Origin of the sequence: Candidatus Symbiopectobacterium endolongispinus, assembly GCF_018777385.1 — a bacterium.
Lineage (GTDB): Bacteria > Pseudomonadota > Gammaproteobacteria > Enterobacterales > Enterobacteriaceae > Symbiopectobacterium > Symbiopectobacterium endolongispinus.
On sequence record NZ_JAFJYB010000006.1, the window covers coordinates 1 to 115343 of the forward strand.

74 protein-coding genes, 2 tRNA genes and 37 pseudogenes (1 of these 113 running past the window's edge) are annotated in these 115343 nt (G+C 53.3%); 59 read left to right on the forward strand and 54 right to left on the reverse strand.

Translation table 11 applies throughout. The annotated features are described in order from the left end of the window. On the forward strand, nucleotides 1–1177 hold a 1177-nt coding region (locus JZM30_RS20130; protein ID WP_252320950.1), incomplete at its 5' end, for a TonB-dependent receptor domain-containing protein. A 49-nt stretch (nucleotides 1178–1226) separates the two neighbouring features. Here JZM30_RS20130 and JZM30_RS20135 read toward each other — a convergent pair. The 3 genes and pseudogenes from JZM30_RS20135 to JZM30_RS20145 form a co-directional block, all read right to left on the reverse strand. After that, nucleotides 1227–1412 (reverse strand): annotated as a pseudogene (locus JZM30_RS20135) (GNAT family protein); the annotation flags it as partial. Nucleotides 1413–1505: 93 nt separating this feature from the next. Next, the gene (locus JZM30_RS20140; RefSeq protein ID WP_252321183.1) at nucleotides 1506–1922 is read right to left on the reverse strand and encodes a DNA polymerase III subunit psi; all 417 of its coding nucleotides are present in this window, start codon (nucleotides 1920–1922) and stop codon (nucleotides 1506–1508) included. A gap of 150 nt (nucleotides 1923–2072) precedes the next feature. Next, nucleotides 2073–2618, reverse strand: a complete 546-nt coding sequence (locus JZM30_RS20145; protein WP_252320954.1) for a chorismate mutase — start codon at nucleotides 2616–2618, stop codon at nucleotides 2073–2075. A 242-nt stretch (nucleotides 2619–2860) separates the two neighbouring features. Between JZM30_RS20145 and rsmC the strand changes: the two genes are divergently transcribed. Continuing rightward, entirely contained in the window at nucleotides 2861–3907 is a 1047-nt protein-coding gene (gene rsmC, locus JZM30_RS20150) for a 16S rRNA (guanine(1207)-N(2))-methyltransferase RsmC (RefSeq protein WP_252320956.1), read from the forward strand. A 219-nt stretch (nucleotides 3908–4126) separates the two neighbouring features. On the opposite strand, the gene JZM30_RS20155 is transcribed toward rsmC, so the two are convergent. Then, the gene (locus JZM30_RS20155; protein ID WP_252320958.1) at nucleotides 4127–5125 is read right to left on the reverse strand and encodes an aldo/keto reductase; all 999 of its coding nucleotides are present in this window, start codon (nucleotides 5123–5125) and stop codon (nucleotides 4127–4129) included. A gap of 112 nt (nucleotides 5126–5237) precedes the next feature. Between JZM30_RS20155 and JZM30_RS20160 the strand changes: the two are divergent. Together JZM30_RS20160 and JZM30_RS20165 are read left to right on the forward strand one after the other, a co-directional pair. Continuing rightward, a pseudogene (locus JZM30_RS20160) lies at nucleotides 5238–6135 on the forward strand (LysR family transcriptional regulator). A 121-nt stretch (nucleotides 6136–6256) separates the two neighbouring features. Beyond that, a tRNA-Leu gene (locus JZM30_RS20165) sits at nucleotides 6257–6343 on the forward strand. Nucleotides 6344–6424: 81 nt separating this feature from the next. Here the strand turns inward: JZM30_RS20165 and JZM30_RS20170 are convergent. After that, nucleotides 6425–6715 carry a DUF1435 domain-containing protein gene (locus JZM30_RS20170; RefSeq protein WP_252320960.1) on the reverse strand — a complete coding sequence of 97 codons (291 nt, stop codon included), beginning with the start codon at nucleotides 6713–6715 and terminating at the stop codon, nucleotides 6425–6427. A gap of 149 nt (nucleotides 6716–6864) precedes the next feature. After that, nucleotides 6865–8016, reverse strand: a complete 1152-nt coding sequence (gene fucO, locus JZM30_RS20175; RefSeq protein ID WP_252320962.1) for a lactaldehyde reductase — start codon at nucleotides 8014–8016, stop codon at nucleotides 6865–6867. Between the two features lie 462 nt (nucleotides 8017–8478). Here fucO and gcvT point away from each other — a divergent pair. From gcvT to JZM30_RS24085, 3 genes and pseudogenes are all read left to right on the forward strand, one after another. Next, a pseudogene (gene gcvT / locus JZM30_RS20180) lies at nucleotides 8479–9514 on the forward strand (glycine cleavage system aminomethyltransferase GcvT). Nucleotides 9515–9700: 186 nt separating this feature from the next. Continuing rightward, a complete protein-coding gene (gene gcvH / locus JZM30_RS20185; RefSeq protein WP_252320964.1) occupies nucleotides 9701–10084 on the forward strand; it encodes a glycine cleavage system protein GcvH in 384 nt (127 codons plus the stop codon). A 167-nt stretch (nucleotides 10085–10251) separates the two neighbouring features. Continuing rightward, nucleotides 10252–12350 (forward strand): annotated as a pseudogene (locus JZM30_RS24085) (aminomethyl-transferring glycine dehydrogenase). 75 nt (nucleotides 12351–12425) lie between these two features. Here the strand turns inward: JZM30_RS24085 and JZM30_RS20210 are convergent. Further along, nucleotides 12426–13034, reverse strand: coding sequence for an HD domain-containing protein (locus tag JZM30_RS20210; protein WP_252320970.1), 609 nt, complete (start codon nucleotides 13032–13034; stop codon nucleotides 12426–12428). Between the two features lie 329 nt (nucleotides 13035–13363). On the opposite strand from JZM30_RS20210, the pseudogene JZM30_RS20215 reads away from it, so the two are divergent. After that, a pseudogene (locus tag JZM30_RS20215) lies at nucleotides 13364–14863 on the forward strand (alpha/beta hydrolase). 123 nt (nucleotides 14864–14986) lie between these two features. Next, nucleotides 14987–15631, forward strand: coding sequence for a PAQR family membrane homeostasis protein TrhA (gene trhA, locus JZM30_RS20220; protein ID WP_252320972.1), 645 nt, complete (start codon nucleotides 14987–14989; stop codon nucleotides 15629–15631). Between the two features lie 61 nt (nucleotides 15632–15692). On the opposite strand, the gene ygfZ is transcribed toward trhA, so the two are convergent. Continuing rightward, complete coding sequence (gene ygfZ, locus JZM30_RS20225; protein ID WP_252320974.1) at nucleotides 15693–16694, reverse strand: tRNA-modifying protein YgfZ; 1002 nt, start codon at nucleotides 16692–16694, stop codon at nucleotides 15693–15695. A 260-nt stretch (nucleotides 16695–16954) separates the two neighbouring features. Between ygfZ and sdhE the strand changes: the two genes are divergently transcribed. Continuing rightward, nucleotides 16955–17221: an FAD assembly factor SdhE gene (gene sdhE / locus JZM30_RS20230; RefSeq protein ID WP_252320975.1), complete on the forward strand. Its 267-nt coding sequence runs from the start codon at nucleotides 16955–16957 to the stop codon at nucleotides 17219–17221. Continuing rightward, on the forward strand, nucleotides 17202–17633 hold the full coding sequence (locus JZM30_RS20235) for a protein YgfX (RefSeq protein WP_252320977.1): 432 nt from the start codon (nucleotides 17202–17204) through the stop codon (nucleotides 17631–17633). Before sdhE ends, JZM30_RS20235 begins: the two co-directional genes overlap by 20 nt. Nucleotides 17634–17692: 59 nt before the next feature. On the opposite strand, the pseudogene fldB reads toward JZM30_RS20235, so the two are convergent. Beyond that, a pseudogene (fldB, locus tag JZM30_RS20240) lies at nucleotides 17693–18212 on the reverse strand (flavodoxin FldB). Between the two features lie 306 nt (nucleotides 18213–18518). After that, nucleotides 18519–19638: pseudogene (locus JZM30_RS20245) on the reverse strand (MFS transporter). A 316-nt stretch (nucleotides 19639–19954) separates the two neighbouring features. On the opposite strand from JZM30_RS20245, the gene xerD reads away from it, so the two are divergent. The 25 genes and pseudogenes from xerD to JZM30_RS20370 all read left to right on the forward strand — a co-directional run bounded on the left by xerD (nucleotide 19955) and on the right by JZM30_RS20370 (nucleotide 45115). Beyond that, entirely contained in the window at nucleotides 19955–20854 is a 900-nt protein-coding gene (gene xerD, locus JZM30_RS20250) for a site-specific tyrosine recombinase XerD (RefSeq protein WP_252320979.1), read from the forward strand. A 78-nt stretch (nucleotides 20855–20932) separates the two neighbouring features. Then, nucleotides 20933–21649, forward strand: coding sequence for a bifunctional protein-disulfide isomerase/oxidoreductase DsbC (dsbC, locus tag JZM30_RS20255; protein ID WP_252320981.1), 717 nt, complete (start codon nucleotides 20933–20935; stop codon nucleotides 21647–21649). 73 nt (nucleotides 21650–21722) lie between these two features. Beyond that, a complete protein-coding gene (gene recJ / locus JZM30_RS20260; protein WP_252320983.1) occupies nucleotides 21723–23456 on the forward strand; it encodes a single-stranded-DNA-specific exonuclease RecJ in 1734 nt (577 codons plus the stop codon). Between the two features lie 125 nt (nucleotides 23457–23581). Then, a protein-coding gene (prfB, locus tag JZM30_RS20265) for a peptide chain release factor 2 (protein ID WP_252320985.1) occupies nucleotides 23582–24680 on the forward strand; the annotation gives its coding sequence in 2 pieces (ribosomal slippage) (nucleotides 23582–23656 and nucleotides 23658–24680; 1098 coding nt in all). Between the two features lie 8 nt (nucleotides 24681–24688). Then, complete coding sequence (gene lysS / locus JZM30_RS20270) at nucleotides 24689–26206, forward strand: lysine--tRNA ligase (protein ID WP_252320987.1); 1518 nt, start codon at nucleotides 24689–24691, stop codon at nucleotides 26204–26206. Nucleotides 26207–26347: 141 nt separating this feature from the next. Continuing rightward, the gene (locus tag JZM30_RS20275) at nucleotides 26348–26503 is read left to right on the forward strand and encodes a hypothetical protein (RefSeq protein ID WP_252320989.1); all 156 of its coding nucleotides are present in this window, start codon (nucleotides 26348–26350) and stop codon (nucleotides 26501–26503) included. Continuing rightward, a complete protein-coding gene (locus JZM30_RS24090) occupies nucleotides 26503–27111 on the forward strand; it encodes an AraC family transcriptional regulator (RefSeq protein ID WP_252320991.1) in 609 nt (202 codons plus the stop codon). The genes JZM30_RS20275 and JZM30_RS24090 overlap by 1 nt, the downstream gene beginning before the upstream one ends. Before the next feature lie 67 nt (nucleotides 27112–27178). Continuing rightward, nucleotides 27179–27862: pseudogene (locus JZM30_RS20285) on the forward strand (LysE family translocator). Between the two features lie 82 nt (nucleotides 27863–27944). After that, nucleotides 27945–28018, forward strand: a tRNA-Gly gene (locus tag JZM30_RS20290). A gap of 553 nt (nucleotides 28019–28571) precedes the next feature. Beyond that, nucleotides 28572–30887 (forward strand): annotated as a pseudogene (locus JZM30_RS20295) (DMSO/selenate family reductase complex A subunit). Nucleotides 30888–30900: 13 nt separating this feature from the next. Then, entirely contained in the window at nucleotides 30901–31527 is a 627-nt protein-coding gene (locus JZM30_RS20300) for a DMSO/selenate family reductase complex B subunit (protein WP_252320993.1), read from the forward strand. After that, entirely contained in the window at nucleotides 31520–32338 is an 819-nt protein-coding gene (locus JZM30_RS20305) for a dimethyl sulfoxide reductase anchor subunit family protein (RefSeq protein WP_252320995.1), read from the forward strand. Before JZM30_RS20300 ends, JZM30_RS20305 begins: the two co-directional genes overlap by 8 nt. 12 nt (nucleotides 32339–32350) lie before the next feature. Next, nucleotides 32351–32940, forward strand: a pseudogene (locus JZM30_RS20310) (TorD/DmsD family molecular chaperone); the annotation flags it as partial. Nucleotides 32941–32942: 2 nt separating this feature from the next. Continuing rightward, nucleotides 32943–33485 (forward strand): 4Fe-4S dicluster domain-containing protein, encoded by a 543-nt coding sequence (locus tag JZM30_RS20315; protein ID WP_291830895.1) that lies wholly within the window; start codon nucleotides 32943–32945, stop codon nucleotides 33483–33485. Nucleotides 33486–33882: 397 nt separating this feature from the next. Beyond that, nucleotides 33883–35022: a UDP-4-amino-4-deoxy-L-arabinose aminotransferase gene (gene arnB / locus JZM30_RS20320; RefSeq protein WP_252320999.1), complete on the forward strand. Its 1140-nt coding sequence runs from the start codon at nucleotides 33883–33885 to the stop codon at nucleotides 35020–35022. Nucleotide 35023: 1 nt separating this feature from the next. Beyond that, entirely contained in the window at nucleotides 35024–36016 is a 993-nt protein-coding gene (gene arnC, locus JZM30_RS20325) for an undecaprenyl-phosphate 4-deoxy-4-formamido-L-arabinose transferase (RefSeq protein WP_252321185.1), read from the forward strand. After that, nucleotides 36013–37904 (forward strand): annotated as a pseudogene (gene arnA / locus JZM30_RS20330) (bifunctional UDP-4-amino-4-deoxy-L-arabinose formyltransferase/UDP-glucuronic acid oxidase ArnA). The gene arnC and the pseudogene arnA overlap by 4 nt, the downstream one beginning before the upstream one ends. Next, nucleotides 37831–38694, forward strand: a complete 864-nt coding sequence (gene arnD, locus JZM30_RS20335) for a 4-deoxy-4-formamido-L-arabinose-phosphoundecaprenol deformylase (RefSeq protein ID WP_252321001.1) — start codon at nucleotides 37831–37833, stop codon at nucleotides 38692–38694. Before arnA ends, arnD begins: the two are co-directional and overlap by 74 nt. After that, nucleotides 38691–40337, forward strand: a pseudogene (gene arnT, locus JZM30_RS20340) (lipid IV(A) 4-amino-4-deoxy-L-arabinosyltransferase). Before arnD ends, arnT begins: the two are co-directional and overlap by 4 nt. Before the next feature lie 15 nt (nucleotides 40338–40352). Next, the gene (arnE, locus tag JZM30_RS20345) at nucleotides 40353–40655 is read left to right on the forward strand and encodes a 4-amino-4-deoxy-L-arabinose-phosphoundecaprenol flippase subunit ArnE (protein WP_286673684.1); all 303 of its coding nucleotides are present in this window, start codon (nucleotides 40353–40355) and stop codon (nucleotides 40653–40655) included. A 15-nt stretch (nucleotides 40656–40670) separates the two neighbouring features. After that, nucleotides 40671–41060, forward strand: a complete 390-nt coding sequence (gene arnF, locus JZM30_RS20350) for a 4-amino-4-deoxy-L-arabinose-phosphoundecaprenol flippase subunit ArnF (protein WP_252321003.1) — start codon at nucleotides 40671–40673, stop codon at nucleotides 41058–41060. Between the two features lie 221 nt (nucleotides 41061–41281). Then, a pseudogene (locus tag JZM30_RS20355) lies at nucleotides 41282–42437 on the forward strand (PocR ligand-binding domain-containing protein). A gap of 16 nt (nucleotides 42438–42453) precedes the next feature. Beyond that, nucleotides 42454–43548 carry a response regulator transcription factor gene (locus JZM30_RS20360; RefSeq protein WP_252321005.1) on the forward strand — a complete coding sequence of 365 codons (1095 nt, stop codon included), beginning with the start codon at nucleotides 42454–42456 and terminating at the stop codon, nucleotides 43546–43548. Between the two features lie 98 nt (nucleotides 43549–43646). Next, nucleotides 43647–44793 (forward strand): annotated as a pseudogene (metK, locus tag JZM30_RS20365) (methionine adenosyltransferase). A gap of 19 nt (nucleotides 44794–44812) precedes the next feature. Further along, nucleotides 44813–45115 (forward strand): BMC domain-containing protein, encoded by a 303-nt coding sequence (locus JZM30_RS20370; RefSeq protein ID WP_252321007.1) that lies wholly within the window; start codon nucleotides 44813–44815, stop codon nucleotides 45113–45115. An 802-nt stretch (nucleotides 45116–45917) separates the two neighbouring features. Here the strand turns inward: JZM30_RS20370 and JZM30_RS20375 are convergent. From JZM30_RS20375 to JZM30_RS20450, 18 genes and pseudogenes are all read right to left on the reverse strand, one after another. Beyond that, nucleotides 45918–46826, reverse strand: coding sequence for a DUF7973 family transport facilitator (locus JZM30_RS20375; RefSeq protein ID WP_252321009.1), 909 nt, complete (start codon nucleotides 46824–46826; stop codon nucleotides 45918–45920). Between the two features lie 155 nt (nucleotides 46827–46981). Next, nucleotides 46982–47897, reverse strand: a pseudogene (locus tag JZM30_RS20380) (glycyl-radical enzyme activating protein). Nucleotides 47898–47985: 88 nt separating this feature from the next. Then, nucleotides 47986–50537: pseudogene (gene grpM / locus JZM30_RS20385) on the reverse strand (glycyl radical diol dehydratase GrpM). A 162-nt stretch (nucleotides 50538–50699) separates the two neighbouring features. Beyond that, the gene (locus JZM30_RS20390; RefSeq protein ID WP_252321011.1) at nucleotides 50700–51275 is read right to left on the reverse strand and encodes a DJ-1/PfpI family protein; all 576 of its coding nucleotides are present in this window, start codon (nucleotides 51273–51275) and stop codon (nucleotides 50700–50702) included. A gap of 10 nt (nucleotides 51276–51285) precedes the next feature. Further along, the gene (locus JZM30_RS20395; protein ID WP_252321013.1) at nucleotides 51286–51585 is read right to left on the reverse strand and encodes a BMC domain-containing protein; all 300 of its coding nucleotides are present in this window, start codon (nucleotides 51583–51585) and stop codon (nucleotides 51286–51288) included. Between the two features lie 28 nt (nucleotides 51586–51613). Continuing rightward, nucleotides 51614–53134, reverse strand: a complete 1521-nt coding sequence (locus JZM30_RS20400; protein ID WP_252321015.1) for an aldehyde dehydrogenase family protein — start codon at nucleotides 53132–53134, stop codon at nucleotides 51614–51616. Nucleotides 53135–53184: 50 nt separating this feature from the next. Then, the gene (pduB, locus tag JZM30_RS20405; RefSeq protein ID WP_252321017.1) at nucleotides 53185–53970 is read right to left on the reverse strand and encodes a propanediol utilization microcompartment protein PduB; all 786 of its coding nucleotides are present in this window, start codon (nucleotides 53968–53970) and stop codon (nucleotides 53185–53187) included. Between the two features lie 25 nt (nucleotides 53971–53995). Then, nucleotides 53996–54278 (reverse strand): annotated as a pseudogene (gene grpH, locus JZM30_RS20410) (propanediol utilization system shell hexameric protein GrpH). A gap of 292 nt (nucleotides 54279–54570) precedes the next feature. Further along, nucleotides 54571–55759, reverse strand: a pseudogene (tdcD, locus tag JZM30_RS20415) (propionate kinase). Between the two features lie 53 nt (nucleotides 55760–55812). Further along, nucleotides 55813–56175, reverse strand: a complete 363-nt coding sequence (locus tag JZM30_RS20420; RefSeq protein ID WP_286673687.1) for a GlcG/HbpS family heme-binding protein — start codon at nucleotides 56173–56175, stop codon at nucleotides 55813–55815. A gap of 15 nt (nucleotides 56176–56190) precedes the next feature. Then, nucleotides 56191–56322: a hypothetical protein gene (locus tag JZM30_RS23700; protein WP_286673688.1), complete on the reverse strand. Its 132-nt coding sequence runs from the start codon at nucleotides 56320–56322 to the stop codon at nucleotides 56191–56193. Beyond that, nucleotides 56323–56595, reverse strand: a complete 273-nt coding sequence (locus JZM30_RS20425) for a EutN/CcmL family microcompartment protein (RefSeq protein ID WP_252321021.1) — start codon at nucleotides 56593–56595, stop codon at nucleotides 56323–56325. Nucleotides 56596–56639: 44 nt separating this feature from the next. Next, nucleotides 56640–57014 (reverse strand): hypothetical protein, encoded by a 375-nt coding sequence (locus tag JZM30_RS20430; protein WP_252321023.1) that lies wholly within the window; start codon nucleotides 57012–57014, stop codon nucleotides 56640–56642. Further along, nucleotides 56951–57340: a hypothetical protein gene (locus tag JZM30_RS20435; protein ID WP_252321025.1), complete on the reverse strand. Its 390-nt coding sequence runs from the start codon at nucleotides 57338–57340 to the stop codon at nucleotides 56951–56953. The genes JZM30_RS20430 and JZM30_RS20435 overlap by 64 nt, the downstream gene beginning before the upstream one ends. 28 nt (nucleotides 57341–57368) lie before the next feature. Further along, on the reverse strand, nucleotides 57369–57725 hold the full coding sequence (locus JZM30_RS20440) for a hypothetical protein (RefSeq protein ID WP_286673689.1): 357 nt from the start codon (nucleotides 57723–57725) through the stop codon (nucleotides 57369–57371). Further along, nucleotides 57682–57984, reverse strand: coding sequence for a PduL/EutD family phosphate acyltransferase (locus JZM30_RS20445; protein WP_438801535.1), 303 nt, complete (start codon nucleotides 57982–57984; stop codon nucleotides 57682–57684). Before JZM30_RS20445 ends, JZM30_RS20440 begins: the two co-directional genes overlap by 44 nt. Nucleotides 57985–58166: 182 nt before the next feature. Beyond that, on the reverse strand, nucleotides 58167–58376 hold the full coding sequence (locus JZM30_RS24875; RefSeq protein ID WP_438801536.1) for a hypothetical protein: 210 nt from the start codon (nucleotides 58374–58376) through the stop codon (nucleotides 58167–58169). Then, entirely contained in the window at nucleotides 58309–59274 is a 966-nt protein-coding gene (locus JZM30_RS20450) for an iron-containing alcohol dehydrogenase (protein ID WP_438801531.1), read from the reverse strand. Before JZM30_RS20450 ends, JZM30_RS24875 begins: the two co-directional genes overlap by 68 nt. A gap of 1099 nt (nucleotides 59275–60373) precedes the next feature. On the opposite strand from JZM30_RS20450, the pseudogene JZM30_RS20455 reads away from it, so the two are divergent. The 4 genes and pseudogenes from JZM30_RS20455 (at nucleotide 60374) to JZM30_RS24880 (ending at nucleotide 66355) form a co-directional block, all read left to right on the forward strand. Then, nucleotides 60374–61786 (forward strand): annotated as a pseudogene (locus tag JZM30_RS20455) (NCS2 family permease). A 427-nt stretch (nucleotides 61787–62213) separates the two neighbouring features. Then, nucleotides 62214–63855, forward strand: a pseudogene (locus JZM30_RS20460) (Na+/H+ antiporter). Between the two features lie 373 nt (nucleotides 63856–64228). Continuing rightward, entirely contained in the window at nucleotides 64229–64921 is a 693-nt protein-coding gene (locus JZM30_RS20465; protein WP_252321027.1) for a response regulator transcription factor, read from the forward strand. Then, a pseudogene (locus JZM30_RS24880) lies at nucleotides 64911–66355 on the forward strand (sensor histidine kinase). Before JZM30_RS20465 ends, JZM30_RS24880 begins: the two are co-directional and overlap by 11 nt. 4 nt (nucleotides 66356–66359) lie before the next feature. Here the strand turns inward: JZM30_RS24880 and JZM30_RS25025 are convergent. The 3 genes and pseudogenes from JZM30_RS25025 to JZM30_RS25035 all read right to left on the reverse strand — a co-directional run bounded on the left by JZM30_RS25025 (nucleotide 66360) and on the right by JZM30_RS25035 (nucleotide 68189). Next, nucleotides 66360–66926, reverse strand: a complete 567-nt coding sequence (locus tag JZM30_RS25025) for a dihydroxy-acid dehydratase domain-containing protein (RefSeq protein ID WP_368858847.1) — start codon at nucleotides 66924–66926, stop codon at nucleotides 66360–66362. After that, nucleotides 66896–67479 (reverse strand): annotated as a pseudogene (locus tag JZM30_RS25030) (dihydroxy-acid dehydratase domain-containing protein). The gene JZM30_RS25025 and the pseudogene JZM30_RS25030 overlap by 31 nt, the downstream one beginning before the upstream one ends. A gap of 5 nt (nucleotides 67480–67484) precedes the next feature. Further along, nucleotides 67485–68189, reverse strand: a complete 705-nt coding sequence (locus JZM30_RS25035; protein WP_368858848.1) for a dihydroxy-acid dehydratase domain-containing protein — start codon at nucleotides 68187–68189, stop codon at nucleotides 67485–67487. 825 nt (nucleotides 68190–69014) lie between these two features. Between JZM30_RS25035 and gntR the strand changes: the two are divergent. Continuing rightward, nucleotides 69015–70009 (forward strand): annotated as a pseudogene (gntR, locus tag JZM30_RS20485) (gluconate operon transcriptional repressor GntR). Nucleotides 70010–70013: 4 nt separating this feature from the next. On the opposite strand, the pseudogene JZM30_RS20490 reads toward gntR, so the two are convergent. Continuing rightward, a pseudogene (locus tag JZM30_RS20490) lies at nucleotides 70014–70538 on the reverse strand (gluconokinase). Nucleotides 70539–70835: 297 nt separating this feature from the next. Between JZM30_RS20490 and JZM30_RS20495 the strand changes: the two are divergent. After that, nucleotides 70836–72077, forward strand: a pseudogene (locus JZM30_RS20495) (gluconate:H+ symporter). Between the two features lie 44 nt (nucleotides 72078–72121). Here the strand turns inward: JZM30_RS20495 and actP are convergent. The 3 genes and pseudogenes from actP to acs all read right to left on the reverse strand — a co-directional run bounded on the left by actP (nucleotide 72122) and on the right by acs (nucleotide 76182). After that, nucleotides 72122–73774 (reverse strand): annotated as a pseudogene (gene actP, locus JZM30_RS20500) (cation/acetate symporter ActP). Beyond that, nucleotides 73774–74082: a DUF485 domain-containing protein gene (locus JZM30_RS20505; protein ID WP_252321188.1), complete on the reverse strand. Its 309-nt coding sequence runs from the start codon at nucleotides 74080–74082 to the stop codon at nucleotides 73774–73776. Before JZM30_RS20505 ends, actP begins: the two are co-directional and overlap by 1 nt. A 140-nt stretch (nucleotides 74083–74222) precedes the next feature. Beyond that, nucleotides 74223–76182: pseudogene (acs, locus tag JZM30_RS20510) on the reverse strand (acetate--CoA ligase). Between the two features lie 875 nt (nucleotides 76183–77057). Between acs and JZM30_RS20515 the strand changes: the two are divergent. The 9 genes from JZM30_RS20515 to JZM30_RS20555 all read left to right on the forward strand — a co-directional run bounded on the left by JZM30_RS20515 (nucleotide 77058) and on the right by JZM30_RS20555 (nucleotide 82714). Further along, the gene (locus JZM30_RS20515) at nucleotides 77058–77264 is read left to right on the forward strand and encodes a hypothetical protein (RefSeq protein WP_252321033.1); all 207 of its coding nucleotides are present in this window, start codon (nucleotides 77058–77060) and stop codon (nucleotides 77262–77264) included. 286 nt (nucleotides 77265–77550) lie between these two features. Continuing rightward, entirely contained in the window at nucleotides 77551–77772 is a 222-nt protein-coding gene (locus JZM30_RS20520; RefSeq protein ID WP_252321035.1) for a hypothetical protein, read from the forward strand. After that, nucleotides 77773–78918 (forward strand): TonB-dependent siderophore receptor, encoded by a 1146-nt coding sequence (locus JZM30_RS20525; RefSeq protein WP_252321037.1) that lies wholly within the window; start codon nucleotides 77773–77775, stop codon nucleotides 78916–78918. After that, nucleotides 78887–79378 (forward strand): TonB-dependent receptor domain-containing protein, encoded by a 492-nt coding sequence (locus JZM30_RS20530; RefSeq protein ID WP_252321039.1) that lies wholly within the window; start codon nucleotides 78887–78889, stop codon nucleotides 79376–79378. Before JZM30_RS20525 ends, JZM30_RS20530 begins: the two co-directional genes overlap by 32 nt. Before the next feature lie 11 nt (nucleotides 79379–79389). Continuing rightward, nucleotides 79390–79899, forward strand: coding sequence for a TonB-dependent siderophore receptor (locus JZM30_RS20535; protein WP_252321189.1), 510 nt, complete (start codon nucleotides 79390–79392; stop codon nucleotides 79897–79899). Between the two features lie 141 nt (nucleotides 79900–80040). Then, entirely contained in the window at nucleotides 80041–80247 is a 207-nt protein-coding gene (locus tag JZM30_RS20540) for a sigma factor (RefSeq protein ID WP_252321041.1), read from the forward strand. Further along, nucleotides 80244–80564: a sigma factor-like helix-turn-helix DNA-binding protein gene (locus JZM30_RS20545; protein ID WP_252321043.1), complete on the forward strand. Its 321-nt coding sequence runs from the start codon at nucleotides 80244–80246 to the stop codon at nucleotides 80562–80564. The genes JZM30_RS20540 and JZM30_RS20545 overlap by 4 nt, the downstream gene beginning before the upstream one ends. Then, nucleotides 80540–81508, forward strand: a complete 969-nt coding sequence (locus JZM30_RS20550) for a DUF4880 domain-containing protein (RefSeq protein WP_252321045.1) — start codon at nucleotides 80540–80542, stop codon at nucleotides 81506–81508. Before JZM30_RS20545 ends, JZM30_RS20550 begins: the two co-directional genes overlap by 25 nt. A 195-nt stretch (nucleotides 81509–81703) precedes the next feature. Further along, the gene (locus JZM30_RS20555; protein WP_252321047.1) at nucleotides 81704–82714 is read left to right on the forward strand and encodes an AI-2E family transporter; all 1011 of its coding nucleotides are present in this window, start codon (nucleotides 81704–81706) and stop codon (nucleotides 82712–82714) included. Between the two features lie 45 nt (nucleotides 82715–82759). Here the strand turns inward: JZM30_RS20555 and JZM30_RS20560 are convergent. Further along, nucleotides 82760–84288: pseudogene (locus JZM30_RS20560) on the reverse strand (MFS transporter). 336 nt (nucleotides 84289–84624) lie between these two features. On the opposite strand from JZM30_RS20560, the gene JZM30_RS20565 reads away from it, so the two are divergent. Further along, nucleotides 84625–84912 (forward strand): hypothetical protein, encoded by a 288-nt coding sequence (locus JZM30_RS20565; protein WP_252321196.1) that lies wholly within the window; start codon nucleotides 84625–84627, stop codon nucleotides 84910–84912. Further along, the gene (locus tag JZM30_RS20570) at nucleotides 84854–85012 is read left to right on the forward strand and encodes a helix-turn-helix domain-containing protein (protein ID WP_252321048.1); all 159 of its coding nucleotides are present in this window, start codon (nucleotides 84854–84856) and stop codon (nucleotides 85010–85012) included. Before JZM30_RS20565 ends, JZM30_RS20570 begins: the two co-directional genes overlap by 59 nt. A gap of 79 nt (nucleotides 85013–85091) precedes the next feature. On the opposite strand, the pseudogene JZM30_RS24890 reads toward JZM30_RS20570, so the two are convergent. Further along, nucleotides 85092–86569, reverse strand: a pseudogene (locus tag JZM30_RS24890) (mannitol dehydrogenase family protein). Nucleotides 86570–86772: 203 nt separating this feature from the next. On the opposite strand from JZM30_RS24890, the gene JZM30_RS20590 reads away from it, so the two are divergent. After that, the gene (locus tag JZM30_RS20590) at nucleotides 86773–88056 is read left to right on the forward strand and encodes an O-acetylhomoserine aminocarboxypropyltransferase/cysteine synthase family protein (protein WP_252321054.1); all 1284 of its coding nucleotides are present in this window, start codon (nucleotides 86773–86775) and stop codon (nucleotides 88054–88056) included. A gap of 134 nt (nucleotides 88057–88190) precedes the next feature. On the opposite strand, the pseudogene JZM30_RS20595 reads toward JZM30_RS20590, so the two are convergent. The 6 genes and pseudogenes from JZM30_RS20595 to JZM30_RS20620 form a co-directional block, all read right to left on the reverse strand. Continuing rightward, nucleotides 88191–89124 (reverse strand): annotated as a pseudogene (locus JZM30_RS20595) (L,D-transpeptidase family protein). 282 nt (nucleotides 89125–89406) lie between these two features. Beyond that, nucleotides 89407–90207: an amino acid ABC transporter ATP-binding protein gene (locus JZM30_RS20600; RefSeq protein WP_252321055.1), complete on the reverse strand. Its 801-nt coding sequence runs from the start codon at nucleotides 90205–90207 to the stop codon at nucleotides 89407–89409. Beyond that, nucleotides 90204–91110 (reverse strand): annotated as a pseudogene (locus JZM30_RS20605) (amino acid ABC transporter permease). Before JZM30_RS20605 ends, JZM30_RS20600 begins: the two are co-directional and overlap by 4 nt. A 64-nt stretch (nucleotides 91111–91174) precedes the next feature. Then, a pseudogene (locus JZM30_RS20610) lies at nucleotides 91175–92051 on the reverse strand (ABC transporter substrate-binding protein). Nucleotides 92052–92124: 73 nt separating this feature from the next. After that, nucleotides 92125–92928, reverse strand: a pseudogene (locus JZM30_RS20615) (deaminated glutathione amidase). Between the two features lie 42 nt (nucleotides 92929–92970). Next, nucleotides 92971–93898 (reverse strand): annotated as a pseudogene (locus JZM30_RS20620) (nitrate ABC transporter substrate-binding protein). 157 nt (nucleotides 93899–94055) lie between these two features. Here JZM30_RS20620 and JZM30_RS20625 point away from each other — a divergent pair. Further along, nucleotides 94056–95312 carry an aminotransferase class I/II-fold pyridoxal phosphate-dependent enzyme gene (locus tag JZM30_RS20625; RefSeq protein WP_252321057.1) on the forward strand — a complete coding sequence of 419 codons (1257 nt, stop codon included), beginning with the start codon at nucleotides 94056–94058 and terminating at the stop codon, nucleotides 95310–95312. Between the two features lie 60 nt (nucleotides 95313–95372). On the opposite strand, the gene nifJ is transcribed toward JZM30_RS20625, so the two are convergent. After that, entirely contained in the window at nucleotides 95373–98906 is a 3534-nt protein-coding gene (gene nifJ, locus JZM30_RS20630) for a pyruvate:ferredoxin (flavodoxin) oxidoreductase (RefSeq protein ID WP_252321059.1), read from the reverse strand. Nucleotides 98907–99256: 350 nt separating this feature from the next. On the opposite strand from nifJ, the gene JZM30_RS20635 reads away from it, so the two are divergent. The 3 genes and pseudogenes from JZM30_RS20635 to JZM30_RS20645 all read left to right on the forward strand — a co-directional run bounded on the left by JZM30_RS20635 (nucleotide 99257) and on the right by JZM30_RS20645 (nucleotide 101379). Continuing rightward, a complete protein-coding gene (locus JZM30_RS20635; protein WP_252321061.1) occupies nucleotides 99257–99697 on the forward strand; it encodes a hypothetical protein in 441 nt (146 codons plus the stop codon). Between the two features lie 302 nt (nucleotides 99698–99999). Next, nucleotides 100000–100659, forward strand: a complete 660-nt coding sequence (locus tag JZM30_RS20640) for a metallophosphoesterase (RefSeq protein WP_252321063.1) — start codon at nucleotides 100000–100002, stop codon at nucleotides 100657–100659. A gap of 228 nt (nucleotides 100660–100887) precedes the next feature. Continuing rightward, a pseudogene (locus tag JZM30_RS20645) lies at nucleotides 100888–101379 on the forward strand (GNAT family N-acetyltransferase). 52 nt (nucleotides 101380–101431) lie between these two features. Here the strand turns inward: JZM30_RS20645 and JZM30_RS20650 are convergent. After that, nucleotides 101432–101809: a cytochrome b562 gene (locus tag JZM30_RS20650; protein WP_252321065.1), complete on the reverse strand. Its 378-nt coding sequence runs from the start codon at nucleotides 101807–101809 to the stop codon at nucleotides 101432–101434. 985 nt (nucleotides 101810–102794) lie between these two features. On the opposite strand from JZM30_RS20650, the gene JZM30_RS20655 reads away from it, so the two are divergent. Continuing rightward, nucleotides 102795–103583, forward strand: a complete 789-nt coding sequence (locus JZM30_RS20655; protein ID WP_252321067.1) for a beta-barrel domain-containing protein — start codon at nucleotides 102795–102797, stop codon at nucleotides 103581–103583. A 42-nt stretch (nucleotides 103584–103625) separates the two neighbouring features. Here the strand turns inward: JZM30_RS20655 and JZM30_RS20660 are convergent, their stop codons facing one another. The 9 genes and pseudogenes from JZM30_RS20660 to JZM30_RS20700 form a co-directional block, all read right to left on the reverse strand. Continuing rightward, complete coding sequence (locus JZM30_RS20660) at nucleotides 103626–104216, reverse strand: hypothetical protein (RefSeq protein WP_252321069.1); 591 nt, start codon at nucleotides 104214–104216, stop codon at nucleotides 103626–103628. Nucleotides 104217–104366: 150 nt separating this feature from the next. Next, nucleotides 104367–106322, reverse strand: coding sequence for an efflux RND transporter periplasmic adaptor subunit (locus JZM30_RS20665; protein ID WP_252321071.1), 1956 nt, complete (start codon nucleotides 106320–106322; stop codon nucleotides 104367–104369). Further along, nucleotides 106322–107676: pseudogene (locus JZM30_RS20670) on the reverse strand (efflux RND transporter periplasmic adaptor subunit). The gene JZM30_RS20665 and the pseudogene JZM30_RS20670 overlap by 1 nt, the downstream one beginning before the upstream one ends. Beyond that, nucleotides 107673–108419, reverse strand: a complete 747-nt coding sequence (locus JZM30_RS20675; protein WP_252321073.1) for an efflux RND transporter periplasmic adaptor subunit — start codon at nucleotides 108417–108419, stop codon at nucleotides 107673–107675. Before JZM30_RS20675 ends, JZM30_RS20670 begins: the two are co-directional and overlap by 4 nt. Then, a pseudogene (locus JZM30_RS20680) lies at nucleotides 108419–110185 on the reverse strand (TolC family protein). Before JZM30_RS20680 ends, JZM30_RS20675 begins: the two are co-directional and overlap by 1 nt. A gap of 105 nt (nucleotides 110186–110290) precedes the next feature. Beyond that, the gene (locus JZM30_RS20685) at nucleotides 110291–112216 is read right to left on the reverse strand and encodes a putative Ig domain-containing protein (RefSeq protein ID WP_252321075.1); all 1926 of its coding nucleotides are present in this window, start codon (nucleotides 112214–112216) and stop codon (nucleotides 110291–110293) included. Continuing rightward, entirely contained in the window at nucleotides 112165–113415 is a 1251-nt protein-coding gene (locus tag JZM30_RS20690) for a lactonase family protein (RefSeq protein ID WP_252321077.1), read from the reverse strand. The genes JZM30_RS20685 and JZM30_RS20690 overlap by 52 nt, the downstream gene beginning before the upstream one ends. A 237-nt stretch (nucleotides 113416–113652) precedes the next feature. After that, nucleotides 113653–114687, reverse strand: coding sequence for a beta-propeller fold lactonase family protein (locus JZM30_RS20695; RefSeq protein WP_252321079.1), 1035 nt, complete (start codon nucleotides 114685–114687; stop codon nucleotides 113653–113655). Nucleotides 114688–114849: 162 nt separating this feature from the next. Beyond that, nucleotides 114850–115343, reverse strand: the end of a protein-coding gene (locus JZM30_RS20700; RefSeq protein WP_252321081.1) for an autotransporter outer membrane beta-barrel domain-containing protein. It continues 712 nt past the right edge of the window; the window shows 494 of its 1206 coding nt (coding positions 713–1206); its start codon lies off the right edge, out of view; the stop codon is at nucleotides 114850–114852.

Below are 115343 nucleotides of genomic sequence, written 5' to 3' on the forward strand. Positions count from 1 at the left end.
ACAAATGATTGAATCGCAGCAGGCGCAAACCCTGGGCGATGTGGTAAAGAATGATGCGTCGGTGCAAAGCGTGCGCGGCTACGGCAACTTTGCGGAAGCCTACCGTATTCGCGGCTTTAAACTGGACGGCGATGACATCACTATGAGCGGCCTGTTTGGCGTGATGCCGCGTCAGATTGTTTCCACCAATATGATTGACCGGGTTGAGATCCTAAAAGGATCCAACGCGTTTCTTAACGGTGTTTACGCCGGTTGTAGCGGTGTGGGTGGTTCGGTGAACGTGGGGCCTAAACACGCTGATGACGTGCCTCTAACGCGCGCCACGATCGACTACACCTCTTCCTCACAGGTTGGGGGCGCGCTCGATATTGGGCGACGTTTTGTCGATGATAACCGCTTTGGCGTGCGCGTTAACCTGCTGCACCGGGAAGGTGAAGCCGCGATTGACGATCAGCGCGAGCGGGTGTCGCTGGCCGCTGTCGGGCTGGATTATCGTGGCGATTGTTTCCGTACCTCGCTGGATGCGGGCTACCAGCACCAGTATCTTCACGGTGGCCGTCTGGGGATTAACGTTTCGGCTACCGGGTTACAAGCCATCCCTGAACTGCCAACTAATACCCACAACTACAGCCAGCGCTGGGTCTATACCGACATGAAATCCCGCTTCGGGATGCTGCGCGGCGAGTACGATCTGGATAATCATTGGACGCTCTATTCTGGCCTTGGCATGAGCAACACCGAAGAGATAGGTAATTACAGCACGCCAAAACTGACAGCAGCTGGTGACGGCAGCGCTACCTGGCTGGATGCCACTTTGACCAAAACGCGCGCAGGTGCCAATGACGGCAATGATGTGGTGGGTACACCTGGTTACCAACTGGTCTTTGGCAGTGAATATGATGTCCCTTCGGTGGAGGGGTTGACGTTGTCTGGCACCGTGTTGCGCTACGGTTCACAATACGCCAACGAAGCCAATACGTTAAAACTGAAACCGTGGACGCGGTTGGATCTGGGCGTGCGTTACAGTATGCCACTGAATGACCACACGCTGGTGTGGCGTGCCAACGTCGAGAACGTCACTAACGAGAAATATTGGGCATCGGTGGATGATACTGGCACATACGTGACACAGGGCGATCCGCGCTCGCTGAGACTCTCGGTATCCGTGGATTTCTAGTACTGACCGCGCCTGTTGCCATGGTGTACTGGCGCAGGCGCGTTATTGTTTACAGCGGCAATTCCATGATCACCGCATCTTCGCGCCCGTTGTCTGCCGGGTAATAGTTACGCCGCAGCGACACTTCGTTAAACCTCAATTGCTCATACAGGGCGATGGCGTTGGATGCACGAACCTCCAGCCACAGCGTGGTAATGCCGCGCGCCTCCAGCGTTTCAATCAGTTGTTCCAGCAGATGCCAAGCGTGGCTTGCCTTTTCGATGGCAAAGGCGGCAGGCAAATCGTGGGACGTGATGGGAGAAATAACGTGCATGATAAACAACCTGAATTAATGGGCCTCTGAGGCTGCCAGCAAGGGAAGATGTTCACTGATTTGTTGCCACAGGGCGCGTTTGGCACTGGGGTTGGCGTAAAGTTCGTCCAGCGTCGGACTACTCAATTGCACCCCCGTCCAGGCGGGCGGCACATCAACCCCCAGACACCAGCTATGGCAATGCGTCGAGGTGGGCAGCATGGCAGCCTGTTCCGGTGTGAGCGGGTACACTTGTTCGGGGCGCAGTGACAAACTGTGCAGCACATCGCCAATCAGAGGGTCATGGGCGGTGGGGAGCAAAGCGACAACAATCACCAGACGCGTTTGTGCGGGCAGGGTAACGGCAATCTCGCCCTGCAACACCGTGGGGCGGCGTAACGTCCACTGCGTAATCCCCATCTGTTGTAAAAGCCAATCGCGTCTTGGTGCCATGATATACAGTGCTCTGTTCGCCATGATAGCCGCGCTATGCTAACAAACCGCCAATAAAGTGAACCGGCAGCAGTGCGTTCCCCTTTAAGCCTGGTAATGGCCAACGCCGTATTTTTCACACCGCCTCAGTGAAAAATAAAATATCTCACGTTAATGACGCTTCAATGTGATTTGCTGCAAGGAGTGCCATATGCGCTCTTTGTCACCGTCTTTTAAGTTAGCTTGGTTAAGAACACGGAGAAAGGCGACTTTGTTGGTGAATTGTTCGCCTTGGGTCAAGGTTGCAGTAATACAAGAGAGAATGTCGGTGTTCAATACGCTTATTTTTGATCTTACTTGAGGCAATGGATTGGGGCGCCAGCCACTTTCTGCAACAAACAACCAGTCAGCGCGGTAACGATATTGGATGGCCTTGGCGGCATCCATCTGCGCCTGGATAAACGGCTTTACCGACTCGCCGAGCAACCCGAGCTTTTCTGCCACCGCGACGGAGTTGGTCATCACGTTGACTTCCTGAGGCACGTCTTCAATGGCAAGGTGTTTTTCCGCTTTATACCCTGCAACATCCTTCATGTAAGACAAACGCTGGTTAATCAATGAGGCCAGATCGCTGCATTGTGTGGGGGAGGCTAATGCCGTTTCGGAAAAGAACAGTCCGGCTAAAAGTAGCGACCTTGCTGACACTTTACTAAACATTTAACGTCACCTTTTGCTATTAGGGGGATATGCCTTCGATGTAGGTTCCAACGATGGGAATAATAGCGGGTCAGCCAAACGCGTTGATAAACGCTGGCTTAATAGAGCGTCATCTCGTGTACCTGTGCGTCATCTTCAAGGCTGGCAACTGCATTGTGTTAGCGTTCTTGCCGTTTTGCTCCCCTGAAACCGGGATAATTTAGGGTATAATCGCCGTTCTATTTTTGAGGAATGAACACCTGATGTCAGCATTAACCCCCGCCAGTGAAGTGATACTGTGCCACAGTGACGAATTTATTTCCCGCCGTGTGCTGTTTGCCGGCGACATTCAAGACACGTTACCAGCGCAGTTTGACGCGGCGGAGTTGCACGCGCATCTCACGCAATATCACCATTGGCTGCCGCTGAACAAAACCATGGGCGACAACGCGCAGTTTGGTTTGCTGGTGGATGCTGAGCAGGTGGCCACCTGCGATACCATGATTTACTACTGGCCGAAGAGCAAACAGGAAGCGCAGTTCCAGTTCGCCAACCTGTTATCGCATCTTGCCGTTGGCAGCGAGATTTTTGTGGTGGGTGAGAACCGCAGCGGTGTGCGTAGCGCGGAAGGTATTCTCGAAGACTTTGCACCGTTAACCAAGATTGACAGCGCGCGGCGCTGTGGGCTTTATCATGGCCGATTAGAGGCTTCTGCTGAATTTAATCTCGATGACTGGAAAGACAGCTATTACGTTGAGGATGTGTCGGTCGCGACCTTGCCCGGTGTCTTTAGCCGTGATGGTCTCGATGTCGGCAGCTCGCTGCTGTTATCTACCTTTGCGCCGCACATGAAAGGCAAGGTGCTGGATATTGCCAGCGGCATTGGCGTGGTGGCGGCGGTGTTGGCAAAACAGTCGCCAAAGCTGCTTTTGACGCTGAGTGATGTCAACGCTGCGGCGTTGTTGACCAGCCGTGCGACGCTGGCGTTAAACGACTTGGAAGGCGATGTGATTGCCAGCGACGTCTACTCGGATATTGCCGGACGTTTTGACCTGATCGTCTCCAACCCACCGTTCCATGATGGCTTGCAAACCAGCATGAGTGCGGCCGATCGTCTGATTCGTGAAGCCCCCAAGCACCTGAATATTGGCGGGCAGTTACGCATTGTCGCTAACGCCTTCCTGCCTTATCCGGCATTGCTGGATGCCACTTTTGGTAACCACGAAGTGCTGGCGCAAACCGGACGCTTCAAGGTGTATCAGGCCACATTAACGCGTGCCAGTAAGCATGCCAAACCGGCTGCGCGCTAACCATATGCGGGCCTCGGTGATACACCTAGGCCTCAGGTTGATAAAGATGAGATCTTTCTCTCTTGTCATCCTCGACGAAAGCCGGGGATCTCTGTCAGAAGAAACGCGTTTAGTTTGTACGAGATTCCCGCCTGCGCGGGAATGACGGGATGTATGCGAGAATGACTGTTTTAAGTGGGTCGTCAGTAACCTGACAGCGTGTTTTTGTGCTCATCGCTGTTAGCGGAGATTATTAATGGTAGCCATGCTCTCCGTGCCGTAACGATCGCCCGCTGCTGCGGCGAAGGGAAAGATGGCTTCAATCGCTGCCAGTTCCTCTGGTGTTAGCTGAACGTCCAGTGCGGCGATATTCTCTTCCAGATAGCGACGGCGTTTAGTGCCAGGAATTGGCACGATATCGTCACCCTGCGCCAATACCCATGCCAGTGCCAACTGCGAAGAGGTGACGCCTTTTGCTCGCGCCAGTTTTTCTACTTGCTCAACCAGCGCTAGGTTTTTGGCAAAGTTATCCCCCATAAAGCGCGGATTGGTGCGGCGGAAATCATCCGGAGCCAAATCTTCCGGGCTGCGTAACGTACCGCTCAAAAAGCCACGCCCGAGCGGGCTATAGTGGACAAAACCAATCCCCAACCGGCGGCACGCCGGGAGGATCTCCGCTTCCACATCGCGCGTCCAGAGAGAATACTCTGTTTGCAGCGCGGTAATCGGGTGTTCACGGTGTGCGCGCTCCAACAATGAAACCGGCGCTTCACTTAATCCGATATAGCGGATCTTGCCGGCGGTCACCAAATCGCTCAATGCGCCAACGGTTTCTTCAATCGGTATGCTCGGATCGACGCGGTGCTGATAGTAAAGATCGATCTCATCGACACCGAGACGCTTCAGGCTGCCTTCGACCGCCTGGCGTACATAATCCTGGCGACCACAGACACCGCGTGCATGCGGGTTGCTTGGATCGCGCCTTATCCCAAACTTGGTGGCAAGGACCACCTGTTGGCGTTTGCCTTTGATGGCGCGCCCAACCAACACTTCATTGGTGTGTGGGCCGTACATATCGGCGGTATCCAGCAGCGTGACGCCCAGTTCCAGCGCGCGGTGCAGCGTGACGATGGCCTCTTTTTCATCCTGCGCGGTCGAGTAAAAATCGCTCATGCCCATGCAGCCAAGCCCGATTCTGGAAACCAGCGGTCCTGTTTTGCCAAGTTGACGTTGTTGCATTGTGTGTTCTCCCTCGCTCGTAAGATGGAAGCAGTGTGATTGTTCAGAGAATAAAGATAAATAGCGGATAATGTGCAACACTGTTCAAAAATCACCAATAATTGGGATGTCGATGGATCATATTCAGGCGATGCGCACCTTTGTGCGGATTATCGAACTGGGCAATTTCAGTCGGGCAGCCGAAAAGCTGAATTTACCGCGTGCCACTGTCAGCCATACGATCAAGCGACTCGAGGCACGCCTCGGCGTCCGACTGTTGCTGCGCACCACGCGTCAGGTACAGGTGACGGCTGAAGGCGAGATTTACTATCAGCGCTGCCTACGATTGCTGGCGGAAATAGACGAAAACGGATACGCTGTTCTCACGTCAGAAATTGCGCCCTTCCGGGCGCATTCGTGTCGATATGCCACACTCACTGGCGCGTGAGATTGTGATTCCTGCACTGCCGCAATTTTATCAGCGCTACCCCGAGATCACGCTGTGTCTGAGCGCTAATGATGCAGCGATCGATGTGCTGCGCGAGGGCGTAGACTGCGTGCTGCGGGCCTGGCAGGTGGAAGATGAATCGTTAATTGCACGCCATTTGCCCGCGTTGGAGCAGGTAACCTGTGCGTCGGCAGACTACATTGAGCGCTATGGCATGCCGCAAACGCTGGATGATTTAGCCACACATCAGGCAGTAGGCTATTTTTCTCAGCGCACGACTCGCCACTATCCGCTGGATTTTATGTCACAGGGGGTGTGCGAGCAGCGAACTCTGCACAGCCAGATTGATGTCAGCGGGGCGGATGTCTACGTGGCGGCGTGTCGCGCCGGGTTGGGACTGATCCAGTCTACGCGCTATGGCGTGCGGCACTGGCTGGAAAGCGGTGAACTGGTGGAGGTTCTGCCTGAGATGCCGCCACCGGATATGCCGTTGTACATCATGTACCCTGCCGGGCATTTCCTGGCGCCGCGCGTCAGCGTGTTTATCGATTGGCTGCGGGAGTGCTTCGCGCGTCCCTTATAAGGTCTATATGACGATTTTTGCAGCAAACCCAGCACCCAAGCGGAAATAATCATTGACGTTGTTGAGAAAATCTCTAGAATTCGCCCCCATGGTGACACGATGCAGATCATGTGACGGCGTTGCGAATGGTGGCGGAATTGGTAGACGCGCTAGCTTCAGGTGTTAGTGTCCTTCGGACGTGAGGGTTCAAGTCCCTCTCTTCGCACCATTTCTTAATGCTTTTCCCTTCTTTTTTTATTTCTTCGTATCGATCAAACATTTTTCTTGGTACTGCATGACGTATTGTCCGTTATGGCCGCGTCGTTTGGAATGCCACCACCAACGCACTCAATCCGCCCGCCAGTGCAATGCAGGAAGGCAGCAGCAGGTAATGGCGCAAACGAGGATGGAACAGCATGACGGCGGTAGCCAGTAGCGCAATCGCTACGATCAGCTTCCAACTGTTGAGTTGAAGATCGAGCAGAGCAAGCAATGGCATCAGTGCGGCGGGTAGCAGAATACCCCAGGCACTGCTCAGGCGTTTACCCAGACACCAACTGGCACTCCATAACCCGCATGCGGTAATCGTTGCGGTTAGCATGGCTGCGCTCCTCTATGGATGATGAAACTCATGATTGATAATGATAACCACTATCATATGTGAATTTATATCATTTACGGACGGGCGTAAACCCCGGCAAGCGATGCCGGGGGAGTGGAAATAATGAAGGGAAACCTGCGGAGAGAGAATCAGTAGATTGACTGATATAGCGCCTTGATTTGCTCCAGTGTCACATCACGTGGGTTGCCGCCGGTGCAAACATCATCGAAAGCGGCCTGCGCCAACGCCGGAATATCCTCTTCTTTCATGCCCACTTGACGCAGACGTGCTGGGATATCCACATCCTGAGAAAGTTGCTTCACGGCGGCAATGGCGACTTCCCGCGCTTGCGCAATCGGCATCTCTTGTGCACCCGGGACGCACATTGCAACGGCAATCTGGCGGAATTTATCGCCGGTGTAGTCAGCATTGAACGCCATGATATGAGGCAGCAGGATTGCGTTTGCCACGCCGTGCGGGGTGTCATAGAAAGCGCCCAACGGGTGTGCCATACCGTGAACCAATCCCAGACACACGTTGGAGAAGCCCATGCCGGCGACGTACTGTCCCAAGGCCATTGCCTCCACGCCTGCGGCATGGCCTGCCACGGAATCACGCAGCGAACGGCTGATGATTTCGATAGCCTTCAGATGCAGCATGTCGGTAAGCTCCCACGCGCCTTTGGTGGTAAAACCTTCAATCGCGTGCGTCAAGGTATCCAGGCCGGTTGCCGCCTTCAGTGAGGCGGGCATGCTGGCCATCATGTTGGCATCGATAAACGAGACAATAGGAATGTCATGCGGATCGACGCAGACGAATTTGCGACGTTTTTCTTCGTCGGTGATCACGTAGTTAATCGTGACCTCGGCAGCGGTGCCTGTGGTGGTCGGGATCGCGAAGATTGGTACGCTGGGACGACGTGTGGGCGCAACGCCTTCCAGACTGCGTACATCGGCATATTCCGGGTTGTTGTTGATGATACCAATCGCCTTACAAGTATCCTGTGGCGAACCGCCGCCAATAGCGATCAGGTAATCGGCCTGCGCGGCCTTGTAGCGCTCAATACCTGCGGTCACCACGCGAATAGTGGGATTAGGCACTACGTCATCGTAAACCTCGTAGGGCAGGCCCGCTTGATCAAGCAGAGTGATGACTTTACTCACCACACCATATTTCACTAGGTCTTTGTCAGTGACGACCAACGCTTTGTGGAAACCACGCCGGGTTATCTCTTCCACGATATGGTTAACCGCCCCCGCACCAAAATACGAGGTTTCGTTAAGGATCATTCTTTGGGTCATCGTCGTAATCTCCATAACATTTATGATTTTAAATGGGTGCTGAAAAGGGTCGGGTAGCGCGAGCGATCGGGGCGGGAAACGCCCTCATGGCGCGAAATGTTAATCCTCATAGCGTTAGCTTCTATGCCATCAATAACGGAAAGACCGTGATGCATCGCTGATAAATGGATATTACCCTTTTAATAAGTATGGGTATGTGGCCGGAAAATTGCCTTCCCCTCGTTGCCATCAGTGGTGACGCGGTAGCAGTGAGCGCAAGGTGGGTGTGATCGTCGTCATCTTTAGCGTTTTTGGCACCATGACATAATCGTAGTCTTTGGTTGAAATAATCTAATTTCAGTCATTTTTTGCATTATAAAAGCTAATCCATTGCAAGTATCTTTGTGGCGATCATTCTCTAATGATGCGAATATTTGTGTCATAATTTTTGTTTAAAATTTCTATTATTGGTGTTTTGTTCTAATTAATGATTTTAATTTGGCGGGTTTCGTTGTCTTGTGCTCTGTCGCTCTTTTTGTCTTTCACGGCTGGATGATGCCGCTGCACTACGGCTCACAGTTGGATGAACATCATAGCGTTAGGCGCCATGCAGGCATGTTCGATGTGTCTCACATGACCATTGTGGATTTACACGGCCCGCGCGGGCGCGAATTCTTGCGTTATTTGCTGGCGAACGACGTTGCCAAACTCACGCAACCGGGCAAGGCGCTTTATACCGGGATGTTAAACGCCTCGGGTGGCGTCATTGACGATCTCATCGTCTACTTTCTGACTGAAACGCATTTCCGGCTGGTGGTGAACTCCGCCACGCGGGAGAAAGATCTGTCCTGGATCGCCGAGCATGCCAAGGCGTTCAACGTGGAGTGGCAGGAACGCGATGAACTGGCGTTGATTGCGGTGCAAGGGCCGTTGGCTCAGGAGAAAGTGCAGGCGTTGCTCAGTGCGGAACAGCGCGCGGCAACGGCGGGCATGAAGCCCTTTTTCGGCGTACAAACCGGTGACTATTTTATTGCTACCACCGGGTATACCGGTGAGTCAGGCTATGAAATTGCACTGTCCGCAGAGCAGGCAGTGGCGTTCTGGCAACAACTTCTGGCGGCCGGTGTGCAGCCGTGTGGCCTCGGTGCGCGCGATACGTTGCGCCTTGAAGCGGGCATGAACCTGTATGGTCAGGACATGGACGAAGGCGTTTCGCCGCTGGCTGCTAATATGGGCTGGACCATCGCCTGGCAGCCGGAAGGCAGAGATTTTATCGGCCGGGAAGCGCTGACCCATCAACGCAGCGAAGGTACTGAGCGGTTGGTCGGACTGGTACTGCGTGAAAAAGGGGGTATTGCGCCATGAAATGCCCGTACGCTTTACCGATGCGAGTGGCACGGTACAGGAAGGCATGATAACCAGCGGGACCTTTTCTCCAATGCTGGGCTTCAGTATTGTACTGGCTAGCGTGCCGCAAGGTATTGGTGAAGCGGCGTTGGTGCAAATTCGCCAGCGCTAAGTGCCCGTAGAGGTGACCAAACCGGTATTTATTCGTGGCAGAAAGGCACTGGTTTGACGCCGTCCCCGATCTGACCATGATTATTGATTAACGTTAGCGCGATATATGCCGCAACACCTTCGCATTGCAGGAAGGCGGATATCGCGCGATTCGATACGACGAAGCGATTTTTAAGGAGAGCAGGCAATGAGCAGCACAATCCCAACCGAGTTGAAATACACCTCATCCCATGAGTGGGTCCAGGCCGAAGGCGAGGGTGTCTATCGTGTCGGTATTACCGAACATGCCCAGGAACTGTTGGGGGACATGGTTTTTGTCGATTTGCCTGACGTTGGCACGCAGGTTGCGATGGGCGACGACTGCGCTGTTGCTGAGTCGGTCAAGGCCGCCTCAGATATCTATGCACCGTTGAGCGGTGAGATCGTGGCAGTGAACGATGCGCTGGAAGGGCAGCCGGAACTGGTCAACAGTGCGCCTTATGCCGACGGTTGGCTGTTTAGCATCAAAGCATCTGATGAAAGCGAATTGAGCGATCTTCTGGATGCCACGGCTTATCAGAGGCGCTGTTAGAAGAAGACGAATAATCTTGTCACCCCGTGATGGTTTTATTGCGCATCACGGGGTAAACCGATTTGTCAGAATGTAAGACACTGAGCGCAGTCTACCGCGTTCGCACTTGTTGTTTGCCATGAACGTTCACTTGCTATAACAATTGCTTGAAGCAGGAAATACCCCTAATGACCCAGACTCTCAGCCAACTCGAACATGACGCCGCTTTCGTGGAGCGTCACATCGGCCCTACGCCCGCGCAGCAGGCTCACATGCTGGAAACGCTCGGTGCGGATTCATTGTCGGCGTTGATTCGACAGATTGTGCCGGCAGATATCCAGTTGCCCAACCCGCCAGCGGTGGGTGATGCGCTGCCCGAACATCAGGCGTTGGCGGAACTCAAGTCGATTGCCAGCCGCAACCAGCGCTATAAGAGCTATATCGGCATGGGGTACACCGCTGTGCATATGCCGCCGGTGATCTTGCGTAATTTGCTGGAAAACCCTGGCTGGTACACCGCCTATACGCCTTACCAGCCTGAAGTCTCGCAAGGGCGGTTAGAAGCCTTGCTGAATTTTTAACAGATGACGCAGGACTTGACCGGACTGGAGCTTGCCTCCGCCTCTCTGTTGGATGAAGCGACGGCGGCAGCGGAAGCGATGGCAATGGCCAAACGCGTCAGCAAGCTGAAACAGGCTAACCGCTTCTTCGTGGCAGAGCATGTGCATACGCAAACGCTAGATGTGGTGCGCACCCGTGCAGAGACCTTTGATTTTGAAGTTGTGGTCGGCGATGCCGCCGCCGCATTGGAAACAGAAGGCGTGTTTGGCGTGCTGTTGCAGCAGGTGAACACCTATGGTGAAGAGCATGATTATCGTGATCTTATCGCGCAACTGAATGCGCGCAAGATCATCGTTAGCGTCGCTGCTGATATCATGGCTCTGGTGCTGCTGGCCGCACCGGGCAAGCAGGGAGCCGATATTGTGTTTGGTTCCGCCCAGCGTTTTGGTGTGCCGATGGGCTACGGTGGTCCGCATGCGGCCTTCTTCGCCTGCAAGGATGAGTATAAACGCGCCATGCCGGGGCGTATTATCGGCGTTTCGCGCGATGCGGCAGGTAATACGGCGCTACGTATGGCGATGCAGACGCGTGAGCAACACATCCGCCGCGAAAAAGCCAACTCCAACATCTGCACCTCTCAGGTGCTGCTGGCGAATATCTCTGGGTTCTATGCGGTTTATCATGGACCGCAGGGGCTCAAGCGTATCGCTGAACACATTCATCGTTTAACCGATATTCTGGCCGCCGGGTTGCAACAGGGCGGCTTGAAACTGTGGCACTCCACCTGGTTTGATACGCTGGCGGTTGAGGTCACAGACAAGAACGCCATTAATCGCCCGCGCGCAGAATGCCGGGATCAACCTGCGCACCGATCTCTATCACGGGGTCGGTATCACGCTGGATGAAACCACAACCCGTGAAGATGTCGCAGCGCTATTTGATGTGCTGCTGGGAGACGATCACGGTCTGTCCATTGCTGAACTGGATGCGGTGCTCAGCGGCGGCTCATCATCCATCCCTGCTGCGCTATTGCGCACGGATGCCATTCTGACCCACCCGGTGTTCAACCGTTATCACAGCGAAACCGAGATGATGCGTTACCTGCATCGCTTGGCGCATAAAGATCTGGCGCTGAACCGTGCCATGATCCCGCTGGGTTACTGCACCATGAAGCTGAACGCGGCGGCGGAAATGCCAGTCAGGTGGCGATCCTCAATGCCAACTACATTGCAACGCGTTTGAAGGATGCCTATCCGGTACTCTACACCGGCCGCGATGGCCGCGTGGCACACGAGTGTATTCTGGACATTCGTCCGCTGAAAGAGAGCACTGGCATCAGCGAAATGGATATCGCCAAGCGTTTGATCGACTATGACTTCCACGCGCCGACCATGTCGTTCCCAGTGGCGGGAACGACATGGTAGAGCCGACGGAGTCAGAAAGTCAGGTAGAGCTGGATCGCTTTATTGATGCGATGCTGGCGATCCGTGCAGAAATTCAGCGGGTGGCGCAAGGTGAATGGCCGCTGGAAGACAACCCGTTGGTGAATGCACCGCATATCCAGCAGGAGATCGTCAGTGAGTGGTCGCATCCCTACAGTCGCGAACTGGCGGTGTTTCCGGCGGGTGCTGAGCATAAATACTGGCCGAGAGTAAAACGCCTCGATGACGTGTACGGCGATCGCAACCTGTTCTGCTCTTGCGTACCGATTGGCGATTACGCGTAGCTTCCTGCGCAATCACTCGCACTTTCCCGTCATTCCCGCCTACGCGGGAATGACGGAAGTAGGCAAGCCGGAGAATTACCCCAACCACCCTTTGGCCTGTGCGGTTTCCAGATGATCTTTCAGGTAGCGCCACAGTTCGGGATTGATCTCGGCGATAAAGCTGGCGCGTCCCAATACTTGCCCCAGTCGGATGCCGTTTTCCACCCAGCTTTGCCCACCGTTATGCAGGTTCATCAGGATAGGCATAATGCGGTTGATCATCAGTGCAAAACGCGCGTTCGCGGTGTCGCCTGCTTCATATTCTTGCCACAGTTGCAGAAAATGCTGACGTTGCGGTTCGGGCAGTAGGCCAAATAACCGAACCGCAGCGGCTTCTTCCTGCGCCTGAATCGCTTCTCGAGCGCTCAGATCGTAGACCATCACGTCGCCAGCATCGATCTCGACGATATCATGCACCAAGGCCATTTGAATCACGCGCTGAATATCCACGTCCTGACTGGCGTAGGGTGCCAGGCTCATCGCGGCAACGGCAAAGTGCCAGCTGTGCTCTGCGGAATCTTCGTGACGGGAACTGCCGATGATTTTTGAATGACGCTGTACGCTTTTTAGCTTATCAATTTCCATCAGGAAACCAACTACTTCGGTCAGCGTACCAAACTCGAGAGTGGGTAAAGCCAGAGACATCAAAACCACCTTACATCCATTGATGTGTCAAACGCGGTTGTATCAAACACTGCGCAGTCAAACAAAACCGGCTCATTGTAGGGGAAGCTGGTGAGAATTTACACGCTTTATTCCGCGATGATGTCCCTTTGGCACTGACTATTCCGTCTGATAACAGACCTTTCGGAAGGGGAAATTGTCGACTATCGTTATAGTCATGGCACAAAACAATCTGCTTTACCGGTCTTCCCAAATGCACTGTGCGCAATGCACAAGGCGAGGTTGGCATTGAGCCCGTGACAAGGCGAAGTAAAAATCACAATAAAAGCGCTAATAATAAGGGGGCAATGATGCCTATTCGTATCATTCGACGCACGATCAAATATGCTGTGGTTATCGTGTTGGCCATTGCGTTGACGTTTCTGGTTATTCGGGTGTTTGACTCACAACGGGGACCCGCACTGGCTCCCTGGCATATTTATGTGCCGACAGAGATGACGCCTGACCAACTCGATCGTGCCAACTGGGAGCTGTATTTGGCTCATGAGGATCGCTTGTTTCAGGAGGTGACCCAGACGTTGGACAGGGATGAGCAGGTTGCCTTAAACCGCTATTTTGTCGGCAGCCCTGTTTATCCGGGGCGCTTCGCTCATAACTGGAACCACTCTTATGAACTGATGCCGGAAGGCGAACCCAAAGGTGCGGTAGTGCTTTTGCATGGGTTAACCGACTCTCCCTACAGTATGCGAAATGTGGCTGAGCTTTATCGCCAGCACGGCTTTGTCGCTATCGGGCTGCGTATTCCGGCGCATGGTACTGTGCCCGGTGCGTTAACCAAAGTCCGTTGGGAAGATTGGTTGGCTGCCACGCGTTTAGCAGTGCGCGAGGCTGCGCGTTTTGTGACGCCCGCGAACGGTGGAGAACGCTTACCGCTGCATATCGTTGGTTTTTCTAACGGCGGGGCGCTAACGCTGAAATACGCGCTCGATACGCTCAGCGATCCTAAGTTGCCCAAGGCGGATCGTCTGGTCCTGATCTCTCCGATGATTGGCATTACGGCTTACGCGCGTTTTGCCGGTTTGGCTGGGTTACCCGCGATATTCCCGCCGTTTGCCAAAGCGGCCTGGCTCGGTATTGTGCCGTAATTCAACCCGTTCAAGTACAACTCGTTCCCGGTGAACGGTGCGCGCCAGTCTTATCTGCTCACCAGCGTTTTGCAGTCACAGTTGGAACAGGAAGCGCGGCCGCGCAGGCTATCGGAACTGCCGCCGATTTTAACCTTCCAGTCGGTGATGGGTTTTACCGTCAGCACGCGGGCGGTGATCAGCGCCTTCTATAATCTGTTGCCGAAAAACGACAATAATTTGGTGCTGTTTGATGTCAACCGCACCATCAATTTTGGTCTGTTACTGCGGGATTCGTCCGCATTGGCGATTGGGCAATGGTTGCCGCCGACCCCCCGTTTGTACGGCACCACGGTGATCACTAACGCATCGGTACAAAGCGCAAAGGCGGTCGCCTTTGACACCAAAGCAGGTAGCATGGAGGTCACGCGCCGCGATCTCGGGATGGATTACCCTGAAGATGTCTATTCGTTATCGCACGTAGCGCTGCCATTTTCTGACAGCGATTCGCTTTATGGCCGTTTCTCTACGCCGCCGTATGAGTTTGGTATTCCACTCGGGCGTATTGCCGCGCGCGGAGAACGCGGGGTGTTGATTCTTGATTTGGATACGTTGTTGCGCCTTTCCTCCAACCCCTTCTATGACTACATGATGCAGCGTATTGATGATGTTATTCCTGGCGAAAGGGAACCCGGATCGATACCGGGCTCTGTTCAAGCCCAGTAGCGCGGCGGATCGAATAATAGTTTCAGCGTACACTTGTACACTGAAACTATTCTCGATTACACTCTTCCCGATGAGATTGCATGAAGTTTGTACAGCCAATCGTGCCGGGAGTAAAAACGGAATATGGTGAAATCAGAAAGTAATGCGGGTTATACGTTGGCGGAAGAGATAGCCAACAGTATCAGTCATGGTGCTGGCGTGGTGTTGGGGATTGTCGGGTTGGTGCTGCTGGTGCAAGCGGTGGACAATGGCGCGACGAGCACGGCTATCGCCAGCTACAGTTTGTACGGCGGCACCATTATTCTGTTGTTTCTGGCCTCCACGCTCTACCATGCGATTCCCAGCCCACGGGCTAAACCCTGGCTCAAACGGTTCGATCACTGTGCCATCTATCTGTTGATAGCGGGTACCTACACGCCGTTTTTGCTGGTGGGGTTGGATTCGCCGTTGGCGCATGGCTTGATGATTGTCATCTGGAGCATGGCGCTGGTGGGCGTGTTATTTAAACTGGCCTTTGCGCATCGTTTTGAAGTGCTGTCGCTGGTGGCATATCTGGTGATGGGGTGGCTGTCACTGATTGTGATTTATCAGTTGGTGCAGGTGTTAGCACCTGGTGGTGTCACCTTACTGGCGGTGGGCGGTGCAGTGTATACCTTAGGCGTGGTTTTTTATGTGTGTAAACGTATCCCGTATAACCACGCCATCTGGCATGGCTTTGTGCTGGGTGGCAGTCTGTGCCATTTTCTGGCGATCTACCTTTACGTTTAGCCGCTAAATATCACTCTGGCACCGTTTCTTGATGAAACAGAAACGGTGCTCAGTGGTGAAATTATTCAAACAATGAATAAGGCAGTGGTTGTAGACTCAACTGACTTTCCGCTGCGTCGCGCACGCGCAATACGCTATCCGCTTCCAGATCGTTATTCAGTACCGCTTGCACCCAAAGTGTGCCATCGCTTAACTGGCTGGCGGCGAGTATCGTACCGGTGCGACGCCAGTTTTCACCCATTTTCAGTTCCAGGTCTTCGCCCGCTTCTGGCACGCGCGGTGAAGTACCAGCCAGCCAATAGAGTGCCCGCTTGTTGGCGCCGCGAAATTTTGCCCGCGCTACCATCTCCTGACCTGTGTAGCAGCCTTTATTAAAACTGATGCCGTTAAGTGCCTGTATATTCGTTGCTTGCGGGATGAACTGCGCGCTGTTTACGTTGTCAATAATCGGCAGTGCGGATTCAATATCCAGTGCCAGCCACTGTTGACTGTCGGCCCATTGCACGTTGTCTGCCAGTGTGGCACTCAGCGCGGCGACACCTTCGTCGTTCAGTACCAGAAGGAAACGCTCAGCAGGAAGGGCAAAATGCAGCAGTGTACCGAAGGGGTGGCTGACAACGAGATGCTCACTGTCCGGTAGTGCAGAGAAGACCTCGGCTAAACGTTCGCGTATAGTGCTTCCCGCAGCACCGATAAGCTGGAGATTGTCCTCTGCGGTGATAGTGGTTTTGGCAAAGACGGCGTATTTTTTTAACTCGTTTAACTGCGTATCACGCAGATTGCGACGTACCAGATAGGCGAAGCAATCGTTGTGGGCAAACAGACGCAGTGCGCTCCACATTTTGCCCTTGGCATCACAATGGCCGCAAAGTACATGTTGATCGGGGGCTAACGCATTAACATCGGCCGTCACCTGGCCTTGCAGGTAAGTGCGTGTGTCCGGACCGGTAAGTGTCACCAGTGCCCAGTCATCAAGTGCTATCAGCGTAGCGGGAAGCTGCGCCGAGGCCGTGATGGCGTTTGATTTAACCGTTTGTGCAGCAAAGGGAAGTGGGGTAGCCATGTAACCATCCTCGCGAAGGTTTGCGTTTGGCCTAATGGTAAAAGAGCTTGCCGGGTTTGCAAGCAGTTATTCGTGCCATTGCCCACATGATTTTCAGTTAGCATATTTGAAAGCGTTACTGAGCGTGTGCACGATCGATGACCTTCTGCGCGATACGCTGATATGCGCTAAAATATGTCAAAATGTTATATTTAGTTGAGTGTTTATCTAGACATCCGAGTTACACTACACGTTGGCGTCGATAAAAAGTAGGAAAAGCAATGAATATCGATAATAAGGCGCGAATTCACTGGGCGTGCCGCCGAGGAATGCGAGAGTTGGATATCGCCATCATGCCCTTTTTTGAACATGAGTATGATGTGCTAAACGATGATTATAAACGCGCGTTTGTGCGCTTATTGCAGTGCGATGACCCTGACTTGTTCAACTGGTTGATGAACCACGGTGAACCGGAAGATGGGGAACTGAAACGCATGATCTCTCTTATTCAGACGCGAAATAAAGATCGTGGCCATGTGGCGCTGTGATTTACGCGTCTCCTGGCGCATGCAGGTATTTTCTTTGCTGGTGCACGGGTTGTTGCTGCTGTTGATTCTGCTGGCACCGTGGCCGGACGGTTATGCGGTGCTTTGGCTATCGCTGATGACGCTGGTGGTGTTCGGGTTTATCCGTAGCCAGCGTAATATCAAAGCGCGTCATGGTGAAATCGTGTTGCAGGCTGAAGCGAACCTTGAGTGGCAGCATCATCGCTGGCGCATTATCCGCCGTCCTTGGATGTTGAAAAACGGCATCTTACTGTCGCTGCGGCGCAGTGACGGCAAACGACGACAGCGGCTCTGGCTGGCATCCGACAACATGGATAAGCAGGAATGGCGGCATTTGCGTCAGTTGTTGTTGGAGAGTAAAGCGTGGGCGGAAGAAAACCCGGACGTGCATTAGTTTCAGGTTCAGCCGGCAGCACGCTGCCGGCTGATGTCTATCGGGATATCTCCCGACGATTACAGCTGCTCTGCCATTTCCTGTAAAATCTGCTCGCACCACTGCTGCAAGCGCTCATCGCTCAGGTCATACTGATTCACTTCATCAAGCGCCAGCCCGACAAAGTGTTTTCCATCTGGTGTGAGCGGCTTGGTGGTGGTGAACTCATAGCCTTCGATGAGCCAATAGCCAATATAAGGTTGCGCCGCTCGCGGCCAACTGCTGATGCAACATACCGAGGGCATCAAGGAACCATTCACCGTAGCCTAGCTGGCCACCCATGCCATACAGCGCAACGATTTTTCCTTGTAGATTCAACGAGGATAGCTGTCCCCAAATGGCTTCCCAATCTTCCTGAATTTCACCGAAATCCCACGTTGGGATACCCAGAATCAGGAATTCATACTCTTCCATCTTATGCGGATCGACATCTTTTACGTTATGCAGGTCGACCAGCGATTCGCCCAAAATATCGCGAATCTTTTCCGCTGCCATCTCGGTATAGCAGGTGCTGGAGCCGTAGAACAAACCAATTTTCATATGCAATTGCAGCGTGTTAAACAAACTTGCCATTAGCCTAACCGAATCTTACAGCGAGGTATATATCCGTCATACTTCAAGTTGCAGGTGCGTTGGCCGCGTTCACTCACTGCTTTCCTGTCACTCGAATTATTTAGGGTATCGCTTTGTCATTCCCGCAAAGGCGGGAATCTCTTGCAGAAGAAACGCGTTTTTTCTCAGAGACATCCCCGGCTTTCGCCGAGGATTACGAGGAGTAAGGTGAGTTATCAGCAGACTGCTGGTGAAGGGTTACCCTTCACCCGTATTCACGCTTGCCTGTGAGGCTTAACCAAGCGTTTGGTGACGCGTTTCTTTGGCCAGCAATAATGCGATAAGCGTTAAAGATGCCATCGCAAACAGGTAAACGCCTACGTAGAACAGCCCGTAGTTGGCGGTCAGCCAGGCGGCGATATAAGGCGCAACCGATGCTCCCAGAATCGACGATACGTTATAGGAGAACGAGGCACCGGTATAACGCACTTCAGTGGGGAAAAGTTCAGGTAGCAACGCGCCCATCGGGCCGAAGGTTAAGCCCATCAGGCCCAGTCCCAGCACCAGAAACAGCATCACCAACGGTTGGCTGCCAGACCCTAACAGGGACGGGAACAGCATTGCGAACACCAGCATGCCGCAGGTAACGACGATCATGGTCTTACGGCGGCCATAGGCATCTGCCAGCAACCCGGCAACCGGGATCAGCAGACCAAAGGCGATAACCGCTACCATCAGCATCCACAGGAAGCTGTTACGCGAGAAACCCAGCCCTTTGGGGATTGGCGAGGTGCCAAAGGTCATGGAATAGACCGTCATGATGTAGAACAGCGTAGTAAGTGGCAAGCATGATGAGGGTGCCAAGAATGGTCGCTTTCAGATGCTTGCTCAACAGCGTTCCCAGCGGAATGCGGACTTTCTTGCCCGCTTCGATAGCTTTGGTAAACACGGGCGCTTCGTGCAGAGAGACGCGAACATACAGGCCGATCAAGACCAATACCGCAGAGGCAACGAAAGGTACGCGCCATCCCCAGGTCATGAATTGCTCTTCGCTTAACAACCAGGAGAGCAGTAGGCCGATCAGCACGGTAGAGATCCCCATGGTCAGCAGGGAAGCAACCAGTGTCACCTTACGGCCGACGCGGTCACCGAAGTGACCAAACAGCGCAGAACCGATCGGACGTGCTACAAAGGCAATGGCAAAGGTTGCGAGCGACTGTAGCGTCGCGGCGGTCGGATCGCCCTGCGGGAAGAAGATGTGCGGGAAAATCAGCACAGCGGCAGTGGCATAGATATAAAAATCGAAAAATTCGATCGCGGTTCCGATCAATGAAGCGACAACAACCTTACTGCGGGAGTTAACCGGGGCTGAGCCCGCCTCTGCATCGAGAGTGGACGTGATGGTGGCTTGCATAGGACTCTATTATCTTTTTTTATCGACAGAACTGTCATTCTAGTCACAGAAAAAAAGCATTTCAATGCTAGTCCAAAAAGCGCAAAAGCGGCTGCAGAGCCTGCTTTGGTGAGTTGCGCGATTGTAAATACTTCCTGTGATATAAGTTATGCTTTACCCTATTTTGTAGTGCGGAGCGGTGAATAATACAGCATAAAATAAATTTGCATAAAAAATCGGCGGCGCGAATTCAGGTGATGATCCTGCACCTTTTACCGTCACTTCGGGCATAATAACGTCAGGTTTACCCTGCACGCCGTACAGCGAGGAGAAGCGTATGCAAGCACAGGATCGGGCACACATCGAACAGTTTCTTGAAGCTATGTGGCTGGAACGAAACCTGGCTGACAACACGCTGACCTCTTACCGGCGAGATTTAACCGCACTGGCCGATTGGCTGGAGCGTGCTGACAGTGATTTATTGCAGGTGCAGGCGCTTGATCTGCAAGCTTATCTTGCCGAACGCGTGGAAGGGGGATACAAAGCGACCAGTTCGGCGCGTTTGCTGAGTGCCATGCGTCGCTTTTTTCAGTATTTATACCGGGAAAAACGGCGTAGTGACGACCCCAGCGCGGTATTGTCTTCTCCCAAATTGCCCCAGCGCTTGCCCAAAGATCTCAGCGAAGCGCAGGTGAGTGCGTTGTTGCAAGCGCCCTGTGTGGATGAACCGCTTGAGCTGCGCGATAAAGCTATGCTTGAGGTGCTTTATGCCGCGGGGCTACGCGTCTCGGAACTGGTGGGGCTGACCATTGCAGATGTCAGTTTACGCCAAGGCGTCGTGCGGGTGATTGGTAAAGGCAATAAAGAACGGCTGGTGCCGCTGGGGGAAGAGGCTATTTATTGGCTGGAGCGCTACCTCGAGCACGGCAGGCCCTGGCTGCTGAACGGACAAACGCTTGATGTGCTGTTTCCAAGCTCCAGGGCGCAGCAGATGACGCGCCAAACCTTTTGGCACCGTATCAAACACTATGCCGTGCTGGCATCCATTGACAGTGAGAAGCTTTCACCGCATGTTTTACGCCATGCATTCGCTACGCACTTGCTGAACCACGGGGCTGATTTGCGTGTCGTACAGATGTTGTTGGGGCATAGCGATCTTTCAACAACGCAAATTTATACGCACGTTGCCACTGAACGGCTGAAGCAGTTGCATCAACAGCATCATCCGCGCGCCTGACATTGCAGGCGACATAAGGGCCAGACGGCTAAACGCGTCCTTTACAGGCGGAATGCATCATGAACGGGACTGAATACGATGAAAAAAGGGCTAATGGCGCTTTCTTTACTGCTCGCGGCGACGAGTAGCGCAGTACACGCCGACGACGCGGCGATTAAACAGACACTGACCAAACTGGGCATTGAAAAGATGGATATCCAGCCTGCGTCCGTCGCTGGCCTTAAAACGGTGCTGACGGAAAGCGGCGTACTCTACGTAACGGAAGATGGTAAACATTTGCTGCAAGGGCCGCTCTACGCCGTGGATGGCGGCACGCCGGTGAACGTGACCAACCAGATTCTGAAAGGAAAACTGGATGCCTTGCAGGATCAAATGATCGTCTACAAAGCGGCGCAGGAAAAACATGTGATTACTGTTTTCACCGATATCACCTGCGGTTACTGCCACAAACTGCATGAGCAGATGAAAGACTATAACGATCTGGGTATTACCGTCCGTTATCTGGCTTTCCCGCGTCAGGGGCTGAATTCGCCGACGGAAAAAGACATGCAGTCTATCTGGTGCACCGCTAACCGTAACAAAGCGTATGACGCCGCGTCGCGCCGTGAGGCTATCTCCCCGGCAACCTGCAAGACCAATATCGGTGCGCATTATGAACTCGGTATTCAGTTCGGTGTGCAAGGTACGCCAGCGATCGTGCTGGAGGACGGCACCGTGGTTCCGGGTTATCAGGCACCGAAAGAGATGTTAGCCATGCTGAACGCGCATCGTGATGCGGCTAAGCCGGGCGCATAAATTGTCGTCAGGTTGCCCCATTAAAAGCGATAACGTGTAATGCACGCCGTCACGCAGTGGAATTGAAAATAAAGTGGAATTAAAAACCATACTCCGCCGGCGTCCGCTGGCGGAAGGCAGTGGGCTTCCCGCAACGCTTCCTCCGTTACTACGCCGTCTGTACGCGCAGCGCGGCGTCACCGGGGGCCAGGAATTGGATCGCAGCCTGCGCGGCCTGATCGATTATCGCCTGCTCTATGGCATTGACGACGCGGTAGTGTTGCTGCAACAGGCGCTGGCAGAACAACGGCGCATCGTCGTCGTCGGTGATTTTGACGCCGATGGCGCGACCAGCACCGCGCTTACCGTGCTGGCACTGCGCAGCATGGGCGGTAGCCAGGTGACCTATCTGGTGCCGAACCGTTTTGAAGATGGCTATGGCCTGAGCCCGGAAGTGGTGGTGCAGGCCGAGAAGCTGGGCGCAGAGCTGATCCTGACGGTGGATAACGGTATTTCATCCCATGCCGGCGTGGATGATGCGCACCAGCGTGGTATTCAGGTGTTGGTCACTGACCATCACCTGCCGGGGGAAACGTTGCCCGCCGCTGATGCGATAATTAACCCCAATTTGCGCGACTGTGCCTTTCCTTCTAAATCGCTGGCCGGCGTCGGCGTGGCGTTTTACCTGATGATGGCGCTGTTTGTGCGTCTGCGCGACAGCGGCTGGTTTAGCCAAAAAGGGTTGGCGGAACCAAAACTGGCGGAACTGCTCGATTTGGTGGCGCTAGGCACAGTGGCGGACGTGGTGCCACTCGATGCCAACAACCGTATTCTGGTATCGCAGGGGCTGAATCGCATTCGTGCCGGTAAATGTCGCCCTGGCATTCGCGCCTTGTTGGAAATCGCCAACCGCGATGCCAGTCAACTGGTAGCCAGCGATCTGGGCTTTGCGATTGGGCCACGCCTGAATGCGGCAGGGCGTTTGGATGATATGTCGATTGGCGTGGCGCTGCTGCTGTGCGATGACATCGTCGAAGCGCGGATGCAGGCGAGCGATCTGGATGCGCTCAATCTGGCGCGGCGTGAAATCGAGCAAGAGATGCAGGCGGAAGCCATGCAACTGTGCGAAAAGCTGGAACACAGCCTTGAACAACTGCCGCTGGGATTGGCGATGTGCCATCCCGAATGGCATCAGGGCGTGGTCGGTATTTTGGCATCACGGCTTAAAGAGCGTTTTCATCGACCAGTGATTGCGTTCGCACCGGCGGGAGAAGGGGTGCTCAAGGGGTCTGGCCGTTCAATACCCGGTCTGCACTTGCGTGATGCGTTGGAACGCCTGGATACTCGCTATCCGGGGCTGATGGTTAAGTTTGGCGGTCACGCGATGGCGGCTGGACTATCGCTGGAAGAACATCAGTTTGATACCTTCCGTGAGCGCTTTGGTGAACTGGTCGGCGAGTGGCTGGATGAATCGCATCTGGAAGGGGTTATCTGGTCGGACGGTGAACTGATACAAACCGAACTGAATCTGGTGACGGCAGAGATGCTGCGCGATGCCGGGCCGTGGGGACAAGCGTTTCCTGAACCCACGTTTGATGGGCGTTTTCGTATCTTGCAGCAGAAACTGTTGAAAGAGCGCCATCTGAAGCTGATGGTGGAGCCGGTTAACGGCGGGCCGCTGCTGGACGGTATCGCGTTTAATGTGGATACCCGTTGCTGGCCCGACAGCAGCATTTGTGAGGCGGAACTGGCCTACCGCCTTGAGGTTAACGAATTTCGCGGTAAACGCAGCGTGCAATTGTTGATACAGCATTTGTGGCCGGTGTAGCGAGTCATCGCTCGTAGGGGGGGAATTGCGCCAGATGGCTGTAAACCTGGCGTATATTCCGCTAGAATTGTTCGTTTATATCCATTTTTTCTCCGTCGTTTGACGGCTAACGTAAAACGCTAATCATGTTTGAAATTAATCCGGTAAAAAACCGCATTCAGGACCTGTCTGACCGGACAGCTGTTCTGAGGGGGTATCTTTGACTATGATGCCAAGAAAGAACGCCTGGAAGAAGTAAACGCCGAGCTGGAACAGCCCGACGTCTGGAATGAACCTGAGCGTGCACAAGCGCTGGGCAAAGAGCGCTCCTCGCTGGAAGCGATCGTCGATACCATCGATCAGATGACACAGGGACTGGAAGACGTTTCCGGCCTGCTCGAACTGGCGGTGGAAGAGGACGACGAAGAGACGTTCAACGACACCATCATTGAAGTGGACGCGCTGGAAGCCAAGCTGGCACAGCTCGAGTTCCGCCGCATGTTCTCCGGCGAATACGACAGCGCCGACTGCTACCTCGATATTCAATCCGGCTCCGGCGGCACGGAAGCGCAAGACTGGGCCAGTATGTTGCTGCGCATGTACCTGCGTTGGGCTGAGAGCAAAGGCTTTAAGACCGAAGTAATTGAAGAATCTGAAGGGGAAGTCGCGGGTCTCAAATCGGCTACCATCAAGATTATCGGTGACTACGCGTTTGGCTGGTTGCGCACCGAGACGGGCGTGCACCGTTTGGTGCGTAAGAGCCCGTTTGACTCCGGTGGTCGCCGTCATACTTCATTCAGTTCCGCGTTTGTGTATCCGGAAGTGGATGACGATATTGATATCGAAATCAACCCGGCAGATCTGCGTATTGACGTATATCGCGCCTCCGGTGCCGGTGGACAGCACGTTAACCGTACCGAATCTGCGGTGCGTATTACCCATATACCCACCAACATTGTTACCCAGTGTCAGAACGACCGTTCCCAGCACAAGAACAAAGATCAGGCGATGAAACAGCTGAAAGCGAAGCTGTACGAGTTTGAGATGCAAAAGAAAAACGCTGAGAAGCAGTTGCTGGAAGATAACAAGTCCGATATCGGTTGGGGCAGCCAGATTCGTTCCTACGTACTGGATGATTCCCGAATCAAAGACCTGCGCACCGGGGTGGAAACGCGTAATACCCAGGCTGTGCTGGATGGCGATCTGGACCGATTTATTGAAGCAAGTTTAAAAGCGGGGTTATAACAAGTCACATGGCTGAGTCACAATCACAGGGTGCCGATCAGGCGCTAGATCTGAACAACGAATTGAAAGCGCGCCGCGAAAAGCTCTCGGCGCTGCGTGAACACGGTATCGCTTTTCCTAATGATTTCCGCCGTGATTCCACCTCTGATGCGCTGCACGCGGCTTACGACGATAAAGAAAACGAAGAACTGGAAGCACTAGGCATTGAAGTGGTTGTGGCGGGTCGTATGATGACGCGCCGCATAATGGGTAAAGCCTCGTTCGTGACGTTACAGGATGTGGGTGGCAGCATTCAGCTGTACGTGGCGCGTGACGATCTGGCGGAAGGCATCTACAACGAACAGTTCAAAAAATGGGATCTGGGCGATATTCTGGGCGCGCGCGGCAAGGTGTTCAAAACCAAGACCGGTGAGCTTTCCATCCATTGTACTGAACTGCGTTTGCTGACCAAGGCGCTGCGCCAGCTGCCGGACAAATTCCACGGTCTGGCGGATCAGGAAACCCGTTATCGCCAACGCTATCTGGATCTGATCGCCAACGACGAATCGCGCAATACGTTCCGCGTGCGTTCGCAGATCATGTCTGGTATCCGCCGTTTCATGGTGGAGCGCGGGTTTATGGAAGTTGAAACCCCGATGATGCAGGTGATCCCCGGCGGTGCTTCCGCGCGTCCTTTTGTGACTCACCATAATGCGCTGGATATTGACATGTATCTGCGTATTGCGCCGGAACTGTACCTGAAGCGTCTGGTGGTTGGTGGTTTTGAACGCGTGTTCGAAATCAACCGTAACTTCCGTAACGAAGGGGTTTCGCCGCGTCACAACCCGGAATTTACCATGATGGAGCTTTATATGGCCTATGCCGATTATAAAGATCTCATCGAGTTGACCGAGAGCCTGTTCCGTACCCTGACGCAAGACGTGCTGGGCAGCACCACAGTGCCTTACGGCGATCAAACGTTTGATTTTGGTAAACCGTTTGAGAAGCTGACCATGCGCGAGGCTATCTGCAAATATCGTCCGGAAACCAACGTGGCGGATCTGGACGATTTCGATAAAGCGTCTGCCATTGCAACGTCTCTGGGGATCAAGATCGAAAAAGGCTGGGGTCTGGGCCGTATCGTGACCGAGATCTTCGAAGAAACCGCAGAAGCGAATCTGATCCAACCGACCTTTATCACCGAATATCCAGCGGAAGTTTCACCGTTGGCGCGTCGTAATGATGAAAACCCGGAAATCACTGATCGTTTCGAGTTCTTCATCGGTGGACGTGAAATTGGTAACGGCTTCTCCGAGTTGAACGACGCAGAAGATCAGGCAGAGCGCTTTGCCGATCAGGTACGCGCAAAGGATGCGGGCGACGACGAAGCTATGTTCTACGACGAAGACTACGTCACCGCGTTGGAACACGGTCTGCCGCCAACGGCGGGCCTGGGCATTGGCATCGACCGTATGGTGATGCTGTTTACCAACAGCCACACCATTCGTGACGTGATTCTGTTCCCGGCGATGCGTCCGCAGAAGTAAACGTCTTCGAACGACTGACGCATAATGAACCCCATGCTTGCATGGGGTTTTTTTTATCCGTTGTCATCCCACGAGCCATGCTGGTAAATCCACAGAGAAAAATGCTACCGTCACTCTTCTGTTTCGGGTGGAAGTGGCTCCATGATCACCTATCGTGATGGCTGGTTTGAACTGGCGTTGTTAGAAAATACCGGCGGATTTCCCCGCCATACCCATGATGAATATGTGATTAGCGCCAATCTTAACGGCGTGGAGTCTGGCTGGATGGCAACACTTTTGATGTCGATCCCCAGATAGTGACCGCCTACAATCCGCATCAGCTACAAAGCGGTGATAACAGCGATGGTCGCTGGCAATGTGCTTCGCTCTACGTACAACCCGGCGCCTTTGAGCATTTCTTTGGTCGTGTCTTTCGGTTTGCACAAGGCGTGCAACAGGCTCCCGTTCTGGCACAACAGTTGAAACTATTGGCAAACCCCAGCGATGAGCAGAGCGATGGCACGATGTATCAGGAGCGGCTGGTGCTGCTATTGGCAGCATTGATGGACAACGATATGGGCAGCCCTGCGCCGTTGAAGATGGTCAGCGAGGGCAGCAGGGTAAAACGCATCAAGGCGCGTTTGCTCGATTGCCTGGCAGAACCGCCCAATCTGGATACGTTGGCGCGCGATGAACACATCACCGTGGCGCATCTGGTGCGTAGCTTTCATAAGGAAGCCGTTATGCCGCCGCTGGCCTGGCTGATGCAGCGCCGTATTGGCAAAGCGCGTGAGCTGCTGCGTCAGGGCATGAGCATCAGTGAGGTTGCCCTTAGTCTGGGTTTTGCCGATCAGGCACACTTCACCAAAACCTTCAACCGCTTTAACGCCATGACGCCGGGGCGTTTTCAGCGTATCAATTTCTGACAATACGTCCTGTCATCGACCCCGTAAACTTGCGTTCATTATTGATGTCTGCGGAGCTGTGGCGGTTATGTTGTTAGTGGTGCTTAATGGTATTTTGCTTTCCCTCTCGCTGTGCCTGGATTTGGGGATGGTGAATACGGCGATCATTAACCGAGGGATGCGTGATGGGCCGCGCGCCGCGTTTATGATTGGCTTTGGTTCCTGTTTTGGCGATCTGGTTTACTCGGCACTTTCTGCGTTTGGTTTAGCGGTTATCTTTACTACGCTGCCGGTACGCTGGGCGCTGTGGATTGGCGGCGGTGCCATTCTGCTATGGATGACCTGGAACATGGCGAGCATGGCCTGGCGTGATTATCAGACGCAACGATTAGCGCCTGTGGACGCGGATGTGATTGATCTTCCAGCAGTAACAAAACGGTTTCGCGGCTACGATTTTCTGAGCGGCATGGGGATGGCGCTGGCATCACCGACCGCGCTGCTGTGGTTTGCAGCGATTGGCGGCTCGATTATCGCGCAGTCAACGGACGGCTCAACGCTGATGGTGAGCGTATTTCTCAGCGGTTTCTTTATCGGTGGATTACTGTGGGCGCTGTTCCTGGCAGGTATGATTAAGTTTGGCTGACAGGCGCTACAAGGGCGGCTGACCTTTTACTGCTATGTCATCTCGGCACTGCTGTTTGCCTATTTTTCTGTGCAAGTCATCTATCACGGTTACCAAACGCTGCTGATCCCGCTGACTCTGGCTGACTGATTGCTCAATACGCCACCACTTTCGCCGGGTTTTTGCTTGCCAGGCAAGCGGATAGCGCTATAATGCCCAACGCACACCTGATGCGAGTGTAGTTCAATGGTAGAACGAGAGCTTCCCAAGCTCTATACGAGGGTTCGATTCCTTTCACTCGCTCCAAACACACTTCTCGCAATGCCTAGCAGAGTCAACTAAACCCAGATACCACAATCCTTTCACCAAATTCTGATTATCTCGCCGTCTGCTTCCTTCTATCCAAATCTATGTGTTGATATGTGTAGTACCCTTGCTTTAGCCAATTGCCGCAGGCTGATGTACATACTTTCCCGTATTTCCCCGATAACGTCTCCGGGAGGAACTTGAGATTGTTTCATTTAACCTGCTGATTTTATGTGTAAATGAGAGGAGGGCTGTTTTTTGCTCTTCAAGGTAAATATCTTTTATAAATTCTGTGTGGTGATATTTTTATTTACTTATATATAGATAAAATACTATTCACAAATAGCGATAAATCTCATTATCATTACCTGCATTTTTGCAAAAAAGCAGCATTTAAAACCAAAAACGTTATATATTTAAGTAAATAACGACGTTTCACGATCACATTTCTACCCTTTCGTGGGTAATAGGCCTTACCCGCTTGATCGATATCAATCCCAAATTATTAGCAAGCCTTTATGGTTAGCAGGGTAAGCAAAGTGGGATAATAATCATGAAGAAAATTATTGAAGACCTTTTACACCAGGAAATATCTCGTCGGGACGCGGTGATCGATGCCGCGAAAATCGGCTCGGCGGTGGCGATTACCAGTGCCATCACCTTGCCGTTTTCTGCCAATGCCCAGCCGGCGGTGGTCCCAACCGGCGTGGTGAACGACAATGAAACCGTTCGTCACAGCGCGTGTTTGGTTAACTGTGGCAGTCGCTGTCCGTTGAAGGTGATTGTGAAGGACGATCGCATCGTGCGTATCGAGCCGGAAGATGCCAAAGATGACAGCGTGTTCGGTGAACACCAGATCCGCCCTTGTTTGCGCGGGCGTTCTAACCGCTGGCGCGTTTACAGCCCGGATCGTATCAAATACCCGATGAAGCGTGTAGGTAAACGCGGTGAAGGCAAATTCAAACGCATCAGTTGGGAAGAGGCGACCGCGTTTGTCGCCTCGGAAATGAAGCGCATTGCTGAGAAATATGGCAATGAGGCGATCTACTACAACTACCAATCCGGTGCCTATTACCACAATCAGGGAACGCACGCGTGGAAACGCCTGCTGAACCTGACAGGCGGCTACCTGAACTATCACAACACCTACTCTACCGCGCAAATCGCGACTGCCACGCCGTATACGCACGGCACCCATGTTGGCAGCCACTTTACGCAAATTGCCCATTCCGATCTGGTGGTGTTTTTTGGCCTCAACCTGTCGGAAACCCGTATGTCCGGCGGCGGACAGGTGGAGGAACTGCGTCGTGCGTTAGAAAAATCTCAGGCTCGCGTGGTGATCATCGATCCGCGTTACACCGATTCCGTTATCAACCAGCATGCAGAGTGGTTAGCGATTCGCTCAACCACCGATGCGGCATTGGTCGCGGGGTTGGCTCACACCCTGATTAGCGAAAACCTGATCGATGAAGCGTTGGTCAACCGTTATAGCGTCGGGTTTGATGCCAGCACGTTGCCCGCGTCTGCGGCACCGAATGCCAGCTACAAGGATTATATTCTGGGAACCGGGCCAGATGGCATTGCCAAAACGCCTGAATGGGCGGCGAACGTCACTGGCATTCCAGCGGTGCGCATTCGTCAATTAGCGCGGGAAATCGCGGGTGCGCGCGCCTGCTATATCGGCCAGGGCTGGGGGCCGCATCGCCACGCCAACGGTGAGCAAACTGTGCGCACTATCCAGACGTTGCCAGCGCTTACTGGTCACTTTGGGTTGCAGGGCACCAACAACGGTAACTGGCCTTATGGCACACCTTACGGTGTTCCAACCTTGCCGGTGGGCAGCAACCCGATCAAAACTTCGATCCCTTGCTATCTTTGGACGGATGCCATCCTTAATCCCGAAAAAATGACGGCCACGACCATGGGCGTGAAAGGCGCGGATAAGCTGCGCGTCGGCATTAAAATGGTGGTCAATCAGGCAGGGCAGGCGCTGTTGAACCAGCACGGTGATATCAACCGCACGCGTAAAATTCTGGCGGATGACACCCTGTGTGAAACCATCGTAGTGATTGATAACCACATCACACCTAGCGCCAAATTTGCTGATATCTTGCTGCCGGAAACCAGCTATCTGGAAGCGGAAGATCTGGTTGATAGCTCGTATTCAAAGGGCTCGCACAACTACATGATTGCTATCCAGAAAACCATCACGCCGATGTGGGAAGTGCGTAGTACCTACGACATCTGTGCCCGATATTGCTGGTCATCTCGGACTGAAAGAGCAATTTACCGAAGGCCGCACGCAGGCGCAGTGGGGTCGAAAAACATTACCAACAGGTGAAAGAGAAACGCACTTACTTGCCGGAATGGTCGGTTGCGAAAGAGAAGGGCGTTATCGATCAACAGATCGCGACGGAAAAACAGAGCATTGCCTTCCTGGATTTCCGGACAGACCCGCAGGCCAATCCGCTGAAAACAACGTCAGGCAAGATTGAGAACTATTCCGAAGCGCTAGCCAAACTGGCTCAAACCTGGACGTTACCGGAAGGTGATCGTATCCCTGCAATTCCTGCATGAAGCCGTGCCGGATGAAGTCTGGATCAACCCGATCGATACGGTGGAGCGCCGACTGAAATCTGGCGATCGTGTGCGTGTATTCAACGATCGAGGCGTGGTAGAAATCCCATGCAAAGTCATACAGCGCATTCTCCCTGGCGTTGCCGCTATGCCGCAGGGGGCCTGGACGCGCCTTGATAGCGCGGGCGTCGATGTTGGCGGGTGCATTAACACCCTGACCTCCCAGGATCCTTCGCCGCTGGCGAAAGGTAATCCGCAACACACCAACCTGGTTGAGATTCAGCGCGCTTAAGGGGAAATGACTGATGACACAATATGGCTTTTACGTTGACTCCTCGCGCTGTTCGGGCTGCAAAACCTGTCAGGTCAGTTGCAAGGATAATAAAGATTTGGATCTTGGCCCGAAGCTGCGCCGTGTCTATGAGTACGGTGGTGGCAATTGGGTAAAAGAGGGCGAGTCCTGGCAAAACGACACCTACAGCTACTACCTGTCGATTGCCTGTAACCACTGTGACGATCCAACCTGTTTGGCCGGTTGTCCAACCGGTGCCATGCACAAGCGCAAAGAGGATGGGCTAGTGCTGGTGGATGAGAACGTGTGCGTTGGCTGCCGTTACTGTGAGATGCGTTGCCCCTATGGTGCGCCGCAGTTTGATGCGCACGCCAAGGTAATGCGCAAATGTGACGGCTGCCTGGATCGGTTGCAGAAAAATCTGCGTCCGATCTGTGTCGATTCCTGTCCGCAGCGCGCGCTGGATTTTGGGCCCATTGATGAACTGCGTGCCAAATACGGCAGCGAAAACGAGATCGCACCGTTACCCTCTGCGTCGCTGACGCTCCCGAATCTGATCGTCAAACTGCACCCGAAAGCGCGGCCGAGCGGCGATAAAGATGGTGCTATTCAAAACTTGCAGGGGGTGCGCCATGCATGAGTTGCCTTTGGTATTTTTTACCGTGCTCACGCAGAGTGCGGTGGGGGCGTTTATCCTGCTGTTGGTGGCGGGGATGCTAAAACAGGTGGAGGCGCGGCCGTTAGCGATTGGCCTGTTTGCTGCAATGTGTCTGTTTGGTCTGGCCCTGCCGATCGCGGGGCTGCATCTCGGGCAGCCACTGCGTGCCATGAACGTGCTGCTGCGCGCCTGGCACTCGCCGATGAGCAACGAAATCGTGCTTTCGTCGCTGTTTTGCGCGTTTGGCGGTCTCGGAGCGCTGGGGTTGCTGCTTAATCGCGGCGCACAACGCCTGTTCAGTGCGCTGACCTGGATCGTTGCCGTGGTGGGTGTGCTGTTCTTGTTGGCTATCCCGCGCATTTATCAGTTGCCGACCGTGACGACCTGGAACACCAACTACACGCTGTTTATGATGTTGCTGACGCCGATGATCGGTGGCGGTGCGCTGGCGGCGGTATTGGGGGCGCGCCGCATTGGACTGGCCGTTAGCGTATTGGTTACGCTGGCGAGCTTCTGCCTTCGTCCTGGCTACATGGCAACCTTGATGAGCGCAGACAGTGCGCTGACCAGTGCACAGCTAGCCTGGTTTAGTGCGCAGGCTATCCTGCTCGCTGTGGGCATCGTGGGGGCGATGGTACATGTTCGTTATAAAACCGGACGCTCACTGTTGGTGGCCTGTGCGCTGGTAGTGATTGTCGCTGAGCTGGCGGGCCGTGTCGCGTTCTATAACCTGTGGACGTTGCCGATGTATGCCGTGCCGCCCTGTATGCTATTGCACAGGGCGGCATCCTAAGGGGAGAGCCCGATGTCATCTATTATAGCCGTGTTGCCACGTTTTTTGGGCGCACTCTTTTACTATCCGCCGACACACCCCGATGTGCAGGCTATCGTGGCGAGTTTATCTGCGCTGCCTACGCTGTGTCCTTGGGCAGAACGCACCGAAATAAGCGCTGTGTCAGCACTGGCCAGTGCCTGACGCAGAAGCGTTTATATGGCAATACTCGGTACTGTTCGAAGGGCAGGGAGAGATGTTTGCGCCGCCCTGGGCGTCGGTCTATCTGGAAAACGACAATCTGCTAATGGGAGAAAGTACGGTACGCTATCATGCTTTCCTACACCAGCACGGACTGTCGTTTACCGGTGCGCAGCAGGAACCGGAGGATCAGTTCGGATTGATGCTGCTGGCGCTCGCTGCGTTGTTGGAACAAGAGAAAGAGCAGGCTGCACACGCTGTTGGAAACGTATTTGCTGCCCTGGAGCGATCGCTATCTGGAACGCTTGCAGCAAAATCCCTACAGCCCGTTCTATGCCCAACTGGCCGCCGTGACCCGCTTACTACTACAGGGGATGCAGCGTCATTATGGGTTGCAGCCCGAAACACCACGGATGTTTTTCTGGTGGAAAAGGATGAGCGCTACTATCGCGGATATTTGTCTCATCGCTACGTCAGTCGGCGCGGGTTGTTCCGCGCCTTTCTTAATGCTTCGCACCAGCATGAGCCGCTATCCGATAACACTCAACCACGTGCGCCACTTCCTACCGGTGCGCTGCCTGCACCACAGTTTTATCAACAGTGTGACCGTTGCCAACAGTGCGTTAATGCTTGCCCAATGGGGGTGCTGATCGTCAATGAAGAAGGTTATCCGCAGTTGGCTATTGAATACGCCAGTTGCGATGGCTGTCAGTCATGCATCAAGCATTGCCCATCGGGAGCGCTATTGCCGCAGGCACACTTTGATAACGGATTACGTCCGGCGATCGGCACTCCCTGTATCAGTCAGCAACGCCATTGCCGCAGTTGCATCGATACTTGCCCGAGTCAGGCGCTTTCTCTCGGTGAGCGTGGCTTGCCTGATGTAGACGGCGCGCGCTGTCATGGCTGTGGAGAATGCTTGATTCAGTGTGAAACTCAGGCAATTTCATTGACCCCATTGGCTTAAATAACGCCTGAATATCGACCCCGCCATACCGTCATTTGCACAGTTATAATGTGATTTTTATTTTTGAACGTCATGTTATTGTGACGCTAATGGCTATTATTGATTTTCAAATAAAACATAAATGAATATATAAAATAAGAAGAGCCGATTGAACTTTTAATTGAATGGTTTAATTAAACGTATTTTAAACACAATTCCGATGAGGCGTGTTCAGGATGTTAATCTGAGTTATTTTAATAATGCGTACCTGTATCATTATTTGTAATGGCTAAAAAACAGGACTCGACTATATTTATCAGCCAACTTTTTTCTTATTTCCTTCTGCGAGGTAATAGAAAATAAGGCGGTGAAATCATGATGTTTTTTACGTTTGTTATTTTATCACCAGGATATTGCCATGCTTGATTTTTTACCTTTTTCTCGCCCTTCTTTGGGAGAGAAAGAGATTGCTGCCGTGAATACGGTCATGTTATCCGGGTGGATCACTTCAGGGCCAAAAAATCAGCAACTGGAAGCTGCTTTTTGTGCATTGACCGGCAACAAGTACGCCATTGCTGTCAGTTCCGCGACGGGCGGGATGCACGTAACCTTGATGGCGCTAGATATTTCCCCTGGCGATGAAGTTATTACCCCCTCGCTGACCTGGGTTTCAACCCTCAACATGGTTGTCTTGCTTGGCGCTGTGCCGGTGATGGTAGACGTCGATCGCGATACATTGATGGTCACGCCGGAGGCCATTGCTGCGGCTATCACGCCCCGCACCCGCGCCATTATTCCCGTGCATTACGCCGGCGCACCCGCCGATATGGACGCGATTCGCGCTGTCGGGCACCGTCACAGTATCCCCGTTATTGAAGATGCGGCACATGCCGTTGGGGCCGAGTATCGCGGAGCCCCTGTCGGAGCGAAAGGCACTGCGATTTTCTCTTTTCACGCCATCAAAAATATGACCTGCGCCGAGGGCGGACTGGTGGTCACCGATGATGACCAGCTTGCCGAGCGTATCCGCAGCCTTAAATTTCACGGCCTTGGCGTGAATGCTTATGACAGACTTGCACAGGGACGTGCACCGCAGGCAGAAGTGATAACACCGGGGTACAAATACAATCTCAGTGATATCCATGCCGCGATTGCGTTAGCGCAATTTGGCAAGCTGGCGAACGTTAACCAGCGGCGCCAGGAGATTGCGCAACGCTATTTATCGGCGCTTGCCGATACGCCACTACTGCCATTACGTCAGCCTAAATGGCCCCATCACCACGCTTGGCACCTGTTTATTTTGCGTGTGGATGCTGAACGCTGCGGTATTTCACGCGATGCGTTAATGGCTGCACTGCAAGCGCGATGGATTGGCACCGGCCTGCATTTTCGCGCCGTCCATACCCAGAAATATTACCGTGAGCGTTTCCCCGCACTTGAACTTCCTCATACGGAGTGGAACAGCGAACGCCTGTTATCCATTCCCATGTTTCCGGATATTACTTATGACGACACATCACGCGTTATCGATGCGCTGCGCGAACTTGCCTGCGGTTGATATGTTCACCTTTCCTTTGATAAAAAAAGTCTCCGTTGTCATCCCGGTATTCAACGAGCAAGAGAGCCTGCCCGCCCTGATTCAGCGCACGGTGGCTACCTGTGAGACGTTGAGTAAGGACTATGAGATTGTACTGGTTGATGATGGCAGCAATGACAACTCAGCGCGACTGATGGTGCAATCCAGCGAAATGCCAGATAGCCACGTGATAGCCGTATTGCTTAACCGGAATTACGGTCAGCATGCTGCGATCATGGCAGGATTTAGCCATGCCACGGGCGATTTAATTATTACGCTGGATGCCGATCTCCAGAATCCGCCGGAAGAGATCCCGCGTCTGGTGGCAAAAGCCGATGAAGGCTATGACGTGGTGGGCACGGTGCGTCAAAACCGTCAGGATAGCCTATTTCGCAAAATGTCATCGCGCCTGATAAACCGTTTTATCCAGCGTACCACTGGCAAGGTCATGGGCGATTATGGCTGTATGCTGCGCGCTTATCGGCGCCATATCGTCGATGCCATGTTGACCTGCCACGAACGCAGCACCTTTATCCCTATCCTTGCCAATATCTTCGCGCGTAAGGCTACGGAGATTCCTGTCGAGCACGCTGAACGCCTGCACGGTGATTCCAAGTACAGCGTGATCAGTTTGATCAGCCTGATGTATGACCTGGTGACCTGCCTGACCACGACGCCTTTACGTCTGCTCAGCGTGATAGGTAGCGCCATCGCGCTCTTAGGATTCTTTCTGACCTTTGTGCTGGTGGTGTTGCGTCTGGTATTTGGTCCTGAATGGGCGGCCGAGGGTGTTTTCATGCTGTTTGCCTTTCTGTTCAGTTTTGTCGGCGCGCAGTTCGTGGGGATGGGGATACTCGGTGAATATATTGGCCGTATTTACAACGACGTGCGTGCTCGCCCTCGTTATTTTGTGCAACGCGTCGTTAAGGGTGAGACCCGCAAAGACGAGACTCACCAAGAGAGTAATGTGAAATGAATACCGTTGTTTTTGCTTACCATGATATGGGATGCGTTTGCATCAATGCCTTACTGGCCTCTGGCTATCGTATCAGTGCTATTTTCACCCATGCGGATACGCCCGGTGAAAATCCTTTTTTTTTGGCTCAGTGGCTCGTATTGCCGCCAGAACGGGTATTCCTGTCTATACACCGGAAGACGTGAACCACCCGCTGTGGCGTGAACGCATTCGCGCGCTCGCACCGCAGGCCATTTTTTCTTTCTATTACCGCCGCGTGCTGAGTGATGCGATTTTGCAGTGCGCACCCTTAGGGGCGTTTAACCTACATGGCTCGCTATTGCCGCAATACCGTGGCCGCGCACCGCTGAATTGGGTATTGGTTAACGGAGAGACGCAGACGGGCGTCACGCTGCATCGCATGACGTCAGAACCCGATGCGGGCCCGATTATCGCGCAACAGCGGGTCGATATCGCACCGGATGACGATGCCACTGGTTTGCACCATAAACTGTGCGAATGTGCAGACAGTCTGTTACGCGATATCCTGCCAGTGATTAAATCAGGTAACTATCCGCAACAGGAGCAGGATCACGCACAGGCCAGCTATGCCACCCGGCGAACCCCTGAGGCAGGGCGGATGGACTGGTCGCGGCCCGCGCATGAATTGCACAACCTGGTGCGTGCAGTCACGGATCCGTGGCCGGGCGCGTTTTGTTATGCCGGTGCGACACGCTTGACGGTGTGGTCCTCGCGTTTGCGACAGGATTTCCCTTGCGCGCCGAGTGGAACAGTGTTGTCGGTTTCACCATTGGTGGTTGCCTGCGGCAGCGATGCGCTGGAGATTGTGACCGGTCAGAGTGACAATAGCGTGTTTATGGCGGGTGCACAACTGGCACAAACCGTAGGCATGGTGGAAGGGGCTAGGCTGAATGCCTGCTTGCCGTGCCAACCCAAGCGCGTGCGGGTGTTGATCCTTGGGGTAAACGGTTTTATCGGCAACCACCTGACGGAACGGTTGCTACAAGATGAAAATTACGAAGTCTACGGCCTGGATATCGGTTCCGATGTGATTGCCCGTTTCCTGCTTAACCAGCGTTTTCACTTTGTTGAAGGGGATATCACCATCCACTCGGAGTGGATTGAGTATCACATCAAGAAATGTGATATCATTCTACCGCTGGTTTCTATTGCCACGCCGATTGAATACACGTGTAATCCGCTGCGGGTGTTTGAGCTGGATTTCGAAGAGAACCTGAAAATCGTGCGTAGCTGCGTCAAACACCAGAAGCGCATCATCTTCCCTTCCACTTCTGAAGTGTACGGGATGTGCAGCGATAAGGTGTTCGATGAAGATCGTTCATCGCTGGTGGTTGGGCCTATTAACAAACAGCGTTGGATCTATTCGGTATCAAAGCAACTGCTAGATCGGGTGATCTTGGCATACGGCGAGAAGCAGGGGCTGCGTTTTACGCTGTTCCGCCCTTTCAACTGGATGGGACCACAGCTTGATAGCCTGGGCGCCGCCCGGATCGGCAGTTCGCGTGCCATTACGCAATTGATCCTGAATCTGGTGGAAGGATCGCCCATCAAGCTGATTGATGGCGGTGAACAGAAGCGCTGTTTTACCGATATCAACGACGGCATCGAGGCGTTATTCCGCATCATTGAAAATCGTGACAACGCCTGTGACGGGCGAATTATCAATATCGGTAACCCGAAAAACGAGGCCAGCATCCGCGAGCTCGCAGAGATGTTGCTCGAAAGTTTTGAGCGTCATCCGCTTCGGCACATGTATCCGCCGTTTGCTGGCATGTGCGTGGTGGAGAGTGGGTATGCCGCGCCTACTGGAGACGTTGGAGCAACATGGGATTCAGGCAAGCGTCTTTTTCAGCGTTGGGCCAGATAATATGGGGCGTCACTTTTGGCGTCTGGTCAAACCGGCTTTTTTGTGGAAGATGCTGCGCTCCAAGGTGGTTTCGTTGTATGGCTGGGACATCCTGCTGGCGGGGACTGTCTGGCCAGGCCGTTTGATTGGGCGCGGTAATGCGGACGTCATGCGACAAACGGCGCGTACCCACGAGGTGGGGCTTCATGCCTGGGATCACTTTGCCTGGCAAACCTGGGCGGGCATTTGGAACCCAGTACAGTTACATCGCCATATTGCGCTGGGCAAGACCGCACTGGAGGATCTGCTGGGCCAGGCCGTCACCTGCTCCGCCGTGGCTGGATGGCTGGCGGATCAGCGTGTCATTGAGGCTAAGCAGTGCTTTGGTTTCCGCTACAACAACGATTGTCGCGGCAGCACACCATTTCGGCCTCGTCTGGCAGATGGCACATTAGGTACCGTTCATATTCCGGTTTCACTGCCCACCTGGGATGAGGTTATCGGCTCCACCGTGCAACCACAGCAGTTCAATCGCTATTTGCTCAACGCCATGCACAGCGCGCGAGGGACACCGGCGTATACCGTGCACGCTGAGGTGGAGGGCATCGCCTTCCAGCGGGAATTTTCGGCGTTGCTCTCCATGGCGCATCTTGAAGGACTTCAGTTTTGTCCTCTGGGGGCGTTGCTTCCTGAATTCGAGGCAGATTTGCCCGTTGGGCACGTTGTGCGCCACGCCATTGACGGGCGGGAAGGATGGTTAGGCTGTCAACAGTGGCTGAATAGCCAACACGATCAGGTCGGTCTGTCATGAAAGCAGTAACTTACACGCTCGCATTGGTCGCTTTGTGGGCACTCTACTACGTTATTCCTATTGAATACCGCTTGCTCTGGTAGCCGGATGAAACCCGCTATGCAGAAATCAGCCGTGGCTTGCTGGCCTCGGGGGATTGGGCGGTGCCGCGATTTTTAGGTATTCGCTACTTTGAAAAACCAATAGCGGGTTACTGGATCAACAATCTCGGTCAATGGCTTTTTGGTCATTCCAACTTTGCGGTGCGTGCGGGAGCCATATTCTCCTCGTTGCTGACCGCCTGTCTGGTCGCGTGGCTCTCCTGGCGGATCTGGCGGGACAAACGTACTGCGCTGCTGGCGGCGGTAATCTACCTTTCCTGCTTGCTGGTCTACGGTGTCGGGACTTACGCTGTGCTCGATCTTATGCTCGCGCTGTGGCTCTCGCTCGCCATGTGCAGTTTCTGGTATGCCGCTGAATCCGAGTCCGTGGGCAAAAAGGCCATTGGGTATCTGGTGCTGGGGATGGCTTGCGGCATGGGGGTGATGGCCAAAGGCTTTTTGGCGCTGGCGGTACCTGTTATTAGCGTGCTGCCGTGGGTGGCAGAAAAGAAACAGTGGAAATCGCTGTTGATGTATGGGCCGTTGGCCGTGTTAAGTGCGGCGGCGGTGACATTGCCTTGGGCGCTAACCATAGCAGAGCGTGAACCAACGTTATGGCACTACTTTTTTTGGGTAGAGCATATCCAGCGTTTTGCGGAGGAAGGCGCACAGCACCGGGCACCGTTTTGGTATTACCTGCCGCTGTTTCTGCTGGGCGCGTTACCCTGGCTGGGGTTCCTACCCGTAGCGTTGCGCCAGGGGTGGTGAGACAGGAAAACGAACAGCTGTCTGATCTATTTGCTGGGTTGGACTCTCATGCCGCTGCTGTTTTTCAGCCTCGCGAAAGGAAAATTACTGACTTATATATTGCCCTGTTAAGCGTTGCTGGCTCATCATGTGCTGGGTGCTGCCCGCGAGGGTGCCAAGGCGCTGCGCGCCAACGCACTTATCAATATGCTGTTTGGTGTTATAGGGCTGCTGGCTGTGGTGCTGGTTTTGGCACCTCATCGGTTTGCGAGCTATCCGCTCTACACACCGCAGGAATATGGCAAGATGCTGGCGGCAGCGGTGATATTTCTCTCCTGGGCGTTGATCGGGAGACTGTCGCTTGTGCAACCGCGTAATCGCTGGGCCTGCGCGGCGCTGTGCCCGCTGGCATTGGCGCTGCTGGTGGGCGCTGCCATTCCCGATCGTGTAGAGAATGCCAAACAGCCGCAGGCGATGATTGAGCCGGCTCATGCGCAACTGCAAGCGAGCCACTATGTGCTGTCCAACAGCGTAGGGGTTGCCTCGGCTATTGCCTGGGAGTTGCAGCGCGACGATATTTTTCTCTATAGCCGTCGCGGTGAGCTGGCCTGGGGGTTGGCGTTTGAGGACAGCGCAGAACGGTTTGTTTCTGAGGACGCCTTCCCTGGCTGGCTCGCGGCTCACCGTCAACAAGGCAATATTACGCTGATGCTACTGCTGGAAGATGACGACAGGACGACGATACATGCGTTGCCAACGCCGGACTGTGTCTATCAGCAAGGACGCTTTGCCGTTGTCGAGTATCACGCGCAGTGAGTGCATGGTTGGGTTTTGCTGGTCAGCATGCTGAGCTACATGGGGCAGATGTGCCAAAAACAAGCAGCTGGCGCGGTTCATCCTGCCTATGCAGCGCGATGGCTGAGAGTTGCTCTGCTGCTGGCGCTTGCGTTATTGCTGTGGCTGGTCGTACTGCAACAGCTTCCTGTTGGCATTGCCTATCCGATGTTGAGTCTGAATCTGGTTTGGATCACGCTGGCCGCACGTTGGATTTGGCAGGAGCCTATTGGTTGGCGGCATAGCCTCGGCATTCTGTTTATCATCTCGGGCGTCGTTTTGCTCGGTGTTACGGCTTAACGTGGAGGCGACAGCATGGGATATCTAGCGGCGTGCCTCAGCGTCATGTTGGTCAGCATCGCGCAGTTGGCGATTAAATACGCCCTGTCCAGATTGCCACCGGTATGGTCGATACGCATGCTGTGGGATGGCGCAGCGTGCCAGTGGCTGCTGCTTACCGCTGAGCTGGGGTGTTACGTGCTGTCGCTAATTGTCTGGCAATTCGCGTTACAGCGTCTGGCGCTGGGCAAAGCCTACGCATTTTTGAGCCTAAGCTATGTGCTGGTGTGGCTTGGTTCGATTCTCTTACCCGACTATTCAGAGCATTTTTCATGGCTGGCGTGCATCGGCGTGTTCGCCATTATGGTGGGTGTATTGTTGGTCTGCTGGCCGGAACGTGAAGAGAAAACCTCTACCTCGTCATAGCGCAAGAGTCGATCGGGCTCAAACAAAACAAACATTTTCAGGTGTAATTTCTTGTCATTCTTATCGCAATAGCACCGTGTGAGATAGGTCATAGCATCCATACCGTAGATCGTAAATAATACAAAACCGTTATAAATAGGAACTGAAGGTATATTCCTACGGCGGCGGAGGGGTGAAAACGGATTCTCAGAAACGGTGTCTGACTGACAGAAAAGAGCATGATGAACAACAAATACCCATTGCAAGAAATCCTTGACGTTGACCGGCTGCAAACGTTGCAGGATAACTTCAGCAAATCCATGATGATTGCATTGGTGGTTGTTGATGAAAAAGGCGTCCCGGTTACCAAACCCAGAGGGTTTTCTGATTTTTGCGCCCGTTCGCGGCGTAATCCTGCATTAGCGCAACATTGCTACGATTGTGATTATGCCGGAGGAAGGGCTGCCATGGCGGCTTGCCGCCCGGTGGTGTATCGCTGCTACTGCGGGTTCGTTGAGTTCGCGGTGCCCATCATGATAGATAACCACTATCTCGGCGCGTTTATCTCCGGTCAGGTCAAAGTCGAAACCTCAAAAGAGACCGAGATTCCCTACATTCTGGCGGAAAATGGTGTGTGGGAAGAGAACCCCATGCTGGTGAATCTGCATGAAAACACTAAACGCATGCCCTATGAGCGTTTTGAATCGACTGCCTATACGCTGCTGCATGTCGCATCCTATCTGGTGGAACAGGCTTACGCCAACAACATCCAGCGCGAGTTGCATCAAAAAGATCTGGCGCTGACCAATGAATTGCGCAAACGCGTGGACATCGAGCGCTCTCTGCATGAGGCGGAGTTTAAAGCGCTTTCCTATCAGATAAACCCCCATTTCCTGTTTAATGTACTCAATACTATCGGCCGTTTGGCCTTTTTGGAGAACACCCAGCGCACCGAAAACATGGTATTACGTCAACAGCTACATGTCGATTCAAAAAGTCCGCATGAGCGATCGTTTTGATTATATGTTCAGCATTCCGGATAAATATCTGGATGTGATTTGTCCTTTCCTCATTTTGCAGCCGCTGGTGGAGAACTTCTTTAACTACGTGGTTGAGCCGCGAGAAATAAAAAGTCACATTCACATTAAAGCCACCGACGATAGCCGCGATGTGATTATTGAAGTGACGGATAATGGCGACGGTATTTCGCCACAGGATATCGAGCATATTCTTTCCGGTAATGAGAATCGCCAAAAAGGCGGCATCGGTATCAACAACATTCAAAATCGACTTCAGTTGCTGTTCGGCGAGCGTTATGGGCTGGAGATTGCCAGTCCCCACAAACCGAAACAGGGAACCTCTATCAAACCGCGTTTCCCGATGCAGGAAGTCCATTAATCCGGGGAGAAACACAATGTACAATTTTGTGATTGTGGAAGATGAACACATTGAATCCGAATCTCTGCGCCGTATGATTTCGGAGCACATCGAAAATGCCACCATTCATGAAGCATCGACCGGACGTAAAGTGATTCAACTGATCGATCAACTGAATCATATAGATATGATCCTGGTGGATATCAATATCCCGTTGCCAAATGGGAGAGAGGTGATCGAGTATTTGCGCCGTAAAAATGATCAGACCAAAGTGATCGTCACCACTGCCAATGACGATTTCGATATTGTGCGCAGCATGCTCAGCCTGAAAGTGGATGATTACCTGCTCAAGCCGGTCAAACGGAGCATCATGACCGATGTGATCAAAAAGGTGCTGCATTACGATGAGCAGGATAATCAGGTAACACGCGAACTGAAACAGAAAGTGTTTTCCCTGATCGATGACGGCGATTACCCGGCCTGGAATGAGCTGGTGTTTCAGACTATCAATGGTGCCTACTGGGATAAATCTGGCGATCGCCGTCAGACGGTAGTGGATTTTCTTGCGCTGCTTGATCAATACGTGGCGGCGCAAGGCGACAAGTTTGCCGCATCTCATTCTACGGCGCTGAAAGGGGTGATGCGAGATGTCGCCAGCCGTAGGCTGACGGAAGGCTATTACTACCGTATTCTGCGCGGCGTGTTTACCCTGAGTGAAGCCCTGTTTGAGCGGGTGTTCAAAAGCGCTGAGTCGCAGGGAGATTTTATCGAACGTGCGCGTTATCACATCGAGAAGAATATTTTCACCAACATCACCCTGGATGATATTGCCGAACGCGCTTTTGTCAGCGCCTGCTACCTGAGCCGCGCCTTCAAGAAAGCCACCGGTACAGGTTTTTCTACCTATGTGGCAAATCGAAAAATCAAAATTGCCAAATCTCTGCTGCAATTCAGTGATTTAAAGGTCAATACCATTGCGCTGAAACTGGCGTATCAGGATGCAAACTATTTCTGCCGCATCTTCAAGAAAGAGACCAATATGTCACCTTCCGACTACCGTAAACTGATGGTGTTTAACCCGCAGGTGGCCCCACCGGAAGCGGGGAGCAGCGTAGTGCTACCCGCGCGGTGATAACGCAAAATAGTCCAACCTGACAGCAATAAAGTTCACCGGAGCCGATCGCCCCCCCGAGTAAAATAACGGGATACTCTCAGTGGGGCGAGGCGTGTGTGGACGAGTACCTGTTTACTTCCGAATCGGTGGCGGAAGGCCATCCGGACAAAATCGCCGATCAGATTTCCGATGCGATTTTGGATGCGGTGTTGCTACAAGATCCCTGGGGCCGCGTGGCGTGTGAATGTCTGGTGAAAACTGGCGTCGCCATCGTGGCAGGAGAAATCACCACCACCGCATCCGTTGATGTGGAAAGCGTGGTGCGCCACACCATCAAACAGATCGGTTATAACCACTCGTCGCTCGGCTACGACGGCAATACGTGCGGCGTGCTCAACCTTATTGGTCGGCATATTGCCAGCGGTATTCAGGGGGAAGCATTAACCGAACTGGGCGCTGGCGATCATGGCATTACCTTTGGCTATGCCACGGATGAAACGCCGGAATTGATGCCAGCAACCCTGGTTTATGCGCATCAACTGATGGCGCGTCAGGCGCAACTACGTAAATCCGGCCGCTTGCCCTTTTTACGTCCAGATGCCAAAAGTCAGGTGACGCTGCGCTACCGCGATCGTCAGGTGATTGCGGCGGACACTATCGTCATTTCCACACAGCACGCGCCTGATGTCTCGCTTGACACGCTCCGTGAAGCGGTTATCGAAGAAGATCGTTAAACCGGTGCTGCCCACTCGCTGTCTGACACCGCACACCCGCATTCTGGTCAACCCGGCCGGGGCGTTTGTCACGGGAGGGCCGGTGGGTGACTGCGTGCTTACCGGACGCAAGATTATCGTCGATACCTACGGTGGTGCCGCCTGCCACGGTGGCGGCGCGTTTTCGGGTAAAGATCCTTCCAAAGTCGATCGCTCAGCGGCCTATGCGGCACGCTACGTGGCCAAGAACATCGTAGCCGCCGGATTGGCAGCGCGCTGTGAAGTACAGTTGGCCTGGGCTATCGGCGTCGCGCGCCCGGTAGCGGTGCGCATCAATACGTTTGGTACCGAGCGGGTGAGTAGCGCCTTATTGCAGCAACGGGTGGACGCACATTTCGATCTCAGCGTCTACGGCATGATTACGTCGCTTGATTTACTGGCGCCGCGTTATCGCCACACAGCATGTTACGGGCATTTCGGGCGATCCGATTTTCCTTGGGAATTCACCGATAAAGTTGCGTTATTACAGGGCGCGACTTCATTGATATAACTATAAACAGGAATCGCTTATGGCTAAGCAAAGTTTAGGTCTGATAAAAACCGTGGGGCTTGCCGCGGCCGTTGAGGCGGCGGATGCGGCGGTGAAGTCTGCCAATGTCAATCTGGTCGGCTATGAGCTGACGAAAGGCGGTGGCATGGTCACCGTGAAGCTGGAAGGAGAAGTGGGGGCGGTCAATGCGGCGATTGCAGCGGCAAGCGTTGCAGCGGCTAAAGTGGGGCAGGTGTATGCCCATAAGGTGATTGCACGCACTGCTGAAGGAATCGAAGCCATCACGCATTCGGCAGAGACGGTTGGCGTTGCCAAACCATAGTTGCTGGCACCGGAAGTGGTCATTACGCCACCTGCTGCTCCTGAACCAGAAACCAAATCAACCACGATTCCTGTGGTAACGCTTGAACCAAGCGACAATGGTACGTCATGCGGGGATATCTTTGATCCGCCAGCACCACAACCGGCTGCGCCGGACGCTACGCCCGACGGGCAAAAACACCCCGCGTAAGGGTGACAAATAATCACGATATGATTTCAGACCGACGACAAACCTGCTTTACCCACTCGTCGTCCCCGGCATAGGCCGGAGATCTCTGTCAGAAGAAATGCATTTACTCTGTGGGAGATTCCCGCCTGCACGGGAATGACGGCGGGAGCGGTAATGGCGGAAGTAGGTGGACATGACTGTTTTAAATAAGCTTTTCAGTAACATCTAATCATTACGTGATTTCTCTTCCAATCATCCTTGGCAACCGCCGGGGATTTCTTTGTTCTTGTTATTAGAGGGTTAATAAGGTGGGGATTTCTTGACGTACAGAGTGAGGTTTTGAGCATACAGGGTTTTGCTGTTGACGTACCCGCGACAAATGACGCTGAGTAAATAGGTGGCGCCAGGATGAGCGGCAGGGATATCGGTCCGTCCGGCGGCACCCATTTCCGAAGGTATCGCGCAGCGACGCCATTGCGCAAAAAGCGCGGGGTCATGGGGTGTGGACGGCTGCACACCCCGTGTCGGGCGCGTGCCACGCGAATGGCAGAGGAACACAGTGGTTTTCGCGCACGAAACCTTACTCTGTACGTAAATAACTCCCCCAGTTCATCAATACAGGGGGAGCCCAACATCAAAATAACGGCACCGCCGCAAAAAAACCAATGGTCGCCAGCAGGTTGACCAACGTCGTCATTATCGCAATGGTAAACGCCGGTGGGTCAATATGAGTGTCGCCATGAACCAAAAACAGGCGGGAAATCAGTTCGCCGAGAAGAGCACAGATAATGCCGACTACAGCGGCCCAGATCAGGCTGCCGGAGGCCGCCGCTGCCAGCGCCGCAGGCAGGGCAATGTGGTGGGAAACCGGTACCTGGGTATTAAAATGCAGGAATACTAACGAGAACGCTGAAATCCCAAAGGCCAGCAACGCGCCGCTGCCTCCGAAGGTGTGACCCAGATAGCCAGCCATCAATCCAATACCGATACCCAAGACCGATAGCTGAGGAATGCGGCTGTGATAGGGCATCCAGCACTGATCCTGTGGCGGGTAGCAGCGACGCCCCCCCCCGCTTTGGGGTTTGCCCAGCAGACCGGTAGTTCCGAACATCAGACGCACAATCATGCCAGAGATCACCACGGTTAACGCAACCGTGTCAGTCCATGCCAATCCCGAAGAGAAGGTGGGTACTTGATTGAACAACCAGGCAATCACAAAGCCGATAGCACCAAATGCACCGCCGACCAGCAGTACATCGGGAGCCCCCAATCCGCTTAGCCCAGCCGTGATATCACGGCCAGAAGCCAGTTTGCCCTTTTTGGCTGCATAGGCGGTTGCGGCAACACCGGCAGCAAAGTCGCCGACGTGTGGGCCGAATACGCCAAAGGGAAATTGAATAAATGTGGTGGCGCTGCCGGTGACAATTTGTGATATCGCCATGGCAATGACCAAGAGACCGACAAATTCAAAGGCCGCAAGGGCACCGATCGCGGCACCGAAAATACCGCCGCCGAAAGCGACTAAAATATCAATGCTGTTCATTACACTCACCTTGATTGTGTGGGTACAAGAAATAAACGACGCAATACATCACGTCGGTATTATTGATGTGAAAAATAATTATTTTTTAATAATGACAAACTAAAAATCTGGCAACGTGTAGATACGTTTCCCGATAATATTTTTATACTGTGCGACTACCCCCCAATATGACATTGGAAACCCAATGATTCGATTTCCCGTTTGAGGGTATTTACGGTCTCTTCCGGTACACTGGGCGCATCACCCATCGGGTATTCACGGCCAAGTAACGTGTATTTATTTTCGCCGTAGGTGTGGTAGGGCAATAAATGAATGGTATCGACATTCGACATCAATCGGGCAAATTCAGCAATGGCGTGAATTTCTTCGCGATTGTCATTCACACCGGGTACCAGCGGAATTCTCACGATAGTTTTGGTAATAAATGAAATTCTGATCAGGTTTTCTAAAATACGCTGATTATCCACGCCGGTATTACAGCGATGCACGGCCGGATTGATGGCCTTGATATCCGTAAGCGCCAAATCAATATATGGAAATATGTCTTCAATAGTTTGTGCAGACGTCAGCCCGGTGGTTTCAATGGCGGTATGCCAGCCCTTTTCTTTACAGGCTTTCAGCAATTCGCGGGCGAATTCCGGCTGCGCCAACGGCTCGCCGCCGGAAAGGGTAATCCCTCCGCCAGAACGACGGTACACGTTCTCTTCTTTTTGCAGCTCTTGTATCACTTCACGCACGGTGATGCGCTTGCCTTTCATCTCCAGCGCATCGGTCGGACACACGCGGGTGCAATCACCACAGTTAACACAACGCTGGCGATCGATAAAATGCGGTGCGATGATGGACATCGCCTGATGCTGACAGGCTTCCAGACATTTACCGCAATAGATACAGTCATTCTTTTTGAACAGCAGCTCAGGATTTGGCCGCCGATTCCTGGTTGCTGCACCATTTGCAAGGGAGCGGGCAGCCTTTAAAAAAGGGGATGGTACGGATACCGGGACCATCGTGCAGGGAATAGCGTTGAATATTGAAAATCACGCCTTCCGTATCATAGTGTACTTTATTCATAACATGGCTCATGGGCGACGCGTACCCTCGGGAATGTAGTGAATCCGGGGCGACACCAGAAAGTATCGCCCCGACCCTCAGCAGCGCATCAGAAGTGCTGTTCCGTGCGGCTGATTATGTCGTCCTGTACTTCTTTCGCCAGCACCACGAACTGGGCGCTGTAACCGGCTACACGTACTACCAGATCGTTGTGCTTTTCCGGATGTGCTTGTGCATCGATCAGCACATTGCGATCCACCACGTTGAACTGAACGTGCATTCCTTTGCGATCGAAGTAGCTTCTTACCATGCCGCCGAAGTTCACCAGCCCTTTGTCCCCAGCCAGTGCTGAAGGCAGGAATTTCTGGTTATACAGCGTGCCGTTGGAGGCGCTGAAGTGGTCAAGTTTTGCCACTGAGTTCGCTGCTGCGGTTGGACCCAATGTGTCTTTGCCCTGGCGCGGTGAAACGCCGTCGGCCAGCGGTTCTTTCGCCAGACGGCCATCGGGCAGAGCCGCGACGTCTTTACCAAACAGCACGTTAGCGGATACCGGGTAGATACCCGCCTGGAACTGGCCGCCGCGCGGGTTGGTGTACTTTTCGACTTCCTGGCAGTAAATCAGTGCACAGCGACGTGCCACCAGATCCACATCATCGATGTCGTTGCCGAAGCACGGCGTGCTTTCCAGAATCCGGCGAATTTCCTGATGGCGATTCTCGCTGGCACCGTAAGTCGGGGTTGCCGGGGTGCTGGCTGAAAGCTGGCGATACACTTCGTTCTTGATGGCGGACGGATCCAACGTACCGTTCTGTTCCACGATACGTTTCACGATGTCATAGACATCTTGCTCATTGAGCGACGATTTCGCTGCGGCGGCGTGAGGTGCCGCGCCGACCGGGTAACCGAAGTTGGCATCCAGCGCGCCTTTCAGCTCTTGCAGCGTCAGTTTACGGTCTTCAAACACCTGTTTCTGGATGGCGTAAACGGAGTCGCCGGTATCGGCCACGCCGAATGCCTGCGGGCCGGTAAAGTTATAGATGGCACCACCGTCTTGCAACGATTTACCGCGTCCAATGCAGTCATCCACCATGGCGGAGAGGAACGGCAGCGGGCAGCGCTCGGCGTGTGCAATATCCACGCTGTTACAGGCTTCGACCAACTGATGGACAAAGTGCGACATCTGCTTTTGGAACGCCGTGTAGAAATCTTCGATATTACCGAATTGCGGCAGTTCACCCGTGACCGGCCCGATCCGTTTGTTACCAACGCGACCGTTGTTCAGGGTAATTTCCAGCACCTTGGCGACGTTGAAGAACGCGGCATCGTGCCAGCCTTCGGTACGGTGCGGCGCTTGTGGTTCCACACAGCCGATGATGCAGTAGTCACGCGCATCGTGCAGAGAAACGCCACGGTTTTGCAGTGCCGGGATGATCACTTCATCGTTGTACATCGCGGGTACGCCGAGTCCCAGACGTGCCACTTCACACGCGCGATACAGGAATTCATCCGGCGTGCCTTGCCATACGCGGATCGAGAAAGAGGGCTGCGGCAAGCGAACATGTGCGGTCGCTTCCATACACATGTAGCTCATTTCATTGGTGGCATCACGCCCGTATTCCGTTTGGCCGCCCACGCACAGGTTTTGGAATACAGCGAAACCAGCGAACGCTTGCGCGGAGACTTCATCACGCGTTTTGTTGATGTCGTTCAGTTTGATCCAGCAGCAGTCCACCAGTTCCTGAGCAAATTCTTTGGGGATGTTTTTGTCGGCGGCGTAGTATGGTACATGTACTGGTCGAAACGCCCCGGGGAGATGGGGTGGCCGCTAGATTCAATCTGCAACATACTTTGCAGGAACCAGAAGGTCTGGCACGCTTCCCAGAAGGTGGAGGCACCGAATTCCGGAACGCGCTGACAGTTTTGGGCAATTTGCAGCAGCTCTTGCTTACGCGTAGGGTTGCTTTCCTGCTGCGCCAATTGTGCCGCATGCTCTGCATAGCGGTGGGCGTAACGGATCGCCGCGATATAACTGATGATCACCGAGTGATAGAACTGCTCTTTTTTAATGTAATCCGGTGAGCTGCGATCCAGTTTTTCCAGTGCACGCTGCACTTCATCAATGATGCCGCGGAAACCGATTTTCAGGATTTTGCCGTAGTCCACGCTGACGTGGACTACGCCGCCATAGAAGTAGTTGCCGACGGTGAATACGCCGCTCGCCATACTCTCTTTGGTGGCATCAGACATATAGGATGCGGCCAGCGCGCTGGTGGTTTTACCCGGCCAGTAGGTGAAGGCATCATGCAGTTCTTTGGTCGTTTCTTTCGGGATGATGAACGGGTCCGCGACGCGGGAACCCATGGTTTCGAACTCTTTTTCCACCCAGTCGTAAGAGAATTCGGGACAGATTTCGGTAGAGCGCGGGTTTTTGGTTACCGCACCGACGATCAACTCGTCCGGACGAATGGTCACCGGCAAATTGTTGAAGATCTTTTCTACCACTTTGGCGCGACGCATGATCGGCGGTAAGCCTTCAGTCTCTTTATAGGCCTCGGTGGCCAATACGGCGCGTTCAGATTCGACATAGGGCTTTGCCGTCAGAATCATATTTTTCAGTCTGACAACACGGTCGGTCGGATTGGAAAAACCTTTCTTTAACATATCCAGGACTCCTGCATATTTAAAATTATTCATGATGTAGGCAATACAGAGGCATCCTTCGGGGAAAAAGGCATGCCCAGACTGCTGACCAATTTATTTATATCCGTCACCCTTCACCTTATTTAACGTGAGAGATGACAGTGGGAAATATTTGCTGTGCGCTTAGATCTGCACAGTGGTGCCAATCAACGAAATAAACTGACGCAACAGCGCAGGGTGCCCCATCCAGGTGGTTGCCGTTACCAGATGGCCGTCGAGAACGGCTTCATCATCGGCTGCAGAACGATAAATACCGCCCGCCAATTCGATTTCTGGTTTCATGGTGAAATACCCGGTCAGGGTTCGACCTTTTAATACGCCCGCGGCCACCAATATTTGTGGGCCGTGACAAATAGCGGCGATCGGCACAGAAAAATTAAACGCATAGTGGACAATATTCAGTACGGATTTATTCAGACGCAAATATTCAGGTGCGCGTCCGCCAGCAATATAAAACCCGCAATAGTCCTGCAAACGAATTTCATCAAACGATGCGGTCAGCCGAAACAGATGTCCGGGTTTTTCGCTGTAGGTCTGATCGCCTTCAAAATCATGAATGGCGGTTTTAATAAATTCGCCTGCGCGTTTTCCCGGACAGACGGCGTCCACCAGAAAACCCAATGCGCTTAATGCCTGCCATGGCACAATGACTTCATAATCCTCAGAAAAATCACCCGCTAACAGCAGTATTTTTTTCATAGGTTGGTTCTCAGAACGCCGTGTTGTCATTTTCGATCATCCGCATGGCCTTGTTGACCGCGGCGACTTCGCCAAAGATTGCCAATGTCGTGATGTGCTGAGGGCAACTACCAAAGATTTCCGAAACCACCACATTGGCGCTTTTGCTGGCCAGATCGGCATAGAAATAGAGATCCGGAACGGGCAGCATCAGCAGACCAATAGCGTCAATGCGCAACAGATCGAGCTGTGAGCGAAATTCGCTGGGCATTCTTCGCTTCAGCATCGCCACAATGTCAGGGGTTGGTGCATTGATGATTCGTGTTTTCATTGGCAAATGGCCCTCATCCTCGCGACGATTAACGGATATTAAGCGATTCCACCATCACACAGCGGCGGGTGCGGGCAAACGACCGTGCGTACATCAATCCTTCCCCGGTCGGACCGGCGATAGTGAAAGTGGCATGCCCTTCGCCGCCGACGCCTATGCCGATGCCGGCATAAGACGGCCCGTTTTTAACAAAGATGGTGGTTTGAATCAGCTTCGCCATCTTGGTCAGTTTTTCGACGTTGGTGGAGTGCATGATGGCGGTATGACGGTTACCGTGTTCTACCTTGACCGCCAGATCGATAGCGTCATCGACGTTATCAACACGCACCACGGGCAGAATCGGCATCATCAGTTCATGCACCACAAAGTGGTGATTTTTTTCCGTTTCGATCAGGATAACTTTGGTGTCCGGTGCGCTGGAGATCCCCAGTTGTTGCAGGATGAAACGCGCATCTTTACCGACAAACGCGGTATTGGGACCAGTGCCTTTCTCATTCAGCACCAGCGTTTGCAACTGCTGGATCAACTGCTTGTCACACAGCAGGTAGGCACCGCTTTTCTTCATGCAGTGGATCAGATAATCCGCTAACTGATTCACCACGATCACCTCTTTTTCGGCGACGCATGGCAGGTTGTTATCGAAGCTGCATCCCTTGATGATATCGCGTGCTGCCCGTTCGATATTAGCCGTCTCATCCACCACCGCAGGCGGGTTACCGGCACCGGCACCGATGGCTTTCTTGCCAGATGACATCACCGTTCTCACGATCGCCGGGCCACCCGTTGCCACCAGCAGGTTGACGCGTGGGTCTTTGATCAAGGCGTTAGTGTTGTCGATGGACGGGGCCGCCACGGTGACCACCAGATTGGCCGGTGCTCCTAACTGCGCCAGCTTCTCGTTGATCAGCCGCACCGCGAGGCGCGATACGTTGCGTGAACGCGGGTGCGGGCTGAACACCACAGTATTGCCTGCCGCCAGCATGCCAATGCTGTTGTTGATGATGGTTTCCGTCGGGTTAGTGGTGGGGGTGATGGAACCGACGACGCCGAACGCGGAGTACTCGATTAATGTCAGCCCACCGTCACCGCTACACGCCTGCGTCGCCAGATCTTCCGTGCCCGGCGTTTTCAGCGCTGCGATGCGATTTTTGGTCAGCTTGTCCTCGTAGTTACCCATGCCGGTTTCTTCGACGGCCATGCGGGAGATTTGGTCCAGCACATCTTCTTGAAGAAACACCTCACGCACGCCATTCACAAAGGCATTCCTGTCTTGCATCGAACAGTGACGATACTGCACTTGCGCTATCGCGGCAGCGGCAATGGCTTCGTCCATGCTGTCGAAGATACCCGCATCATGCGCTGAAGGCTGCGGTGCGGCGGTTGTCGGTTGTTGCTGTGCCAACACTTGCGCCACAATGCTGCTGACCAGCGATTGCTCGGTGTGGGGTGCCGGTGTGGCGGCTGTTGCTGCACCCGCGCCGGACGCGACGGGGTTACTGTATTTGCTCAGGATGGTGGAGACTGCCTGGGCGATTTCAAGGTCGTTCATCTTTTGGTTCCTTTCCTCACATCGCACGGCACGCAAGCGCGCCTGACGGATCAGATATACGGCGTGGTGGTCGATCTGATTTCCGTTGGATCTAACGTGGACAGCAATTGCAAACCGACTTCGCGAGCGGCGATCACCGCCTGGCGTACCGCGCCAGAATCCCCTGCGAAGGTGAAGATCACTTCGTTACTGTAGCTGGTGCCTTTACTCGGGCTTGCATATCCGACCGGGTCGATCACTGCAGCCTTGGCGGCGGTATCAGTAATCAGTACCCCGATGGCAGCCGGTGACGCGCAGGTCATGCCGAACGACTTACCTATAGGTGCGCCAAAGGCTTTGTTCAGGGCAAAGCTGGCACGTGCGGTGTACTGGAATTCCAGATGACCAGCGGGAGAACCGTACACATCGCCCATGGTGCAGTCGATTTCGTTCAGGGCGACTTCCACGGCACGGCGGGCGTCAGAGACGTCTTCTGCACCGAAGATGATCATACAACCGTGCCCGCCACCGCCTTCGGTGTCACGCGCCAGCTCGATGATCAGCACTTCGCTGTTGGTGGCTTTCACCGCTTCGTCAGCGGCAAAAATATGCGGGCCAGCGCCGGTACGTGCGCCGATAATACCGATGGAACGGAACTTTTTATCGATATTCATCAACTCATGCAGTTGGTGATCCACGTTGGCAATCACCAGACCGATGGTGTGGCCCAGTGCGGTGCCGACAAATTCTGTCAGCCCGCAGCCCGCGATGCTGCCGAGCGCTTTACCAGCACGTGGTGCGTCGTTCTGTTTGTTCATCACGTCAGATATAATCTGTTCGACAAGATTATCTCTCATAGGAATAATCCTCGCGGTTTAGGGATCAGCCCAGTGCCTTCGGCAGAATTTTTTCCACTTCGGTATGCGGGCGAGGGATCACATGCACGGAAACCAGTTCGCCGACTTTATTGGCGGCTGCAGAGCCAGCGTCGGTGGCGGCTTTCACGGCACCCACATCGCCACGCACCATCACAGTTACCAGACCAGAACCGATTTTTTTCGTAGCCGACCAGCGTAACGTTGGCGGATTTCACCATGGTATCTGCGGCTTCGATGGCGGAGACCAGACCTTTTGTTTCAACCATACCCAATGCTTCTTGTTGCATATCAACCTCGACGTTTTGTAGTAAAAAACTTGTAGTAAAAAAGTACGTGGAATCTGTCCGGCGGACCGTGGCCTGCCCTCATCCCGCAACCGGCAACGCACCGATTTTGCTGTTTAGGATGTTATGAACATCCCGACCAAATGTTTTGCCGATGAGCGAGACTTTTTTGTTATCACTTTCAGTGCTGCGACAATAAAATCCACGCTGGTTTATCAGGGCCGTTGCGGCGGGTACCGCGCTGCCCTAAATTGTTAAATGGGTCACGTTTTAATAAAACGGGGGGCACCGCACCTCATGCCAACTGCGCGATCTCTGCGGCGTCCATCGCGATCATTTTCTCTTCGTTGGTGGGAATAACCGCGATAGTGGGGAAGCCTTCAGCGGAAATCACACCGCTGCGTCCGCCCACCATGTCATGGTTTTTTGCTTATCGAGCTTTAGCCCCAGCACCGATAGACGCTCGATGGTCAACTCGCGGATCAGCGCCGAGTTTTCTCCGATTCCGCCGGTAAACACCAGCGCATCCAAGCGTGAGAGTTAGGTGAGGTGGGCTCCCAAGTGACGTGCCAGACGATGCACCATCACATCAATTGCCAATCCTGCGCGTTCGTTGCCGCTTTCCCGCGCTTCTTGTAAGGTGCGGCAATCACTGGAGATGCCGTACAGGCCGGAGGCGTTATTCACCGTTTGGTAGATTTTTTCGATAGGTTGCTGGGTGCAACTGGCGATATAGGCGGCGGCACAGAAATCGAGATCCCCACTGCGCGTACCCATCACCAGCCCTTCCAGTGGTGTCATGCCCATCGAGATATCGACGCTGCGTCCGTTTTCACCGCGCAGATGGAGGAGCCGTTGCCCAGATGAGCAACCAGAATGCCGTGATCGTCCTGATTGAGATCCAGCATGGCGCGAGCTTGTTCCGCAATATAGCGGTGAGAGGTACCGTGGAAATCGTAGCGTCTAACCTGATACTTCTGCTGGTACTCATAAGGAATGGCGTAGGTGTAAGCCGCAGGGGCGAGCGTCTGGTGAAAGGCGGTATCGAACACCGCAATTTACGGCAGTGACGGCAGCAGAGCTTGAGCCGCTTCGATCCACGTCAGGTTGGCGGGGTTATGCAACGGAGCCAATACTGACAGTGCCCTAATTTTTTCAATCACTGCCGGAGTGATTAACACGGAGTGTTTAAAGTCGCTGCCGCCGTGGGCGACGCGGTGACCGATAGCGGCAAGTGAATCGATCAGCTTTTTGCTGGAGAGCGTATCGAATAGCACTTTCAATGCTTCATGGTGGCTGGCGGATTCCAGCGATAGCACTGATTTGTTGCCTGAGCCGTCTTTGACGGTAATCACCGCGTTATCCAACCCTAAGCGTTCTGCCAGGCCGAACAGCAGCGGTTGTCCGTCGTTGACGGGCATAACGGAAAACTTTAATGACGACGAACCACAGTTAATCACGAGCACAAGGGAAGATAAGGACATAAGCCCCCCGAAATAAGAGATGACAAAAAAATCCAGCGTGTTATTCGTGGCTGTCAGGCGAAAGGCGACAGGGAAAAACGTTGCTGAGTGAATTGGTGCAGAACGTGACGTGCGATCGCGACATCCTCTTCGGCCGTACCGCCGCTGATGCCGATACCGCCCAGTAAATGTCCCTGATGCCAGCATGGCAGGCCGCCACCGACGGCGCAGATATCGGCCTGTTGCTGGAGTCCGAACAGGGGCGCACCGGGTTGCACCTGTTCGGCCAGTTCGTGCGTCGGCATACGCAGCGCCACGGCGCTGTAGGCTTTTTGCCAGGCGAGGCGGTGGCTGACCAACAGTGCGTTATCCATGCTGACGAAGTAGCGCGGATGGCCGTGTGTATCCACTAGGCTGACGACCATCGCCAAGTGCATGGCAAGGGCGGTTTCCTATGCCAACTGTGCCAGCAGGGCGAAATCAGCAACGGTCAATGCTTTGCGTTCTGGCTGAGGTTGGGCGGCAATGGCCTGTGCAATCCAACCGTCCAAATCGCGCAGTGCAGGATGCTGTTGTGTCAACATTTAGCCCTCGCTGCGCTCGGTGGCATCGACGATACGGATGATAGCGGCATCAATAACGGAATGCTCTTTGCTGTTGGCCATGCGCGCTGAACTGTCGGTGGCGACGATCACAATTTCTCCGTTGCCCGCGCCGACGGTATCCACCGCCACCTGCGTGCGCTGAGTGGGGTTCATGTGCTCATCCAGACGGGTGACGAGCAGCAATTTCATGCCGTTCAACGATGTATGTTTGGTGGTGGAGACCACCGTGCCGGTGACTTGGGCCAGATACATGGTGCCTCCTCAGGATGCGGTTATTAACGTGATGCGGCGCGCGGCTATCTCACGCGCGCTGCCGGGGTAATCAACGTGCCGGGTCGGACACGCAGCGTGTCTTCGCTATGCAGGCGTACATCGCGCACCGTCACGGCGGTGACGACCGCGCTGTGCGATACGGATGCCTGTGGGGCAGCAGGTTGCCCCATCATGCGAATGCCAAATTGGCGCAGCGTCTCCTGATAGCGTGAGAGTTGTGCCAGATAAGCAGATGGCATGGCGGCATCAGGGTGGTGTAGTGCGATGATGCGCACGTCTTGTGCCAGCGCCTGAAAGACCCATTGGCTGGCAGCGTTATCACGCAAGCCGAGCGCTATTTTTGCCAGACTGTTATCGGACAAGGCTGGCAGCAGCAGCGTATCGCCGTTGCGTGGCATGGGATCAATAGCCTGTTGGCAAGGCACCTGTGGCAGCAGACGATGCAAGGTGTCGGCAAAACGCGTGTGCAAGCGCTGTGGGAGAAGTGTACGCTTAACTGACAGCCTGCTTGCGCCAGTGCTGCCAGATAGTGCAGTGTGGCAGGAAATGCGGCTACGTCATCGCCAGTGATCAGCACAAAGGTGGTTGGCTGCCGTTGGGTTTCGGCATGGATGTTTTCGATCCCTGTGCTTTCAAACAGTGAACTTTCGATGCGTAAAGTGCGGTGGGCAAGCGCATCAGTGATGGCCTTGTCTATCAACGAAGAGAGCGTCTGGCTGTTCATGCTGCCTCTCGTGAGCGGTATACGGTATTCATGGTGCGGCCTGCATGGCAATTCCCAGCGTGGTGACCAGCAGCGGCTCCACGGCGGGGAATTCGCTAAAGCTGCTGGCACCGCCCACCACATGAATGTTTCTGACGTTATACGCTGTCAGCCAGTCACTGGTCAGGCAAGCCATCTTCTCCACCACCGGACGCACCAGCGTCATATGGGTGCCGCCGGTCGGTTCGTCAGCGGAAAAGAGCACCTTGCCGTTACGTAGCACGCTAAGCCCTGTGGTACCACCGCCCACATCCACCACCGCGCCGTTACGCATATTCAGTGCCGTGGCGGCAGCAACGGGCTCATCGACCACATGTGTCACCAGCAGACCTGACGACTCCACCACGTTGGCGATCACCTTGGTGTTCCCCTCGGAAATCCCCGGCGAACTGGCCGGGTTGTTTCACGGCTTTCATGCGTGTTAGCGTCGCGCCGTAGCCGAACAGGATGTCCATGTCTTCCCGCGCCAGATGAATATGACGATTAGAGATGCCAACCGGTACCTGAAGCGGTGCGATGGTTTCAGCACGGTATGAGCCCTGTGCGGCCAGTTCTTGCATTACCTGCTGGGTGATCCATGCAATCTGTTGCTGTGTTGCGTTCATCAATTCAGTTACCTGCATTTTCCTGTCTTTACGTCATGCACCGTTGCGAATGGGGCTGTTGTGGCCTGTCGCGGTGGTGCTATTAACCCTAATCAACACGGCGTGTCCTCGTTTGTGATTCGCGAGGACTTTATTGCGCAGCCCGTGGCGGGCAGGACAATTTCGTCCAGTCGCGATGCTGATTAGCCCGCAATCTGGCTTATCAATTGACTGACCGCATCGCGGGTGGGGGTGTGCGGATTACTGGCGGTGCAGCCATCTGCCAGCGCGGCATCGATCAAACGCGTGCGCTGTTGCTCAACGTCATGGGCACTAATATTCAATTCACGCAGCGTGGCCGGGATACCGAAACGTTGATTTAACGCGCGAATTTGTTGGGATAACTGCCGGATACGCGCCCTGTTTGATACCTGCTAATGCCGCACAGCGTGCGTAGCGTTCGCGCGTGGCATCACTGCCGGTGGCCGCGTTGTAATCGATCACCAACGGGAGCAGCATGGCGTTAATCTTGCCGTGAGGAATGTGGAACACACCGCCCAGAGCGTGTGCCAACCCGTGTACCAGCCCCAATCCGGCGGTGCTGAACGCCATACCCGCCATGCAGGAAGCGTTGTGCATTTTGGCGCGCGGCGTAATAGCTTGCGGTTGCTCGAACACCTGTGGCAGATAGTCCCACACCAGCAAGATGGCCTTTTCTGCCAGCGCGTCACTGAAATCGTTAGCCTGGGAAGAAACGTAGGCCTCAATCGCGTTGGTAAGCACATCCATGCCAGTATCAACGGCGACGCCGCGCGGCACGCTTACCACCAGTTGCGGATCGAGAATGGCGATATCGGGCTGTAATTGATCGGAAACCAGCGGGTATTTTTGCCCGTGTTCAGGATCGGAGATCACCGCGTAGGTGGTCACTTCGGAGCCGGATCCGCTGGTGGTAGGGATTGCCACCAATACCATCGGATGCTTCGGATGCAACGCCTCCAGGGTGACCTTGATGTTTTTGGCTGCATCTAAGGAGGAACCGCCGCCTAGTGCGATAATTACATCTGGCTGTAGCGTTTTGAATGCCGCTGCCACGGCGTGCAGCACGTTAACATCAGGGTCAGGTTTTACCCCGCTGAAGATACTGATGCGCGCCTGTGGCATAAAACCGGCGAGATAATCGGTTTTGCCGGATTTTGCCATAAAGTCATCAGTGACAATGGCGACCGTTTTATGGTTATAGGCGCGTAATGCTTCCATTGCCGTGTCACCGAAATAGACGCGCGGCGTGGCAAACACAGGAATATTCATGGCGTGATGTCGTTCCATGGGGCTGTCAGTGCGAGCGGGCAGCAAACAGCGTAGGTTTCTCAATGCTGGCTAACCTAACATGCTGTGAAAAAGGAGCGGCAGCGGCAGCGTTGCGCAGAAGTTGGATTCTTTTGTCCTGTCGCAGGGGGGATATCAAAATAATCCACGCGGGGATGTGCGCATAACGGCTAAAGCAGGCGGGGACGGCGCTGCCAGAGTAATGACATAAAGGAAGGTCAAGGCATTGTGGTGCAGGAAGGCAAGCCGCCGTTGGTCTTTGTTACGACAGGCTACAATATCAATATTGTGCAGAGCACCGTTGACGCGCTGCCACCTAAGGCTGTTGCCAGAAAGAGGGTGAAAAAATCACGCCATTAAAAAAGGCGGGTATCAGTGATACCCGCCTTTTCAGTGCTGGTTACGACGTGCGTAACCGCATATGTGCTTTAATCGCGAACGATTAACGGAAGATAGCGTAGGGAGCCAGACCGCGATAGGTTTTGCCCAACGCTTTTATTACTTTGTTGATATTACGTACAATACTCATCTTCTTATTCCTACGCTTTCTTGAATCTTAGTGGTTGGTGAACATGTTGAAGTTGACGCTAACGTTTTCGAACATGGCAACGATTTTTTTGATCAGTTTCATTTGTCTCTCTCCGAGTGATTGTTCATTTTTCTATGATGTTCTTCACGTTTTTAAAGATACGCCGCTTGGCAGCGCAGGTCAACTTTTTTGTGAGGCTAATCACAAAAAAATGGTTCGAGAGTTTTCTGTGCGTGAAACGCCGCTCTGTTTTGTCGAGTGATAGATAAATTGTCTGGATTATCAGTTGAAATACACAGCCCAGAAGCAGGATAATCCCCCGTTTCTCCTCCGACCTACCAGATACACTTGTGATGCGCCTCGCAAGCTAATCGTTTGCGTGCCCGTAGAGCCGGTGTGAAGTGCATTCGGGGGCGTCAGATATTTGCGCTGCGGTGCGGAAGCGCCGTTGTTGTGGGTGCGTGCAGCGATGGGAGATCGTCATGGCAGGCAAGGCCATATGCACCCTCCGGTTTTACTTTTACAAATAATGACATCTCAGGGGATACCACCATGTCAAATAGCTCTCGTCAGGCTGGCAATGCGGCGCGCCCGCAAAGCTCACTTGATGCTTTTTTTCACATCACACAGCGCGGCAGTAATGTAAGACAGGAAGTGCTGGCCGGGTTAACCACGTTTCTGGCGATGATGTATTCGGTCATTGTCGTGCCTGGCATGTTGAGCAAGGCGGGTTTCCCGCACACGCCGGTGTTCGTGGCAACCTGCCTGGTCGCCGGGCTGGGTTCCTGCTGATGGGGCTGTGGACCAATCTGCCCATGGCAATCGGCTACGCCATTTCGCTTACCGCATTTACCGCATTTACCGCATTTACCGCATTTACCGCATTTAGCCTGGTGCTGGGGCAACAGATCAGTGTACCGGTAGCCTTAGGCGCGATCTTCCTGATGGGGTTGCTGTTTACCGTGATCTCTGTGACTGGCATCCGTTCCTGGATCCTGCGTAACCTGCCGTTAGGCGTGGCGCATGGCACTGGTATCGGCCTGTTCCTGCTGATCATCGCTGCCAATGGCGTAGGTCTGGTGATCAAGAACCCGATCGATGGGCTGCCTGTTGCGTTGGGTAACTTCACGTCGTTCCCGGTGATCATGTCTTTACTGGGACTGGCGGCCACCATCGGCCTGGAAAAACGTCGTGTGCCGGGCGGCATCTTATTAGTGATTGTGGCTATTTCCATTATAGGCCTGATTTTTGATCCGAACGTGAAATTCCAAGGCTGGTTCAGTTTGCCGAGTCTGACCGATGAAAACGGTCACTCGCTAATGTTTAGCCTGGATATCATGGGGGCGTTGCAACTGGCGGTGCTGCCAAGCGTACTGGCGCTGGTGATGACGGCGGTGTTTGACGCCACTGGTACCATCCGCGCGGTTGCCGGGCAGGCGAACCTGCTGGATAAAGAGAGGCAAATCGTTAACGGTGGGAAAGCGCTGACGGCGGACTCCGTGAGCAGTATGTTGTCCAGCCTGGTCGGGACGTCTCCCGCGGCGGTCTACATCGAATCTGCGGCCGGCACGGCGGTAGGCGGTAAAACAGGGTTGACGGCGACGGTGGTCGGCGTGTTGTTCCTGTGCCTGCTGTTCCTTTCCCCGTTGTATTATCTGGTGCCGGGATACGCGACTGCGCCAGCATTGATGTATGTGGGTCTGCTGATGCTGAGCAATGTTGCCAAGCTGAATTTTGATGACATCGTTGATGCCATGCCATGCCATGCCATGCCATGCCATGCCATGTCAGGTCTGTGCGGTGTTTATCGTGCTGACCTGTAATATTGTGACTGGGATTATGCTGGGCTTTGGCGCACTGGTGCTGGGACGTGTTTTCTCGGGTGAATGGCGTAAACTGAACGTTGGCACCGTGATTATCGCTATCGCACTGGTGGTGTTCTACGCCGGTGGCTGGGCGCTCTGATTATTTTGTGCGCTAGTCATTAAGGGGAGTCAAACTCCCCGATCAAACTGATGGATACGCAGCAATCCCTGTCATCCTCGGCGAAATCCGGGGATCTCTGCCAGAAGAACCGCAGGCAACCTCAAACGGTCATTCCCGCTTGAGGTTGCCTGCGGTTTCGATGGTGCTTGTGGTCCTGAGACCTTCCTTCCTTAACGCCACTCATCGTTTTTCCTCTTCCATCATGCTTTCCCTGAAGTATCCCGTCACGGTGATTTTTTGACGCAATTATTTGCAGGGTAATCATGCAAAAAATATGCGTTTTACCCTGAAATTTTGCCCCGCTGAACGATATTTTCATGTAAAAATAATGGGGCACTATCTCATAACGTACAAAGGGCAGCTCAGCACGCAGTTAGGTCATTATTGGACATCTCCTAAGGAAAGCATGGAAATCTTTTTTACCATTCTGATTTTAACCCTGGTGGTATCACTATCAGGGGTTGTTACACGTATTTTACCCTTCCAAGTTCCGCTGCCCTTAATGCAAATCGCCCTCGGGGCCATTTTGGCCTGGCCCCAGTTTGGCTTGCATGTCGATTTCAATCCTGAACTGTTTATGGTGCTGTTCATCCCGCCGCTGCTGTTTGCCGATGGCTGGAAAACGCCAACGCGCGAATTTATCAAACACAGTCGTGAGGTGATTGGGCTGGCGCTGGTGCTGGTGTTGATCACCGTCGCCTGGGTGGGTTACCTGATTTACTGGATGATCCCGGGGATGCCGCTGGTGGCGGCTTTTGCACTGGCCGCGGTGTTATCGCCAACTGATGCGGTAGCACTGTCGGGGATTGTTGGCGAAGATCGTATTCTGAAAAAGCTGATGAGTATCTTGCAGGGCGAAGCGTTGATGAATGATGCTTCGGGTCTGGTATCGCTTAAGTTTGCCGTCGCGGTGGCGATGGGCACCATGGTGTTTACCGTGTCCGGCGCAACGCTGGAGTTTGTTCAGGTAGCGGTCGGCGGCTTGCTGGCTGGCGTGGGTGTCACCTGGCTTTACAGTAAATCATTGCGCATCATTAACCGTTGGAGCGGTGATGATGCGGCCACCCAGATTGTGCTGCTGATGCTGTTGCCGTTCGCCTCTTATCTGATTGCGGAACACATTGGTGTATCGGGCATTTTGGCTGCGGTGGCCGCAGGGATGACCATCAGCCACTCTAACGTGATCAGTAACGCGCCGCTGGCGATGCGATTACGCGCCAACAGCGTCTGGTCGATGCTGGAGTTCGTGTTTAACGGCATGGTGTTTATCATGCTGGGGCTGCAATTGCCCGACATTTTGGAAACGTCGGTGACGCAGGCGGAACTGGACCCCACCGTTGAAACCTGGATGCTGTTTACCGATATCGCCATTATTTGCGCTGTTGCTGCTGCGTTTCTGCTGGCTGTGGTTTATGAAATATTACAGCCGCCTGTTTCAAAAGAAACGCCCGATGCTGTTTGCTCAGTACACCACGCGTGAAATCTGGATCGCTTCTTTTGCCGGGGTGCGCGGTGCGATTACCTTGGCCGGTGTGCTGTCCATTCCGCCGTTATTAAACGACGGTACTGCGTTTCCCTCCCGCTACCAGCTGGTGTTTATCGCCACCGGCGTCATCCTGTTTTCCTTACTGTGCTGGGTATTGACGCTACCATTACTGTTGCGTGTGGTGACGGTGGTGGACAAATCGCTCTATAAGAAAGAAGAGCGGATGGCGCGCATGGCGATTGCCGAAGTGGCAATCCGTAGCTTGCAGAAAATGGAAGAACGTCTGGCAGCGGATCGAGAAGAAAATATCGATGAGCAGGTGGTGCGTGAAGTTAGTGCGCGTGTCATCGGTAATCTGCGGCGTCGCGTCGTCGGTGAGAGCGATTTGGAACACAGCCTGGAGATTGAAAATCTGGAGCGCCGTTTCCGCTTGGCCGCTGTCACCGCTGAACGCGGTGAACTTTACCACCTGCGCGCTACGCAGCAGATCAGTAATGAAACCCTGAAAAAGATGCTGCACGATCTCGATTTATTGGAAGCCGTGCTGAGTGAGAAAGTGTAACCTGGTTTTTGCCTAGCCATGATTTTGCTTAGCTGATGCAGGCTCTACCTACGTTGAGCCTGCATCGGAATTTTGTTGATTCCCTCTATAGCGTGTTCCGAATCCTGTCAGATATCTAATCTGCATGAGGAATGCACGAAAACCCCACGATCGCAGAAAAACCCTACAAATTCTGGCTAATTGTCAGCATTGTAAACTACTTGTCATTAAATGATAATGATTGTTATTATTTTATAACGCGTTGACGCATAAGAAGCCGCCAGACAGGTTATTGCCTGTGTCAGAGTGGCTCAGATCCTATTGTTGTGGATCGGTAGCACGTCACTACGCGTGTTGTGGTGTAAGCAACCATCACTTTGACAGAGGGAAAACTATGCGCGTTTTAGTGGTTGATGACGACTCGGTGTTGTGCCATTGGCTTGGTGCAAAGCTGCACTCACATGGTTATGCCTGCAATATTGTTCATGATGGCGAACATGCGCTCAAAGCCATTAAAGATGAAATTTATGACGTGGTGCTGTTGTATCGGATGCTACCAACGTTAGACGGTTTTAGCGTACTGCGTGAGCTGCAAGGGTCGCGTCATCCGCCTATCATGCTGTTTTCAGCGTTGGATCGCGATGTGGATCGCGTGATGGGGCTGGAACTGGGAGCCAAAGATTATCTGGGTAAGCCGTTTAATTTTAATGAGTTGTGTTTGTGCTTAGAGATTATGGTGCGCAGAGGAAAACCGCAGGAGGCACCGTCATCGCTGCTGACGTTTGAAGATCTGCAACTTGATCGTCTGCAACGGGTTGCCTGGCGGAGCGGGCAACGCATCGATCTTACCGATAAAGAGATCAAGCTGCTGATCATTTTGATGGAAAACCCAGGGCAGGTGATCACACGTACGCTATTGTTGGAGCGCGTCTGGGGGTATCACTTCGATCCTCAGACCAACCTGATCGATGTTCATATGTCCAAACTGCGGGCCAAGATCGACAAAGGCTTTCCCCGGCCGCTGATCAAAACGTTAAGATCGATGGGCTATGCCCTTGGTGCAGTGGAAAAAACGGATGTCGCGTAGCGTACACAATGAACCTGCGCTGAGATGGCCGGGTAACGGATGGCGTGAGAAAATTCGCCATTTGTGCGTGCACGGTGCAAACCGTTATCCGGTGTTTCTGCGCACCTCGCAGTTTCGCCAATTTATTACGTTGGTTTTCCTGTTTTTGCTGATGGTGCTGTGCTGCATTGTCGGTTTCAGCGTGTTGAGTGAAACGCTGATCCGCACCCACGTGCGCGATGTCATACAGGGCAATATCCATGACCATGCAACCCAATCACGGCTGATCGACACGTCTACGCTGATCGCCCAGCTCAAACGCGATAATCAGGCCAAAACCGACGAATTGCCTCTGTTTCTGGTGATGAGCAAGCAGGGCGAGATCCTCTACCACAATTCGGGTTGGATGCTGCCTGGGCCAAATCATACCGCGTGCAAAATGGATGTCCCTTGCCTGAAGGCGCTACTGGTTGAAAAGGGGGCGCTGGATGATGGCGGCGTGTTGTTCACCGCCTATAATCTGCGTCCGATGCTGGAACGTATTCGCACTATTCCACTGGTGGCGGGGGCAGGGCTGTTTGTCGTGCTGTTGTTTTCTCTGGTTGTCAGCAGACATTTCAGTTTACGCAGCCTACGCAGCGTCGAGCGGATCCGTACCGCGCTGCACCGCTGCACCGCTACAGCGCCGGTGAACAGTACGTTCGTATGCCGCTCTCTACGCGCGATGACGATTTCCATAGCCTGAGCAACGACATTAACCAGAATCTGGAGCGCATTGAACGCCTGATGGAGCAGGTGCGCAGCACCTCAAGTCACATTGCCCATGAATTACGCACGCCGCTGACGCACCTGCAAAACCGGTTGTACAACCTGACCGAGCGACAAGGTCTTGAGCATGAGATGCGTGAGGAGTTGCATCAGGCGGTGGAAGAGGTGCACAAGATTTTGGGGCTGTTTCGCACTGTCATGCGTATCGGAGAGATTGAAAGCGGGCGCTGTGTGCATCAATTTGCCCGCTTTGAGGTGCGCCCGTTATTGGAAGAGGTATCGGAATATTATCAACCGTTAGCAGATGCACACCAGTGCCAATTGCTGATTGATGCACCTTCTGGGACGCAACTTTTTGGCGATCGGGCGTTGCTGTTTCAGGCGCTGGCGAATCTGATCGAAAACGCGCTGAAGTATGCTGCTCAAGGTAAAGCGATCACCTTGAGCGTCACCCTTTATCGCGGCTGGACTGCACTGCGTGTTTCCGATCGCGGCCCTGGTATTCCCGAAAACCTGCACGCTACGGCATTAGAACGCTTTCAACGCCTTGAAGTGGCTCAGCAGCAGCCTGGTTTCGGGCTTGGCCTGTCGCTGGTGAAAGCCATCGCCGAACTGCACGGCGGTCAACTCTGCATGGCATCAGCCAATCCCGGTTTACACGTTTATCTGTGCTTAAAACGTACCTGACATCTCACTGCGTTGATGCCACTGAGTCTAGCGGTAAGGGATTGCGCTGGCACGCCCCGGTAATGTTCTCGCGCAGTGCGTTAAACAGTTCGCGTCCCATCCCTACATGGGAAGCGGATAAGTCTGGCTGTTCTGGATGTCGTTGCGCCAGTATCGCTTCATCCACCAACAAACTGATCTCACCCGTGATGCCATCAACGCGGATCATGTCGCCATCCTGAACTTTTGCCAGCAGGCCACCGACGTACGCTTCCGGCGTGACGTGAATGGCGGCAGGCACCTTGCCGGAGGCGCCTGACAGACGACCATCGGTGACCAGCGCAACGTTTATGCCTCGGTCCATCAGCACTCCGAGCGGTGGCATCAGTTTGTGCAGTTCTGGCATACCTATCGCTCTTGGTCCCTGATAACGCACCATCACCACGCAATCGTGGTCCAGACGGCCGGCTTTAAAGGCGGCATCGACATCATTCTGATCGTTGAATACCACGGCTGGCGCAACAATCGTTTGGCGTTCTTGCGGCACGGCGGAGGTCTTCATTACTGCGCGTCCCAGATTACCGGAAAGCACTTTGGTGCCACCGTGTTTGGCAAACGGTGTTTCCAGCGGGGGATCACCTCGGCATCCAGCGACACCTGTGGACCATCGCGATAGACCAGTTTGCCGTCTTCCAGGAACGGCTCCTGGATGTAGCGATGCAGACCAAAGCCCGCCACGGTATGGACATCGTCGTGCAGCAAGCCACCGCGCAGCAATTCTAGCACCAGCAGCGACACGCCGCCCGCCGCCTGAAAATAGTTGATGTCGCCAGGTACGTTGGGGTAGATGCGACACGCAAAGACACCACCTCGGACAGTTCAGAAAAATCATCCCAGGTGACGGTAAAACCGGCGGCTTTCGCCATCGCCACCAGATGCATGGTGTGGTTGGTCGAGCCGCCGGTTGCCAGCAGAGCGACGATACCGTTGACGATCACTTTTTCGTCCACCAGTTGCCCGACGGGCAGATAATCGCCCGCATTTTCCGTCATTCGGGTGACTTGACGCGCGGCGGCTTCTGTCAGCGCATCGCGCAGCGGAATATCCGGGTAGACAAACGAGGAGCCGGGCAGATGTAGCCCCATGATCTCTACATCACCATTTGGTTCGAGTTGGCGGTGCCGTAAAAAGTACAGGTGCCCGCACCGTGGTAAGCACTGGCCTCAGATTCCAGCAGCGCATCGCGGCCTACTTTGCCTTCAGCATACAGTTGGCGGATGTGCACTTTCTCTTTGTTGGAAATGCCGGTGCGCATCGGGCCTGCTGGCACGAAAACGGTAGGCAGGTGACCAAAAGAGAGGGCGGCAATAAACAGCCCCGGGACAATTTTGTCGCATACACCCAAAAAAAGTGCGCCATCAAACATGTTGTGTGACAGGCCGATTGCCGCCGACATCGCAATCAGATCGCGGCTAAGCAGGGAGAGTTCCATGCCGTCTTGCCCCTGTGTGACGCCGTCGCACATGGCAGGGACACCGCCAGCGACCTGACCGACAGCACCCACGGCGTTCAGTGCCTTTTTGATCAGATCCGGGTAGCGTTCATAGGGCTGGTGGGCAGAGAGCATGTCATTGTAAGAGGTAATGATGCCGATGTTGCTTTTGATCATGTTCTTCAAATCGGCTTTGTCTTCAGGTGAACAGGCCGCGAAGCCGTGTGCCAAGTTGCCGCAGGCCAGTTCGGATCGATGTACGGTTTTACTTTTGGCGGCGGCAATCCGTGCCAGATAACGGCTACGTTCGGCGTGGGAACGAGACAGGATGTTGTGGGTAACGCGTGCAACAATAGGATTCATGCTATGCCCCATGTGTTTAACATTGATGCTTTGCTTAATTAAAATCAAATGCCAATGACGTCGATTGAAATAATTGGGCTACTGCGGCTAGCGGGTGTTTTAATTATTTTTAAGATGATAAAAACTCTCGTGCAAATAAACGCACGATACGAGATCGTCAATAAATTAAGTGCCCGTTAATACGGTGAGTTACCGTAAAGGATAGGGGCGCATTAAGGGATGCAGATGGGGTTCATCGCAGCCTAATTTGATACAGACGTTCATCTTTGCCGCTAGCGTATCTCTCCAATAGGCCCTACATCAGGACGCCATGACGGTGATAAGACCACTATATACTCAAATGATACCGGTAACAATGAGTTTTACGGTCACGCTTTACTCGATTCAGCCAAGGTGAAAAATATTTTGTGATGAAGATCACGTTGCGGTGTACATGGGGAAGAACCGTGCAAAACGTGCGATATCGGTCCGGCAGTAAAGGGCGATAATATCTAAAATAATAATGGAAAAAATAAAAATTAGCTTGGGTTTTTTATATTGATCTCTGTAGAAAAATATTATTTTTAAGCTGATAAGGAAAGTATGGCGGTATTAACCACGGACCGTGACATACTTTTTATCTCTGCGTAATCTTGATTATTTTTAGCGGCGTTTTTTTAACGGGGAATTAAGGAAAACGTATGGTTGTCTCATCATTATTTGTTGTTGGATTGCTATGTTGGCTCGGGCATTGTACTGGTGACTATCCTGTCACCGCCACACAGACAGCGCTGGTTTTCTTTGTTACACTAGAGCACCGGCCAACAATATTTCAATCGATTGAAAATGAAGAAGAAAAGACCAGGTTTGCAAGATGTGGCTAATCGTGTTGGCGTCACTAAAATGACTATCAGCCGCTACCTGCGCGATCCGCAGAAAGTATCGGCGGCACTGCGTGACAGTATCGCCGAGGCGCTGGATGAGTTGGGTTACATTCCCAACCGGGCACCGGAGATTTTATCGAATGCCACCAGTTGGGCGATTGGCGTTCTGCTTCCTTCATTGACCAATAAGGTGTTTGCCGAAGTGTTGCGCGGCATTGAACGCGTGACGGATGCGCACGGCTACCAGACGATGCTGGCACACTATGGTTACCACGCCGAGCGCGAAGAGATGCGCCTGGTGTCACTGCTTTCCTACAATATTGACGGCCTTATCCTATCTGGACGTTCCCATACGGAGCGCACACGCAAGATGATTGAAGTAGCTGGCATTCCGGTTGTTGAAATCATGGATAGCGAGTCGCCCTGTATCGATCTGGCGGTGGGATTTAACAACTTTGAAGCGGCCTACCAGATGACTCAGGTGCTGTTGGCCCGTGGGCACCGTTTTCCGGTTTATCTCGGCTCGCGTCTGGATGAACGTACCTTGATCAAGATGCAAGGGTACGAACAAGCGATGCGTGATGCCAGGTTGGTGCCGAGAGATGTCAGTACCGATCGCCCCTCGTCGTACAGTCTGGGCGGTGAACTGATGAGAGAAGCGCGCGAGCGCTACCCGGAGACCGACAGCCTGTTTTGCACCAACGATGATATCGCTATCGGCGCGGCCTTTAAGTGTCAGCGGCAAGGATTGTGTATCCCTGATCAAATGGCGATCGCCGGTTTTCATGGACACGATATTGGCCAGTCGAGGGAACCAAAACTGGCCAGTGTGCTGACGCCACGTGAACGCATGGGGCAGGTGGCCGCAGAGCGACTGCTGGCTCGGCTGCGCGGAGAGGTGTTACCCCTCCGCGGTTGGATTTGGGCTTCACGATCCTGCATGGCGGCAGCATTTAAGCTGTTAGCGACGAGAAACGACACCCGCGTTGCGCAATGCCGCCAGACCACGAGCGACAACCTCATCGAAGGTGCCATCGATATCGATACTCACCACGTCAGTTTCATCTGCCGCTGGCTCTTACAGCGCATCGAACTGGCTTTTGAGCAGATCGGTGGGCATAAAATGCCCGGCGCGCACTTTCAGACGTTCCAGAATAACGTCAAAGCTGCCATTCATATAAAGGAACAGGATATCAGGATCGCCCTGACGCAGACGATCGCGATAACGGCGCTTTAAGGAAGAGTAGACGATCAAACCCACTTCATTTTTGTGGCGCAGGCTGTAGGCCGCGTCGTTAAGGCGCTCAAGCCACGGCGCGCGATCGTTGTCGTCTAAAGGCTGGCCGCTTGCCATTTTCTGAATGTTGGCGCGCGGGTGCAGATCGTCGCCATCAATGAATTTAGCGCCCAGCGCATTTGCAATAGCTGCTCCAGAACTGGATTTACCACACCCAGATACGCCCATGATGATGCTTTGTCCCGCAATAGTTTGATCTCTATCTCAAAATGAATATTTAAGCCCATATGATAGTTTCGCATTTTATCACGTTACCGGTATCATGATGCCGGTAACAAGCAGGGGTGTGACAAAAATCACAGATTACCGATGAGGCTGATGAGGGCGCAAACCGCTACTCCGACGCGTCAGGCTTTGGCCCCCAAAGCTCGGCAGCTTTCGCTACCAGGTAACAAAAAGAACGCTATCTTGATGTAAAAGTAGCATTTATAGATCTGACAGTATTCGTTGACAGCATCTGTACGATTCCTATATCGGGGAATTATTATGCCATTAATCATTGTAGCAATCGGGGTTGCCCTGTTGCTGCTATTGATGATCCGTTGCAAATTAAACGGGTTCATTTCATTGATTCTGGTGTCGCTGGCCGTGGGTTTGGCATTGGGCTACACCACCCAGGGTGGGTTTAACGTCAATGGCGTCATCACCTCTATCAAAAACGGGGTAGGCGGCACGCTGGGAAGTCTGACCCTGATCATGGGCTTTGGTCCCATGTTGGGTAAACTGCTGGCGGATTGCGGCGGTGCTCAGCGTATTGCGACGACACTTATCGATAAATTCGGTAAGGGGCGCATCCAGTGGGCGGTGGTATTGACCGGTTTCACCGTTGGTTTTGCGCTGTTTTATGAAGTTGGTTTTGTGCTGTTGCTGCCGTTGGTGTTCACCATCGCTGCCGCTGCGCGTATCCCTTTACTGTTTATCGACGTGCCGATGGCTGCTGCATTGTCCGTAACCCACGCGTTGTTGCCTTCGCACCCGGGCCCGACGACTATTGCTATTCTGTTCAAAGCCGACATGGGCAAAACCCTGTTGTACGGTACGTTGATTGCTATCCCAACCGTGATTTTGGCAGGACCGGTTTATGCGCGCTTCCTTAAAAGTATCGATAAACCGATTCCTGCTGGATTGCATAACCCGAAAGTCTTTGCTGAGCATTAGATGCCGGGCTTTGGTATCAGCGTATTTACTACTCTGATTCCGGTTATTCTGATGACCGGCCGTGCGGTGGCAGAAATGACGCTGCAAAAAGGTAACCCGGTGTTGGGCTATGCCGAATTCCTGGGCGATCCAGTGATGGCAACGCTGATTTCCGTGGTTGTGGCGATCTTCACTTTCGGGCTTAATCGCGGTCGTACCATGGATCAGGTGATGGATACCATCAACGATTCCATCAAGATTATCGCGATGATGCTGATGGTGATTGGTGGCGGCGGCGCGTTTAAACAAATCCTGGTGGATGGGGGCGTTGCCAAGTATATCGAAACGCTGATGGCGGGCAGTACGCTGTCGCCGTTGCTCACCATTACCGGTGTGAGTCTTGAGCTGATGGTGCTGGCCGTCGGTTCCGGTAGCGTGATTTTCTCTCACGTGAACGATCCGGGTTTCTGGCTGTTCAAAGAGTATTTCAACCTGACCATTGGTGAAACCATGAAGTCTTGGTCGGCGTTGGAAACCATTATTGCGGTGTGTGGCCTGATTGGTTGCTTGCTGCTGAGTATGGTTATCTAAACGGTATGTTTTGGTTGCCTCCGAAACGGAGGCAACCGAATCACTTAGTGAGACACACTGCGTGATACACCTACGCCGGTTTGTGAGCGAACAAACTGCGCATAGAAGCGATCGCGTTCCTGCTTGCCTTCCTCTGAATTATCGGTAATCGAGAAGAACCAGATCCCGATAAACGCCACCAGCATCGAGAACAGCGCTGGGTATTCGTATGGATAAATAGGCGTCGCGTGACCAAGAATTTTCACCCAAATCGTGGGCCCGAGGATCATCAGCACGATGGCCGTTAGCGAACCTGCCCAACCTCCCAGCATTGCACCACGCGTGGTCAGCTTCGACCAGTACATCGAGATAATAATGATGGGGAAATTACAGCTCGCCGCTATAGAGAAGGCCAGCCCCACCATAAAGGCAATGTTCTGGTTTTCAAACATAAATGCCCAGCCCGATAGCCACCAGGCCCAGAGCCAGTACGGTGAGTTTTGATACTTTCAGTTCATCACGCTCCGTTGCCTGCCCTTTCTTGAAAACGTTGGTATACAGATCGTGTGACACTGCCGACGCGCCCGCCAACGTCAGCCCGGCCACCACGGCCAGAATGGTGGCAAACGCCACAGCGGAGATAAAGCCGAGGAAGAAGTTGCCGCCCACTGTATCAGCCAAATGCACCGCGCCATATTATTACCGCCAATCAGTGCGCCTGCGGCATCTTTAAAGGTCGGGTTGGCGCTGACCAGTACGATGGCACCGAAGCCGATAATAAAGGTCAGGAAATAGAAGTAGCCCATAAACCCCGTTGCATAAAACACACTTTTACGTGCTTCGCGTGCATCGCTCACCGTAAAGAAACGCATCAGAATATGGGGTAAGCCCGCGGTACCGAACATCAGACCCAGCCCGAGCGACAGCGCCGAAATTGGGTCCGATACCAGTCCACCGGGGCTCATGATGGCAATGCCTTTCGGGTGGACCGCCGCCGCTTTGAACAATCCGTCGAAGCTGAAATTGACCGATTTCATCACCATGACTGCCATAAAGGTGGCACCAAACAGCAGCAGCACGGCTTTGATGATCTGTACCCAGGTGGTAGCGAGCATGCCGCCAAACAGCACATACATCACCATCAGAATACCGACCAGCACGACGGCAACGTGGTAGTTCAGGCCAAAGAGCAGTTCTATCAGTTTGCCTGCGCCGACCATCTGGGCGATGAGATACAACGCCACCACCACCAGCGAGCCGCAGGCGGAGAGGGTACGAATCGGTTTTTGTTGCGGGCGGTAAGAGGCGACATCCGCGAAGGTATAGCGCCCGAGATTACGCAACCGTTCTGCAATAAGAAACAGGATGATGGGCCAGCCCACTAGGAAACCCAGTGAATAGATCAGCCCGTCGTAACCGGAGGTATACACCAGTGCTGAAATGCCGAGGAACGATGCGGCAGACATGTAGTCACCCGCAATCGCCAACCAGTTCTGAAAGCCGGTGATGTTGCCACCAGCCGTATAATAGTCGCTGCGCGAGCGTGTACGCTTCGAGGCCCAATAGGTAATGTAAAGCGTGCCGCCGACAAACAGCAGAAACATGACTATGGCCTGGATATTCAGCGGCTGGCGTTGAACGTCGCCGGTGATGGCATCTGCGTAGGCCATGACCGGGAGCATCAGACCAATAAGCGGTAATAACAGACGGGTTTTCATTACTTAACCTCACTCAGCAGCTTTTTGGTCATACGGTCAAATTCGCCGTTGGCACGATAGACATACACTCCGGTCAAGACAAACGAGATAACGATTAGCCCAATCCCGATGGGAATGCCGCGCGTGATGGTTGCTCCGGGATAAAGAGGGGTACCCAGCCAAGTGGGAGCAAAGGCAATCAGCAAAATGAATCTGACGTATAACACCAGGACGATCAGAGAAAGCGAGACGGCAAAAAGCTGACGTTTGCGCACCAGTTCCTTAAACATCGAGTGGTTGCCAATGCGTTGGTATAGGACGTCATTCATCATAAATCTCCGGTAAGTGAGTCTGTATCCGGTTGTGAGTAAAAACGTTGCCGATTTTAGGGTACAGCCAGATAACGCCAGACCCTTGGGGTCTGGCGTTATCTGCTATCGGTTCGCTTAGCGCGTACTGCGTTTGATATTTAAGACTGTGGCGTGTCCATGGTTTGTTTCTCTTCCAGCAGTTTTTCAACGACGCCAGGATCGGCAAGCGTAGAGATATCACCCAGATTACTGGTATCTCCCGCTGCGATTTTGCGCAGAATACGCCGCATAATCTTGCCGGAGCGGGTTTTTGGCAGCGAGTCAGTCCAGTGCAGGATATCTGGTGTAGCAATCGGGCCAATCTCTTTACGCACCCTAATTGCGTACTTCCGTGTAAAGCGCGCTGGAAGGCTCTTCGCCGTGATTGAGCGTAATATAGGCGTAGATAGCTTGGCCTTTCAGGCTGTGTGGGATGCCCACCACGGCGGCTTCGGCAATCTTCGGGTGTGCCACCAGAGCCGACTCTATTTCCGCCGTGCCCAGACGATGGCCCGCCACGTTCAACACGTCATCGACGCGGCCGGTTATCCAGTAGTAGCCATCTTCATCGCGACGTGCACCGTCGCCGCTGAAATACATACCTTTAAAGGTCGAAAAATAGGTTTGTTCGAAACGCTCATGATCGCCAAACAGCGTACGTGCCTGACCTGGCCAGGAGTCGGTGATCACCAGATTACCTTCCGTTGCCCCGTCCTGCGGCGTGCCCAGGTTATCGACTAATGCAGGCTGCGCGCCAAAGAAGAGAAGCGTTGCCGAACCCGGCTTGGTTTCGATCGCCCCCGGCAGAGGAGTAATCATCAACCCGCCCGTTTCCGTTTGCCACCAGGTATCGACGATCGGACACTGGCCGTTACCGATCTTGTTGAAATACCATTCCCAGGCTTCTGGGTTTATGGGCTCGCCCACCGATCCCATGATCTTCAGCGAGCGCCGGTTGCTGCCTTCGATAGCCTTGTCACCGTCAGCCATCAGTGCGCGAATAGCGGTGGGGGCGGTATACAGATTGACGTGGTGCTTATCGACCACCTGTCCCATACGGCGTACATCCGGCCAGTTGGGTACGCCTTCAAACATCAGCGTGGTGGCACCGCAGGCCAACGGGCCGTAGAGCAGGTAGCTGTGTCCGGTGATCCAGCCGACATCGGCGGTACACCAATAGATATCGCCGGGATGATAGTCAAACACATATTTGAAGGTCATGGCCGCATAGACCAGATATCCGCCGGTAGTGTGCAGTACGCCTTTGGGCTTACCGGTCGATCCGGAAGTATAGAGAATAAATAACGGATCCTCGGCATTCATCGCTTCTGACGGGCAGTGATCGTCTGCACCCGCGATCAGATCGTGCCACCAGTGGTCGCGTCCTTCGTGCCAATCGATAGCGCCAACCGTGCGTTGGTAAACAATGGTGTGTGCCACCGTTTTAACACCAGGGTTGCGCAACGCGTCATCAATATTCTTTTTCAGTGGGATGGTGCGCCCTGCGCGGATGCCTTCATCAGAGGTAATCACCAGCTTGGCACTGGAATCGATAATGCGCCCGGCGATGGATTCGGGGGAAAAACCGCCAAAAATAACGGAATGAATGGCACCAATGCGCGTGCATGCCAGCATAGCAACCGCCGCTTCCGGCACCATGGGCATATAGATAGCGACCACATCGCCCTTTTTAATGCCCAGAGATTTCAACACATTAGCAAAACGACAGACGCTTTGGTGAAGTTTGCGGTAAGTCACAGTTTTGCTTTGGGTGGCGTCATCCCCTTCCCACACAATGGCGGTTTGATCACCAATGGTGGTTAAGTGTCGATCAAGACAGTTGGCTGCAACATTTAACGTACCATCTTCGAACCAGCGAATACGGATATGACCTGGATCGAAAGAGGTGTTTTTAACTTCAGTGTACGGTTTGATCCAATCGACGATCTTGCCATGCTCCCACCAAAAGGCTTGGGGAACATTGATCGATGCCTGATACCACTCGCGATACTGCTCAGTGTTAATCAGGGCGTTCTCCGCCACTGAGGCGGGTATGGTGTGTTTATTATATTGGCTCATAGCGCTCTCCTTAAACCTTGTTAAATGTATGTCAAAAAATCGTTAAGTGTAGTGGTGCGCCAGAATTTGTTTCTTTTTTGAGCGATGGATCACGCAATAAGGAGTAACACAGTGAAAGGAAAAGCGTGGAGAATGGCTGGCCCTGAGCGTTTACTGCTATTTATAAAAAAGCAAACCGGAAGATGATTTGTGATGTGTATCACATTATCGTGACTGACTTGCTCGTTCACATGATCGTAAAGCATATAACGATCAATTTATTATTTTCAATATATTACAACTATTATTTTTTATTATTTGATCGTTCTTTGCGATCAAATGGCATAAAGATACTGCTTATTCAGCCGATAATGTGCATACCAACACGGGTATATTTTGATCCAGAAGATGCTTTTTGATCGTTTGATCGACAGGTACGTTAAAATTTTAGTACATATGTAAAAAAATGAGAACGGTATAAGCGACTAATGTGGTACTGGTTCACGGGATTTTTTGACCTTTTACTTCTACACTTGAACAGGAATTTGACGATGTAGGCTTTTGCCTGATCGTTCGAGATCAAAACACCACGTCGCGCTGCTTGATCATTACGCTAACGGAAGTACAAGATATCTTATCTATTTGTTTTTATTGATTAATTTCGGTTTACTGTTTCGGGCTATCGAAAGCATCTACTCAATGCCTTGCGATCCTGCGCGTCAGTCGCGCAGATCTGTAGGGAGGTTGGCAACAGCTTCTCAGTGTGTCCGTGGAGTTATCTTGTCATAGCATGAAGCAGAGGAAACGATGAGTCTGATATTTGGACAAAATGAAATCATAGGCATGCTGAGCAAACCTGTAATCCGGTCTCTATTGATGACGTATTGCCGATAAACGTGAAGTTTGCCTATCAGGACTTTCTGACGAACAGCGACGTTATGAGTACGCGCGTGGTGTCGGACCTGCTGTCTGATGGCTTCACGAAAAAGCAGCTAAGCACGCTCTCTTTTTCTAAGCTGAATGTTGAAAACCGAGTGTTTTCTCTGATGATTTTGAATCAAGAGATCAGCGAACCTGCTCCTGCCATTAACCTCGTCTCTTAGGTAAATAAAGCAAGGACGTTCGAAACCAATAATATTACGGAACTATTGCGCCCCTGTGACAATATAAGCTACGCCTTTTCTGGCGTAGCGAATTAGATCAACGCGCCTTAACCAAAATTATTACAGATTTATTTTGTCTTGCAAGTTTCGATAACAATCGAGTTTCCTCAACGCCCCCAAACGCACTCACCCTACTGATACGCTTTTTTTCTTTTCTGGTTCCCCTTTTCGTGACTTCCATTTGCATACCCATTAACAGCAATGAAAAACTGACAGGGGTATAATAATGAAATCATGGCGAACCGGGCCGGTAACGCTGGCGCTAAGAGCCGCACTTTGGGGAATGGTGCTGGGCAGTGCCGCTTCGGTCACGGCCGTTTCGGCAGCAGCACAGGAATTTCATGTCACTGCGGGCAGCCTGGCCCAAGCTTTAAACCAATTGGCGCAGCAATCTGACGTTCTGTTGTCTTATGATCCGGCACTGACGGTGGGTAAACAGAGCTACTGATTGCAAGGGCGTTATGAAGTGGAACAAGGATTTGCGCAACTGCCGGCAAACAGCGGTCTGCGCGCCGAGCGCCACGCTGACGGCAGCGTCTCTATTGTGGCGCAGCCAGTAGCACCGGCAACGGCTGCGGTCCCAGCGCGTAACGACCAAATCGTCGTCACGGCACCACCCAATACCGCGTTAAAGCTGGATGTACCGGTATCGGAAACGCCGCGTGCGATGTCCGTGGTGACACAGCAACAGATGGAAGAGCGCGGTGCCAAGAAGGTCGATCAGGCCCTGCGCTATAGCCCCGGTGTATTGGCATCCTATTACGGGCCGGATAACAAGACTGAATGGCTCTCCATCCGTGGCTTTAAAAATCAGTCGCGCTTCCAAAACGGACTTGCGGCCATTAACGAACGCGGTTTCTTTGTTCAGCAGTTTGACGCTTTTGGTGTGGATCGAATTGAAGTGTTAAAAGGACCCGCATCGGTGCTGTATGGGCAGAACCCGCCGGGTGGTCTGGTTAACGTGATCACCAAGCGTCCAACGCGGTTGCCGCAGGGGCAAATCTCGCTGGATTATGGCTCCAATGATTACCGCCAACTCGGCATTGATAGCGCAGGGCCGCTTAACGATGATGGCACGGTGCTCTATCGTGTGGTGGGCCTCGCGCGCGGTACGTCGGGCGAAATGGATCATGCCAAGAGCGATCGTTTCTATCTGGCACCCAGCATGACGTTCCTGATGGGGGAAGACACGGAACTGACCGTACTGGCAAGCTACATGGATACCGATTCCGATGTCACCAGCGGCTTTAAAATGCCTGCGGGCACACTGCACAACACACCGTTCGGTAAGGTGGGCTACAGAACCTCGCTGGGTGAACCTGGGATCGATCGCAACAACACCCGTCAATTCACGCTGGGCTATGAGTTCACCCACCGTATCAATGATACCTGGACGTTCCACCAGAACACCAACTACAACTACCTGAATATGGATCTGCGTACTGCCTATGCCGTTGGGGATGTTGTTTATGGCAGGGTGGATCGTGGTATGGCCTACCGCGATGGTTTTGCGCAAAACTGGGCGACAGATAACCGTATGGTTGGGGAGTGGCAATGGGGCGATGTGGAAAACACGCTGCTGCTGGGGGGTTGATTATCGCCGCGCCAATTCACAGAGCCGTTATGGTGATTTCTACGGTATTGGCACTATCAATATGTTTAACCCGGTGTATGGCAACGCGGTTCTGCCGCTCGACCAATTGTATGATTATCGCACTGGGCGTAACCAAATGGGTTACTACATTCAGAACCAGTTCCGCTATGACGATCGCTGGATTGCGCTGATTGGCGGCCGTTACGACAAAGCAAAATCGCGCGATCAGAATCTGACCAGTGGCACTGATAGCCGTAAGGATGACGACAAGTTCACCAAAACGGCTGGGCTGATTTACCTGTTTGATAACGGTGTTTCTCCCTATATTAGCTACTCTGAATCATTTATGCCGCTTGCGGGAGATGACGGTAAAGGAAATCCCTATAAACCGACCATGGGTAAGCAGACCGAAGTAGGGATGAAGTATACGCCTCACGGCTTTACGGTTATGCGACCGTAGCACTGTATAACCTGGTTCAGGATAACGTATCGACCACCGATCGTGAGCATCCCGGCACGTCGGCGCAAACCGGGCAGGTTCGCTCACGCGGTATCGAGTTGGAAATGAGCGGTGAGTTGGTGCGTGGCCTGACGGTGCTGGCCAACTATAACTATGGCAAAGTCGAGATTAGCAAGTCGGGTGAGGATGCAGAAATTGGTAAACGCTTCCCTGAGCAGCCATTACAGCAGGCGTCCGGTTGGGTAAATTATGCGTTTCAGGGGACACTCAGCAGCCTATCCGTGGGTACCGGGGTGCGTTATGTTGGCAGTTCATATGGTGACAAAACGGAAAATCCTAATCTGAAAGTCCCGGCCTATACCCTGTGGGATGCGATGATCGCCTATGACTTCACCAAAGATTGGCGCTTGCAGGTTAATGCTACCAACCTCAGCAACCGCGAATATGTCAGCGTGTGTGACTATTGGTGTTACTACGGTGAAGGCCGCATGTTCAATGCCAACCTGAGCTACCGCTGGTAATCACGGATTCGATGATATTGATTGATGATAAACCCTGCCCATAAGCGGGGTTTTTTCATTTAGCGCTGATTTGCCGATAGTGGTTGACTTTGCATTTAATGATAATGAAAATCATTTCATTATCATTAAATGAGACACAACGTGAACGGTCACGCGGCTACCTATGCTGACCCAGTCGAATCCCTGGCGGTACAGCGAATTTATCACGAGCACCATGTCTGGTTACAGGCGTGGCTGCGTCGGCGTTTGGGATGCTCGCAGCAGGCGGCTGATTTGGCTCAGGATACCTTCGTGCGTCTGGTCAGCACGCAGCAGGCACCCAACTGCGTGAACCCCGCGCTTGGTTGACCACTGTCGCCCACGGTCTGGTGGTGAATTTCTGGCGGCGGCGCGATATTGAAAATGCTTATTTGCAGGTGTTGGCGGAACAGCAGCTTGAGACGGAGCCGTCTTTGGAGCAGCATGCCATCATTATTGATACGCTGCTGGAGATAGATCGCATGCTCAGTAAGCTGTCTGCCAAGGCCAGGCAAGCGTTTCTTTGGGTGCATATTGATGTACTGACATACCAGCAAGTGGCCGATCGCCTTGGTGTCTCCGATCGTATGGTGAAAAAATACATGGCACAGGCGATGTTCGCTTGCCTGACCTGTCAGGATCGCTGATTCCGGCCATGCGATCTGACGATATTCCTCAGGACGTGTTCTACGATGCCGCTGAATGGTATGCCATTCTCTACGCGGATGATTGTACAGCAAACGAGCGCCATGCCTGGCAGCAATGGCTGAATAGCCACCCGTTGCACCAGCAGGCGTGGCTGCGTGTCGAGCAGATACATACCCGTTTTCATTCCGTCGAAAGCCCAGTGGCGTCCAGCGTATTAAGCCGTCAAGGAACCGAGCGGCGTCACCTGTTAAAACTGTTGGCGTTGATGACGCTGCTGGGTGGCGGTGCTTATAGCGTCCCTTGGGAAACCTATGCTGCGGACTATCGCACCGCCAAGGGAGAAAACCGACGCTGGGCGTTGGCAGAGGGGCTAACGCTAAACCTGAACACCGATTCAGCGCTCACACGCTATGACCAGGACGGAAAGATTGCTTCTCTGCGCCTGCTGAAAGGGGAGTGCTTGCTGGAAAGTGCAGTGCCTTACCCGTTAACGTTTTCCACCCCACAGGGGGTATTGACGTTGAATTCCCCTTGTAGGTTTGATGTGCGCTGCGATACAGGTAAAAGTACGCTGGCGGTGTTTCAGGGGGAGGTGTTGCTCCGCCCAATGAAGCAATCGCAGACGACTGTGCGCGTTAGCGCTGGACAACAAGTTACCTTTACGGATGCGGTGAGTCAGCCTCCGCAACCGGTGGAAGGCTTCCGCCAAAGCTGGCTGGATGGCGTGGTGCTGGCGGACAATATGCGGCTGGATACCTTAATGCGTGAATATGCGCGTTACCGCAACGGCTACTTTTCCCTCGACGACAAGGCGGCGGCGCTGCGTATTTCCGGCGTCTTTCCCTTACAGGATGATGAGCGTTTTTTCAGCGCCCTGACTCGCACCCTCCCAATTGTTGCAGAACGACGTTTTTCCTGGTGGATAACCCTGCGCGCCCGCTAATCCCTTCTGGTTTTTCATGTTAAAAACGCTAAGAATAGGATGGAGAAAAAGCAGATTCATTACCGGGCTTGTCTCGTGCGACTTTTATCATGTGTCTTTATCTTATGCGCAGAGAATAGTGCGATAAACTGAATGCTATTCTTGGTGTCATAAGTACGTTTGCAGGTCCGATCATTACGCATACAGGATGTCGTCATGCAGTTATTGAATTTAAAGCAGGCCAGATGGCTGAGCCTGGGTTTTATGTTTGGGGGATTGCTGCTGCTGTTGTCACTACGGCTGTTAACGTGTTTTGTGGCCGGTTTTTTGGTGTATGAAATCGTCAATCTGCTGACGCCCCATTTCCAAAAAATCATCAGTGGGAAACCCGCACGCTGGGTAGTTGTGGCGATCATCAGTACGCTGGTGGTGAGTGTGCTCAGCCTGTTGTTTGGCAGCCTGACCGGGATCGTGATGCAGGAAATGCGCGACACCTCGGCTTTCAATGCGCGTATCGGCTTGATTCTCAATGATGTCCAACGGCACATCATGGTATATTTGCCGGGTTACTTGCCGGTGAGTGTTGAAGAGCTGCAACACGAATTTATGCGCTGGGTGCAGAAACATATCGTGATACTGCAAACCATGGGTAAAGATTTTCTGCACGGTTTTGTCACCATGTTGATTGGTATGGTGTTGGGGGCGATCGTGTCGCTGTACAACGTGCAAGAGGACACGGATAAACCGCTGCTGAAATCGGAACTGATGCGGCGTGTTTCGCTGTTGTCGATGTCCTTTCGCAATATCGTGTTCACCCAGGTGAAAATCTCCTCGGTTAACACAATCCTCTCTGCGGTCTTTATTCTCGGGATACTGCCCTGTTTTGGCGTGCACCTGCCATTTGCCAAAACGCTGGTGGTGCTGACTTTCATCTTTGGCCTGATACCGGTAATTGGTAACCTGATATTCAACTCCATCGTGTTTATTTCTGGTTTGTCGATCTCCCTGCCGGTGGCACTGGCGGCGCTGGTTTATCTGATGCTGATTCACAAACTGGAATACTTCCTCAATGCGCAGATTGTTGGCACCCGAATCAAGGCGCACGCGTGGGAGATCTTGCTGGCGATGTTGGTGTTTGAAGCGGCGTTTGGTATTCCGGGCGTGATTGCTGCACCGATTTACTATGCCTATCTGAAAAGTGAATTGAAGGAAGCGGCGCTGATTTAAGGTGGGGAAATATGTCAGCCCGCGAGTGCGGGCTGACAGAAGGTATTAGCGTTCAGAAGTGGCAACTTGCGGTGCAACGGCTTCCGGTTGCACGCCCAGTGGGTTATTGCCCCAGCACTGTTCGTACTTCCAGCCGGTCAACTCTTCTGCGACCGCTCTGGCGCGTACCGGCACATCGGCGATAGCGCCACCGGCCTTGATACGCGCAATCTCTTCCAGCAGGATAGCGTGATTTTCACGATCTAGCTTCATCTGTGTGGTGTAGTAGATGGCGACCAGTGCTAGCCCGATAACCCCCGGAGAGAACACTCCGACAATCGCCAACACGGCGCTTTCAGGCTGTGCGGCATGGCCAGAAACAAAACCGAACTGCGTCAGCGTCCATCCCATGGCGAACACAATAACTGAGCGCACCATTTTGCCTGCGAAAGTCATGGCACCGGCGTAAATCCCTTCGCGAAGACGGCCCGTCAGCACTTCATCCACATCGGCCAGGAAGGTGTAGACCGTCCACGGAATGTAGTAGATACCGCCGGTATTCAGACCAAAAATAGCGGTAATCCCAAACAGCACGGCGATGGTGGCACCGTCTGACCAGTTGGAGAAGTACAGCGCGGCATAAGCGATAACTCTCACGATAACCACCATCAGTGCCAAACGGAACGGACGCGCAAAGCCCATTTTCACGCAGATGCCGATGAATGCGGCGGTTGAGATAAGCTGCATGATGGAGCTAAAGCTGTTCAACTGCGAGACCAACGCGGTGTTTTGCTTTAACCCGAAGACGATGAAGTAGGTAAAAGCGGAAGCAAATAACCATTCAGCGCCAAAACCGAACAAGTACATCCCCAGGTGCTTGCGGAAAATACGCAAACGGAAGGTGGAAAGCATGTACACGCTCAGTTTTTTCAGCGTTTGCCACAGGTTAGCGGTTTTTTCATGCACCAGTTCATTCAACTGGCGTTCCCAGGAGGTGGTGTACAGGGCAATCATTGCCGCGCACATGATGAACCCGTAGGTCAGACCGGTGTAAAAGAACGGCGTGGCGGAGTCTTTACCGTAGATAGCGATAAATTGGCCGGGGATAAAGGCAGCCAGGAAGTTAGCCATCTTACCGAAAATGGCTTTAGAACCGGTCAACTTGGAGCGGATCTTGAAGTCGTGCGTCATTTCGGTCGCCAACGTTTCGTATGGCACCATAATGGAGGTGTAAATCAGCTCAAACAGCACGTAGGTCGCCATGTATTACCAGAAGCCGAAGCCACTAACCCACAGCAACGGATAGACCAGCACCAGTGGCACACACCCAGCAGAATAAAGAAACGGCGGCGCCCAAACAGGCGGCCCAGCCGGGTATTGTGGAAGTTATCACTGACATAACCCATCACAGGATTGCTGATGGCATCGATGATACTGGCAACGGAGAAAATGGACGCCGCTTCAACCAGCGTAAGCCCACAAAAGGTGGTATAGAAATACATCAGCCATGCGCCGCTGATCGCCAACGCGCCGCTGCCGAGCAGGTTTGCGCTGCCGTAGCAGAACGTGTGCTTAAAGGTGATAGGTTTACTCATGATCAATTTCCCTACATTTTTTTAAAAAAAATTCATTTTTTATGAACCGACATCCCTACCATTTGCTCTATTCCTATGAAAGTAAACTGAGGATCCCGCTTTTAGGGTGATTTAATGGCAATTTGTCAACTTGATCATGAAATTACATTTTCTAATTTGACCGCGATTATATGATGTAACCTCTTATTTATAATAACGCAATGCGATAATTTATTATCGCAACACAATAAGATTTGGTTTTATCTCATTCTGAATGAGGAACCTATGGCGCTATTAACTGCTAAAGAAAGGTGATCTTCATCATAAAAACAGATGAATGCGGAGATGTGACATTTCATGGTCGAGAACAGCCTTCAGCCGGTGTTGCCAGTCACGTTAGGCATGTCGAAAACAGAGAGTGGGAGATGTGGGGAAAATGCATCTGTTGCAAATGCTACCGGTGTCGCGGTTGCTACCACGATCGCAATCGTTTTTACTCACAAACTGATACCATCAGAGGGCAGAATTCGTTGCTGTCTGGGAGCAGCGGAAATAACACAGCCAATTAATTTAATTAAAAAACCCTATGCCAATAATAATAAATCTGGATGTGGTGCTGGCACAAAAGAAGATGCGATCGCGTGAGCTGGCCCAACGTATCGGCATTACCGAACAAAATTTGTCATTATTAAAATCAGGTAAGGTGAAAAGCATTCGCTTTGCAACGTTGGAAAAAATCTGTTAGGTACTGGAATGCCAGCCAGGCGACATTCTTGCTTGTCGCCGGGAAGAGTAGCGATGCGGTGTGGTGATTGAGTGTGGTGTTAGTCGGACAGATTTTGGGCCAGTTCGGTGACAACGGCCAACGCGCCTTTGTCACGCAGGCGCAAGTAGACGTCGGTCAACGCGTGTACCAACGGCAGGTCGGTGCGCAGGTCATCACCAAATACCGCCGTCAGCGCCAGTAGGCCCTGTACGCGAGCTTCATCGTCCGGAGTGGATGCCACTATGCTCCGTAAGGCTGTCTTCAGCGGATCGCGAATATCAATCGCCGCGCCGCGATCGTCGATCCCGCCAATATAGCGCATCTATCCAGCCACACCGAGGATCAGCGCTTCGCAACGGCTGTCATTCCGCCGATGCCAGCGCAACCCGTCGAGCAGGCGCTGCGGTAACTTTTGCGATCCGTCCATGGCTATCTGCCAGGTGCGATGGTGCAGCGCAGGGTTGGCAAAGCGCGCGAACAGACGTTCGGCATAGTCTGTCAGATCAACGCCGGAGATGGTTAACGTCGGGGCTTATTCTGCCAGCATCAGGTGGCGCACAGCCCGGCGGAAGTGCGCATCGGACATGCAGTCGCTGATATGGGCGTAACCCGCAATATAGCCGATATAAGCTAAAAACGAGTGGCTGCCGTTCAGCATCCTGAGCTTCATGGTTTCATAAGGTGCAACATCCTCTACCAGTTGTACCCCTGCCGCCTCCCAATGCGGTCTGCCCAGTGTAAAATGATCCTCCACAACCCATTGAATATAAGGCTCACAGGCAATAGCACAGGGATCGTCAACGCCAATCGCCTGCGCCACCTCGCGCAGTGTTTGCGCAGTCGCGGCAGGCACGATGCGATCCACCATGGTGGAAGGGAAAGCCACTTCACGTTCAATCCATGCTGCCAGCGTGGGGGCAATCAGGCGGGCAAAATCAAGCACCGCGCGTTGGGCGGCCTTGCCGTTTTCTGGCATGTTATCGCAGGAGAGCACGCTAAAAGGGGAAATACCCTGCGCGTGGCGGCGGCGCAACGCTTCGGTAATGATGCCCGGCACTGTGGATAACGCAAATCATGCTGGATATGGGCATTGGTGGTGTCCAGATTGCCGTGTGCCCCCGCCAGACAATAGCCTTTTTCCGTAATGGTCAGGGAGACAATCTCCGTTTGCGCATCGGCAAGCTGTGCCAAAATGGCCTCTTTGCCTTCAACGGCAGCGTGCAGCGAGGCGCACACTGCGCCCACTACGATAGCCTGATTGCCACTTTCCACTTTTTCCAACACGGTAAACAGGCGCTGCTGTTCACGCAGCGTTGAAATCAGGCTGTCATAGCTTAACAGCACCACCTCGCACAACCCCCAATCCCCGCCTTCTTGGTTAAGAACGCGGTGCGTGAGTAGCGCCTGATGGGCTCGGTGAAAAGCGCCAAACCCAATATGTACAATACGCGGGCGAAGGGCTAGGCGATCGTAGCGAGGTACATCGACATTTTTCGGCAGGGTTATAGTGGCGATACTTTGCTTTTTATCAGTCATTTATTTGTTTTTTTGCAGGTGATCATGAGCTAAAGGTAGCTGTGATTTTGCACTGGCGCAACGGGGGGATCCAGGAGGAGAAAACTTATGCTCGTTTCTCCTAACTTATCGCGTTTTCTTCTAGCTGCGGCTCAGTCGCGGCGATTTTTGTCTGCTATTTTAGGAAGATACCTACCATCCACACGCATAGAAAGGTCTGTGCGATGAAACTGGAATCCCTCGTGTTACACCACGGCTATACCTCAGAAGCAACCACCAAATCTGCTGCCGTGCCGATTTACCAGACAACCTCTTACACGTTTGATGATACGCAGCATGGCGCTGACCTGTTCGATCTCAAAGTGGCGGGCAATATCTACAGTCGCATCATGAATCCTACCAACGCGGTGCTGGAAGCGCGTTTGGCAGCGATTGAAGGTGGGATCGGCGCATTGGCGCTCGCCTCGGGTATGGCGGCGATTACCTATGCGCTGCAAGCGCTGACGCAGATGGGGGACAATATTGTCAGCACCAGCCAACTGTACGGTGGCACTTATAACCTGTTTGCACATACGTTGCCGCGTCAGGGGATTGAAGTACGTATGTTTTCTGCCGAGGATTTCGCCGCGCTTGACGCGTTGATTGACGAGCGCACCAAGGCGGTATTCTGTGAATCCATCGGCAATCCGGCGGGCAACGTGGTCGATATCGCACAGATTGCTGCCATCGCCCATCGCCACGGCGTGCCGGTGATTGTCGATAACACGGTGGCATCGTCGGTGTTGTGTCGCCCGTTCGAACACGGGGCTGATATCGTGGTGCATTCCCTGACCAAATATATCGGCGGGCACGGTTCCACGATTGGTGGCGCCATTATCGATAGCGGCAAATTTGACTGGGTTGCCAACAAGGAGCGCTTCCCTCTGCTCAGCGAACCGGACCCCTCTTACCGCGGCGTGGTGTACACCGAGGCATTCGGCCCGGCGGCGTATATTGGTCGCTGCCGTGTTGTCCCGCTGCGCAATACCGGTGCGGCGCTATCGCCTCACAGCGCCTTTTTGTTATTACAGGGGTTGGAAACGCTTAGTATGCGCATTGAGCGCCATTGCAGCAATGCCGAAGCGTTGGCGAACTATCTCTCGTCTCATCCTCTGGTTACCTGGGTGAACTACGCAGCCTTACCGGACAGCCCGTATAAACCGACGTGCGACAAAATTTCTGGGGGCAAAGCCTCGGGAATTATCAGTTTTGGCATCAAGGGCGGCAAAGCGGCTGGCGGACGTTTTATCGATGCGTTGCAGATGATCCTGCGGTTGGTGAACATTGGTGATGCCAAATCACTGGCATGCCATCCGGCCACGACCACGCACCGTCAACTCAACGCACAAGAGTTAGCACGCGCGGGGGTGAGTGAAGATCTGGTGCGTATCTCCGTCGGGATTGAGCACATTGACGATATTATTGCGGATGTGTCGCAGGCGCTTGAGGCTTCACAGCGCGGAGCATAACAGGGCGTTGCAGAAAGGGTGGTGTGAGCAGGGATGCTCGATAAATTCCCCGGCGGATGCCGGGGAATACAGGCATGCAACTGCGGCAATCAGGAACGGTTGGCATCCGTTTGCGGTGCAGTTGTTTCAACCGGCTACTGAACTTCATCCGGTACGGCAATCGGCGCGTCTTGCGGTGCCAGTGTTTCTAAAGGTTGTGCAGGTTCCTGCGCACCGTTGATCTTGGTCGGCATGCCGGAACGCGTTCTGATAGCGCTATCCACATCGCTGGTGTTCACGCTCGCGTCAGCAATCACTTTGCTGACTTTGGCGGTGATGGTGATCGGGGTCGGCGAGTCGGAGTGGAACTCTTCTACGGTACGAGACAGCGGATCGTGCACTTCAACGTAGCGGGAACCGTCTGGCTCAACGGTGGCTTTTACCGGCTCATTGATAAACTGAACGCTGGTGCCAACTGGCACGTTGTTGAACAGGAATTTGATGTCGTCAGCGCGCAGACGCACGCAACCGTGGCTCACTCGCAGGCCGATACCGAAGTTGGCGTTGGTGCCGTGAATCGCATACAAGTTGCCGATGTAGAGCGCATACAGCCCCATCGGGTTATCCTGACCTGCCGGATAGACTTTTGGCAGATACTCGCCGCGTGCTGCATATTCAGCGTGCATTTTGGCGGTTGGCGTCCAGGTTGGACCCCGCTTTTTTACGCTGTACGCTGGTGGTCCAGTTGACCGGCGTATCTTTACCCAGTTCACCGATGCCGATAGGCAATACGATGACGGTTTTGCTGCCTTTCGGATAGTAGTACAGGCGCATTTCGGCGCTGTTGATAACGATGCCTTCGCGCGGCGCATCTGGCAGGATCAACTGCTGCGGAATGATCATTTTGCTGCCCGGTTGCGGCAGGTAGACATCCGCATTCTGGTTCGCTTCCATCAGGTTGCTCAGGCCCATTTGGTATTGGGCAGCAAAGGCTTCCAACGGCAGCGGATAAACAACGGCAAATGCTGATTGACTGGAAGCAGCAGCGGCCAGAAGGGTGGTTAAGATCGCGCGAATACTCATCTTCATATCTTTATTGAGTGTGTGATGCCCGAAGGACTGCTGTGGTGTCAGTTGTTGTTAGCGGTTGAACCGCCCGGATGCGCATTATATGGCCAGAACGGCCCCGGAGGGAAATAGCATGTGCAATGAATCACATTTTTTGCCTCTGGGAGGCAAAAAATGTGGGAATAGCGGTCATTGAGACCTTCGTGATGTCACTCTCGCCCTTTTTTTGTCATTCCCGCGCAGACGGGAATCTCCTGCAGGCGAAACACATTCTTTCTGCCTGAGGGCCGAGGACGACAGGCGTTAGATAAAGCGGCTCAGGAAGGCCTGGGTGCGCGGATGTTGCGGTGTAACCAGCACATCATCCGGGCGACCTTGCTCAACCACTACGCCTTCATCAAGAAAGATCACCCGATCGGCGGTTTCGCGGGCAAAACTGATCTCATGGGTGACGACGATCATGGTCAAGCCTTGCTCTGCCAGCGATCGCATCGTTGCCAGCACTTCTCCGACCAGCTCGGGATCGAGTGCCGAGGTGGGTTCGTCAAACAGCATCACGGTCGGACGAATAGCCAGCGCACGCGCAATGGCGACACGCTGCTGCTGCCCGCCGGACAGATGGCGCGGATAGGCATCCGCTTTGTGTTCCAGCCCAACGCGTTTTAGCAGGGCCATAGCATAGGTCTGTGCTTCCTGGCGATCCTGATTATGCACACCGACCGGCGCTTCAATGATGTTCTGCAACACGGTCATATGGGGATAGAGGTTGAACTGTTGGAACACCATGCCGATGTGACTACGTTGGCGGGCAATGTCGCATGCTGACAGGGGATAGAGTTTCTCACCGCGCAACTGATAGCCGATTTGTTCATCGCCCATCATGATATAGCCTTCATCCATCGTTTCCAGATGGTTGATGCAGCGTAGGAAGGTGGGTTTTCCTGAACCAGATGGCCCCAAAATCACTACAGTTTCGCCGATGTTCACATCCAGATCGATTCCGCGCAGCACATGATTGTCGCCAAAATATTTGTGGACGTTGCGCGCACGTACCAGCGGCGTTTGCTCACCGGATGTTGTCGCGGCGCAATGCGGCTTGCTCATTGAGGTTCCTCTTTGCCAGACACATTGGTTTTTGCCGGGGGCAATCGGCGGATTTCCGATGCCGGGAGGCGCTCACCTCGGGAGTAATAGCGTTCGATGGCCGATTGCCCAATATTCAGCAGCGAGGTAATAAACAGATACCACATCACCGCCACCATCAACATCGGGATCACGGCAAAGGTACTGTTATAAATGGCTTGTACCGAATAAAGCAGATCGCCCATTGCGATGACGCTGACCAGCGACGTCGCTTTGATCATACTAATTAACTGGTTACCGGTAGGGGGAACGATAGCTAGCATCGCCTGCGGAATGATTATGCGGCGTAACGCACGGCTGCGGCTCATGCCGAATGCCTGCGCGGTTTCTACCTGACCGTGATCGACAGAAAGCAGGCCGCCACGAATGATTTCCGCCATATAGGCAGCTTCATTCAGTGCCAGACCGGCAATAGCGGCCGTAAGCGGCGTGATTAGATCGTTGATCTTCCAACTCACCCATTCTGGGCCAAAAGGAATGCCCAGTGAGACGCGGGGAAAGAGTGTGGCAAGGTTGTACCAAAAAATCAGTTGCACCAGCAACGGCGTGCCGCGAAAAAAACCAGATATAAAACCCGGAAAGTCCGCTCAGTAGCCGATTGTTGGACATGCGCCCGATAGCCAGTAATAACCCCAATATAGTGCCGATGATCATGGCCACCACGGTCAGACCCAGCGTCATCGCCAACCCGTTGAGCACGGTTTTTTCATTAAACCACTGATAAACCACATGCCATTCAAAGTGCTTATTGGTCCCAATGCACCAAAGCACATAAAAGGCGACAATCAGTGTGAAGCCCCAGGAAAGCCGCTGGCTAAAGCGGCTGGGTGGCAGGGCTCTGGCAACATCTCTCAATTTGTCCACGGCAAAAAAATGCCTCTCAACGTTATTGACGATGTAATGCGTGGTTTCTGCGAAGAAACGTCGATTACTTGACTAAATTGATGCCCGGTGCAGCAGCATATTGTCTGACAAGTTCCATTTCTCCATGATGGCGGCATAGGTGCCGTTATCAAACAGCTCCTGATACGCAGCCAGAATAATCGGTGTTAACGGCGAGTCTTTCTCAAAGACCGATCCTTGATACAGGTCGCCAAATCCATTGTGTTGCCCGGTACCGGCCAGTTCGAGCTGCCCATTGGTTTGCTGCACAAAGTAGGTCAGCGGTGCCTGAGAGGAGAAGAAGACATCTGCGCGATCGGAACGCACAGAGAGGATTGAGGTCGGTTGGTCCGTGTAGGATTGTACCGTCACGGCCGGTTTTCCGGCAGCGGTACAGGCTTGCGATTGTTTGACGATCACCTGCTCGGCAGATCCTCCTGCCAATACGGCGATGCGTTTGCCGCAGGTATCGTCCAGGGTATTTATTTTTTCATGGTTTCCACTTTTTACCGCAAAGACGACAAATTCACGGACAAAATCCACAAAATCGTTTTTTGCCTGACGCGGCGGGAAATCGCCAGTGGGCCCGATTGCGAATTGGTAGCGCCCAGATTGAATACCGCTCAGTATGCCGGGTAATCCGCCCACCGTGAAATGTTCAATTTTGACACCGAGCAGTTCACCCAATGCGTTAGCGAGATCAACGCTAGCGCCTTCGATGGAATCAGTGTTGCTGACGATTTTATAAGGCGGAAAGGAACCGTTATTGGCCGCGTTTAAGACGCCGGTTTTTTTATATCTTCCGGCAAACGTTCGTGCAGGTTTTTGTTTAGCGTTTGGGTTGGAATTGCGGTAGCCAAGGTATTTGCAGAAAACAGTGAACCGATCAGTAGCGTGGTATATCCAAGCCTTTTCATTGTCATGCCGTGTTCTCATCTGCTTTTTGGGGAATGCAGATGTCAGTGATAGTGAGAAAATCAGTATTAGCGGTGAAAACTATCCTTGTATTTCATGGGGCAAACGTGGTGCAACAAAGCGGCGGTTAACCAGTGCCGGTAAAACATCACGAGCATAGGCGGTTCGTTTAGGGTCGATATCAACATAGACCAACGTCGGAGTTTCGGGTGCCTGTACTACCACGACGCCTAGCGGGTCGACCACCATGCTGTTACCTATGTTTCTCACACCGCACTCGCCAACCGCCACCACATAGGTGGTGTTTTCCAAAGCGCGGGCGCGGACCAGAAGTTCCCAGTGCGTCTCTTTCAACGGCCCTTTAACCCAGGCGGCGGGCAGCACCAGCAGATCGGCGCCATCCAGTACCAGACGACGCGCGAGCTCGGGAAAGCGGATGTCATAGCAGGTCATCAATCCCACGTTCAATCCGGCAACGTTGACCAACGCCTGGACATCATCTCCAGGCATCACATTATCAGATTCTTTCATGGCGAATGCATCGTACAGATGCAATTTGCGATACTGCTCGATGATTTTGCCGTTGCGAACGACAACCAGCGTGTTCCAGACTTTATCGCTGCCGTTAGGAACGTGGACGCTCATCATGGTGGTCATGCCGTTGCCTTGGCTGGCGGCAAGCACCTGCGTCATAAACGGACCATCAAGAGGTTGTGCTGCGGTCAGTACCAACTTGGGATTGGTAATATCGCGTGCCAGAATGCCTTCAGGCAGTACCAGAAGTTCAGCACCGGCCTGCTCGGCTTGTTCCATGAGTTAGACCGTAGTGATGGCATTGTTCTGCCACTCTTTGTCTACCGCGAATTGTCCCAACGCAACTTTCATAGCAACCTATGTAATCCATCACGTCATTAAGGCGCAATGCCGCTACTGACATGAATAGGGGAACAACGCTTCCGGGGTTAAGCATTTATCGGTGATCTTTTGCTCATACAGTTCTCGGGCGAAATCAGCGATCATCGCTTTATTCACCTCAAAGCCATTTTCATTCCAGTTGGCGGGTAAATCCCGCGCAGTTTTGCGCAGATCGTCCAGTATCCACGGCGTGGTATCGGTATATTTGATGCGTTTTTTCATCCACATGGCGTAGGATTGATCGATCACTTCACTTAACGCTTGCGGCAGCCAATGGTGCACTTGTGCTATCTCAGGTTTGATGCCGAGAACGTGAATACCCGGGATGTAACCCACGGCCCGGAAGTAATCCAATTCTGCCTGCCGAAAATCTCGCAGCAATTGACGTAGCACTGAGGTCTCACTGAATTGCATCCAGTTCGCCGTTTTTCAGCAACGATATCAGCGACTGCTCGCCGTGGGCCGGGTCGATGTTTCCTGGTTGACCAAAATTCCCCAGCCTGTCCATGATCGGGTGTGCGTCTGTTAAGCGGCCGGCGTACCAATGGGCATCTTTCGTCTCAATGCCTTCACGTCGCAGCATGGCACGCGTCCAGACACTGCCGGAGTGATGCCAGCCCGTTACACCGATACGTTTGCCCGCGAGCTGCGATAACGCATTCAATGGGCTGTCTTCGGTGGTCAAAATGCAGCGCTGGCGAAACCCCCGCATCAAGAAATGCGGGAGTGCCAGCAAACTTTCATCGTTACCAGCGCGGTTCCGCGCGTAGTGGCTGAAAGATATTTCACCCGCATCGTAATGCGGGCTGTTGGCCAAATTTTGGGGCAACGCCTCCACGCGGTCGATCATCAATGTAAAGTGTTTTGGTTTGATGTCGCCCAAAGCAAGTGGAGTAAAATAGTCCCAATCGCGCACTGCCAATCTAATTGTTATCGTCACGCTATTTCCCCGGTGAAGGCTAACTAATCCACATCATGCTCATTATTTCCCTGCTTACAATTGTACAATTTTTGTACGTAATGTGGCTTTTTTTGATACTAGTGGCTAATTTGTATGTGTACAATCATATTTTTGTTACTGAACAAAAGTTTTTGATATGACAGCAAAAATTGATCCCGTTTGGCTGGCCGGAATGCTTACCGATCCCTCGATTCGGGGTATTGCGATGGATATCGCTGCATTGATTCGTGAGGAGCGCATCGCTATTGGCAGCCAGTTGCCGTCGGTTCGAGAACTGGCTGAAATATTGCGGGTGAGCCCGGCGACGATTTCGGCGGCCTGGTCCCAATTAAAGCGACAGAACGTGGTGACCGGGCGTGGAAGGACAGGGGTCTATAGTCAGCGAGTCTCGCCCCGTCCTGAACGTTTTGAGAGGGCCGGTAACTTTGGTGACACCATCCAGATTAATATGGAACTCTCTTCACCGGACCCCGCGTTATTACCTAATCTGGCGGCAGCATTGCAACATGCCCTGTCGCAGCCCACGTTAAACAGTTATCAACGAACTGACATTGTCCCTGAATTGGAGGCGGCGGTTCGCAAACGCTGGCCTTATCCGGCTGAGGTGTTCATTACCTCAAGTGGCGGGTTTGATGGGCTGTACCTGGCGTTGCAGGCATTGATCTTTCCCGGCTCGACGGTGGCTATCGAAAGCCCCACCACCGCGCGTTTACTCGACTTGCTCGATTTACTGGGAATGAACGCCATCAAGGTGGGCTGTGATGTCAACGGACCTGACATTAAGGAACTGAAACAGGCGCTGCAACAAAAGCCAGTCGCGTTTATTTTCCAGCCCAGGACACATTCACACACGGGTTGCGCCGTAAGCCCTGAGCGGCTGGGCGACATGGCCGCTGTACTGGCCGAGCATGAAAATGTGCTGATTCTGGAAGATGATGGCATCGGTGAATTATCAACCTGTCCAGCGATCAGTTTGGGACGCTACCATCCTGAACGTACAATTCATGTTTGCTCTTACTCCAAGGCCTATGGACCGGATTTACGTTTGGCCGTGATATCGGGCAGTAAAACCCGAATGGACCAGCTCCAATCCTTCCGCCATTTTGGCGTCGGATGGAGTAGCCGGATACTGCAAGGGGCGTTGGCTTATTTATTGAACGATACGCAGGCACAGCGCGATATTGCACATGCCAAACAGGTCTACCACCGGCGACGTCAGGCGTTAGTGGATGCGCTGGTAACCTTGGCCGTGCGTGGCATTGCCGTGAGGGTTGGCGTGGGGGCGAGGGGGGGGGGGGTAAAAAGCGGAGAGTTTATTCGGCTCAGTATCAGTCAGTTGCAGGAGCATCAGGTAGAGACAGTGGCCGAAGCCGTCAGCCAGATCTTTCGCTAGCGCGCATTTTCCTTACGATATCCTCGGCTTGCACTGAGTATATCGTCGGATATTTCGGCCTTATTCTTGAGCGTTCTTCTCTGCTTTACCTGCCATCATCGTCAGGAAGTCAAAACGACGACGCAGATCCTGTTCCGCTTCTTCATACAACCGCGTGGTCTCTTCCGGCATTTGCGTATTCAGCCGACGGAAGCGTTGCTCTTTCAACAGTGTCTCACTCAGGCTGCTGGAGGGCGGATGGGAATCGGTGACCAACGCCGGTTTGCCTTCTTCCATACGACGCGGATCGAAGCGATAGAGTGGCCAGAATCCGGTGGCCGTCAGTCGACGCATCTGATCGTGACTGAACGCCAGATCGTAGCCGTGTTCTTCGCAGGGGCTGTAGGCGATGATTAAGGATGGACCTGGCCAGGCTTCCGCTTCCTGAATTGCTTTCACCGTTTGGTTAAGCTGTGCGCCCAGTGAAATCTGTGCGACATAAACGTGGCCGTACATCATCACATTGATGCCCAGATCTTTACGCGCCTTACGTTTACCTTTTTCCCCAAATTTGGTGACCGCACCCAGCGGTGTCGCCTTGGATTGCTGACCACCCGTGTTGGAATAGCACTGGGTATCCAGCACCAGCACGTTGACGTTTTCTGTCAGGCTCATCACATGATCCAGACCGCCGTAGCCAATATCATAGGCCCAGCCATCACCGCCAATCAGCCAGACGGATTTGTCTACCAGATGGTCGGCATCGTGGCTAAGTTCACGTGCCACCGAATCATTGAGGCTGGCAAGCTGTTCACGCAACAGTGCAATTTGCTGGCGGCGCAGATCTGGCGCAATGTTCTCTTCCTGCAAGGCTCTCACCAGATCGGCGGGGAGCTGCGGTGCTAACTGCAAGAGCTGACGCAAGGCGCGCTGGCGATGTTGATCCACGCTGAGACGGAAACCTAAACCAAATTCGGCGTTATCCTCAAACAGCGAGTTGGCCCAGGCAGGACCACGTCCGTTGGCATCGGTGGTCCACGGCGTGGTGGGCAAATTGCCGCCGTAAATAGATGAGCAGCCGGTGGCGTTGGCGACCAGCAAACGATCGCCATAGAGCTGCGTTAACAGTTTGATATATGGCGTTTCGCCACAACCGGAACAGGCACCAGAGTACTCGAACAGCGGCGTAATCAACTGTGACGTGCGGATATCGATACGTTCCAACTTGCTCTTGTCGATTTCCGGCAATTGCAGGAAGAAATCAAAGTGGTTTTTTTCCACGCTCAGATTATCCAGGCGGGATTCCATGTTGATGGCTTTGATCTCAGGGTTTTGACGGTCTTTCGCCGGGCACACCTCGACGCACAGGTTACATCCCGTGCAATCTTCCGAGGCGACTTGCAATACATACTTTTGACCACGCATATCACGCGCTTTGACATCCAGCGATTGCAGCGAATCAGGCGCGTCGCTCATGGCCTCAGCAGGCACTACTTTGGCACGGATAGCCGAGTGCGGGCAGGCGGCGACGCATTGGTTACACTGCGTACACAGCTCTGGTTTCCAAAGCGGAATGGCCTCTGCAATGTTACGTTTTTCCCACTGGGTGGTGCCGGTGGGCCAGGTCCCATCGGGTGGTAAGGCAGAAACGGGTAAGGTATCACCTAGTCCTGCCAGCATGGTTGCCGTTACCGTTTTAACGAAGTCCGGCGCGGCGTCGGATACCACTGGTGGACGTTGCGGACTTTCAGGATTAACCGCTGCCAGTGCAACGGATTCCAGCGCCGCCAGTGTGGCTTCCAGCGCTTTCCAGTTGCGGGCGACCAGCTCTTCACCCTTACTAACATAGCTCTTTTCGATAGCGCTACGCAGTTTCTCTACGGCCGCATCACCAGGCAAAATCTGCGAGAGATGGAAGAATGCCATTTGCATCACGGTGTTGATACGCGCACCCAACTTACATTCATGGGCTATTTTGGCTGCGTTGATGCAATAGACCCTTGCCTGACGTTGATTCAGGCCTGCCTGTACCTCTTGTGGCAAGCGGTGCCACAGGTCGTCGGCGCTGTAAGGGGTGTTTATCAGGAAGATACCGCCGGGTTTCAAGCGTTCCACCATGGCGTACTTCTCAATGAACTGCCACTGGTGGCACGCGACGAAATCGGCTTGATCGATCAGATAGGCCGAATTGATCGGGTGCTGGCCAACGCGCATGTGCGATACCGTCAGGCTGCCAGCTTTTTTGGAGTCGTAGACGAAATAGCCCTGTACAAACATTGGTGTGCTGGAACCGACAATCTTGATGGCATTTTTGGTGGCGGAGACAGTGCCATCGCTGCCGAGTCCGTAGAACAGCGCTTCCAGTCCTGCGCTGGAGGGGAAGTGTTGTTCCGGCAACGGCAGTGAAAGGTGGGTTACATCATCATAAATCCCTACAGTGAAACGCGGTCTTGGGTTAGCGAGCGCTAACTCATTAAAAATAGCCAGTACACACTGTGGTGTGAACTCTTTGGAAGACAAACCGTAACGGCCACCAATGGTACGCGGTAATGTTGCCCGCTCCCCACGGGAAAAGGCTTCCGCTAGTGCGGTCATCACATCCAGATAAAGCGGTTCTGCCAGGGCACCGGGTTCTTTGGTGCGATCGAGCACAGCGATGCTCTGCGCGGTTTGCGGAAGGGCGGCGAACAGATGCTGCGCTGAGAACGGACGATACAGACGCACTTTAAGCACACCCACTTTTTCACCACGGGTTAGTAGGGCATCCACCGCTTCTTCGCACGTCCCTACGCCAGAGCCCATCAGCACAATCACGCGCGTCGCTTCTGGGTGCCCGTAATATTCAAACGGTTGATAGCGACGTCCGGTAACCTCGGCAAATGCATCCATCGCCTGCTCAACGTGAGAGTAGGTGTTGTTGTACCACGGATTGGTGGCTTCGCGTGCCTGGAAGAAAGTATCCGGATTGGAGGCCGTGCCACGGATCACCGGACGTTCTGGTGTAAGCGCCCGCTCACGGTGTGCGGCAATTGCATCCTGAGGCAGCAGTTTCAGTAATACTTCATCACTGAGCGGTTCCACTTTATTGATTTCATGTGAAGTACGGAAACCGTCGAAGAAATGGATAAAGGGGACGCGGCTGTTAAGCGTGGCGATTTGCGCAATCAAGGCGAAATCTTGTGCTTCTTGCACGGTGTTGGCACACAGCATCGCACAGCCCGTCTGGCGCACCGCCATCACGTCGGAGTGATCGCAGAAAATGGAGAGCGCATGAGTAGCGACGGTTCGGGCGGCAACGTGCAGCACGAAAGGGGTTAACTGTCCGGCCAGCTTGTAGAGCGTCGGGATCATCAACAGCAATCCCTGCGATGAGGTAAACGATGTCGCCAGCGCCCCTGTCTGCAACGCCCCGTGCACGGTGGCAATCGCACCGCCTTCCGACTGCATTTCGATCACCCGTGGGGTATCTCCCCACACGTTTTTACGCTCATCGCTCGACCATGCGGCAGCCTGTTCGGCCATGGAAGAACTTGGGGTAATTGGGTAGATGGCGATGACGTCGTTTGCTCGCCAGGCTACAGAAGCGACTGCGCTATTACCGTCAGTGGTGATCATGATTTAACCTTAACTTGCTTGCTCACAGAATGAAATACGATTGTTTTTTTGCATTATCGCATCAGAGAAATGAGTTTGAATGAACCATAATGTGCTCAGATGTATAAATTCGTGTAAATGAGCATCTTTGCAGACGAATCTATCACATAACCAGGTAACCGACTATCTTGCGAAGGGCCTCTGTTCCACATAAAACCTAGGGATATTAATAAAAATCAGTGAGTAACGTCGCTATATTGAAAATTGTTAATTTTTCTCTTAAACCGATATTGCCCTGACAAAAAATGCGATATGTTACCTGAACCCCGGCGATGCAGAGCCATTGAGCAGGGGCATAATAAGAGGACAGGATGATGGCAGATGAGTTGCAGAACAAACTCGTTACGGCGTTAACGTCTCTGCGCGATCAGGGGAAAACGCCGACACAGGCCGTCGAGCATATGATTCAGGCATTGGGCGGGCATTATCATGATATTTCCCGCATTAGTGTTTTAAATGCCAAACTGATTGCCGATGTGCTGTATACGGTTTATCAGGGAAAGATCTCCGCCCATGAGTGGGCGGTGTTATTGTGCAATATGTGTTATGGCGGGCCTGATATCGCTCTGGCGCTTCGTACCACCTTTACCATGCTGGATGCGCAAGCGATTGGGGCGCTGCTGCTTGATACGCAGGTTTACCCTGAGAGTGAAAAACAACAGGTGCACCATGCGTTGCACTATGCGTTGCACTATGCAAAATTTTCTGTACCTGAATGCGATCAGGCGGTGGAGGCGCTTTACTCCGCTTAACACAACAACGGTGTTGCCGCCATACCGGCTTCCGGTGTGGCGGTGTGAGAACCTTTACTGACTTCCCTCCTGTGCACCATAAGGCCTGTATCGCCAATAACAGCACCGCGTAATCCTGCGTTTCTTTTTATAAGAATCGCTTTTTTTCTTGTCTCGGATCTTTTTCATGCTGATCGACGGCAATCTGTTACGCATAATTATGTGTGTCTGTGTGATTTTGTGGTTTTACTCCCTGATTGCATGAACAGTGCCCATGGCACGCCACATTACTTTAAGGCGTCATTGCAGTTCTGGAGGTTAAAATGCGCGAGGTTGTTCGCTACCGCAGTATTCGTGGGTATGATTATCGCCATGTGTGGGTGGTTGGGGATCTTCATGGCCGCTATCAACAATTGAAGCAGCAGTTGATTGCACGAAAATTTGATGAACGTTGCGACTTGCTGATCGCCGTCGGCGATCTTATCGATCGCGGAACGGACAGCGCGGCATGTCTGGCACTGTTGGATGCTCCCTGGTTCATTTCAGTGGCAGGTAATCATGAATGTATGGCGTATGCTGCGTTGCAAGGAGAAAGCAGCGACCACTGGCGCAACAATCGCGGTGACTGGTATTTCGAGTTGAGTCCGATACATCGTCATTCCATCGATCGACTGCTCCATCTGTCGTGGTCACTTCCACATGTTCTGGAAGTTAACGCGCAAACGCGCCTTTATGTTATTGCTCATGCGGATTATCCCTCTGCGCGCTATGATTTGGGCCTGCCCGTCAATGTGGATAATATCGTGTGGGGGCGCAGGCGGTTGCAGCGAGCGCAGTCTGGCGACTATCGGCGGATCGAGGGGGCCGACCGTTTTATCTTCGGACACACGCCGCTTAAAAAGGTGTGCGCCTATGCTAATCAGATCTATCTCGATACGGGGGCCGTCTATGGTGGGCCTCTTTCCATGGTACGCTTGCGCTAGCATGATACCTTTTCTGCGCTTTATTTTTTTCTTCCTACGTCCTGTTATTTTCCTCCGTGATAGTGACCATTGCACTCGCTGGTATGCTCGTTCTTGATCTCGCCGTGGCGTAACGAAATAGCGCCGTGGCGTGATTATTATCGCCCAATGAACAAAATGCTGTTCATACTGCAACCGCTCTAAGGTAGCATCGGGAGGCAATGTTGGTGTTTATAACAGGAAAGGATGATGAATATAACCATTTATCCCGCTCAGAAAGCAGATGCGGGCGTGATCTTGGATATGATTATTGAGCTAGCGGAATATGAACTTTCCCGTAATCAAGTGATCGCGACGCGAGAAGATATTGAAAAAACACTGTTTGGCCCTGATACGCGCACAGAAGCCTTGATTTGTGCCATTGATGGGGTACCGGTTGGGTACGCGGTATTCTTTATGAGTTACTCTACCTGGTTGGGTAAAAACGGTATTTATCTTGAAGATCTCTATGTAGCCAAACGTTTCCGTCAGCATGGGGCGGGCAAAGCGCTGTTAGCGCATGTAGCAAAATTGGCCAAAGAGCGTGGCTGTGGTCGCTTAGAATGGAGCGTACTGGATTGGAACTAGCCTGCTATCGATTTTTACGACAGTATTGGTGCTAACGCACAAAGTGAATGGATTCGCTATCGTTTGGACGAGCAAGGCATCGAGAATTTTTTGCGTAAACATGTAAGCGCGTGAATTGAAACTGGCTCGCGATCCGGTGGCCCGCAGAGAGGCCACCGGACGAATGCTATACACCGAGCTTCTTGTGGTACTCCGCACGGGTTTTTTTCAGATTATCTGTCGCGGTTTTCGCTTCAGAGAATTTTCCTGCATCCACCAGCGCAATGGCATCATCGATTTGCGTAATCAACTTGCCCAGACCTTCGTTAAACACCTGACTGTCAGGCCCTTTGTTAAACTCGGGATCGGCTTTGGCCTTGGTGGCGTGTTCTTTCATAGTCTGTAACTCAGATTTTAGCGTAGCCGCATCGCTGGCGCTGTTGGCACCTTTAAAGCTGCCTGCCATGGCACGCATTTCCTCTTTCACCGATGCCTGACTGGTCAACGGCAGTGCCAGCGTGACGCTCGCCAATGCGATGCTTACTGCAATCATTGCTCTTTTCATTGCTTACTCCTGTTGGGGGATGCTTTACCGGAAAGGATTCCCTTGTCGTTTTGTTATTGTTATGTGAAAGAGTATTCATGAGTCTGTGAGCGGGGTCAAATGGTATATCTGGTTTAATAGACGAAGAAAATCTGGTCAGTATGGGTAAGGTTAGCTTGTGCCAATGTTAATCCAATGCAAAAGAATATTTTAAAAATGGGATTCCCCTATTTTTTATATGTCCATAATATGAATGGGCTTCGTCTATACAATGCAGTTTTATATTAAATGAATCAATACCATTTTATTTTATTGTGGTGCTGGGAACTTCTTTGTTGTTTTTATTTGATTAATTTTCCTGATGAAACATAAATCGCTATCTAAAGTTGATGTAATTTATTTAAAATTCGCTGAGCATTTTATTATATATTTAATGATGTCGGTAATGTAGTTTTTTACTGGTGATGATTAACATCTTCACGATGAAGCTTGTTGTATATTGTTCATTTGTCTCATCATCTCTTATTTATTTTTTCTATGGATCGGTTTTTTTGTGATTTTTTTATTTTTAGCTTAAGTGAGGTGGTGAAATTATCTGAGGTTCAATGTTAATTCATAATGGGAGTGTTTTATGAAAGATTCATGGAATGATGATAATATTTTAATAGGCAGAGATAAAAAGGAAAAAACCAGTTTTACCAAGAGTTTCAAGATTCGTTTAAGCCATGTTTACAACATTTCTTCAGAAATTATAACGAGCACTCGCAATCTATTGAGTCTTCACTTAACAGTGACGACAACTTTAGACAGTCAGTGGTAAGGCTTAAGGATAAAGCATTTTATCTCGAAGGTTGGATTGATGTAATCGGACAGGGCGCGCGCTTGGCTAATCAACATATGAATAACCATGCCTTGGGGCGAGTAAAGCTGCAATGAGCGAGGTAGAAAATGAACGGTACGAGAAAGCGGTATATCAAAGCAAAAGGCGGTATTACACGCGCAAACAATGGGCCATCAATCTCGTAAACGGCTGGCTGAAGAACAGTTGATGGTTTTTAAAGAACAATATCAAGCGATTGAGAGCTTGTACCATAAAAAGATAGCCAGTCGCGACAGCTTACGAGAGCTCAAAAAGCACTATCTGACGGCGCATCATGCTGTCGATGGCGTAGCGGCAAACCTGGAGGAAAGCCGCCGTAGCTTGGCACAGTTGGAACAGGAACAACACAGCGCAGGGGCGGAAAAAATCAATGCTATAGCCCAGAATATCGCAGAGCGTGAACATGAAAATCACCTGTTGGCGAGCCAACTTAAGCAGGTTAATGCCCAAATAGCGCAGTATACTTTGAGCTCACCCGTAGAGGGTATCGTTGACTCGCTGGCCTTCCGCGATGCGGGAGGCGCTGTCGAACCGCCACAGGAACTGCTCAAGATTGTCCCAGTTGATAGCGAACTGGTCGCTGAAGTCATGATCAAAAACCAGGATGTGGTTTTTTTGCGGGAAGGGCAAACGGTGACGGTAAAAATCAACACCTTTGATTTTACTCGCTATGGCTGGGTAGATGGCACACTACAAAAGATCTCTGCCGATGCCTCAGAGGATAAGGAACTAGGGCTGGTCTATCGTGCGGTTATTGCTCTAAAGAACAGGACGTTGCGCGTCGGATCTGATGAATGGCAACTGGAACCCGGTATGCAAGTTACTGCGGAAATCAAAACCGGTAAAAGGACATTCCTTAGCTATCTCACCAGCCCGGCAATGGAAGCGCTGAACGATGTGGGCAAGCAGCGATAAACTACGCCATAAACTGCCCATAACGTCATTGGTCAGAGAGCATTATTTCGGTTTTCGCGAGCGTGCCTTTGATTGCGCAATGGCCTCCTGGGTTAACAACTGCTCCCGCTCGTGCCATACCTGGGCAAACATATCCGTTAGCACCGGATCGAACTTGAGTCTTTTGAGTTGGTAGCCGATGCCAAGAGCGGCGAGGTAGGTTTCTTCATCCAACTGTGTCTTGTGCACCAAAAAAGTCTCGATAAATTTCTTACCGCGCAGCGCCATAACCGGATCTTTTTCCAGTGGGAGCGTGTTGTTACAGGGCGTTTGTTGACAGATGCGCGTTGCCGTTCCCCTCAGTTTAGTATTTTTAAAAATGTCGTCGACCGCAGTGACCGCGATACCCATCGCCTGGCAGCGGCCCTGATGGCCTTCTTTAACCGCACAGCGGTACACGCTTTTCAAACAGGGGTGTCTTTTGGCGTTGTGAAACAGAAACCGCTCTCGTTGCTTTGTCAGCAGGGTGAGCAAGCTGTTTTCAATCTTTTTCATCAGATTCGGTGTTATTTTCTTCGGAGCCTGTTCTTTCTTACAATCCTCTTGCGCAATAAGGGGGCTTAGGTTCGGGGACTTGTAGAGTGTGATAATCATGTCATCTTCCTTGTTGTTCGTGATTAGCGCTCAGTATGCGCTACAGCCACTTGTTTTCTTGCTGAAAACGTTCCATGTGGCACTGATACTGACGGGGAAAATCACGCGCTACACTGTTTCTTCTTATAGTGAGTTATGCCAAATAATGATTTAAAAGGAGAGCTCGCGAATCAATACTGCCGATGCGAGTTTCCAGCCGCGCACCAACAGGCTTTGCGCTTCACCCTCCATCACTGCCGTACCGCGTAGCACTTGCCCCGGAGCATGAAAATCAGGCGGAATCTGTAGTAGGACACGATATACCGCCTGTTCCGGATGGAGTTTACGCTGTCCATCGCTCAGGGTGGCGATTGCTCCGCCGTAGAGGGAGGCCAACTCCGGCACGTTGTTCAGATCGCGCGCGGCCGTGCTGTCAATATCAGCGATGGTGACGGGTATCGCCCCATGGTTAACATCCTGAGCGTAAAACGTACCGGGATCACCGATGCGCAGGCGCTGCCACTCTTTTTCAGAAACGAAAGCCTCTACTAGCCCGCCGACAGGCTGAGTGACGATTGCCAGCCATTCACCTTGTCCAAGCCACTCCCCCTCCGACAGCGGTGTTGCCATATCTGCCACCACGCCATCCATCGGGGCGCGCACCGTTAGCTGTTCGGATTGGCGTAACAGCACCTGCAAACGCTGTTGTGTGGCATCCCGTTCTTGCTTGACACGCAGGTGATCGCTAGCGGCCTCCTTATTGAACAACTGGAATGTGCTTTGCCATTCCAACGTAGCGATTTGTCGCTCCAACTGCTGCCGCTCGTGGGTTAACGGTTCCGACGATAGCTGAAACAGCACTTGCCCGGCCTGAACCGGTTGACCTGTCTTTACCGCGATACTGGCGAGCATGGCGGGTAACGACGTATAGAGGCTGCTTTGCTGTTCTGCTCGCAGCAAGGCGGGCGCGTAAACGCTTTGTTGCCAGGGCAGCAGCAGGAGAAGCAGAACAAGGATACTGAGCGTCAGGGTGGTTATCATATTGCGATTCATGCGGTAGTCCTTGCGGCGTTGACACCACGCACTCAGTTCATTGACGACTGGCATCACCACGAAAACCCCGATCTCCACGGCAAACAACAGCATGCCCAATAGCTTAAAGGTCATGTGATAGACCAGAATCGCGATACCGGTAAACAGAAACAGGCGGTAAACCCATACGGTAAAGGCATAGCCAACCAGCGTGCGTTGCAACCAGCGCGGAAAGATCTCGGGTGACGCATCCCCAAGACCAAACAGCCATTCGCGCTGTTGCAGGTTGGGCACCTGCAAGGCATCCGACAGCAAAAAGTAACCGTCGAACCGCATCAGCTGGCTCAGGTTGACCGCTAGCGTCATGATCCAGGTGGTGGTGGCCAGCATAAAGGCGGCGCTGCGCAGCATGCCATCCGGCAGGAAGCTCCAGGCTAAGGTGGCCCAGGCGGCTAGCGCCAGTTCGGTCAGCATACCGGCGGCACCGATGGTGATGCGTTGACGCCTACGTGTCAGTTTCCACGATCCGGAAGTATCGGTGTAGAGCATTGGCATCATCACCAGAAACGCCACCCCCATGGTAGCGACGCGCGCACCAAAATGTTTACAGGCGTAGGCATGGCCGAATTCGTGCAGGATCTTGGTAACGCACAGCGTGAGCCCGGCCAGCGTGGCGCTAAGAAAACGGTCCGGGTGCCACAGGGGAATACGGAAAAAAATATAGTTCTTCAATAATATGCGCCACAGTGATACCCGTGAGCGCTGAACTTGCTGAGAAAATTGTGCCAACGCCTTATCGCCGCTGACGCGCGTCAGACTGTTGGTTTGCAGAAAGTGGTTGAAGTAGTGCACATCACTTTCATCCAGTGCCAGCGTCGACTCCTGTTGGATATCCGTAATAATGCGTGCGGCATCACCCAGTGACCAGCGAGACAGCATCGCCATCTCGGGCCAACCGATACGAAAATAGAGGCGGCGCAGCGGATCTCCCAACGTCCAACTGGGGGAACCATCGCGGTTCGCTGGGCCTTTATGCAAAATCAGCTCATCCCGTAACTGGCTGAGCGCCGAAGCCGAAGGGGTTCCCGGCAGCATCAGACCCCCAGCCAAACGCGCAGCGTCGCCAGCGGTTTACGCAGCAGGTAAGCGACCAGCAGCGTGCGCTTACCGTACAGCTTGGCCGTGCCTTTTAGCCCGACGCGCCGTTGTGCATCGTCCTCAGTGAAGCTGGCGCGCAGGCGGTAGGCCATTACGTTATCCGGTGTGAGCGCCGCACGATAACCTATTTGCGTCAGTTGCGCCTCCTGAGCGGCATTGGGGGCGACGTTCAGGAATAGTCGCACATCTGCGCGGTTTCCGGTGCAATTGCATCCGCCGCAGGCAGTTGGATCTCCAGCCCCACGTCTTTCGGGTCGGCGACCATCATGATCCGCTCGCCGACAGCCACTGAACGGCTAATCCATTCACTGGCATCGTCAAACACCGCCACGCCGTCGCGCGGTGAGGTCAACTGCATACGTTCCAGTTGGCGCAGGAGAAAGTCTCGTTCGCTTTGTGCCTGCTCACGGCGGCTTTGCAGAACCGCCAGACTGGCCTTGCTGTTGGCATCAAACAGCGCCTGTTGTTGTGCCTGACGGTACTGGGCATCGGCGGTGGCAAACTTCTGGCGCGCGGCTTCCAGTCGGTTTTCCAGTTCACGTGCATCCAGCCGCGCCAGAGGCTGATTGGCGCGAATAGGCTGATTGGGGCGCACCAGAATATCGTCTACCACCCCAGCGACAGGCGCACGCACCATCACCGGTTGATGCGCCACAATCTCTGCCGGGGCCAGCACGGACTGGCGCACCGGGATCAGCATGATTAACGCCAATGCTACGGTGCCAAACAGCATCATGCGGCGTTTTTTCGGGTGTGTCGGCGTGGGACGGCGCTGTTTATGCAAGCTGGACCAGGCGTGGGCGTAAGGTTCTGCCAGCGTGTCCAGCAACAGGATTTCTGGTGCCAGTCACGGCGTTTAGCGCGCCAGAATCAGCGCCAGTGCGGTTTCACCCTGTGCCGTTCGCAATAGCAGCCACAACAGGTGTTCTGGCAGATGCTCATGCCACAACGCCTGATCCTCAAACGGCAGATCCTGACAGCGTAGCGTGCTGCTCTGACGCTGTTCTGCCTGCCACTGACGGCACCACCGGCTAAAGGTGCTGCTAAAAGGCGCATTGTGATCGAGCGATGCCAATCCCGAGACCGCCTGTAACCGTTGCCGGTCATTGCTCCACAACAACGCCTGACGATATTTCACCAGCGAATGGGTTTCATTGACGATGAAAAACGCCAATTCATCAGCCGTTTCACGCGCACGAGCGCGCCGTTGCAGTTGCAGCAATTCGGACAATAGCCTGAGCTGTGGGCCTTGCTCAGTATGCGCCGCCGACGCGGCGGCCGGACTGATCATGGAGTGATGCCATCTGGCGACGCTATCTGCGCGACACCACTCATGCCCGGCAGTAAACCAGCGCTCGGCTGGGCCAAACGTCCAAACATTTTCACTGACTGACTCACCGGTTCCACCGAGGAGGAGATACGACTAATCTCCGCCGGGTAGGTTAATCCAGTTTCATCCAGCGTTACCTGAAATGGACTGCCTTGTTTCAGCCACACCAGCCAGCGAGAAGGCACGATCATCTCCAGTTCAAAGGCGCTGTCGTCATAGATAGCCAGTAGCTCCTTGCCTTCCGGCACGGACTCCCAGCGTTTGACCTTGGTTTCGGTGACGCGCCCAGAGAAGGGCGCTTTGATGGCGCAACGTTGCAACATGGCGCGATTCACGCCGCTTTCCGCCTGTGCCATGGTGACTGTGGAGCGCGCTTGATCCACCTCTGACAGGCTGATGGCGTTGAGCTTGTCGAGACGGTCGGCGATAGCCAGCTTTTTACGCGCGGCGTTTTCTGCCGCGCTGGAGTAGTTTAATTTCTCACGCAGCACCGTGCAGTCGAAGGTCAGCAGGATATCTCCCTGCTTAAAGTGTTCGCCTTCTTTCACGGTGATATCGGTGATTTTACCGGCAATTTCGCTCGATAGCACGCTATAGCGCTGTGCACTGAGCTGAACGCGAATGTCCCCCTGCGCGGCCTGCCACCACAGGGGCAGAGCCAGCGTGCTTGCCAGCAGCAGCGGTCGCATCATGCTGCTCATCATTACCGTGTGCCTCCCGCCTGAAGGGATTGCAGGTTATCCCACATATCAGTGTTGACCACGCGATACGGTTTGGCTGCGGCTGATGCTGTTGCGGGGATGTGGGCTACCACGGAGGCCGTGGTGGGTAATGTTGCAACAGATGGCGCGACGACAGGTGCCACAGGCGCAGCCGCTGCCAGCGACAGGCGCGGCACGGCGACACCACCTTTTTCCAGCGTGCCTGTGGTGCGGGCGATGCTACTGCTCAATGCGGCCAGGCTGACATCGTTGACGTTATCCGGCAGCACGTCCAGCCCCGCCGCTTGGTAGACCGCACCCAGCGCGTTTTGTACGTCGGCAAAGCTGCGATCGCGTGCGCGCGTAGTGAGAATGGTTTCGGTGCTGACCCGCACCTGCTCCATATGCGTTTCGGCCCGGTGCTGTACGCTCAGTGCCGTCTGATTCAGGATGCCGCGCTGGATGCGTGCCAGTTCCTGATAACGCCCAAACATGCGTGTGCTTTGTTGGTATTCCTGCCAGGCTACGTTCACCTGTGTCAGCACCGCCATACGCAATGCCTGACGGCGTACTTCTGCCAGATCTTCATTGGTTTCACCGGCACGTTTTACCGACGACTAGGACAACACGTTAAGCAGATTTCCGCTGACCTGAACCCCGGCACTGGCCCATTGCTGATTCACCAGATAGCTATTGCTGTCACTGTTCACACCGGCAAACAGCGAGACGCCCGGCAGCAGGCGCAGCAGCGATTTACGGGTTTCCAGCACGCTGTTACGCGCCAGATAGCCCTCTTCGCGCACCTCGGGGCGTTTTACCATGGAGAAGTTTTCCAGATCGTCGAGTGAATAGACGATCTTCGGTGCCACCAGACTGCTTTCACTCGGCACCACAACGTCAAACTTGCTGGAGGGCGGCAGGTTCATCAGCGCAGCCAGACGCGATTTCGCCACCACCAGATCGCTGTCGACGATCTCTAGCTGGCGCACCATCTCCAGCATGTTTTTCTGGAAGCGCAGCGCTTCCACCGGTGCCAACAGCCGTTGTTGTTCGGTCTGACGCGCATAGTCCAGCGTCTGACGAGCTTGCGTCAGCGCGGTGGTGACTTCCGGTTGTAAACGCTGGGCGGTGGCGGCTTCCCAGTAGGCTGTGCGCACCTGCCGGGTGATATCTGCCACCACACGACGGCGACGCTCTTCTGCTGCCAGTGATTTGTTGGCCTGCACCTTGGCGTTAAAGTAGCTGATACCGAAATCCAACACGTTCCAACTTAACGAGAGATCGGCGGTGCGCGTGGTTTGATCCTGACTGGTGGAGGGTTCCAGTGATTCACGCCCGCTGGAGATCGATTTGCTGCTGGAAGCCGCAACGCTGTCGCGGGTTTGCATCCCGGCACGTGCGGTCAGTTTAGGCAGCAGCATATCCAGATTATGAACGCCGAGCAGGTTATCTTCCATGGCCTGCTCGAGCAGCGTCACGCGCTGTTGCAGGTTGTATTTCAACGCACGCGCAATGGCTTCTTCCAGCGTAATGGTGCCACGTACCGGCTCCTGATTGGCGAACATCTGCGTTCTGTCGCTCAATGCCTGTGCCACCTGCTGTTCGGTGGTGATCGGTTCCGGTTTGACGGCGCAGCCCGCCAGCCCGATACAGGCAAGGGCGACGGCGATACGCAGTGCTTTGGTGCCAGAAAGCCGTTGCGGCACGGTAGTGACAGGCTGATGGTGGTGTTGCTGGCTATCCCAGAAAGTGGCTGTGTGCTGATTCACCTGGTTATTCCCTCTTGTAATGGGTTTATTCTCTGTCGGCTGTGGGCTAAACGGCTCGCAACCGACTGAACGTATGGTTAAATGCTGCAATATGTCCCGCACCTGTCACGCGCGCAGACGGCTCAATTCACTCAGTGCGGCCAGCAGTGCATCCTGCCCGGCGCGCGGTGCGCTAAACTGCTCGCTAAACGCGGTTTTTCCCGTGGGCAATGCGATTTCAATGCGACTGTCCTGCACGCTTTCGGCCGCTAACGGCGGCAGAGCGGTGGAAGCACCGCGATCCGTTGGCTGGTTTGTCGATGTCTCGTGTCCGGTTTGCAACGTGACAGGTATCGTGCGACGTGCGCCGTCGGCCGCCTGCGCGGTCAGCGCCAACTGGATCTGGTTTACCTGCACGGCGTCAGGATCGGTGATGCGTAGCTGACCGTTGCGGGCATCAAACTGAATCCAGGCGGGCAGAGGGCGACCATTGGCGAGCTGCAACGATCCCTGTAGGCTGCTGTAGGCCGATTCCAATGAAGATGTTTGACCGGGTACGCGCTGGAACAGCGATGAATCCGTCACTCGTCCCGGCGTGTTGTCATGCTGAACCGGGTTGCCGCGCGTGGCAAAATTCACCGTTTCCAGCGACGGGAGTAGCGTTTGCATCACAGGGTCGAGCACCCACGGCGCGGCGGTGCGTTCTGCTGCCGAGTAAGGCTGCGCTGCCGCAAATTCTGCCGGTAATAGAGTGTGTGCTGCTGTCGGTGAAGGCGTTTGAGACAGTGCCGCTATGATCGTGCTTAAGGGCTGTTCCTGCTCCCGTTCCTTCAACACATCAGGTACGTTTGCTGATGAGGTTGTCAGAATCACCGGGGCAGGGGTTGTGCTATCTGGCGTTTCTGGTTGCGGCGCCACAGGGGCTTGCGCGACGCTTACATTGACCGAATGTGTGGCTTGCGCGTTGCCATCGCTGGCGGTGATGGTCACGGTAAACTCACTGGACGCCGTAGGCGTACCTGAAATCGTGCGGGTTTGCGCATCAAAGCTCAGCCCGTCCGGCAAGCCGCTGACACTCCAGGTCAGCGTGTCGTTATCGGCATCGGTAAGCAGGTTTTCCGGCAAGGTGTAGTGATACGCGCTGCCCGCTTGCAGTGTGCCCAGATTCAGTCCGGCGTTATCGTTGTAGACGGGGGCACTGTTTTCGGGGACGTCACTTCCTTTGAAGGTGATGACGGTTTTTTCGCTGAATTCAGTCTTAAGATCCTGCCGCCAGTCCCCCTCCTCATAAACGGTCAGGCCCACCGTGCGGCTACCCGTAGCGTCTGCGTCGTTGTGGCTATAGGTGATACCATCGATCAACTGTGCGGTTCTGGCTACGTCACGCGCAACATACAGCGTCACGGTGGCAACGCCTTTGCTGACACTGACGCGGTATTCCATCCCGCTTTCACCAACAAAAGCCTGATAGTCGATGGTCTTGTCGAGCAAGATCTCCCCACCCTCTACATGCAGCACATCACCTACACTGGCTGGGGAAACGGAAATCTCTACCCGATGGATTTTTTGGCCAGTTTCAATGGTGTCAATGATCGTATTCTTGAACAGTGTGATCGCACCGTTGCCCGGTACGTAGGTTGAGTTCACTAGCTCTGTGCTGACCACTGCCGGATCGTTAATGCCGACGAGATTCACCACGGTAGTGAACTCTGCCGTATGATTTTGCCCGTCATTGAAGTTGATACGGAAAGTGGCCTCAGTGCCCGCAGCCGTCTGGTCGTTACTGGTGGACTGATAAGTAATAGCTCGCAGCACCTGCTGTGCTTCAGCTTGCGTGACGCCTGCCAGGAAAGTGAGGGCCAGTTTGCCATTGGCATCTGTCGTGGCATTGGCGATGGCCTTGTCTCCCAGAGATATTTTGCCATCTTCTGCCAGGGTCAGGCCGCTGCCGGCGGAAAGCCCTAACCGATCGCCAACCTGTGCGCCGCCGGTGCGTTCAATCACCAGCGTGGCACCTTGATAGCTGCTTTCATCGTTGACAGGGGCAGACAACGCCCCTCCGGGGAGCAGGGCGACGGCATCGCTTCTTTCCGTAAAGGGCGCGCTGGCGGGAATGAGATCGAGGATGATGACCCTTCCGGCGTATCGTAATTCAGGGTTCCCGTAAGGTACAGCTGCTTGCCATAGGCACTGAATGATGCGTAGCGCACCTCGTTTAACGTTGTGCCATTGTAGTTAGCTATATCGCCAAAACCTTCTACTGCCTGAAGCTGTGTCAGGCTACCATCGGTAGCGCGCGCATAGAGAATGACGCCGTAGGTGTTGTAATTTTCGCTACGACCCAGTTCCCCAGTGATCACCACGGAGGTACCATCGGGGGAGACCAGCACCTGCTTGACACTGGTGGCATCTTCGCCAATCGGCAAGGTAGATGTTGCGGTGAGCGTGCCATCTTGTGCTACCGCAAAGATATGCAGTGAGGTGTTGTTATCCACCACATACAGTGATTTTCCGTCTGGTGAAACCGTGATGGCAGACGCGTAGTAACCCTCTTCACTGGCCGTCGATCCGGCGATAACTTGTTGATAGGTCAGGGTGCCATCGTCGCCCACGCTGAATCGGCTTACCACCGTATCGCCGCCGGACGTTGCGACAAACAGCGTTTTGCCATCGGGTGACAGGGTCAGGGCATTGGCCCCGTCGAGTTGCAGGCCGGTGTCTCCCGCATCGCTGAGCGTTGTTGTCAGCGTCAACGTCTCTCCGCTGCGGGTAAACACCAGCAGGCTATCGCCACTGGTGACGTAGACTTTATCGCCCTGTGCCAACACATCGCGTACCATGCCGAGATCGCTGCCAACGTTGCCAATTTCATGCAGATCGCTGGCATCGAATAGCGCGATATTATCCGCACCAATGACATACAGGCTGTTGCCATCGTTGGAAACGCGTACTTGTGTCGCGCCCGTCAATCCGGTGATGTCAGTGCTTTTTGTCATGTAAAGCGCGCCGTCGGTATCACGCTCGACCAGATACAGAACGTTGGACTCAACGTCCTGTCCGGTGCCTGTTGTTTCGTCATAAACCCAATCGCTGTGTGTGCGAACCAGGTAGATTTTATCCCCCACCACCGTGATCCCCTGAACGCCGGTAAAGATCGAGTTGCCTTGCTCGTCTTTTACATCGAACAGACTGTCATAATCGAGTGCGCCGGTTTCGGCCCCCAGATGTGGCGTCAAACGTGTGTCGAGCACGGCAACGGTGCTGTGGATATCGAGTGTGGTGGTATTGTCTTCGGCATCAACCAGTTGTGTCAGCGTGACGGTGACAGCGCCCTCTGCGACATCGCTGCCGGTAACCTGATATTGGAGCGTGTCGATCAGGGTGTTTACTGCATCTGTCGTGTTGTTGTCACCCTTCAGTGCGAGTGTGATGGTAGTGGTGCCATCGTTAACCGTTACCTTATAGTGATGGCCTTGCGCGGTCCCCCCCTAGCTGCCGGTCAACGAGATGGACGTGCCATCAATCACCAGTGTTTCATGGGTGCCGGAACGGTTGATCGTGAAGGTCAGTTCAGAGAGCGCAGCGCCTGCGTTGCCAAGCCGCACATCCACATTATCGAACAGATCGACCCGCGCTGGCGCTTCGGTGCCAGTGTTAAGGTACGTGACCTGCTGCAATACCTGATTGGCGGTGGCGTTGTCCACATTAGCGCTAAAGGTGATGGTCAGTACGCCATCCTGCGTCGCGAAGGTGGCAATGGTTGTCTTGCCCTTCATGATGGTGCCGTTTTCCAGACGCAACCCGGAACCATTCTTAAAACCGAATTGATCGTCTGCCGAGGCACTGCTGGCGCGATTGAGGGTCAGCGTCGTGCCTTTGTAATCCGTGGTTTGATCCGCATCGACATCAGAGAAGTGTAATCCTTCAGCGAAGCGCGTTGAGCCATTGGTGGTGTAAGTCGCATTCGGCAAAGCAGAAACGATCGCCAACCCGGTGCCGCCGGAACTGCGTCCACTGTAGAGATTGAGTCCATCCGCACTGACCGCAATGTGGTTGGTTCGTGAGCCAGTATCGAGGGCGCTGACAAACGTCAGCGCACCGGTAACGGTATCGCGACTGAACACCAGTACTGAGCCGCCGTTCATGCCAGCATAAAGTGCTGTGCCGTCTTGAGAGATAACCAGTTCGCGCACGGAAAGCGCATTGCTGGGAGTGTAGCCCTTGTTATAGAGGTCCAGCGTGCCGACATAGGTCAAACTGCCATCGCTGGCGTTGCGGCTGAAAATTGACAGCGTGGCCTGCTGCCCGGAACCGACATAAACAAAATTACCGTCGGGGGATAGGGTAATGTCTTGCAAATTAGCCAAATCCGATTTGCCATCTCCCGAGATAACCATACCGCTTGGCGCATTCATGCCGAGCGCTGCGGAACCCCCTTGATACTCGCCTAAATAGGTGAGGGCACCCGTATTCAGGTCGCGAGAGAATTGGGCCAACACCGATTTGCCGGTCGTGCCATCCACCGTCGTCAGGCCGTTGATGGTATAGAGCTATGTACCATCCGCTGAAATCACGATTTCGGTGATCTGTGCATCCAGCCCTGTCGCACCATCGACACCTTGAGTGGCTACTATACCCGCGTAAGTATATTGGCCAGTGGTGGCATCGTAGCTGAAAAGCACCAGTTAGTACGTTGTCGCATCGCCGCTGTGACCGGCGACGTACAAATCGTTGCCATGCATCGTCATTGTGGTGATGCCACCGAGGCCGTTGGCTTCCATGGCTGCTGTATCCGGGTTGTCGCCCTCACCCTGAATAAAGGTTTGCACCAGGGTTAATTCACCGGTCGTGCTGTCACGGCTGTAGATGCGCAGCGTACTGTTACCACCCGCATTGGCTCCATCGCTGCCGCTGACCAACAGCGTTTTGCCATCCTCCGACACAGCGATCGCCGTGACGTATTCACCGTATCCGCTCAGCGTGCCATTATTGTAATAGAGCGTGGCATCGGGGTTGGTGATGGTGTTTTGCCAACCAGGCGCATTGTTTATCGCCAACGCGATGGTGGCGCTGATTGCCAGATCGCCAGTGTCGTTACCTTCACCTTCGGTGCCACCGTTGTCACGCAGACTGGTCAGCGTGATGGTGTGTGTGCCTGTGGTAGCCTGTTCGGTGTCGT

Bases quoted from the DNA above. Each gene is read 5' to 3' on its own strand.
- JZM30_RS20375 (WP_252321009.1), bottom strand. From the start codon at position 46,826: ATGAACAGCATTGATATTTTAGTCGCTTTCGGCGGCGGTATTTTCGGT.
- xerD (WP_252320979.1), top strand. From the start codon at position 19,955: ATGCAAGCACAGGATCGGGCACACATCGAACAGTTTCTTGAAGCTATG.
- JZM30_RS20570 (WP_252321048.1), top strand. From the start codon at position 84,854: ATGCCAATAATAATAAATCTGGATGTGGTGCTGGCACAAAAGAAGATG.
- JZM30_RS20425 (WP_252321021.1), bottom strand. From the start codon at position 56,595: ATGTATCTGGCCCAAGTCACCGGCACGGTGGTCTCCACCACCAAACAT.
- pduB (WP_252321017.1), bottom strand. From the start codon at position 53,970: ATGAGAGATAATCTTGTCGAACAGATTATATCTGACGTGATGAACAAA.
- JZM30_RS20390 (WP_252321011.1), bottom strand. From the start codon at position 51,275: ATGAAAAAAATACTGCTGTTAGCGGGTGATTTTTCTGAGGATTATGAA.
- JZM30_RS20430 (WP_252321023.1), bottom strand. From the start codon at position 57,014: ATGCCACGCAACGGCGATACGCTGCTGCTGCCAGCCTTGTCCGATAAC.
- JZM30_RS20450 (WP_438801531.1), bottom strand. From the start codon at position 59,274: ATGAATATTCCTGTGTTTGCCACGCCGCGCGTCTATTTCGGTGACACG.
- arnF (WP_252321003.1), top strand. From the start codon at position 40,671: ATGGGATATCTAGCGGCGTGCCTCAGCGTCATGTTGGTCAGCATCGCG.
- JZM30_RS20305 (WP_252320995.1), top strand. From the start codon at position 31,520: ATGCATGAGTTGCCTTTGGTATTTTTTACCGTGCTCACGCAGAGTGCG.
- JZM30_RS20660 (WP_252321069.1), bottom strand. From the start codon at position 104,216: ATGATTATCACACTCTACAAGTCCCCGAACCTAAGCCCCCTTATTGCG.
- JZM30_RS20505 (WP_252321188.1), bottom strand. From the start codon at position 74,082: ATGAATGACGTCCTATACCAACGCATTGGCAACCACTCGATGTTTAAG.
- sdhE (WP_252320975.1), top strand. From the start codon at position 16,955: ATGAATATCGATAATAAGGCGCGAATTCACTGGGCGTGCCGCCGAGGA.
- JZM30_RS20635 (WP_252321061.1), top strand. From the start codon at position 99,257: ATGATGGCAGATGAGTTGCAGAACAAACTCGTTACGGCGTTAACGTCT.
- JZM30_RS20655 (WP_252321067.1), top strand. From the start codon at position 102,795: ATGGGCCATCAATCTCGTAAACGGCTGGCTGAAGAACAGTTGATGGTT.
- JZM30_RS20145 (WP_252320954.1), bottom strand. From the start codon at position 2,618: ATGTTTAGTAAAGTGTCAGCAAGGTCGCTACTTTTAGCCGGACTGTTC.
- JZM30_RS20530 (WP_252321039.1), top strand. From the start codon at position 78,887: ATGTGGAAAACACGCTGCTGCTGGGGGGTTGATTATCGCCGCGCCAAT.
- fucO (WP_252320962.1), bottom strand. From the start codon at position 8,016: ATGACCCAAAGAATGATCCTTAACGAAACCTCGTATTTTGGTGCGGGG.
- JZM30_RS23700 (WP_286673688.1), bottom strand. From the start codon at position 56,322: ATGTTGACACAACAGCATCCTGCACTGCGCGATTTGGACGGTTGGATT.
- JZM30_RS20275 (WP_252320989.1), top strand. From the start codon at position 26,348: ATGATCACCTATCGTGATGGCTGGTTTGAACTGGCGTTGTTAGAAAAT.
- JZM30_RS20625 (WP_252321057.1), top strand. From the start codon at position 94,056: ATGACAGCAAAAATTGATCCCGTTTGGCTGGCCGGAATGCTTACCGAT.
- JZM30_RS20640 (WP_252321063.1), top strand. From the start codon at position 100,000: ATGCGCGAGGTTGTTCGCTACCGCAGTATTCGTGGGTATGATTATCGC.
- gcvH (WP_252320964.1), top strand. From the start codon at position 9,701: ATGAGCAGCACAATCCCAACCGAGTTGAAATACACCTCATCCCATGAG.
- arnD (WP_252321001.1), top strand. From the start codon at position 37,831: ATGCCGCGCCTACTGGAGACGTTGGAGCAACATGGGATTCAGGCAAGC.
- JZM30_RS20555 (WP_252321047.1), top strand. From the start codon at position 81,704: ATGCAGTTATTGAATTTAAAGCAGGCCAGATGGCTGAGCCTGGGTTTT.
- arnB (WP_252320999.1), top strand. From the start codon at position 33,883: ATGCTTGATTTTTTACCTTTTTCTCGCCCTTCTTTGGGAGAGAAAGAG.
- JZM30_RS20395 (WP_252321013.1), bottom strand. From the start codon at position 51,585: ATGAAAACACGAATCATCAATGCACCAACCCCTGACATTGTGGCGATG.
- JZM30_RS20650 (WP_252321065.1), bottom strand. From the start codon at position 101,809: ATGAAAAGAGCAATGATTGCAGTAAGCATCGCATTGGCGAGCGTCACG.
- JZM30_RS20600 (WP_252321055.1), bottom strand. From the start codon at position 90,207: ATGAGCAAGCCGCATTGCGCCGCGACAACATCCGGTGAGCAAACGCCG.
- dsbC (WP_252320981.1), top strand. From the start codon at position 20,933: ATGAAAAAAGGGCTAATGGCGCTTTCTTTACTGCTCGCGGCGACGAGT.
- JZM30_RS20360 (WP_252321005.1), top strand. From the start codon at position 42,454: ATGTACAATTTTGTGATTGTGGAAGATGAACACATTGAATCCGAATCT.
- JZM30_RS20140 (WP_252321183.1), bottom strand. From the start codon at position 1,922: ATGGCACCAAGACGCGATTGGCTTTTACAACAGATGGGGATTACGCAG.
- ygfZ (WP_252320974.1), bottom strand. From the start codon at position 16,694: ATGGCTACCCCACTTCCCTTTGCTGCACAAACGGTTAAATCAAACGCC.
- JZM30_RS20675 (WP_252321073.1), bottom strand. From the start codon at position 108,419: ATGATGAGCAGCATGATGCGACCGCTGCTGCTGGCAAGCACGCTGGCT.
- JZM30_RS20155 (WP_252320958.1), bottom strand. From the start codon at position 5,125: ATGCAACAACGTCAACTTGGCAAAACAGGACCGCTGGTTTCCAGAATC.
- JZM30_RS20420 (WP_286673687.1), bottom strand. From the start codon at position 56,175: ATGCACTTGGCGATGGTCGTCAGCCTAGTGGATACACACGGCCATCCG.
- JZM30_RS20400 (WP_252321015.1), bottom strand. From the start codon at position 53,134: ATGAACGACCTTGAAATCGCCCAGGCAGTCTCCACCATCCTGAGCAAA.
- JZM30_RS20370 (WP_252321007.1), top strand. From the start codon at position 44,813: ATGGCTAAGCAAAGTTTAGGTCTGATAAAAACCGTGGGGCTTGCCGCG.
- JZM30_RS20520 (WP_252321035.1), top strand. From the start codon at position 77,551: ATGAAATCATGGCGAACCGGGCCGGTAACGCTGGCGCTAAGAGCCGCA.
- JZM30_RS20170 (WP_252320960.1), bottom strand. From the start codon at position 6,715: ATGCTAACCGCAACGATTACCGCATGCGGGTTATGGAGTGCCAGTTGG.
- JZM30_RS20300 (WP_252320993.1), top strand. From the start codon at position 30,901: ATGACACAATATGGCTTTTACGTTGACTCCTCGCGCTGTTCGGGCTGC.
- JZM30_RS20445 (WP_438801535.1), bottom strand. From the start codon at position 57,984: ATGAACGCAACACAGCAACAGATTGCATGGATCACCCAGCAGGTAATG.
- JZM30_RS20665 (WP_252321071.1), bottom strand. From the start codon at position 106,322: ATGCTGCCGGGAACCCCTTCGGCTTCGGCGCTCAGCCAGTTACGGGAT.
- arnC (WP_252321185.1), top strand. From the start codon at position 35,024: ATGTTCACCTTTCCTTTGATAAAAAAAGTCTCCGTTGTCATCCCGGTA.
- JZM30_RS20210 (WP_252320970.1), bottom strand. From the start codon at position 13,034: ATGTCTCTGGCTTTACCCACTCTCGAGTTTGGTACGCTGACCGAAGTA.
- lysS (WP_252320987.1), top strand. From the start codon at position 24,689: ATGGCTGAGTCACAATCACAGGGTGCCGATCAGGCGCTAGATCTGAAC.
- JZM30_RS20590 (WP_252321054.1), top strand. From the start codon at position 86,773: ATGAAACTGGAATCCCTCGTGTTACACCACGGCTATACCTCAGAAGCA.
- trhA (WP_252320972.1), top strand. From the start codon at position 14,987: ATGGTGAAATCAGAAAGTAATGCGGGTTATACGTTGGCGGAAGAGATA.
- JZM30_RS20435 (WP_252321025.1), bottom strand. From the start codon at position 57,340: ATGAACAGCCAGACGCTCTCTTCGTTGATAGACAAGGCCATCACTGAT.
- nifJ (WP_252321059.1), bottom strand. From the start codon at position 98,906: ATGATCACCACTGACGGTAATAGCGCAGTCGCTTCTGTAGCCTGGCGA.
- rsmC (WP_252320956.1), top strand. From the start codon at position 2,861: ATGTCAGCATTAACCCCCGCCAGTGAAGTGATACTGTGCCACAGTGAC.
- JZM30_RS20465 (WP_252321027.1), top strand. From the start codon at position 64,229: ATGCGCGTTTTAGTGGTTGATGACGACTCGGTGTTGTGCCATTGGCTT.
- JZM30_RS25035 (WP_368858848.1), bottom strand. From the start codon at position 68,189: ATGAATCCTATTGTTGCACGCGTTACCCACAACATCCTGTCTCGTTCC.
- JZM30_RS20565 (WP_252321196.1), top strand. From the start codon at position 84,625: ATGGTCGAGAACAGCCTTCAGCCGGTGTTGCCAGTCACGTTAGGCATG.